Raw genomic sequence first — 113,007 nt, 5'->3', positions numbered from 1 at the left:
GCGGCGGGCGTTGCGGATCCGCGAGCGCAGCCGCTGCTCGGCGTCGGCACCGTCGGCCGCCACGAGCGGCATCATGCTCACACCGGTCTCGAAACCCGACAGGCCCAGCACCAGCAGCGGGAAGGCCAGCAGCGCCGGACCGGCAAGGTCGCCGAAGCCGCCTCCGCCGTCGACGAGCGCGTCGGTCCAGGCCGTCAGCGCGCCGTCCGTCGTGAAGACGTGGACCAGGCCGACTCCGATGACGACCGCGTTGAGCGCCAGGAAGACGGCGACCAGCGGGATGGCGACACTGACCGCCTCACTGAACCCGAGCAGGAAAACGCCTCCCAGGACCAGCAGCAGCCCCACGGTCAGGGCGACCTCGTGGCCGTGGAGTGCGGAGGGGAAGAAGGGGTTCTCCACCACATGTACGGAGGCGTCCGCCGTGGACAACGTGATGGTGATGATCCACGAGGTGGCCACGAACCCGAGCAGGACCAGAACGAACAGCTTGCCCCACCAGAACGGCAGCAGATCCTCCAGCATGGCGACCGACCCCGCGCCGTGCGGGCTCTCCTTGGCCACCTTCCGGTACATCGGCAGCATCCCCAGCAGCGTCAACGCCACGATCAGCAGCGTCGCCAGAGGAGAGACGGCCCCGGCGGCCAGAGCGGCGATCGCCGGCACATAGGCCAGACTGGAGAAGTAGTCGACGCCGGTCAGGCACATCACCTTCCACCAGGCATGCTGCTCGGCATGACTCTCTCCGGCCGCCGGCCCCACCGGCTGCACCCGGTGACGCAGCAGCCACCGCGCCGCCTTGCCTGTCGGCGGTGTCCGCAGAGCTGGACTGTCCACCGACTCCGGCATTATCGGCCGGTTGGCACCACTCATGTCCCCTATGCCCTTCCCTGTCTGACCACCGAGTCGGCCGCAGCAGCCATCGCCCTGACGGAACTGCAACGATCACCGAGTATGCGGCCTCCCGGCCGCCACCCAGCGCCGAGGCACGTATGAGCCAGCCAGTGATGGAACTTACGTGCTGACTGTGGCGCTGACCGAGCGTCCATCGGACGGGAAGGCACCCAGTGTGGACCAGATACCCCCGGGCGCGGTGTGCCGCTCCATGTGCCGACTGCCGGCCCCTCAGGCGGGAACCGACCTTCACGGCCACAGACCGGACCCCAGCAGCCAGACGGCACGGACAGCGGCCGATGCACAGAACGACGTCATCGAACGACTTGTTCATAAGACTCAGTCGGTATGATGCGGCTATGGCTCACGTTCCCGCGGCCGAGCGCCGCCCTCAGCTGATCAAAGCGGCCATCGACTACATGGCGAGGGAAGGGGTCGCGGCCGGAAGCACTCGTGCCATCGCCGCCGAGCTGGGAGTGGCCCAGGCCACGGTGCACTACACCTTCGGCACGAAGGAGGAGCTGTACCGAGCCGTCATGGAGCAGCTCACCCAGGATCTGATCGCGCAGGTCGAGCGAGCCGCCCCGGTCGGCGCGGGGTTCGAGGAGACAGTCAGCACGCTGGCTGCCGCCCTGTGGCAGACGGTCCGCGAGCAGCCCGCCAGCCATCAGCTCCTTTCCGAACTGACTCTGTTCGCGCTCCGCTCCCCCGCCCTGAGCGAAGCCCTCGAGAGTCACAACCGGAGCGTGACCGAGGTGACGGCGAGACTGGTGGCCGAGGCGGCCGAGCGTACCGGCCGGCCTCTCGCCCAGCCTGCGGAGACGATCGCGCGATTCTTCCTCGCCGGCTTCGACGGGCTCACGATGCAACGTCTCGCGCACCCCGACGAGGAGGCCGAGCACGCCTGCCTCCAAGCGTTCGTGTCCGCCGTGATGGCGATGGCGGGCGGTCGCCTGGATCTGGTGCCCGTACCTGCGAACTGACACCGTTTCCGTATCCCGTAGCGCCCGCAGGACGGGCGAACCACACACAGATGGCATTGGCATCGACCTGGTCGATGCCAATGCCATCTGTGCATTCGCTCCATCTCTCATCGAGTGTGCGGGCATGGGCAGTGGCTCTTCCCCACTGGCAAGCCGGACGACGGCTTCCCGGATGAGGCGGCGGGGATCCTGACCGCGGCGGCGACACGCTACCGGCGACCCATCTCGCAACAGCCCCGCGGCACAAGACTCGATCCTTCGACTTTGTCGAGTGATAAAGTCCGTCGAACGGAAGCTGCTGCATCGCTGTCGCTCCGTGCGCCCACCCCTGCTCACGGGGCGTTGCGCGGATCCCCTTCACGGAAGGACCGACTCACCATGCGTGTGTTCATGAAAGAACCGGTCGAGAGGATGGACCGGCCCTACGCCCGGCGCTGGTGGGCTCTGCTGGTGCTCTGTCTGAGCCTGCTGATGATCGTGATGGCCAACACCGCCCTCACGGTCGCGGCTCCCTCCATGACTCAGGACCTCGGCCTGTCCAGCACCGACCTGCAGTGGGTCATAGACGGCTACACCATCCCGTACGCCGCCCTGATGCTGCTGTTCGCCGCGATCGGCGACAAGTACAGCCGGCGCGGCGCGCTCGTTCTCGGGCTCGTCCTGTTCGGCGGCGGAGCGATATGGGGTTCACTCGTCGACAGCGCGGTGGGGGTCGTCGCGGCACGTGCCGTGATGGGTGTCGGCGCGGCGCTCATCATGCCCGCCACGCTCTCTCTGCTCGCCGCGACCTTCCCGCGCGCCGAGCGGACCAAGGCGATCACCTTGTGGGCGGGCACCGCCGGTTTCGCCATCGCCGCCGGACCGCTGATCGCGGGCATGCTGCTGGAGAGCTCCAGCTGGCAGTCCACCTTCCTGATCAACGTTCCCGTGATCGCCCTCGCCATCGTCGGCGCCTTCGTCCTGGTACCGCCGTCCAAGGCCACGCACGCGCCGCGGATCGACTACGCCGGTGGACTGCTGTCGGTGGTGTGGATCGCCGCGCTGGTCTTCACGCTCATCGAGGCCCCGCACGGCTGGGACGCCAAGGCGGTCACGGGCGCGGTCATCGGGGTCGTCGGGCTCGTGGCGTTCGTCCTCTGGGAGCTGCACCACCCTCACCCCCTCCTCGACCCGCGCCGCTTCGCGAACCGCGCGTTCACGGGTGCCAACATCGCCGTCGTACTGTTCCTCCTCGCGGTCTTCGGCGCCTTCTATTACCTCACCCAGCACCTCCAGTTCGTCCTGCGATACGACGCGTTGGAGACAGGCATACGCATGCTGCCGCTCGCCGGCGCGGTCTTCGCCGGCTCCGTGCTGACCGGCTACCTCACCCCGCGCATCGGCATGAAGGCGACGATCATCGCGGGGATGGCCGGCGGCACGACGGCTCTCGCGCTGCTCACCCAGGTCGACAAGTCGTCGTCGTACGGTGATTTCGTGGCACCCCTCCTCGCGCTCGGGCTCGGCATCGGCCTGGCGCTCTCGCCCTGCACGGACGCGATCATGTGCGCGTTCCCAGAGGAAGAGCTGGGCGTGGGCAGCGCGGTCAACGACACCTCGCAGGAACTGGGCGGGGCGATCGGCATCGCCATACTCGGTTCGCTGCTGTCGACCTCGTACTCGTCAGGTCTGTCGGATGCGACAGCGGACAGCAAACTCCCGGCCGACGCGCTGAGCCAGGCGCAGGACTCGGTCGCCGCCGGGTACGGGGTCGCCCAGGGGATCGGTGACCAGGCACGGCAGCTCGCCGAGCAGGCGGCGCGGACGACCGACCCGCAGCAGGCCGCGCAGCTCAAGGAGCAGGCCGGTCAACTCGCCAACGACGCCCGGCAGATGGCGGACGCGGTCGGCTCCTCCTTCGCGGACGCAGTGGCTCACACCAGCCTGGTGGGCGCGGCGATCCTGGGGATGGGGACGGTCTCCGTGGCCTTCTTGCTCCCCGGCAATGGCCGCACTGCGGAGACCGGGGCGGAGAGCGGGTCCAAGCCCGTGGAAGGGGCCAGGACCTCGGTCGCCTCGGAGAAGGCAGCGGAGTTCACGGGTCGGTGATCACGTGGAGCTGTGAGCCGGACTTCCCCGGTCTACAGCGCACGGACGCGGGGCCGCCAACACCCGAGCGCCTCGCTATCGTTGGTCTGGTTGTCGTAGCTGGGGCACGGGGGGCTTCATGGGCGTGTTGCTGTATTACCCGAAGGTGAATCCGCCCACCGAGGTCGTCCACCAGGCCCTGCTCTACTGGGACGGTCTCGCCTCGGTCGTGCCCCGCGACCCGCGGGTGTATGAGGCGCTCGTCGGTGCCGAACTGCGACGGCTGGAAGAGCGTGAGCTGTACCGGCCGCTCACATTCACCCGTGAGACGCTCGAGGTCCTGACCGTCCACGGGCCCGCGTACAGCAGAGCCCAGAGCTGGTCAGTCCTTACCCGAGAGCTCCGGCGTATAGCGGCTCGCCCGGATCCGCCCAGACCCACCTCGCCGCCCGAAGCGGTCCTCCACACGTCAAAGATCACTTTCGAGTTGGAGCGGCTCCTGCTTCACCTCGGACTGGCCACCGACGTCGGGCCCCTGGGCCGGGGAGAAGCGCTGTCCGTCTCCAAGGAGGTGCAGGCCCTGGTCGTCGGCGTGCTGGCCCGCGAGCTCGCCGCCGCCACGGACCTCGCCCTCTTTCCGTACACGGACAGCGAGGACGCGTACCGCAACACCCTGCGTCCGGTGTCCCCGACCCGCTGTCTGGCCTGGGAGATGGAGCTGGGCCGGCTCCTGCCCGTGCCGGCGCCGGGCACGCCGACCGAGGAGGTCCTCACTTTCCGTGAGAAGCACGCCGAGGAACGACGCCGCCTGATGCGCGCCCTGCACCGCATGCTGGGCGATCTGCGCCGCGACTACGAGCACCCGGCGGACGTCCTCACCCAGCTGCGTGCGGAACTCTCCGAGGCGGTCGAGGACTATCGAGCGGCCCGCCGCGGCAGCCGGATGGCCTGGGTTCACCGTTCGGTCACGGTGTCGGTCGCACTGGCCGCCGCGGCGGGCGGTGCCCTGTTGCTGCCGGACCTCGGCTGGTTCCTCGGCACGATCGGGGGCTATGCCCTGAACGTGGCCACCCGGGAGATCCGCCCGCTGGCGAGCGCCCGGGACGACCACGACTTCAGCTATCTGCACCGGGTGCAGAGCGGACTTTCCTGAGGGGAACATCACCGTGGTGCTGGCGACGAAACTCCCGGGCAGGGCACGGCTGGAGGCAGGGCGTGCGTGGAGCCTCCAGATCACCTACGCACAGGGGTGGCGGGTAGTGCGCCTCTCGTCCGGCGACGACGCGCCGACGTGGGACGAGATCGACCGATGCCTCGCCGAGAAAGGCTACGACCGCACGTCACCGGCGCCCTGTCGCGCCCCCGAGGCGGGCGACGAGTTCGACGTGATGGGCTGGAGCTCGCCTTCCTACCCACGATCGCGCCGGCGGGAGAAGGACCACGAGCGGCCCGGGCCGCCGCAAAACCTCACCATTGCCCTGCCCTTGGCGGAGGTGGGCGAGATACGGCGGGCCCTGGACGCGATGCAGGCCCGCCTTCCGTGGCCGGAGAAGGCCACACCGGTCACCGCACTGATCGAGGCGCTGGATGCCGAGGATCCGGTGCGGGTGACGCTCCCCGCCGCCACCGTGAGCGCCCTCCACCACACCGTGTCGATGATCGGCCCGTGGACTGACTGGCTCGACGGCGACACGGTGCGTCTGGCAGGGGTCCTCTCCCGGCACCTGAGCAGTGCACAGCCCAGCGTCGGCCCCTGGCCTCACGTCCGAGACACCCTTCAGGACGCTCTGCGCGAAGCCCTGTCCCGCCCCGGCGCCGAGGGGTTGGCCGCCCGCGACGAACTGCTCGCCTTCCTCCTCACCTTCGCCGACGTCCACCGGACGGCGACGACGGCGGACGATATGGAACAACGACGCCTTCAGATGGAGCAGACGGCAGCGGAGCGGACGGAACCACAGCCTCAGGAGTCGGACGCGAGCTCGTCCGACGTTTAAGAGGTCATGTCGTCCGGCTGGGGTAGGCGGCTGCTCGTGCCGGGGATGGCTGAGCGGCTGGTGCCGGACGAGCTGTGGGAGCTGTGCCGGCGTGTGCTGCTCAGAGGGCCCGTCACGCAGTGATCGGGGGGACGACCGGCCATGCCGTTCAGAGTGTCCGAAGCGGTGCTGCGCCGGACCGAGCACTGGTTCGTCCGGCGGGGTACGCCCACCATGATCGAGGGGTACGGCTTCGTCGATCACGTACTACCGCGGATGCTGCCGTCCCTTGTCTTCGCGGCGCTGGCCGGCCTTGCCTGGCTCGTCCCGCTCAGATCCGCTTCGCCCGATCATCGACGAGATCGAGCGCATACTCACCGTGCACGCGGTCTACGTGGTCGTGCGCGAGACCGCCCCGGCCCCGCCCGCTGGAGAGGACAGCCGCTGACGTCGGGGTCAACTCGGAGCTGACCCGGCGAAGTCCACGGCGAACTCCGCCTTCCCGGCAGCTGGTCACCGCCCTGCGAAGCGCCGCACGGGAGCGCGACCGACCGCTACGGCAGAACGCGAACGGTGGCGTCGACGTGGGGCGTGACCGGCTCCCGCTGGATGTCGAGGTTCTGGGTGACGGCCTTGACGATCTCCAAGCCGTGCCGGCCGACGCGATCAGCAGGTGGCGTTGTCGTCCATGCCAACAGCGGACACAGACGGTCCACGACTCGGCTCACCGGCCCGGGCCCCGAGCGGGCCTCGCCCCGGCGCCCACGCCCGGAAGGGCGGGGCGCCGCCGGTAGAAGGTGGATCAGCCGGGCCGGGTTCCGGTCAGGCTACGGGTGCCGACGGCTCCCGCCCGGTCGACGGCCGGCTTTGGCCGAACAGCCCGTCGGCGGGCACGCCGCTGAGCCACGCCGAACGCCAGGCCGACTGGCTTGCAGGCGACTTTGGATGCCTTCACTGCTACCTCCTGCCTCGGCGCAGCAGCCACGCGGCCACGGCCACGCTGCCGATGGCTATCAGTACGGTGCCGTTGGCGCGGGCGGCCCGGGCACCTTGCTGCGCCTTGGCGCGGACCGGTTCGGGTGCCTTGTCCTGCCACACCTGACCGGCCTGTCCGGCCTTGGCTTTCACCTGCTCGGCGGCTGCCGTGGCCTTGTCCTTGACCGGGTCGGGCAGCTTGTCCTGCACCAGGTGCGTAGCCTCGGCGGCCTTCACCTTGACCTGCCCGGTCAACTCCGCGGCCTTGGCGCCCGCCTGCTCCGTCAGCACGCCCACCTGCTTCTTCACAGCGGTCGCCTTCTCCTGTGTACGGGCCTTGACATCCGTTTTGACAGCCAGTTCCTCGACGGTCTCCCCGAGTTCCTGGCGGGTCTGCTCGACCTGCTCCTGCAACTGCTCGGGGCTCGAGGCGGTGGGCTCGTCGTGAGGCGGCTGGGTCATCGCTGTGCACTCTCCTTGATCTCGGCCAAGTCGGCCTTGACGCTGTCGATGGTCTCGATGGTCTGCTCGGGTGCCGGTGAAGCGGCCTGGTGACCTCCTTCGTGCCCGTCAACGCCGGCACGGCGGTGATCACGCCGAGGGTTTCTGACGATCAGGGCCGCGGCCCACACCGGGAGGGGGACAGCCAGGGCTGCGATGGCGGTGGCGGCCAGGGCCTGCAGCGTCAGGAAGCCGACCAGACCGACCGCCGAAAAGGCCCCGCCCTTGCCGTAGCGCTTCCCCTTCTCCTTCATGTCCGCCTGGGCCAGCCCGTCTCCCGGGTACCCGGACGCGAGTACGCCATCCAGCGGATCTCCGGCAATCGGGTGGCTCGTGCCCGTCAGCGCAGCAGTCGGCGTGCCAGGCGGGGGACACGACGGACCAAGGCCGCCGCGGCCAGACCGGTCGTGGCACCGACCGCGACGTCGGAGGGGTAATGGGCACCCGTGTGCACGCGTTCGGCGGCCACCATGACGGCCGGCACCGCACAAACCGCGCCCACCCACGGCCACACCGCTGCCACGGCGGCACTGAACGCCACCCCCGCGGCGGTGTGCCCGGAGGGGAAGGACGAAGAGTCGGGTCGCTCATGGACATCCTCGTGCGAGATCCACTCCTTCGGCGGCCGACGCCGATGCCACACGCGCTTGAGTACGCAGTTCGAGGCCAGTTCCGCCATGGCCATGCTCGCCAGGCCGACGGTCGCGGCCCTGCGCCCCCGCCACCCGGTGGCGGACAGGGCGACGGCGGCGCCCCACCACAGCTTGGTGTGCTCGGCCGTCTCCTCCACCGCCGGCAGGACCCGCCGAACGCAGCCCGACCGCCACGACGCCACCCACCGCGTCACCCGGTGATCTCGCTCACGAAGATCCGTCAGCACTCCCATGACCTGCGACTTCCCTCTCCGAGCAGCGCCTAACTCGCCCTCGGCGGAAACCTGACCTCATTCGAGACGGCGCCGGTCTTCCTCGCTCCACGCACGGGTGTCGCGGGGCGGGACATAGGGCTCTTCATCCTCGGGCAGACCGCCGGCGACGGCACGCTGGCGGGCCATCTCCGCGTCGAACTCCAGGCCGAGCAGGACCGCGATGTTGCTGATCCACAGCCACACCAGGAAGACGATCACCCCGGCGAGGGTGCCGTAGGTCTTGTTGTAGGAAGCGAAGTTGGCCACGTAGAACGCGAATCCGGCCGACGCGATCGCCCAGATCACCAGGGCCAGGAAACTGCCCGGCGTGACCCACCTGAAGCCGCGGCCCTTCACGTTCGGTGTTGCCCAGAACATGATCGCAATCATGATCGTGACCAGCACGACCAGGACCGGCCACTTCGCGATGGACCACACGGTCAGCGCCGTGTCCCCGACCCCCAGAACCGCACCTGCCTGCTGTGCCAGGCCACCGGTGAACACCACGATCAGAGCGCTGACCACCGCCAGCACCAGCAGCGCCACCGTCACTCCCAGCCGCACGGGCAGCACCTTCCACACCGGCCGTCCCTCCGGCGTGTCGTACACGGCGTTGGCCGTACGGATGAAGGCCGCGACGTAGCCGGATGCCGACCACACCGCCACCACTAGACCCACGATCGCCACCACCGAGCCGATACCAGCGTTGCCCTGCAGCTGCGTCACGGCATCGCGGATGACGTCGCGGGCCGATCCAGGGGTGAGTTTCTGCAGGTTGTCCAGCACTTGCTGCGTCGCCGACTGGCCGGCGATCCCGAGCAGCGACACGAGCACCAGCAGCGCCGGGAAGAGGGAGAGAACCCCGTAGTAGGTCAGCGCCGCGGCCCGGTCGGCCAGTTCATCGTCCTTGAACTCCTTGACGGTGCCTTTCAGCACCGCCCGCCAGGAGCGCCCGGGCAACTGCGTCGGCTCGTCCGGGGCCCGCCGCTCCACCTGCTCGTCCGGCCCCGCACCCCCCTCGCGCCCGGGCTCGGTGTCCTGGCCGGTCGCGTCGTACCGGCCCAGCTTCCGCGTCGTGACGTTCCGTGCCATGACGGGCGGGTATCCGGGCGCGCACTCGGCATACCCACCCACGCCCTGCATCCGTCCGGATCGGTCAAGTCAGCGAGTTGCCGAGGTATTTGCGCGTCGCTCAGGACGCAGAGCGGCGGCGATCGTCCTCGGCCGGGTGCCCGCCCCCGAGAGCACGCTGACGGTTCATCTCCCTGCCCGGCGTGATCCAGCAGAAGCCACGGACCTTCACGTTCGGTGCCGCGCCGGGAGCGAGCTTCTGGATGTTGTCCACCACCTGCTGCGTCGCCGACCGGCCGACGATCCCCAGCAGCGAGATCCAAGCAAGCAGGACCCGCCCCGATGCGGATGGTGGGCGGGCCCTGCTCGTGCGGACCATTGTCGGGACCGGGTGCCGGTGGGGCCACGAGTGTGATCCGCCGGTGTGCGCGCGGCGCTCACACCCCGTGCGCGCCGCGCGCCTCCGCGCACCCGGTACTGCCCCCTGGCGCCACCGTGCGCCGCAGGGCGCTGCCCCGTGTGTGACCCCGGGTTATGCCCGTCGGCCTGCGGCGACGATACTGACAGGCGCATCTGCCCCCGTTCACAGTTGGACCCATGCCGACCTCCTCCTCCGTCCGCCCCATGACTCCCACCACGGTGTGGCTGGCTCGCGGCCGCCATGCCGAAGGCGCCGCGGTAGACGTGCTCCGGCGCTCACTGGAGGAGCGCAAGCGAAGTCGGGCCATCGACGACTTTCTGGAGTTGCCCGAGGTCGAGAGCGAGGCCGGGGCCGAGGCCGCCCCGGCGGAGCGGGTCTTCGAAGCCCGCTGGCGGGTCGACGAGACGGTGCCCGTGCGGGCCCGGATCGGCGTGACGCCCGGGCCGGACGGCGGGCAGGAGTGGATGCTGGTCGCGGAGGCCGAGCAGCCGTGGAACGACGACTGGCCGTCGCCCGCCGCGCTGTTCTGGCCGGAGGAGCCGGACATCGCCTGGGACCGGGACGGCGCCGCGGAGCTGTCCCTGCGGAAGATCAACCCGCTCCCCCACGACGACAAGGAGACGCGGCGCCTGTTCAGGAACGCGGGGCGCGGCGGGTGGCACATCCATGTGGTCGTCCACGAGGCGATGACCACGGACGAGCGAGGCCGGTTGCCGGTGGCGCGGTGGCTCCCGCCGGGCCTGCGGCACCATGTGGTGGAGCACCGCGCCGCGCCCCAGCAGCACCGGGGCCTCAACTGGGCCCTGCGCGACCTGGGGGTCCAGGTGCCGCGCGGCGGTGCCGCGGTGCTGCCCGGCCGCCCCGCGCCGGACGGTTACGAGGCCGAGGACTTCTCCGTCCGCGCGGTCTTCCTCGACGGCTCGGAACCCACCGACCTCGTCGACGCGGTGAGGCGGTACGCCGCGCTGCCGAGACCGCTGCCCGACGGCGCCGAGGACGCCCTCACCGCGCTGCGGGAGGACTGGCACCTGCTGACCGTCGAGGAGGAGCTGGAGCGACAGCGCGGGTTGGTGGCCATGTACGCCGAGGCGCTCGAGGCCATGACGAAGTCACGTGACCTGTACCGGGAGGCGGCCGAACGCGCCCACGAGGCTCTGGTCGCCTACCAGGAGTCCGCCGAGGCCGCTCCCGAGCGGCAGCGGCCCTCCGACACTCCCGTAGCGTCTCCACTGCAACAGCTCACACGCACGTTCGAACGCTTCAAAGGCAGGACCCAGCGTCCCGTGGCCCCGTCCCAGGACGAGCCCTAGAGCTCGTCCTGGCGGGGCGCACGTGTCAGTCGTGGTCTGGTGGATACGCGGTCCGTACGGCAGTACGGCCCGCCCGGGAAGGTCCTCCACCACATGGACAACGACCAGCACCACTCGGAGACGACGCTCCGCGTCAACGGCAAACCCCACACCCTCACCGTCGACCACCGGCGGGTCCTGCTGGACCTCCTGCGGGAGGATCTGGACCTCACGGGCGCCAAGAAGGGCTGCGACCACGGCCAGTGTGGCGCGTGCACGGTCCTGGTCGACGGGCGGCGCGTCAACAGCTGTCTGCTGTTCGCGGTCGCCCTGGACGGCTGTGAGGTCACGACCGTCGAGGGGCTCTCGGACGACGGCGAGGAACCGCACCCGCTGCAACGGGCCTTCCTGGAGCGCGACGCCTTCCAGTGCGGCTACTGCACCCCGGGCCAGATCTGCTCCGCGGCCGGCATGCTCGCCGAGGCGGCGGCCGGTCACCCCTCGCACGTCACCGACCCGGCGACGCCCTCGGCCGAGCCGGTGCCACTGGACCGGGCGGAGATCCGGGAGCGGCTGAGCGGCAACCTGTGCCGGTGCGGCGCGTATCCGCGGATCGCCGAGGCCGTGGAGGACGTGATCCCGTGAAGGAGTTCGCCTACGTCCGCGCCGGGAGCGTCGAGGAGGCGACCGCCGCGTACGCCTCCCACGCCGGTGCCCGTTACCTCGGCGGCGGCACCAACCTGGTCGATCTGATGAAGCTCGGCGTCGAGCGGCCCGCCGCCCTCGTCGACGTCACCCGGCTGCCGCTGGACGCGGTGGAGGAACTGCCGGACGGGGCGCTGCGGATCGGGGCGATGGTCCGCAACAGCGACCTCGCCGCCCACCCGCTGGTGCGCGACCGGTACCCGGCGCTGTCGCAGGCGGTGCTCGCGGGCGCCTCGGGGCAGTTGCGCAACGCGGCGACGACCGGCGGCAACCTGCTCCAGCGCACCCGGTGCCCGTACTTCCAGGACCTGTCGAAGCCGTGCAACAAGCGCGAGCCGGGCAGCGGCTGCGGCGCGCGGGACGGCGTCCACCGTGATCACGCGGTGCTCGGGCACTCCGCGTACTGCATCGCCACCCATCCGTCGGACATGGCGGTGGCGCTTGCCGCTCTCGACGGGCGTGTGGAGCTGTACGGCCCCGAGGGCGCCCGGAGTGTCGCGGCGGCCGACTTCCACCGGCTGCCCGGGGACCGGCCGGAGCGGGACACCGAGATCCGCCCGGGCGAACTCGTCACCGGCGTGGTGCTGCCGGCCGCCACGGCCGGGCTGCCGTCGGCGTACCGCAAAGCCCGCGACCGCGCCTCGTACGCCTTCGCGCTCGCGTCCGTCGCGGCCGTGCTGCGCGTGTCGGACGGCGTGGTCGGCGACGTGGGACTCGCTTTCGGGGCGCTGGCGCACCGGCCGTGGCGGGCCCGGCGGGCGGAGGAGGCGCTGCTGGGCGCGGCTCCGACCGCCGCCGCGTTCGAGCACGCGGTCGACCTGGAACTGTCCGCGGCGCAGCCGCTGCGCGACAACGCCTACAAGGTGCCGCTGGCCCGGGGGATCGCCGTGGACGTCCTGTCCCGGCTCGCGGACGCGGCGCCGGCGAGGAGGACTTCATGACCGGCAGCGTGGGAGCCCCCGCCGAGCGCCGGGAGGGACGGGAGAAGGTCAGCGGCGCCGCCCGCTACGCCGCCGAGTACCACTACGCCGGCCGGGCCCAGGCCTGGCCGGTGCCGGCGGCTGTCGCCCGGGGCCGGGTGACCGGCGTCGACACGGCGGCCGCCCTGGCCGTCCCCGGTGTGCTCACCGTCCTCACCCACGACAACGCGCCGCGGCTCGCCGAGCCGGACGATCCCACGCTCGCCGTGCTCCAGAACCCCCGGGTCCCGCACCGCGGCTGGTTCGTGGCCCTGGTGGTGGCCGAGACCCTGGAGGCGGCGCGGGCCGGTGCCGCCGCGGTCCGTGTCGACTACGCCGCCGAGGAACACGATGTGACCCTCACGGCATCCCACCCGGGTGTGTACGTCCCCGACGACGCCAACGCCGAATATCCGGCCGTCCGCGAACGGGGCGACCCCGACGGGGCCTTCGGTTCCTCGGCCGCCCGGGTCGATGTCGCCTACCGCGTGCCGCCGTTGCACAACCATCCCATGGAGCCGCACGCCAGCACCGCCCGCTGGGACGACGGCCGGCTCACCGTGCACACCTCCAGCCAGGGCGCCGGTGCCGTGCGGAGCGTGCTCGCCGGGCTGTTCGGCATTCCCGAGGAGCGGATCGTCGTCACCGCCGAGCACGTGGGCGGCGGCTTCGGTTCCAAGGGCACGCCGCGGCCGGACGTGGTGCTCGCCGCGATGGCGGCGCGGCAGACCGGTCGGGCGGTCACGGTGGCACTGCCCCGCCGGTATTTGCCCGCCGTCGTCGGGCATCGCGCGCCCACCCTGCACCGGCTGCGGCTCGGTGCCGACGCCGACGGACGCCTCACCTCCCTCGTGCACGAGGTCACGACGCACACTTCCCGGATCAAGGAGTTCGTGGAGCAGGCGGCGGTCCCGGCGCGGGTGATGTACGCGTCGCCCCACAGCCGTACGGAGCACCGGGTCGCGGCGCTGGACGTGCCCTCGCCGTCGTGGATGCGGGCGCCGGGCGAGGCGCCGGGCATGTACGCGCTGGAGTCCGCCATGGACGAACTCGCCGACGAACTGGGCATGGACCCGGTCGAACTGCGCGTCCGCAACGAACCGGACGTCGAACCCGACAGCGGCAAGCCGTTCAGCAGCAGGCACCTGGTGGAGTGTCTGCGCGAGGGCGCCCGCCGCTTCGGCTGGGCCGGGCGCGATCCCCGGCCGGGCTCCCACAGGGAAGGGCCCCTGCTGCTGGGCACGGGCGTGGCCGCGGCGACGTATCCCGTCATGGTGTCGCCCGCCACGGCGTCGGCCCGCGCACTGCCCGACGGCACGTTCCTGGTGCGGATCAACGCCACGGACATCGGTACGGGGGCCCGGACAGTGCTCGCGCAGGTCGGCGCCGACGCCCTCGGCGTGCCGCTGGAGCGGGTGCGGATCGAGGTCGGCAGCACCGAACTCCCGCCGGCGCCGCTGGCCGGCGGCTCGTCCGGCACCGCCTCCTGGGGCTGGGCGGTCCATGAGGCCGGTGCCCGCCTGGCGCGGCGGCTGGCCGAGCACCGGGGGCCGCTGCCCGAAGAGGGTCTCGACGCCCGCGCGGATACGACGGGCTCGGCGGACGCCGAGAGCGACTGGGCGCGGCACGCCTTCGGGGCGCACTTCGCCGAGGTCGCCGTGGACACGGTCACCGGCGAGGTCCGGGTCGGGCGGCTGCTCGGGGTGTACGCCGCCGGGCGCATCCTCAACGCCCGTACCGCACGCTCCCAGTTCGTCGGCGGCATGACGATGGGCCTGGGCATGGCGCTGACCGAGGGCAGCACGATGGACGCCGCGTTCGGTGACTTCACGGAGTCGGACCTGGCGTCGTACCACGTGCCGGTGCACGCCGACGTCGGCGGGATCGAGGCGCACTGGCTGGACGAGGACGATCCCCGTCTCAACCCCATGGGCAGCAAGGGGATCGGTGAGATCGGCATCGTCGGGACGGCCGCGGCGATCGGCAACGCGGTCCACCACGCCACCGGCGTCCGCTTCCGTGAACTCCCACTGACGCCGGACCGGGTGCTGGCCGGGCTGCTCGACCACCGTGCGGCGCACGACGCCCGGACCGGTCCCGCTACGGGCGGATCCGGTCCGGTGCGGGGCGTGTAGGCGTCACTCCGCCATCCGGCGTGCCTCGGGCGCCGGCGCGGACGCCCACTGTCTGCGCGCGAGAGGCGCCACCATACGGAAGACCAGGGCGACGAGCGCCAGCAGTGCCGCGCACACGGCGGCCGCGGCGGCGAGCCACGGCGGGGCGAGCGCGAGGTCCACCGCCCGGGGCAGGGACGCCGACGAGGAGGAGTTCCCGTATGCCTGGGCCGCGGCCAGCACCGTGGGCACCACCACCGCCCCGCCCAGCACCACCGCGACGGGGCGCAGCGCCAGCAGCAGGGCCAGAACCGTGCACAGCACCGACAGGCCGAGGCCCAACGCGTGCAGGTGCAGGGACGCTCCGCCGCGTTGCAGCGGGAAGTGGGCCACCGCGCACAGGACCAGCGCCAGGGCCGCGAGCCAGCCCGACCACGACACCGACCTGGCGAGCCGGTCCGTCGTGGCGAGCCGGTCCGTCGCACGGGCGCGGCCGGCGGGCGGGTCGTCGAGCGTCCGGTGGGCCTCACGGGCGGCAGCCGGGCGTGCCGCACGGCGCCTACCCGGCCGGCCGGACTTCTCGGCTCCCCCGGTCTCGTCATCAGGACGCGAAATGCCCTCCGGCAGGCGGCCGTTGCGGTCCAGACGCTCAAGGCCCAAACGGTCGATCAGTTCGACGAGCTCCCCGACGGACCGGCCGGTGGCGGCTGCCCGTAGGGCCTCCTCACGGACGTGGGGCATCTGCGGCTCCTTGTGCAGGAGGGTCACCAGCCGGGTCACCTCCTCCACCGGGCGGTGCGCGGCGGCGGCCCGGATGGCCTCGTCCGCGCAGTCGGCGTCGCGCGGCGGCTTCGTCAGCATGGCGATCAGCCGGGAGACGTCCTCCACGGGCCGGCACACCCCGGCGGTGCGCAGCGCGTCGACCTTGGCCCGCGTGTGGTCGGGCGACTCCTCCAGCGAGGTGATGAGGTCGACGACCTCCTCAAGCGGCCGGTCGGCCACCGCGGCGTGTACGAGGTCGCTCACCGCGTCGCCGTACGGCGGGCCGGCGATCGGCCCGGTGCCGGGCCGGAGCTCCACCGGGTTGTCGTCGAGGGACCGGATGACGAACGGCCGCGCTGCCGGCGGCTGGTCCGTCTCGTCCTGGCCGGGCTCGGCGGGCCGAGCGGGGTCGCCAGGGTCGGGCGCGGTGGGCCGGGCGAGGGCGCCAGGATCGGGCGCGGTGGGCTGGGCGAGGGCGCCAGGATCGGGCCCGGCAGACTGCGCGACCTCGTCCGGGCCGGACGCGGCGGGCCGCACGGCCTCGGCCGGCGCCTGATCCGCAGGGTCCGTGGCGGGGGCGCCAGGCCGTGCTTCAGCCGGATCCAGCCATTCCTGTGCGGGCGGGGCGGGGCGCGCCTCCGCCGGGTGCATCCAGTCCTGGCCGGGCGCGGCGGACCGGGCAGCCGGGTCCGAGCCGGGAGCGGCGGACCGCTCGGCAGCCGGGTCCGAGCCGGGAGCGGCGGACCGCTCGGCAGCCGGGTCCGAGCCGGAGGGAGCGGAGTGCGTTGCCGCGTCGCCCGGCGCGGGGGTGGAAGGCGGCTCGGACACCGCGCGCGAGTCGGGGGCGGCGGGCCCTGCGGACGCCTGGTCCGCCTGGTCCAGGCCAGGTGCGGCCGCCCGGGCACGCGCCTCGCCCGGCTGGCCGAAGCCGGGGGCGGCGGCTCGCACACGCGCCTCACCCGCCTGGCCGAAGCCAGAAGGGGCCGCCCGCGCACGCTCCTCGTACGACTGGCCCGAGCCAGGAATAGCGGCCCACGCATCCGCCTGGTCCAAGTGGTCCGAGCCGGTCGCGGCGGACCGGGCGGAACTCATGCCCGCCTCGTCCGGGAGCGGGGCGGCGGGCCGTGCGGCGGCCTGGCTCGTCCGGTCCGGGCCCGGGGCGGCGGGCCGGGCGCCCGCACCCGCATCCGCATCCGCACCCGCACCCGCACCCGCACCCGCACCCGGATGAGAGCCGAGGGCGCCGGGCTCCATGCCCGGCCGGTCGGAAGAACCGTACGTATCGTGCGAACCGGCGGCGGGCTGCGCGCTCGTCTGCTCCACCTGGTACGTGCCGGTGGCAACGGTTGTCTCGGCGGACGGCTGGGCGGACCCGTTCGGCTCGTCGGGTATGGCAGGTCCGTTCGAGCGGGGTGATGAAGAGCAGGTGGTCATACTCGCCTCCATGCGGAAGAGTGCGGCCGCTCCTGCGCCCCCCGTCGTGTGACGAGCGACGTTACGCTGACCATTACTAGGCGCCCCCGTCACGCCGTGCCACTCGGGTGAGCCACCGGGATGACCACCCGCACCCACGGCAGCACGGAAAATCCGCCGACACGGCGACATGTCGGGCCCGGGCCGCAATACAGCCGCCGGAAACGGGAATCCAGGAAGGGACACCCCGTGTCGCGGCACGCCAGGAGGAGGGCAGCCCGTGGATACGACCACAACGGTGATCATCCTGGCCGCGGTTCTCGCGGCCGTCGTCCTCGTTTTCGCCGTGGGCGTCCTCGTGCGGCTGGTCAGAACCCGGCGCGAACTGCGGCGCGCGGGACTGCCCACGGGCCCACGCTGGGTGTTCTGGGGCGCGGTTCTCTATTTCGTGCTGCCTGCCGACGTGCTGCCCGATCCGGTGTACCTGGACGACATCGGCGTCCTGCTGCTCGCTCTGCGCACCGTCCGCGGCTCCCTCGGCGAGCGGGAGCGCAGTACGACACGCCGACCGGACCGCCAACCGGCCCGATGACTACGGAAAGTAAGGAAACCAACCACCCGTTCGATTCGTATAAGTCTCTGGGAGCCGAAAAGAGTCGGCGGACCGGGTGGCCGTGCCCCTGGATCCGGCTTGATCGGCGCAACACCGACGAGGGAGAGACGATGCAACCGTTCGCGCTCAACTACGCGCGCCCGGCAGTGGAGTTGGAAGCTGTCGTTCCGTACGTGTACGACGCCGGACAGCAGCTGAACGTGCTCCACGACGGCCGGGTGGCCGCCTCCGACTTCGCCCTGTTGAGAGAGGTCGGCACCACGACGTCCACCGCCGGCTCCAAGACGCACTTCGACGACTGACCGCGGGCCGCCGACGATGACGGTACTGATCCTCACCTGCGAGGAGGATGTGACCGCGGACATGGTGGTCGTGCACCTGAACGCGGCGGGGGTTCCGGTGGTCCGCGTCGACCCCGCGGATCTGACCGGCGGTGTCGCGCTGTCCGGGGAGTACGTCCACGGCCGTTTCCGCGGTCATCTGTCCGCCGGGGGGCGGCTGGTGAGCATCGGGGGACTGCGGTCGGTGTGGGTACGCAGGCCGGGCACCCCGGCCGGCCGGGCGGCCCAGCCGTCCGCATGGCTGACCGAGGAGGCCGCCCAGGCGCTCTACGGCATGCTGCGGGGCTCGGACGCGCGCTGGATGAACCACCCCGACGCGGCCCGCCGGGCCCGGCACAAGCCCTGGCAGCTACGGCTCGCCCAGCGGTGCGGCCTGCCCGTGCCGGCGACGCTGATCACGACCTTCCCGCTCGCCGCCCGCGAGTTCTCGGAGCGCTACCCGGACCTGGTGGTCAAGCCGGTGTCGGGCGCGCATCCGCAGGACCCGCCCCGGGCCGTGCCGACCAGCCGGGTCCCACCGGACACGGACTTCTCCGCGGTCGCGTTCGGGCCGACGCTGCTTCAGCGCCGGATCTCCAAGCGGGCCGACATCCGTCTCACCGTGGTGGGGGATCGAATGCTGGCGGCCCGCAAGGCGACCGCCGCGGACGCGGATCCCGACGAGGTCGACGTGCGGTTCGCCGCGCCCGGCGCGCCCTGGCGACCCACCGACGTGCCGTCGTGCATCGCGCCGGGCGTCCGGGCCTATCTCCGGGAGGCCGAACTGGCGTACGGGGCCTTCGACTTCGTGGAGGACGCCGACGGGACCTGGTGGTTCCTGGAGTGCAATCAGTCGGGGCAGTTCGGGTTCGTCGAGGTGGAGACGGGCCAGCCGATCGCCCGCACCATCGCCGAGTGGCTGGCGCGCCCCGTTCCCGAGGCGCCGTCGCCTGTCAACGGCGCGAACTCGAGGGCCTGTTGAGTACCGGGACCGGCCGTCCACCGGTCCCGGTTCACTGCTGCCGCGGTCCGGGCAGCATGGCCGTACGCTGCCACCCCGTGCCCGGGGAGTGCGGGCGGTCGTAGCCGGGGGACTGCGCGGGCCGCATGACCAGCTCCAGTTCCCTGCTCACGCGTTCGGCCTCGCGGCGAACCTGTGCGGGCACATCGCCGCACTCCGCGATGAGTCGGTCGTAGATGGGGGAATCCTGGAACACCCGTCAACGCGCCTTTCTGCTCGTCGGCCCCGTAGCGGGGGCGAGAGAGCCGAGTGTAGGCGGAGCGGTGTCCCGGAGTGTGAATTACCCGGGTGGACTTGACGCAGACCGGACATCCGTGACATGCGGGCAGCCTGGGCTCAGGCTCCTGTCGTGGAGCCCGGCCGGACGATCATCAGGACCGTGACCGTGGCCCACAGGAGGTTGAAGATGCCGGTGAACATGGCGAGTTGAGCGGCGTTGCGGTGCTCGATGGCCTGCTCGCCCCTCAGTTGGCCGAGAAGTTCCTCTTGGCGGGGCAGGACGAAGGCGACCAGGATGCCGGCGGCAGCGGCGGTCAGTGCGATGGACGTGACGAGCCATCCACTGCCCAGGACGCCCATCGCGGCGCCGGTGGCGAACCCGAAGAGCGGGACGGTCAGTCCGATACCGGCGTAGACGCGGCAGATGCGGTGCAGCAGCGCGACCGTGCTCACCGCCGACGGGTCGGGGACGGCGCCGCCCGCGGGGACGGCGCGACGCGCCGCGGGCGGGAACATGCTGGCCGCGACGGTCACGGGACCGATGGCGACGATGGCGGCCAGCACGTGCAGGGACAGCAGGATCTTGGTCACCGGGGCTCTTTCCGTGATGCGGTCGACGGTGCCGGGCCCACGTTAGGGAGCCCGGGCGTGATCGCCCATGGGCTGAAACGCCAGCTTCCAACGGGTTCCCGCCAACTCCTGTGACCTGCCCTCTTGCCTCGCGGGCCGGTGTATCGGCGGTTCGTGCGCCTGGCGGGAATGCCCCTAGGGTGGCGGTCATGCACTCCGTGGCGATCCTGGTTCTCGATCGAGTGGTGCCGTTCGACATGGCGGCGCCCCAGCAGACGTTCGCCTGGACCCGGATGCCGGACGGGCGGCCGGCCTACCGGGTCCGGTTGTGCGCCGAGACGCCGGAGGTGCGCGCGGACGGCGGTTTCACGCTGCGCGTCGACCGGGGTCTTGAGGCGCTGGCGGAGGCCGACACGATCATCGTGCCGGGCTGCTCCCCCGAGGCCGCGCCGCCGTCCGAGCCGGTGCTGGCGGCCCTGCGGCAGGCGGCCGCGGCCGGCACGCGGATCGCGTCCGTGTGCGTGGGCGCCTTCGTGCTGGCGGAGGCGGGCCTGCTGGACGGGCTGCGCGCCACCACGCACTGGGTGGCCGCGGGCGACCTGGCCCGCCGTTTCCCGCAGGTCGAGGTGGAGCCGGACGTGCTGTACGTCGACAACGGGCAGATCCTCACCTCGGCCGGTGCGGCCGCCGCGCTGGATCTGTGCCTGCACATGATCCGGCGGGATCTGGGGTCGGCCGTCGCGGCGAACATCGCCCGGATGTCGGTCATGCCGCTGGAACGGGAGGGCGGACAGGCCCAGTTCATCGTGCACGAGCACCCGCCGGTGCCCCGCGGGTCGGCGCTGGAGCCGCTGCTGGAGTGGATCGAGGACAACCTCGCGCACGAGGTGACACTGGGCACGCTGGCGGAGCGTGCGGGGATGAGCGAACGGACCTTCAGCCGCCGCTTCCGCGAGCAGACCGGCACCACGCCGTTGCAGTGGCTGCTGCGGGCGCGGGTGCGGCGCGCCCAGTACCTGCTGGAGAACACCGACCACTCCGTGGAACGGATCGCGCGGCAGGCGGGGTTCGGCTCGCCGACGGCGTTCCGGGAGCGGTTCCGGAAGGTGGTGGGCACGACGCCGTACGCGTATCGCACGGCGTTCCACGGGAACGCGAACGCCCCGGCGGCCCGTTCACAGGCCGCCGGGGCGATACCCGGTTCATGACCGGGCCCTACGAGATGTCAGCCGACCAGCCTCAGACCGTTCTCCCCGTCCGCGTCCGCTTCCTCGGACCGCTCCTTGGTGAGCAGCAGGGTGTCGGCCTTGGCGATGGCGTCGGTGATGTCGGACGTCCCCATCATCACGCACAGTGTGTAGCTGACGTCCTCAAGCTCGCGTGCCGCCGTCGGCACGTGCCTCTCCGCCTGAGTGATCCTCAGCGACGCATACCGCGTCAGCAACTCCCTGACGACCTTCCGGTCCGGTACGAGCACGTAGCGCCCCTCTCTCTGTTTTCGCTGCGCATGCCCGAACCACGCGGAAACATTCACACGTTTTTCTCACCAGGGGCGGATCTGACGAAAACTGATCGTCTCTGACTTCCTGTCAGAGGGCGTCCAACTCCGCCAGTTCCTCCGGCGTCAGGGTGAGGTCGGTGGCGGCGAGCGAGTCGCGGATGGTCTCCGGGCGGCTGGCGCCCGGGATCGGGACGACCACGGGCGACTTGGCGAGCATCCACGCCAGGCACACGCGCTGCGGGCTCACCCCGTGTGCCTCGGCGATGCGGGCGAAGGGGGCGTGGCCCGAGCCGAGTTCGCCGGCCTTCGAGATCCCGCCGAGGGGGCTCCAGGGCAGGAACGCGATGCCGAGTTCGTCGCACAGGTCCAGCTCCGGCTCGCTGGAGCGGAAGGCCGGGGAGAACTGGTTCTGCACGGAGGCCAAGCGGCCGCCGAGGATCTCGTCGGCCTGCCGGATCTGCTCGGGGTTCGCGTTCGAGATGCCGGCCATGCGGATCTTGCCCTCGTCCAGCAGGTCCCGGATCGCGCCGACGGACTCGGCGTAGGGGACGCGCGGGTCGGGGCGGTGGAACTGGTAGAGCCCGATGGCCTCGACGCCGAGCCGGCGCAGGGACGCCTCGCAGGCCTCCTTGAGGTGGCGGGGGCTGCCGTCCAGCGTCCAGCTGCCGTCGCCGGGGCGCAGATGGCCGCCCTTGGTGGCGACCAGGACGTCGCCGCCGCGTTCGTGGGAGGCGAGGGCCTTGGCTATCAGGGTCTCGTTGTGACCGACCTCGTCGGCGCCCCGGTGGTAGGCGTCCGCGGTGTCGATCAGGGTGACCCCGGCGTCGAGCGCGGCGTGGATGGTGGCGAGGGAGCGTTCCTCGTCGGGTCGTCCCTCGATGGACATGGGCATCGCGCCCAGGCCGATCGCGCTGACGTCGACATCACCGATGCGGCGGGTGTGCATGTGCTCGTGACCTCTTCCGGCTGTCGCTGAGGCTGTCGGGCGATGGTGCACTCCAGCCTGGACGCCGGGCGGCCCGGAGGTCCAATAGAAGAAGGAGAACGCATTCAGCGCTCGGGCAGCTGAATCGCGCCCGCCCCTTGCCGACCGGGTCGGCGGTCCCTTGTCACCCGGGGATGAAACCCCGCACCGGAGGACTCAATTCCCCCACACAGAGCTGCGATCAGCACGGCACTCCCCCGCCCCGCTGCCATATTCGAGAACCACTTCGGAGGTGGTTGTGAGCACAGAGGTGACAGCATCCGGTCCGGGGGAAACGGCAGCGTACATACCCGGGAGCACCGCGGAACGCGTCGCCGGCCTGGAGCGCCGCCGGGACCAGGCGGTGGCCCCGGGCGGGCCGCGCAGACGCGGGGAGTTCTCGGCCCGGGAACGGATCGAACGGCTCGTGGACAAGGACTCCTTCACGGAGACCGGCCTGTTCGTCCGGGCTCGGCCCGCCGGGGAGGACGCCCGCCGCCCCTACGGCGACGGCGTGGTCACCGGGTACGGCACGGTCGACGGCCGCCCGGTGTGCGTGTTCGCCCAGGACTCCACGGTGTTCGGCGGCAGCATGGGCGAGGCCTTCGGCGAGAAGACCGTCGCGCTGATGGACCTGGCCCTGAAGACCGGCTGCCCGGTGATCGGCCTCAACGACTCGGGCGGGGCCCGTATCCAGGAGGGGGTCGCCTCGCTCGCCCTCTACGCCGAGCTGGTGCGCCGCAACGTCAAGGCGTCCGGGGTGATCCCGCAGATCTCGGTCGTCCTGGGGCCGTGCGCGGGCGGCGCCGCGTACTCGCCGGCGATCACCGACTTCACGGTGATGGTGGACGGCGCCTCGCACATGTTCGTCACCGGCCCCGACGTCATCGAGACGGTCACCGGCGAACGCACCACGGCCGAGGAGCTGGGCGGCGCCCGCACCAGCAACACCGTCAACGGCAACGCCCACTTCCTGGCCGCCGACGAGGAGGACGCCCTCGACACCGTGCGCGACCTGCTGTCGTACCTCCCGGCCAACAACCTGGAACGGCCCCCGGAGTACGCCCCCGGGCCTCCGCCGCCCGGCGCCGACCTCGACGAGGTGGTCCCGGACCGGCTGGGCGAGGCGTACGACATGCGGGCGATCCTGCACGCGGTCGTCGACGACGGTGAACTGCTCCAGGTGCAGGAGCTGTTCGCGCCGAACATCATCTGCGCCCTGGCCCGGATCGAGGGGCGCTCGGTGGGAGTCGTCGCCAACCAGCCGCTGCACGCCGCCGGGGTGCTCGACATCGACGCCTCGGAGAAGGCGGCGCGATTCGTGCGGTTCTGCGACGCGTTCGGCATCCCGCTGCTGACCTTCGCCGACGTGCCCGGTTACCTGTCCGGGGTACGGCAGGAGCAGGCCGGCATCATCCGGCGCGGAGCGAAACTGCTGTACGCCTACGCCGAGGCGACCGTCCCCAAGGTCACGGTCGTGGTACGCAAGGCCTACGGCGGCGGATACGCGGTGATGGGCTCCAAGCACCTGGGCGCCGATGTGAACCTCGCCTGGCCCACCGCCCGTATCGCCGTCATGGGCGCCGAGGGGGCCGTGGGCGTTCTGCACCGGCGGGAACTCGCCGCGGCCGACGACCCCGAGGCGCTGCGGGCCCGCCTGCTCAGCGCCTACGAGCGCACCCACGGCACGCCCTATCTCGCCGCCGAGCGCGGCTATGTCGACGCCGTCATCGCGCCGGGCGAGACCCGTGAACAGGTCTGCCGCGCGCTGCGCGCCCTGCGCGGCAAACGCGCGCCGATGCCGGAACGCCGGCACGGCAACATTCCCCTCTAACCGCCCCCCTCTCCCCCTTTACGACCCCCAGGCCGATCCGCGCCGTGAGGAGCCCCGCCTGATGGACAGCCGCCGCCCCCCGCTCGCGCCCGTGTGCCCCACGCTGCCGGAGTACGTCCGGCACTGGGCCGAAAGCACCCCGGACCGCAGGGCGTTCACCTTCGTCGAGCACCCGGCACCGCACTCGCGCGGCGTCCACCGCACCCTGACCTGGCGCCGCCTGGACGTACGGGTGCGGGCACTGGCCGCGCGCCTCACCGACGAGGCCGGTCCGGGGGACCGGGTCGCGCTGCTGTGCCCGCAGGGCACGGAGTACGTGACCGCCTTCCTCGCCGCCCTGGCCGCCGGGCTGGTCGCCGTGCCGCTGTATCCGCCGGGCCTGCCCGGGCACGCGGACCGGCTCGCGGGTGTGCTGGCCGACGCGCGTTGCTCGGTCGTCGTGACCACGAGCCGCTGCCGGGACGAGGTGCGTGACTTCCTCGGCCCCGACGGACCGCGGATCGTGGTCGCGGACCAGGTGCCCGACGACGCCGCCCGCGACTGGCGGCCCGTCCCGCCGGACGCCGAGGCGACCGCCTACCTCCAGTACACCTCCGGTTCGACCCGTGCCCCGGCGGGTGTGGAGATCAGCCACGGCAACGTCGTGGCCAACGCCCGCCAGGCGCTCACCGCGTACGGAGCCGACACCCGCCCGGTGACGTGCGTGGGCTGGCTGCCGCTCTACCACGACATGGGGCTGGTGCTCAGCGTCGCGGCCCCGGTGGCCCGAGGGGTCCTGTCGGTGCTGATGGACCCGGCCGCGTTCCTGCACGAGCCGGTGCGCTGGCTGCGGCTGCTCGCCGCGCATCCGAACGCCGTGAGCGCCGCGCCCAACTTCGCCTACGACTACTGCGCCGCGAGCGTCTCCGAGGACCAGAAGGCGGACCTGCGGCTGGACCGGGTGACCGCGCTGATCAACGGCAGCGAGCCGGTCCGCCCGGGCACGGCCGACCGCTTCCACGCCGCGTTCGCCGGTCAGGGCCTGACACCGGAGACCCACTGCCCGTCGTACGGGCTGGCCGAGGCCACCGTGTTCGTCTGCGCGGCCCGGCCGGGTGAGCCGATCGGCCGGTTCGCGCTCGACCGTGACGCCCTGGCCGCCGGGAAGGCCCTGCCGGCGCGGCCGGACGATCCCCGTGCGGTGCTGCTGGCGGGCTGTGGCACCCCGGCGGGCCAGCAGGTCCGGATCGCCGACCCGGTGACGCGGGCCCTGCTGTCGGAGGGCGAGGTCGGCGAGATCTGGGTGCGGGGACCGAATGTCGGCCGGGGCTACTGGAACCGGGGAGCGGCGGACGTCTTCGGCGCCGAGTTCGCGGACGCCGCGGCCGGGCCCGGCGGCTGGCTGCGGACGGGCGATCTGGGGACGGTGCTGGAGGGGCAGCTGGTCGTCACGGGGCGGTTGAAGGACCTGATCATCGTCGACGGCCGCAACCACTATCCGCAGGACGTCGAGGCGACGGCCCAGGACGCGGACCCGGTGGTGCGCCGGGACCGGCTCGCGGCGTTCGCCGTGCCGGGCGGCGGGGGTGAGCGGGTGGTGATCGTGGCGGAGCACGCGCGGACCGCGCGCCTCGCCGAACTCGACGTTCCGGCCGTGGCACGGGCCGTGCGCGGCGCCGTCTCCGCCCGGCACGGGCTGCGGCTCGCCGACGTCGTCCTGGTGCCGCCGGGCACGGTGCCGCGTACCTCCAGCGGGAAGGTGTCGCGGGCCCTGACCCGCGCCCGGTATCTGGAGGGCGCGTACGGCGGCCAGGCCGGTGCGGCGACGGCGGGTGCCGCGGGATGAGCCCCGTCGACGAGGGCGCGCTGCGCCGGTTGATCGCCGAAAAGGTGGCCGTCTGGTACGGCACCTCTCCCGAGAACGTCCCGATGGACCGGCCGCTCGCCGACCTCGGCATGTCCTCACGGGACGCGGTCGCCCTGGCCGGTGAGCTGTCCCGGGCCACGGGCCGCGAGCTGCCGACGACGCTGCTGTGGGAGACGCCCACCGGTCAGGCGCTGGTGGCGCGGTTGTGCGACACGGAGGCCTCGGGAAGCCCGGGGCCGGCCGAGGCGGCGCCGGTGCCGCGAGCCGGACTGCCGGGCGGGACGGCCGAGCCGGTCGCCGTCGTCGGGGTCGGCTGCCGGCTGCCCGGCGGGGTGCACGGCCCGGACGGCTACTGGCGGCTGCTGAGCGAGGGCGTCGACGCGATCCGGCACGTCCCGGAGGACCGCTGGCGCGACTTCACCGCCTTCCCGCCCGCCGACGCGCATCCGTACGGCGGCTATCTCGACGACATCGCCGGGTTCGACGCGGACTTCTTCCGCATCACCCCGCGCGAGGCCGCGGTGATGGACCCCCAGCAGCGGATCCTGCTGGAGGTCGTCCACGAGGCGCTCGACCATGCCGCCGTGCCGGCCGGGTCCCTGGCGGGCACCGCCACCGGGGTGTTCGTCGGGGTGTCGGCCCCCGAGTACGGGCAGCTCACGGGAGCCGATCCGGCCGCCGTGGATCCCTGGGCGCCGGCCGGGGGCGCCCTGAGCGTGACCGCCGGACGGCTCGCCTACGTCCTGGACACCCGGGGGCCGAGCCTGGCCGTCGACACGGCCTGCTCTTCCTCGCTGGTCGCCGTGCACCACGCCTGCGTCAGCCTGCGCTCGGGCGAGAGCGACACGGCGATCGCCGCCGGCGTCAACCTGCTGCTGTCGCCGGCCGTCACCGTCGCCTTCCGCAGGGCGGGCGCGCTCGCACCGGACGGGCGGTGCAAGCCCTTCTCGGCGGCGGCCGACGGCATCGGGCGCGGCGAGGGGTGCGCGGCCGTGATCCTGAAGCGGCTCTCCGACGCCGAGCGGGACGGCGACCGCGTGCTGGCCGTCATCCGGGCCACCGCCGTCAACTCCGACGGCCGCTCGAACGGCCTGATGGCCCCCAACCCGGCCGCCCAGCAGGCGCTGCTGGAGAGCGCGTACACGCGGGCGGGGCTCGCCGCGGCGCAGGTCGACTACGTGGAGGCGCACGGCACCGGCACCCCGCTGGGCGACCCGATCGAGGCGGGAGCGCTGGGCGCGGTGCTCGGCGCGGGCCGGGACCCGGACCAGCCGCTCCTGCTGGGTTCCGTCAAGGGCAACCTGGGCCATCTGGAGTCCGCCGCGGGCATCGCGGGCCTGGTGAAGACCGTCCTGGCCCTGCACCACGACAGCATCCCGCCGTCCCTGCACTGCGCGCAGGGCACCTCCCTCGCCGAGGAGCGGCTGAGGGTGGTGACCGAGCCGGAGCCCTGGCCCCGCTACGGCGGCACCGCGCTCGCGGGCGTCTCCGGGTTCGGCTTCGGCGGCACCAACGCGCACGTGGTGCTGGAGGAGGGGCCGCCCGGCCTGGTCCCCGTACGGCCGGCCGAGGAGCCCGCCGCCCGTCTGTACGTGCTGTCCGACCTGGACGCCGGGCGCGTCCGCGACACGGCGGGCAGGCTCGCCGACTGGCTGCGCGAAAGCACCGCGCACCCCGCCGACGTGGCCCGGACCCTGGCAGGACGCACCGGCCGCGGCCCCGTACGCGCCGCCGTGGTCGCCCGGGATCGCACCGAACTCTCCGAGGCGTTGGGCGCGTTGGCGGCGGGCCGCCCGGACGCGCGGGTGATGACCGGGGAGCGCGACCGGGTGGGGCGCGGCCCGGTGTGGGTCTTCTCCGGCTACGGCAGCCAGTGGCCGGGCATGGGCCGCAGGCTGCTGGCCGAGGAACCCGCGTTCGCCGCCGCCGTGGAGAAACTCGACCCGCAACTCGCCCCGGAGTGCGGCCTGTCCCTGTACGAACACCTGTCCTCGGGGGCCGGCCTCGACCGCCTGGACGTCGCCCAGCCCGTGCTGTTCGGCCTTCAGCTGGCCCTCGCCGAGCTGTGGCGTTCGTACGGGGTCGAGCCCGCCGCCGTGATCGGCCACTCCATGGGCGAGGTCGCGGCGGCGGTGTGCGCGGGCTCGCTGGACGTGGCGGACGGGGCGCGTGTCATCGCCGTACGGGCCCGGCTGCTGAGTGGACTGAGCGGCGGCGCGATGGCCGTGGTGGACCTGGACGACGCCGAGCTGGAGTCCCTGGAGCGGGACTTCCCCGGTGTGCACGTCGCCGTGCACTCCTCCCCCCGGCAGAAGGTCGTCACGGGCGAGGAGGCCGCGGTGGCCCGGCTCGTGCGCCGGCTGGAGGGACAGTGCCGGGCGGCACGGGCCATGCGGGTCGTCGGCGCCGGGCACTCGCCCCAGGTGGATCCGCTGCTGCCGGAGCTCGCCGGCGCGCTGTCGGGCATCCGGGGCCGGCGGCCGCGTGTCCCGGTGTACTCCACCGTCCTCGACGACCCGCGCGGCGACTGCGTGTTCGACGCGGCCCACTGGGCGGCCAACCTCAGGCGGCCCGTCCGCCTGGACCGGGCGCTCGCAGCGGCCGCGGCCGACGGTCACACGGCGTTCGTCGAGATCTCACCCCACCCGGTGCTGGCCGGGGCCGTCGCCGACGCCGTGCCCGACGCCCTCGCCCTGGCCACCCTGCGCCGGGACGCCGACGGGGCGGAGGCGTTCGCCGGGCAGCTGGGCGCCCTGTACGTGGGGGGCCAGCGGCTGCCCGTGCCGCCGGGCCGGGTCGTCGACCTGCCGGTGCCCCGGTGGCGGCACGTGCGGCACTGGTGGACGGACGGCCGGGCCCGCACCGAGCCGGTTTCGCCGGAGCCGGCGGCACCTCCCGCCGACGTGGTGGAACCCTCGTCGGTCCTGGCCCGGCTGACCCACCACATCGCCGCTGTCACCGGCCACCCGCCCACCCGTGTCACACCGGGCACCGCCCTGGCGGAACTGGGTCTGGACTCGCTGATGGCCGTCCGCGTCCGCACGGCCGTGGAGCGCGAGTTCGGCGTCGAACTGCCCCTGCGCGACCTGTTCTCCGCCGCGACGGTCGAGGACGCCGCCACCCGGATCCGGCATGCCCTCCCCCACGAGGACACCCCGCTGCGCCCGCTGCGCGCCACCGGTTCCCGGCCCCCGCTGTTCCTCGTCCACGCGGCCGGCGGCCCGGTCGCCGTCTACCGGACGCTCACCGAACGGCTCGGCGAGGACCGGCCGGTGTACGGGCTGGAGCGGATCGAGGAGGCCCGGACCGTGCCGGAGAAGGCGCGCCGCTACGCCGAGGCCATCGCCGCCGCCCACCCCGACGGGCCCTGCCTGCTGGGCGGTTGGTCCTTCGGCGGGTTCGTCGCCCAGGAGACCGCGCGGCAGCTGACCGCCGCCGGACGGGACGTGCCGCTGGTCGTGCTCCTCGACTCCGTACGCCCCCTCCCCCGGCCCGGTCTGACCCGCGCCGACCGGATCCGGGCGCATTTCGAGGGCTTCGCCGGCCACGTCGCCGACGCCTACGGAGTGCGGCTGGAGTTGCCGTACGACGAGCTCGTGGCCATGGACGACGACCGGGAGCGCATCGACTCCGTGCTGCGGGCGCTGCGCGAGGCCGCCGAGGTGCCGCCCGCGGCGCTGGAGCACCAGCGTGCCTCCTACCTGGACATGGGTATCGGGGAGTCGCACCGGCCCGGCGGCTACGACGGGCCGGTCGTCCTCTACCGCGCCACCGAGCCCGCGCCCCACACCGTGCGCGACCCCGCGTACGAACGCGACGACGAGGCGCTGGGCTGGGACGAGGTGTGCCCGCGCCTGGAGGTCGTGCCGGTGCCCGGTCACCATCTGTCCCTGCTCGATCCGCCGCACGTCGACGAGATCGCCGCCCACCTGAGCCGGGTGCTCGCCGAACGGGCCCCCTGAAACGCCAACCGAGGAGCCGCCATGCCCGATCTGCCGCCGAAGCCCGCTGCCGGAGTGTCCCGGCGCACCGTCGCCAGAGCGTCGGCCGCCGCCGGCCTCGCCGCCTTGTTCGGGACCGCGGGCGGAACGGCCCGTGCCGCGGGCAGAACGGCCCGTGCCGCGGCCGCCACCCGGCTCGGGCCGCGCACGCTGGACGTGTCCGTGCCCTCCGCCGCGCTCGGCCGCAGCGCGCCGGTCCGGCTGATCCTGCCGTCGGACTTCGGTGCGCGGCCGGAGCGGACGTATCCCGTGCTGTACCTGCTGCACGGCGCTCATGACGACTACACCTCCTGGACCCGCGAGACAGACATCGAGGCCTTCACCGAGGGCCGCGACCTGATCGTGGCGATGCCGGACGCGGGGCCCACCGGCATCCCCAGCGTCTGGCGCGGCGGCCCCGATTACGAGACGTTCCAGGTGAAGGAGGTGCCGGCGCTGCTCGCCCGGGACTACCGGGCCTCCGGCGTACGGGCGGTCGCCGGGGTCTCCACGGGTGGCTACGGCGCGATGGCCCACGCGGCCCGCCACCCCGGAGCGTTCAAGGCCGCGGCCTCCTACAGCGGCATCCTCGACACCACCGCGCCCGGCGTTCCCGCCATCATGGACGCCATCGTGGCCCGCGAGAACCTGCCGGCCGCGTCCCTGTGGGGGCATCCGCTGCTGAACCTGCTGACCTGGCGGGACTTCAACCCGCGGGCCCGCGCCACAGGGCTGCGCGGCACCGCCCTGTACGTCTCCCAGGGCAGCGGGGTGGGCGGCGGCAACGGCGGCGACCCGCTGCCCGGGGTGCTGGAGAGCGCCCTGTGGCCCTCGGCCCAGGGCTTCGCCGGCACGCTCGCCCGGCTGGGCATCCGGGCCACCACGCACCTCTACTCGGGAGGAGGACACGACTGGCCTTACTGGAAGCGGGAGTTCACCGCCTCGTGGCCGATGCTCGCCCATGCCCTGGGCGTGCCGGAGTGACGGGGGTGCCGTCGGGGCACGGAACGGAGCGCAGGGGTCGTCCGTCCAACACAGGACTTCCCGCTCGTCTCAGCGGTTACAGTCCGCGGACGAGCCGCTTCCGCTCGAAAGGAGTGTCCGTGATGGCTGTGCCTGCCCAGCACGGCGTGCCGGACCGCCCCGGCATGCCACCGATGCCACCCGAGCTGGCGGAGCTGCTGCGCGCCCAGCTGGCGGCCGTCGCCGACCAGGTGGAGGACGAGGTCCGCCGTCAGGTTCCCGAGTACGCGCGGCCCGCCGACGGGGCGTACGGCAGGAACCTGCGGGCCGGGGTGGTGCAGGCGCTGACCCTGTTCGTCGACCACATCGCCGACCCGCGCGACGACGGGGGCGCGATCGCGGCGACGTACTACGAACTGGGGCGCGGCGAGGCCCTGGAGGGCCGCAGCCTGGACGCGTTGCAGTCCGCGCTGCGGGTCGGGGGGCTGCACGCCTGGCGGCTGATGGGCAGGACGGCGGAGGAACTCGGCCTGGACTCCACGGTCGTCGCGGCGCTCGGCGAGCTGGCGTTCCGGACCGTGCACGAGGTCGCCCAGGCGGCCGCGGCCGGTTATGCGGAGGCCCAGCTGCGCAGCTCGGACGAGCTGGAGCGGCGCCGCAGACGGCTGCTCGACCTGCTGCTGGAGGACGGGCCGGTGGCGCTGGAGGCGGTGCAGGACCTGGCGCACGGGGCGCGCTGGCCGGTGCCGCGGACGGTCGCCGTCGTGGCGCTCGCGGCGGCGCCGGACCGGCAGGAGGAGGACCGGCCGCTGGCCGCGGCGGGCGCGCTGGTGGACATGGAGTCCCGGCCGCCGCGCATGCTGGTGCCCGATCCGGAAGGCTCCGGCCGCTTCGGCCGGGCGTTCACGCTCGCGCTGCGCGGCCGGCCCGCCGCGATCGGCCCGACGGTCGCGGTCACCGACGCCGCGCAGTCGCTGCGGCTCGCCACCCGGGCGCTCGGGCTGATGGGACGCGGGCTCCTCCCCCGCCAGGGCGTGGTGCGGTGCGCCGACCATCTGTCGACCCTGCTGCTGTACGGCGACGAACCGCTGCTCGAACGGCTCCGGGAGCGGGTCCTCGCGCCGCTCGACACGGTCTCGGCCGGGCAGCGCGACCGGCTCGCCGAGACACTGCTGGCGTGGCTGCTCAGCGGCAGCAACGTGCCGGACGTCGCCGTGCGGCTACACATCCACCCGCAGACGGTCCGCTACCGCCTGCGCCAGCTGGAGAAGCTGTTCGGCGACGCCCTGCACGATCCGGAGACCCGCCTCGACCTGATTCTCGCGTTGCGCGCGGAGTCATTGCGTACGCCGCGGAACTGATTCCCCCGTACGCAGCGCAATCGGCGAGTTACTCAACCGGCGACATACTCAATCGGCGACAAAAAACCGCGGCGATTCCATAATCCAGTCCATAACACCCCGGGAGACACAGCGAATACGTTCGGGCCGTCCTTTTTCGCAGGCGCTCGACGCGCCTCACCCGCGGAGGATTCCCCCATGCGTATCCGTTTGTGTCTCGCCGCGCTCTCGCTGGCCGGCGGGGCCGGTCTCGCCACCCTCTCGGCTCCCTCGGCCACGGCCACGGCCACGACTGCGGCCACCACTGCGGCCGCGGCCTGCACGGACGTCGAGGTGGTCTCGGCGCGCGGCACCTTCGAGCCGGGCACGCTCGGCTTCATCGTCGGCGACCCGGTGTATTCCGCCCTTAAGAAGAAGGTGGCGGGCAAGAGCCTGTCCAGCTACGCGGTGGACTATCCCGCGAACCTTTTGCCGACGTCTGCCGCGCGGGGCAACACGGACCTGGTGAACCATGTGAGGAGCCAGGCCGCCGCCTGCCCGAATCAGCGTTTCGTTCTCGTCGGCTATTCGCAGGGCGCGAACGTCGTCGACAACTCGATCGGCATCAGCAGCGCGGGCGCGGTGGTCGGCAGCCCCATCGTGGCCACGCTGCCCGCGGCGGTCGAGCCCAAGGTCGCCGCGGTGCTGCTGTTCGGCAACCCGATCCGAGCCCTCGGCAAGAGCGTCACCGGCACGTACCAGAGCCGCACCCTGGACATCTGCGCCAAGGGCGACCCGGTCTGCGAGAGGGGCGGCGGCGACACCGGGGCCCACCTGAGCTACCGCGACAACGCGGACGAAGCGGCGACGTTCGCGGCGGGCAGGCTCTGACCCCCGACTGACCGAAGCGACGAGTCCCCGCGCCGGGGCACGGTTTGGCCCCGGCGCGGGGCTTTGGCGCGGGCGCGGGTCTTGGCCCGGGCCAAGGCTTGGCACCGGCACAGGTCTGCGTCGGACGGCAGGTTCGACCGCAGCGGGCGTCCCGTGACGCCCGAGTCATGGCGGTGTGCGAAGGGGCCCGGGAGGAATCCTCCCGGGCCCCGGGCGTGCGTGCGGGCGAGTGGGCTAGCGCGGGGAGCGTGCGAAAGCGGCGAGGCTCGTGGAGACGGGCTCGGGGCGGCCGTTGTTCTGGGTGGGTGCGGCGGTCAGTACGTCGAGGTGCTGGTAGCCGTCGGCGATGACGGGGTGGAGCTCGGGCGGGACCCGACCGGCCAGCAGCCCCTCGCCCGCGAGGAGGGTGAGCACCGGGTTGGCCTTGAGCCCGCCGGGATGCACGACGAGCTTCTTGACCTGCGGCGAGGTGGACAGCTGGATGTCCGTCACCAGTTTGGTCGGGAAGTACTGTTCGGTGAAGTCCAGCGGCTGCTCGGCCAGGCTGCGGGCCAGTTGCCGCACGTCGGTGACCTCTTCGCCGGGGCCGGTGAACGGCGTGCCGTCGGCCGACCGGTGGCCGGGGTCGTCGGGGTCGCCGACGCGGTCGTAGTTGCGCCAGGTGTAGAGCGGTCCCTGCGGCCGGTCCGGGATGGCCTTGTACGCGGTGCCGTACAGCCCGGGCTGCTGCGTCCCGCCGTTGGCCACGGGGAAGCTCTTGTCGGCGATCGGACCGCCGTCGAAGAAGCCGATGCTGGTCTGGAGGAAGGCGAGCGGTACGGAGTTGTCGTCCAGCAAGGCACCGAGCACCGCCCCGTTGGTGAGCCGGAAGTCCTTCACCGCGGGCTTGCCGGTGAGGAAGGCGGCGGTGTTCTTGGAGAACAGGACGCGGTGGGTTGCCTCGATGTTGAGGTTGGAGGGCAGGTAACGCGGCAGGCTCGCTTCGGCGTCCGGGTCCTTGAGGGCACCCATCCCCGCGATGCCGAGCAGCGTCATGGTCTCGGGATTGAGCAGCACCGGCGCGGACAGCGAGCGCGGCAGCACCCCGCTGTCGAGCCCCGCCTGCACCACGCCGTAACCGAGGCCGACGTCGGGCAGGTTGGTGTCGTCCGGCAGGCTGCCGCTGAGGTCGGCCAGCGAGGTGGAGACGGTCGTGTCGAGGGCGAAGTAGCCGGCGCACTGGTTGTATCCGGCGTCCGCCGTGGTGGCCCGGTCGCCGTCGAAGTCGGCGGCGGCGAAGTACCCGGTGATCACACCGCCCAGCGAGTGCCCGCCGCACAGCACCTTCCGCTTGCGCTGCGTCTGGTCGGGCAACTCGGCGGTGAGCAGGTCGTACTGGTCGCGCACGGTCTGCTCGATGCCGAGCTTCGCCATCCAGCCCAGCTTCTCGTTGCCGGTGAAGCCGGCGAAGGTCCGGCCGTCGACCTGCTTGCCCCGGTAGTAGTAGTCGACGGCGGTGTGCTGGTCGCCGGAGGCGATGCCGGTGCGGTCCTCCAGGCAGTTTGAGCGCCGGTCCAGCGCCCAGAACTCGATGTGCACGCCCTGCTCGGCGGCTCGCGCCACGGTGTTGCGGGCCACGCTGTCGAACGCCCCGGCCCCCTCCAGGATGCCGGGCTGGGCGACGAGGATCCGGTCCGCGTCGGCCGAGGCGGCGGGCCCGTCGGCGGAGCGGTAGCGCAGGTACGACAGCCAGTCGCAGGCGGCCGGACGCGGCCCGGCCGACTCCGGCAGCGGCGCCCTCACCCGCACCACCGACTCCGTCACCCCGGTCACCGGCGACGACGACGCGACCGGCGTCTCGGTCCGCGCGCCGTCGGCCCGGGCACCCGGAGCCGCGGCGGTGAGCGTCCCGGCGGTCAGCAGCACCGCCAGCGCGGCCCCCCGCCACTTCCCTCTTGTCCTACGGTTCATGTCCATGCCACGGACGCTAGGGCTCCGGCAGGAGGTCGCTCAGGGGGTGCTGATGAGAACTCAGTTTCCGGATCGTGCCTTGTCACCGGCGCACAGAGCCTCCGTGGCCGGGACCGGCGATCGGTGGGCCTGACGGGGTCAGGACCAGCGGACCCGACCGGGTCAGGACCAGCGGACCCGACCGGCTCTCACGCTTCAGAACCCCCTTATCGGCCCGGCCGAGCTGCGAACCGGCGGTTTCGGGAGCATGGTGGGGCTATGGACGGTCAACCCCCTGTGGTCGTGCAGCCGCCCGCGTCGGACGGCGGACGGCTGGTGACCATCCGCGGCGAGCGCATGGGCGTCGCCTACAGCCTCTTCGACGTGCTGGACCTGCTGCACCGTGAGGGTCTGCCCACCGCCGACACGGCCGTCGACGACACCGAGCTGATCGAGTGGCGCGGCGGCGGCCCGTACGACTGGAACAACGGGTCGTCCGACGAGGCCTGAGCCTTCGTGGAGCCCCGTTGCCTGGGCCCCGTACGCGTGAGGCCCTGTCTCAGTCCTCCCCGGCTGCGACCCCCGCTCCCCCGGCCAGCCGGTCGAGGCGGTCGCGATGGGCGGGCGTCAGCTCCAGCTCCGCCGCGGCGAGGTTCTCCTCCAGGTGCTCGATGCGTGCCGTACCGGGAATCGGCAGGACGACCGGCGAGCGGTGGAGGAGCCAGGCGAGCGCGACCTGCGTGGGCGTGGCACCGAGGTCGGCCGCCACCGCCGCGATCTCCGCCTCGGCCCCCGTCTTCCCCCAGGCGACGGGCCGCCATGGCAGGAAGGCGATTCCGGCCGCCGCACAGGCGTCGAGCACCGGCTCGTATTCACGGTCGAGCAGGTTGTAGCGGTTCTGCACGCTCACGATGTCGACGATCTCCCGGGCCTGCGCCAGCTCGGCGACGGTGACCTCCGACAGCCCGATCCGGCCGACCAGGCCCTCGGCCTGGAGGTCCCGCAGCGTGCCGAGCTGGTCGGCGAGCGGTGTCCCGGGGTCGATGCGGTGCAGCTGGAGCAGCTCGATCCGCTCGACGCGCAGCCGGCGCAGGGCCTGCTCGACCTGGTGGCGCAGGGTGCCGGGCCGCCCGTCGAGCCGCCACTCGCCCTCGATGCGTGCGACACCGACCTTGGTGGTGATCAGCAGCTCGGCCGGATAGGGGTGCAGGGCCTCGGCGAGGAGCTCCTCGTTGGCTCCCCCGCCGTAGAGGTGGGCCGTGTCGATCAGTGTGACGCCCAGGTCCACGGCCCGCCGGGCGACCTTGAGGGCGTTCTCCCGGGCGGGTCCGGCCTCGGTCGGCAGGTGCATGGCTCCGAAACCGAGCCGGCGTACGTCCAGATCCCCGCCGATGCGGAAGGTGGTCGTTGTCATGAGCGCGGTCCTCCCCCTCTGCTCAAGGCGCCACGCCAACAGGGCGGTTGACGACGAGGCCGGTCACCGGAAGGGACGCGCCACCCCCGGCACGGCACCGCTCGACGAGCCGTCGTCAGTGCCCGGCGTTACGCTGCGCGCACATGGCCCTCGGCCCCTTCACGGAGGTTCTCATGGTCTCGCGTCTCAACCCGTACCTGTCCTTCGACGGCGACGCCCGGCAGGCGATGGAGTTCTACAAGGAGGTCTTCGGAGGCACCCTGGCCCTGAACACCTACGGCGACTTCGGCCAGGCGGAGGCCCCCAACGCCGACAAGATCATGCACGGCATGCTGGAGACCCCAAGCGGCTTCACCCTGATGGGCGCCGACAACCCGCCGGGCATGGAGTCCGCGCCGGGCCAGCCCTTCGCCGTGAGCCTGAGCGGCGACGACGACGCCGAGCTGACCGGCTACTGGGAGAAGCTGTCCGAGGGCGGCTCGGTGTCGGTACCGCTGGAGAAGCAGATGTGGGGCGACGTGTTCGGCATGTGCACGGACCGCTTCGGCGTCCCATGGATGGTCAACATCAGCAGACCGGAGAGCTGAGCTGCACAGAACGCTGGACGGTCGGGGACCGTCCGCCCGCGGGGCCGCCCGCACACGCCGTGCACTGCCGGTGTGTGCGGGCGGCCCCGTTTGTCGGAACGTCCTGTTTGTTGGAACGTCCTGACAAAGCTGTTGACATCACCCCAGGGCGCCCGCATAGTACCTGCCACTAGAGCGCGCTAGTGCGGCGCTCCAGTTACCTCCCCGGACCGGGCACGGCCCCCCTTTCCCAGCACACCGAGGTGCACCCGACATGCGCAGACACCACAGATCCGCCGCCCTGACCACCGCCGTCCTCGCGGGCGCGCTGCTCGCCGCCGGCTGTTCCAGCGGCTCCGGCGGGAAGCAGTCCGAGACCGGCGGCACCGACGCCGCCGCGGGCAAGGCCACCACGCCTCGGATGACCGTCGCCCTGGTCACCCACGCGGCGCCCGGCGACACCTTCTGGGACCTGATCCGCAAGGGCGCCCAGGCCGCCGCCGCGAAGGACAACATCAAGCTCGTCTACTCCAGCGACCCCGTCGCCGGGAACCAGGCCAACCTCGTGCAGAACGCCATCGACCAGAAGGTCGACGGCATCGCGCTCACCGCCGCCAAGCCCGACGCCATGAAGGCGGTCGTGGCCAAGGCCAAGGCGGCCGGCATCCCCGTCGTCGGCTTCAACTCCGGCCTGGACAACTGGCAGGAACTCGGCATGCTCGAGTACTTCGGCCAGGACGAGAACATCGCCGGCCAGGCCTTCGGCGAGCGCCTCAACCAGCAGGGCGCCAAGCACGCCGTCTGCGTGATCCAGGAGCAGGGCCAGGTCGCGCTGGAGGCGCGCTGCGCCGGCCTGAAGAAGGGCTTCAAGGGCACGACGGAGAACCTGTACGTCAACGGCACCGACATGCCCTCCGTGAAGTCGACGCTGACCGCCAAGCTCCAGAAGGAGTCCACCATCGACCAGGTGGTCACGCTGGGCGCCCCGATCGCCATGACCGCCGTGCAGTCGGTCAAGGACGCGGGCAGCAAGGCCGAGGTCGCCACCTTCGACCTCAACAAGGATCTCGTCGGCGCCATCCAGAGCGGGGACATCCAGTTCGCCGTCGACCAGCAGCCCTACCTCCAGGGCTACCTCGCCGTCGACGCGCTGTGGCTCTACCGGACGAACGGCAACTTCAGCGGCGGCGGCACCGCGCCGGTGCTCACCGGGCCGGCCTTCGTCACGAAGGACAACGTCGACAGCGTCGCCGAGTTCGCGAAGAAGGGGACGCGCTGAGACAGGGACTCGCTCAGGAAGGGACTCGCCGGCCCTCCGCCGGAACGGGCCCGCTCGTTCCCCGCACCACGAGTTTGGGGTCCAGCACCGCCTCCCTCGGCGGCAGTTCCCCGTTCTCCAGCCGTTCGACGGCGAAGCGGACCGCGTGCTCGGCCATGAGGAACGCGTCCTGGCGGACGGTGGTCAGGCCGAGCGGCATCAAGTGGGAGAGGTGGCTGTCGTCGTAGCCGACGACGGACAGGTCGCGCGGGACCTCGACGCCCGCCCGGGTCAGGGACATCAGCAGCCCCATCGCGCAGCGGTCGTTGCCGGCGAGGACCGCCGTCGGCAGCGGCCGTCCGCTGTCGCGTTCGGCCAGCAGCAGCCGGCCGGTCTCGACGCCGGACTCCTCGGTGTGCTCACCGGGGATCACCCGTGCCTGCGCCTGAAGCCCGTGGCGGCGCATCGCGGCGCGGTAGGCACGCCGCCGCTCCGCCGAACCGGGGCCGCGTCCGCCGTCGATGTGCACGATCCGGCGGTGCCCCAGCTCCACCAGGTGGTCCATGGCCTGCCGGACGCCCTTGCCCTCGGCGGAGTGCACGAAGTCGACATGGGCCTGGGGCACCCGGCGGCTGATCGAGACGGCGACCGTGCGCTGCCCGAGCTCGGCGAGATAGTCGGGTTCGGCGTCCGGGCCGAGCAGGATCACGGCCTCGCAGCGGTGGCTGAGCAGCGCCTCGACCGCCTTGGCCTCGCTGCGGCCGTGGGTGGCGCCGGAGAGCAGGACGTCGTAGCCGAGCCGTTCGGCTTCGGGGTAGATGCCGGTGATGAGGTCCGTGTGGAAGGTCTGCTGCACGGTGAACATCACGCCGAGCGTGCGACTGCGGCCACGGGCCAGCAGCCGGGCCGCGCTGTCGGGCCGGTAACCGATCTCGTCGGCCACGCGCAGGACCCGTTCCCGCGTCTCCCGGCTGGCCCCCGCCTGGTTGCGGAAGATGATCGAGACGAGCGCGCGGGACACGCCCGCCTTCTCGGCGACGTCCGCCATCGTGGGCCGCTGCCTGCCCGATGCATCCACGTGTGAACCCACCCTCCGACTCCGACCACCTTACGGGGCGTCCCGCACGGGATCCGTACGAGGACCCCGCAATCTCCCGGCAACAACCTATTGACATGACATTTGGACAGGGGTCATCGTACTCGAACTAGAGCGCGCTAGTAGAGCGCATCAGTTTCACGCCCGCCCCCTTCCTCTCCCCGAAGGACCCTCACCATGGCAACGGCGCCAGCCCCGCTGCGTACGACCGTCGGCAACCTGTGCCTCGGCTCCGCCCCCGACTCCTGGGGCGTCTGGTTCCCCCAGGACGAGCACCAGGTGTCGTACACCCGTTTCCTCGACGAGCTCGTCCAGGCCGGATACGAGTGGCTGGAGCTCGGCCCGTACGGCTACCTCCCCACCGACCCGCAGCGGCTGAAGGCCGAACTGGACGCCCGTGGGCTCAAGGTCTCCGGCGGTACCGCGTTCGGCGCGCTGCACCGGCCCGAGGCGTGGGACGAGATGCTCGCCCACGTCCGGCAGGTCGCCGCGCTGACCGCCGCCGCGGGGGCGCACCATCTCGTCTTCATCCCTCCGATGTACCGGGACGAGAAGACGGGTGCGTTCACCGAGTCGCCCGAGCTGACCGCCGGGCAGTGGGCCGGGTTCGGCCGGGCCGCCGACCGGCTGGGCAGGCTGCTGCTGGAGGAGTACGACGTACGGCTGGTCGTCCATCCGCACGCCGACAGTCACATCCAGACCCAGCCGGAGATCGAGCGGCTGCTGAACGAGTCCGACAGCCGGTACACGAACCTCTGCCTGGACACGGGGCATGTCGCGTACGGCGGTGGGGACAACCTCGATCTGATCCGCCGCTTCGGTGAGCGGGTCGGCTACGTGCACATCAAGCAGATGGACCCGGAGATCCTGGCGCAGGTCGCGGCCGAGGACCTGTCCTTCGGCGAGGCCGTGAAGCGCGGGGTGTGCGTGTCACCGCCGGCCGGGGTGCCGAAGCCGGCCGGTGTGGTTGCCGAACTCGCCCGGCTGGACGCGGAGTTGTTCGTGGTCGTCGAGCAGGACCTGTACCCGTGTGCTCCCGAGGTGCCGCTGCCGATCGCGGTCGGCACCCGTGAACACCTGGCCGGCTGCGGACTGTCGGGTACCCGGCGCCCGAACATCGACGAGTAAGGAGCGGCCATGGACGTCACGGACGACACGACACCGGCCCCCGTCCCACCCCCCGCCACCGCCGTCGCGGACGACGCCCCTCCGGCGGTCAGGCGGCGGCTGCGGCTGATCACGATCATCGCCACGTTCGGTGGTCTGCTCTTCGGCTACGACACCGGAGTCATCAACGGCGCCCTGCCCTACATGACCGAGGACCTCGGCCTGACCCCGGTCACCGAGGGCATGGTCACCAGCTCGCTGCTGCTGGGTGCCGCGCTGGGCGCGGTGACCGGCGGCCGGTTGTCGGACGCGCGTGGCAGGCGGCGCAACATCCTGCTGCTGGCCGTGCTGTTCTTCGTCGGCGCGCTCGGCTGCACGCTGGCCCCCACGACCGAGGTGATGATCGTGGCGCGGTTCGTGCTCGGTCTCGCGGTCGGCGGCGCGTCGGTGACCGTGCCGGTGTACCTCGCGGAGGTGTCCCCCGCGGAGCGGCGCGGCGCTCTCGTCACCCGCAACGAGCTGATGATCGTCAGCGGTCAGCTGCTGGCCTTCACGTCGAACGCGATCATCGCCCGGGTCGGCGGCGAGTCCGGGGGCGTGTGGCGCTGGATGCTGGTCATCGCCACGCTGCCGGCGGTGGTGCTCTGGTTCGGCATGCTGGTGATGCCGGAGAGTCCGCGCTGGCTGGCCTCCCAGAGCCGCTTCGGGGAGGCCCTCGAAGTGCTCAGGCAGGTGCGGTCGCAGGCCCGGGCCGAGGCCGAGCTGAAGGAGGTGTCCGCGCTCGCCGTCAAGGACGAGCAGGCCAAGCTCGGCGGCTGGCAGGACATGAAGAGCACGCCGTGGGTGCGCAAGCTGATGTTCGTCGGGTTCGGCATCGCGATCGTCCAGCAGATCACCGGCGTCAACACGATCATGTACTACGGCACGCAGATCCTCACCGATGCCGGTTTCGCCGCCGACAGCGCGCTGACGGCGAACATCGCCAACGGCGTGATCTCGGTGCTGGCCACCTTCGTCGGCATCTGGCTGCTGGGCCGGGTACCGCGCCGCCCGATGCTGATGACCGGTCAGGCCGGTACGACCGTCGCCCTGTTGCTGATCGGTGTCTTCTCCCTGGTGCTGCCCTCGGGTGACGCACGGGCGTTCGCGGTGCTCGCCATGACGGTCACGTTCCTCGCCTTCCAGCAGGGTGCGATCTCGCCGGTGACCTGGCTGATGCTGTCGGAGATCTTCCCGATGCGGATGCGCGGTTTCGGCATGGGGATCGCGGCCGTGGTGCTGTGGCTGACCAACTTCGTGATCGGGCTGGTCTTCCCGTCCCTGGTCTCCGGGATCGGGATCTCCAACACCTTCTTCCTCTTCGTGGTGGCGGGCGTGCTGTCCCTCGCCTTCGTCAAGCGCTACGTCCCCGAGACCAAGGGCCGCACCCTCGAAACCCTCGAAGCCGAGCTCCGTAGCCGCTTTTCCTGACCCTCCCTTCGAAGGAAACGACCATGACCGTACGTGTAGGCGTCATCGGCGCCGGAATGATCGGCCAGGACCACGTCCGGCGGCTGACCGAGGTCGTCACCGGGGCGTCCGTGACGGCCGTGACCGACATCGACGCCGACCGCGCCGCCGAGGTGGCGGCCCGGGCCGGCGCCACCGCGCTGCCCACCGCCGCGGAGCTGATCGCCTCTGTGGACGTGGACGCCGTCCTCGTCACCTCCTGGGGACCCACCCACGCCGAGCACGTCCTGGGCGCGATCGCGGCCGGCAAGCCGGTGTTCTGCGAGAAGCCCCTGGCCACGACCGCCGAGGACTGTCTGCGGATCGTCGAGGCCGAGCGGGCGCACGGCCGCCGCCTGGTGCAGGTCGGCTTCATGCGCCGCTTCGACGCCGGCTACCGCCAGATGAAGGAGGTCCTGTCCACCGGCTCGCTCGGGGCCCCGCTGATCGTGCACTGCGCCCACCGCAACCCGACCGTGCCGGAGTCGTACCACTCCGCCATGGCCGCCCAGGACACCGCCGTGCACGAGATCGACGTGCTGCGCTGGCTGCTCGACGACGAGATCGTCTCCGCGCAGGTGGTCACCCCGCGCGCCACGAGCAAGCGCTTCGCGCATCTCAAGGACCCGCAGATCATGATCTTCGAGACGTCCGAGGGCGTCCGGATCGACCTGGAGGTCTTCGTCAACTGCCAGTACGGCTACGACATCCAGTGCGAGGTCGTCGGCGAGGACGGCCTGGTCCGGCTGCCCGACCCGGCGGCCGTCGGGGTCCGCACCGCCGCCCGGCACGGCACGGGTGTCCTCCAGGACTGGAAGGACCGGTTCGCGGAGGCCTTCGACACCGAGTTCCGCGAGTGGGTCGCGGGCGTCGCCGCCGGCGCCGAGCCCACCGGCCCGTCCTCCTGGGACGGTTACGCCGCCACCGTCATCACCGACGCCGCCGTCCGGTCCCTGGAGACCGGCGGCGGGACCGTCACCGTCGACATGAAGCCCCGCCCCGCGTTCTACGGAGGGACCGCGTGAAAATCGCCCTCGACCCCTATATGTTCCGCGCCCTGCCGATCGACGAGATGGTGCGCACGGTCGCCGAACTCGGCTACGAGTACATCGAGTTGTCGCCGCGCGCGGAGTTCATGCCGTTCTTCCTGCACCCGCGTGCGGACGACGCGCGGGTGGCGGAACTGAAGCAGTCACTGCGCCGGCACGGTGTGCGGCTGTCCTCGGTGCTGCCGCTGTACAAGTGGTCCTCGCCGGACGAGACCGAGCGGCAGGCCGCCGTCCGCTACTGGAAGCGGATGATCGAGATCACCGTCGAGCTCGAATGCCCGCTGATGAACTCGGAGTTCAACGGCCGGCCCGAGCGCGCCGCCGAGAGCGAGGCCGCCTTCTGGCGCTCGCTGGAGGAACTGCTGCCGGTGTTCGAGCGCGAAGGCATCGCTCTGAACCTGGAGGCGCACCCGGACGACTTCTGCGAGGAGAACACCCCCGCCGTCGATCTCGTCCGCGCGATCAACAAGCCGTGGGTGAACTACCTGTACTGCGCCCCGCACTCCTTCCACCTCTCCGGCGCCTCGGAGGCCGGCGCCGACATCGCGGCGATGATGCGCTACGCCGGTGACAAGCTCCAGCACGTGCACATCGCGGACTCCTTCAACCACAAGGGTTCGTCCGGCCTGCGCTACATCCTCAACCCGCCGGGCACGCCGGCCCGGATCCACCAGCACCTCGACGTCGGCCAGGGCGAGGTCGACTGGGACGCCTTCTTCGGCACCCTGCGTGAGCTGGGCTTCGACGGTGTCGCCACGTCCTGTGTCTTCGCCTGGGAGGAGCGGGCCCGGGAGTCGTCGGCGTTCATGCTGGACCGCATCCGCAAGGAGCTCGCCGCGTAGGGGGGCGTCCCAGAACCTCCGGCCGGGGCCCCCACTGCGGGAGGGCCCCGGCCGGAGCCCGTGTCAGGAACTCGTGAGGACGACGAGCTGCCGGGTCGCCCGGGTCATCGCGACATAGTGGTCGACCGCTCCCTCGATGCCCGTGCCGAAGTCCTGCGGGTCGACGAGGACGACCAGGTCGAACTCCAGCCCCTTCGACAGCTCCGGGGGCAGCGAACGGACCCGCGGCGAAGCCGGCCGGAACCCGGGATCGCCGATCACACAGGCGATCCCGTCCGCGTGGTCGGCGAGCCAGCTCTCGAGGACGGAGTGCAGCTCCGCGGTGGATCCGTGCACGACGGGAACGCCGCCGCTGCGGATCGAGGTCGGCACGTTGGCGTCCGGCAGCGCGGCCCGGATGACCGGCTCCGCCTCCGCCATGATCTCCTCCGGTGTCCGGTAGTTGATGCTCAGCGAGGCCAGGTCGACCCGGCCGAACCCGACCCGCTCCAGCCGCTCCCGCCACGACTCCGTGAACCCGTGCCGGGCCTGGGCACGGTCCCCGACGATGGTGAAGCTCCGGGACGGGCAGCGCAGCAGCAGCATCTGCCACTCCGCGTCCGTCAGTTCCTGGGCCTCGTCCACGACGATGTGCGCGAACGGGCCGGCCAGGCGGTCCGGGTCGTCGGTGGGCAGGGCGGACTCGTCGACCAGGGAGTTGCGCATGTCCTGTCCGTGGAGCATGACCAGCACCCCTTCGCCGTCGTCGTGGGTGTGGGCCTCCAGCAGGTTGTCGATGACCCTGTCCATGCGTTCGCGTTCGGCGGCGACGGCGGCGGCGTGCCGGCGCTTGCGCCGTGACGCCTCCGGGTCGCCGAGCCGCTGGCGTGCCGCGTCCAGCAGCGGCAGGTCGGACACCGTCCAGGCGTGCGGATCCTCGCGCTGGAGCTTTCGCACGTCGTCGCGGCCGAGCCAGGGGGCGCACATCCGCAGATAGGCCGGTACCGACCACAGGTCTCCGACGAGATCGCTCGCCTCCAGCAGCGGCCAGGCGCGGTTGAAGGCCGTGAGCAGGTCCCTGTTCCGCGACAGCGACCTGCGCAGCAGGGCGGCCGGCGCGTCGCCCTCGTGCTTGTCCTCCAGGATCGTGAGCAGTTCCTCCCAGACCTGGCCGCGCGCGTCGTTGTGCGGGGTGCCGGGTTCGGCCGCCGCGAACGCCACGAGCCAGTCCTCGGCGCTGAGCCGGATGTCGGACCAGTGGGTCGTGACCGTCATGCCCTCGGTGGGCGGCTCCTCGTAGAACGCGACGGCCTTCTCGATCGCCTTCACCATGTCCGCCGACGACTTCAGGCGCGCCACGTCCGGATCGGTCTCGACGGCCGCTTCGGCCCCCTCGGTGACGAGGTCCCGCAGGATGCAGGTCTGCACGCCCTCCTCGCCGAGGCTGGGCAGGATGTCGGAGACGTAGGAGAGGTAGGGCCGGTGCGGGCCGACGAACAGCACGCCGCCCCGGCGGTGGCCGAGCCGGGGGTCGGAGTAGAGGAGGTAGGCGGAGCGGTGCAGGGCGACGACGGTCTTGCCCGTGCCCGGGCCGCCGTCGACGACGAGGGCGCCGCGCGAACCGGCGCGGATGATGGCGTCCTGGTCGGCCTGGATGGTGCCGAGCACGTCCCGCATCCGGGGCGAGCGGTTGGTGCCCAGGCTGGCGATGAAGGCGGACTGGTCGTCGAGCGCCGCGTGCCCGACGGCTCCGTCCGCGGTGAACACCTCGTCCCAGTAGTCGCTGATCCGGCCGTCCGTCCAGCGGTAGCGGCGGCGGCTGGCCAGGCCCATCGGGTTGGCGTGGGTGGCGCCGAAGAACGGCTCGGCCGCGGGGGAACGCCAGTCGACCAGCAGCCGGCGCCCCTCGCTGTCGGTGAGGCCGAGCCGTCCCACGTACACGGGCTCGGGGTCGTCCACGCCGGCCATGTGCCCGAGGCACAGGTCCAGGCCGAAGCGCCGCAGTGCCCGCAGACGGGCGGTCAGCCGGTGGATCTCGGCGTCCCGGTCCATCGCCTGCCGGCCCTTCCCGCCGGGCGCCTTGCGCTCGGCGGCCAGGCGGTCGGACAGCTCGGCGATCGACTGCTCGAGACAGGCGGCGATGGCGGCGAAGTGCCGCTCGTCCCGGGCGATCAGCGCCGGGTCGGCCTTGTGCGCGAGGCGGTCGGGAAGGTCGAACGCGCTGGTGGTCAGGGGGGTCACGTCATGCTCCCGTATCCGCAGGTCCTTGTAGGCCGGACAGTCTGCGGCACACAGGGGGCCTTGCCGCAAGGCCCCCTGTCTGCTATAGGTTGAGAGTGGCAAGGAGAGGACTCCTTGCCTTTCTTGTTTCTGAGCGGGCTCCGCCCGCCCCGATGTCACACCGGTCCGGGTGCCGTCATCCAGCGCCACTGGGTGAACTCCTCCAGGCTGGCTGTGCCGCCGATGCGGGAGCCGTTGCCGGAGATCCCCACGCCTCCGAAGGGGGCGTTCGCGGCGTCCTTGGCCGAGACGTCGTTGATGTGGACCATGCCGGTGCGCAGTTGCTCTGCGACAGCGGTCGCCCTCGGTACGGAGCCGGAGTGCACGGCGGCCGTCAGGCCGTACGCGGTGTCGTTGGCGATCTCGACGGCCTCCGCCTCGCTGTGAAAGGGAATGACAGGGGCGACGGGACCGAAGATCTCCTCGGTGAACGCGGGCATGGCCCGGTCGACGTGGTCCAGGACGGTGGGTGGGTAGAAGAGCCCGTCGCGTCGGCCGCCCGTGAGCACCCGCGCCCCGCCGGCCACGCTCTCGTCGACGATGCGCTCGATCCTGGTGGCCAGCCGCTCGCTGATGATCGGGCCGACGCTGACGCCCTCCACGCGCGGGTCGCCTACGCGCAGGGTCCGCGCGTGCCCGACCAGCGCGTCGGTGTACGCCTCGACCAGGTCGGCATGGACCAGGTGGCGGCCGGCGGCGACGCACGCCTGTCCCTGGTATCCGAAGGTGCTCACGGCTCCGGCCAAGGCGGCCGCGTCCACATCGGCGTCCTCGAGCACGACGAGCGAGTTCTTGCCGCCGAGTTCCAGGGCGACCCGCTTCAGTCCCTCACCCGCCGCACGGGCCACGTCGCGTCCGACCTCGGCGGAGCCCGTGAACGCGACCATGGCGACATGAGGGTCTGCCGCGACCGCCTGCCCGGTCTCCGTGCCGCCCGGCAGGACGTGCAGCACCCCGTCGGGGAGGCCGGCGTCCTCGAAGAGCCGCGCGACGAGGACACCCCCGGACACCGGAGTGAGGGGGTCCGGCTTGAGCAGCACGGTGTTGCCCAGCGCCAGTGCGGGTGCCAGCGCCCGCATCGCGAACAGGAGCGGCGCGTTCCAGGGGTTGATGACGCCGACGACGCCGAGCGGCACCCGCCACGCCAGACTCGTTCCACCGGAGGTCTGCGGGGCCAGGACCTCGCCCCTGGGCAGGGACGCGAGTCCCACGGCGTGCGTCAGTTGGGCGAGGGCGGCGTTGATCTCGTAGTCGCCCTTGGCGGGGACGCCGGCTGACTCGCGGACGATCCAGTCGCGGACCGTGGCGCTGTGCTCACGCAGCGCGGATGATGCGCGCAGCAGGACCTCGATACGGTCGGAAGGAGCTGCCGTGGCCCAGTCATCGGCGGCCCGGGCGGCCCGTGCGCCGGCCAGAGCGACGTCTGCGGGGGAGGCGACGCCGATGTCGGCCAGCGCGTGTCCCGTGGCCGGTTCGATCACCTGGCGTGTGCCGCCCTCGGATGCGCGCCAGCCCGCGCTGTAGATCCTCCCGGCCCACTCGGCCTGGTCCGGCCACCTCTTGCCGTTGCCAGTCATGGGCGCCCTCCGTCCGGGGTCGGTGCCGCCATCCTGACATGAGGACCCATTCGCGCCGGTCTGTCACTCTTGTTGTCTAGTGTCGTAAGAGTGATGGTGCGACGCACCTCGGATTCAGGGCGCTCCCGGGCAGCAGGCCCCAGGGCGGGATTGAGGGCAGATGACGTCATGATCGGATCCGCGTCCGCATGGGACGACGGCCCGAGCGCTCGGCCGCAGGAACGTGTCGACGGTGCGGCGACGGCCAGGGTCGTCGTCGATGACCTCGGGGTCGTGACCGCGTGGAACGAAGGAGCGCGGCGGCTGCTCGGTTACCGGGCCCCCGAGGTGGTCGGCCGGAAGGCGGCCGTGCTTCTCGCGGACGCCGCTCCGACCGACGCGCTGAACGCGCTGACCGGCCTGCGGAGGTGGAACGGGACGGCCACACTGCTGCACCAAGACGGTCACCGCCTCACCGTCGGGCTGCTGGCCCATCACCGGGAGCTCGACGGGGACGACTGGCTGCTGGTGTCACCGGTGCCCCGGCCGGCACCCACGCCTGAGGACGACACGTTCCTGCGGCGCAGTTTCGCCCAGGCTCCCTACTCGATGGCTCTGTACGACACCGGACTGCGGTTGCGGTGGGCGAACGCGGACATGGAACGTGTGATGGGCCTGTCCGAGCAGGAGATGCGCGGCCTGCGGGTGACGGAGATCGTCCTCGACCCGGAGAGCGAACGCGCCGAGGAGGGCATGCGAACCGCCCTGGAAACCGGTTCTCTTCAGGAGCTCGGAGCCGCGCTGCACCTCGCCGGCCATGAACGGGAGAGCGTGTGGTCGGTGTCCCTCGTCCCTGTGCGGGGCTCCGACGGGCGACTGGAAGGTGTCCTGCTGTCGGCACACGACGTGACGGAGCAGCACCTCGCACGGCAGCGACTCGTCCTGGTCAACGACGCCAGCCTGCGGATCGGCAGCACCCTGGACCTGCCCCGTACGGCTCAGGAACTCGCCGACGTGGCCGTCCCACGGTTCGCGGACTTCGTCACGGTCGATCTCCTGCCGGCGATCGAGGGGGGTGAGGATCCGCCGCAGGGTTCTCCGCACGGTCCGGTGATGCTGCGCCGGGTCGCCTGCCAGTCGGTGCTGGAGGGCTGTCCCGAAGCCGTGGTGCAGATCGGGACGGTGGCGGCCTATCCGGAGGGTTCCACCGCGGCGGTGTGTCTGGCCGCGGGGCGGCCACTCATCGAGCACATCACGCCCGCCGCCCTGGAGAATCTGGACCGGACGGCCCCGGAGCGGGCCGAACGCATGCGGCGGTTCGGGTTCCACTCGGTGCTGGCGGTGCCGATGCGTGCGCGTGGCCTCACCTTGGGAGTGGCCACGTTCTCCCGCCATCGCCAGCCCAAGCGCTTCGAGCAGGACGACCTGCTGCTGGCCCAGGAGATCACCGCTCGCGCCGCCGTGTGCATCGACAACGCCCGGCGGTACACGCGCGAGCGCGACACCTCCCTCACGTTGCAGAGCAGCCTGCTGCCGCAACGTCTCCCCGAGCAGGCGGCTCTCGATGTCGCCTCCCGTTACCGGCCCGCCAGCGCCCGGGCCGGTGTCGGCGGCGACTGGTTCGACGTCATTCCGCTCTCCGGTGCCCGGGTCGCTCTGGTCGTCGGCGACGTCGTGGGCCACGGCGTCCAGGCCTCGGCGACCATGGGGCGGCTGCGCACCGCCGTGCGCACGCTGGCGGATGTCGACCTTCCCCCGGACGAGTTGCTGACCCACCTCGACGACCTGGTCGACCATGTCGCCGGCGGCGGCGACACCACGGCCCCGCTCGACGGTGACATCGGCGCCACCTGTCTGTACGCCGTCTACGACCCGGTCTCGCGCCACTGCACGATCGCCCGCGCGGGCCACCCCGTGCCGGCCCTCGTGACACCTGACGGCACTGTCGAGTTCCTCGAGGTTCCGGCAGGCCCTCCCCTCGGCCTGGGCGGCCTGCCCTTCGAATCGACCGAGCTGGAGCTGGCCGAGGGCAGCCTGCTCGTCCTCTTCACGGACGGGCTCGTCGAGGTCCGCGGCCGTGACATCGACGAAGGGATCGCCGCCCTGCACGAGGTGCTGCGGCGACCGGCTCAGGATCTGGAGGCCATGTGCGATGCCCTGTTGCGCACCCTGCTCGCGGATCGTCCCTCCGATGACGTGGCCCTCCTCGTGGCCCGCACCCGAGCCCTCGACACCTCCCACGTGGCGACCTGGCGGGTGTCGCCGGACCCCGCCGCAGTCGCCGATGTGCGCAGGGCCGCGTGCCGGCAACTGTCCGAGTGGGGCTTGGACGATGCCGTGTACGTCACCGAGTTGGTCGTCAGCGAACTGGTCACCAACGCCATCCGGTACGGTCGGCCTCCCATCGAGCTGAGACTGATCTACGACCGCGCCCTCGTCTGCGAAGTCTCCGACGGCAGCAGTACCGCGCCCCACCTGCGCCGGGCCCGTACCTTCGACGAAGGTGGACGCGGGCTGCTTCTCGTCGCTCAGCTCACCCAGGCTTGGGGGACCCGTCAGACCCCCGACGGCAAGATCATTTGGGCTGAACAGTCGCTTCCCGGTGACTGAGGTCCGCCGCCTGGACTCCCCCACGGCCGGTTCCGTATGACACGCTCTTCGGCGAGCGGGCGGCCGGGGAACGGCCGTCGGCTGTTCAGGGCACCGTGGAGAGGCGGCGGCATGCGCATAGGACTGCTCGGCACCGGCCCGTGGGCGCAGATGGCCCACGCACCCGCACTCAGCGGGCATGACGAGCTCTATTTCGCCGGTGTGTGGGGGCGTCGCCCGGAGGCCGCCAAGGAGCTGGCCGAGCGGCACGGTGTCCGGGCCTACGACGACGTGGACGAGCTGTTCGCCGACGTGGACGCGGTCGCCGTGGCGCTGCCTCCTGACGTGCAGGCCGGACTCGCCGCGCGGGCGGCGCGCGCCGGGTGTCATCTGCTGCTCGACAAGCCCCTCGCGCCGACGGTGGAGCAGGGACGGGCCGTGGTCGAGGCCGCCGGGGAGGCCGGGGTCGCCTCGGTCGTGTTCTTCACGACCCGCTTCCAGCCCGAGCCGGCGGCGTGGATCGCCAAGCAGGCGGCGGTGCCGGGCTGGTTCACGGGGCGGGCGCAGTGGCTCGGGGCGGTGTTCACCAGCGAGAGCCCCTTCGCCACGCCGTGGCGGCGGGAGAAGGGCGCCCTGTGGGACGTCGGCCCGCACGCCCTGTCCGTGCTGCTGCCGGTGCTGGGCGACGTGCGGCGGGTGTCGGCGGCGGCGTACGGCCCCGGGGACACGGCACACGTCGTCCTCGACCACATCAGCGGCGCGTCGAGCACCCTCACCCTGAGCCTGACGGCACCGCCCGCCGCGTCCGGTGCCGCCGTGGAGCTCCTCGGGGAGGCCGGGGCCGCGGTCCTGCCGGAGAGCTCCGACGGAGCGGTTCCCGCACTGAGGCGGGCCGCGGACGCCCTGCTCGCCGCCGCCCGGACCGGCCGCCCGCACGCGTGCGACGCGGCGTTCGGCCTGCGGGTCACGGAGATCCTGACGGCTGCCGACGACTTGCTGAACGGCGGCGGGCGTTAGCCCTGGAGTACGGCCGGGTTCCTACGCCGGGTCGAAGTTGAGGCGTTCCTTCACCACCGGGTAACCGGCCTTGGCGAAGTTCGCGGCCATGGGGAAGTTGCCCTGGTCCGTGGCAGCCGCGACGAACTCGGCGCCCTGTTCGACCAGGAAGTGGGTGCACTCGGCCAGCAGGTCGTAGGCGTAGCCGTGGCCCCGCTGGTCGGGCAGGACGCCGATGAAGCCGATGCACGGGCCCGTGGGGTTGTGGGCCGGGATGTGGATGCCGGCCATCTCGCCCTTCGGGGTGTACGCGACCTGCCACCACTCGCGCGGTGAGGGGCACCAGTGGAAGAAGTCGAGTTCCTCTTGGGCCGCCTGGTCGAGTCCGCCCTGCTCGATGGCTTTCAGCGCGTGGGCGTCCAGTGTGACGGAGTGGATGCGGCGCAGCGCGTCGAAGAACACGGCGTCGTCCGGTTCGGCGCGGAAGGTGAGGCGCCCGGGCCGCTCGGGCAGGCCGCGGTCGGGGGTCCACCGGTACAGCAGGCGTTCCACCAGGAGGTCGTAGCCGGCCTTCCGTGCGGCGGTGAAGCGGGTCTCGGCCGCGGCGCGCAGGGCCGGGACGTCGCGCCAGCCCGCGGGAAGGTTCAGTTCCAGTTCCACCTGCCAGGGGGCGGAGCGCAGGAGTGTGGCGCCCGCTTCCTCCTCGCCTTCGGCCACGTCGAACCAGTTGAGGTTGAGGGGCTCGGTGTCGTCGGGGCCGCCCCACCAGGCGCCGCGGGCCACGACCCTGCCGTCGCGCAGGGCCACCCGCTTCCAGTCGGGGCGATGCCGGGTCAGCCGGTGGCCCTCACGGGCGCCCAGCGGATCGGGCAGGGTGTCGAAGAGATCGGCGTCGCTCGCGTCGAGCGCGCGGATGACCACATCGGTCACGGAATTCCTCCGGGATGCATGGTGCGGAGAGCGCTCCCGGTGAGGTCAGTCGAGGCACGCCGGGACGAGGAGCAGGGAGCGCTGGAACGGTGTGAACTGCACGGCTCTGCCCTCCTTCCACCGGTCTCGGGGCGTGACGCCGACACGCTACGGGATCACCGACGGACCGTCCATCGCTTTTCCGACGCGGCTCAAGTGGCCCTTAGGAGTCGGTCAAGCGACCGTCAGGGCGCCCAAGTAGCCGCCTCGGCAAGGGGTTTCGGCATGACGGACGGGTTGGCGGGAGTACTGCCCGTCCGTAGCATCCGTGACGCGGATCCATCTGAGAGCGCTCTCAGGACCACTGATCCACATCCGTACCCCCACACCAGGAGACCCCCCACATGACTCCTCGTCACCGACGCCCGCTCACCCGCCGTACGCTCCTCCCGCTCTCGGCGGCGCGGTGGTCGCCGCCCCTGCCGTCGCCGCGCTGGCCCCCCACGCCATGGCGGACACGACCGGGAGCAAGGCCGCTCCGAGGGCAGCGGCCGGCCTCCCCCTGACGCTCGTCAACGACAGCGGATCCTTCGGCAACGCGAGCGTCCACGTCTACGTCGTGGGCAACGCGGACGGCCGGCAGGTACGCCTCACGCCCGACGGCACACTGGCCCCGGTGGCCCTGTCGGACAACGGGCCCGACGGCTTCGCCGACTACGCGATCGCCCTGGCCGGGCCGGCCGGCCCTCCAGTACCCCGCCGGCTGGGTGACATCCGATCCCGACTACGGGGTGCTGCACGACTGTGCGGAGTTCACGTACAACGCGTCGGGGATGTTCTGCAACACCACCATGGTCGACATGTTCAGCGTGCCGCTGAGCATCCGGCTGACCGGCGCGAAGGACCAGACGACGGGCACGTTGCGCGAAGGGGGCCGGGCGGCCGCGTTCGCCGCCGTGCGGGAGGTCCCGGAGTTCGGGCGGCTCGTGGTGGACGACACCCGGATCATCGCCCGGCCAGGGCCTGGACGCCGGGCTGTTCGCCGAGGACTACTTCGCGCCCTGCATCGACCCAACGACGGGACGACGGGGCCGGTCGCCGCGATCCTGGGTGCCGGTTTCAACCGCTCGACGCTGGTGGGATCCGCCGCCCAGCCGATGACCGACCCCGCGTCCTTCTACCGGACCGGCCTCACCAACCACTACGCCAAGGCCATGCACGCGGCCGCACGGGACGGCAAGGCGTACGGCTTCGCCTTCGACGACGTGGCCGACTTCGCCTCGTACGTCCAGGACACGGCGCCGACGGGGCTGCGGCTGACGCTCACGCCGTTCTAGCAGGCACGCACGCCCCTCCTCACTCCACTGACCACCGCCCCTGGTGACGCGGGCCCGGAGTGCGGCGCCCGGTGGGGCGTAGCAGCGTGGTGGTGTGAGCAGAGCGCGCGCCCGGCTGCCGCGCCGGGACAGGGATCGGGACCGGGACCTGGACCGGCGGGGCTGGCTGCGCGGCGCACCGCCGCCGGTCTGGGCGCGGCTGCTGCCCTCCGTACTGCTGGCAGGCGTGTGCACGGCGGAGCTGATCAGTCCGGTGCCTCTGGACGTCGGCTTCCTGCTGGGCGCGATCCCGCCGCTGGCTGTGCTGGCCCACGGGCCGGTCGTGACGGCGGTGCTCGGCGCGCTGGCGGTGGTGGTGCTGACGGTTCCCGTCTTCCGTCTGGACAACCCCGGCAGCACCGATCTGCTGACCGTGTGCTTCGTGGCCGCACTGAGCGTGCTGCTGTCCTTCGTGCGCAGCAGGCGTGACGCACAGCTCGTGACGGAACGGGCCGTCGCCGAGGTCGCGCAGCGGGCGGTCGTGCCGCCGCTCCCGGAAGAGGTCGGGCAGGTACGGTGCGCGGGCCTGTACCGGGCCGCGCAGAGCGGGACGCTGGTCGGGGGCGACTTCTTCGACGTACGCGCGGGCCCCTACGGCGTACGGGCGGTCATGGGCGATGTGCAGGGGCACGGGCTGTCGGCGGTCGCCACGGTCGCGTCGCTGCTGGGGGCGTTCCGGGAGGCGGTGCTGGACCAGCCGGATCCGGAGGCGGTGGCGGCCCGGCTCGACCGGAGGCTGGCGGTGGACTCCGCGGGCGAGCCGCACGCCGAGTTGTTCGCGACGGCCGTGCTGCTGGACTTCTCCGCCGACGCGCGTGTGGTGCGGATCGTGGCGTGCGGGCAGGCCGGGCCGTTGCTGCTGCGGGACGGGCGGACCGTGGAGCTGGACGTCGAGCCGTGCACGCCGCTGGGGCTGGGCCTCGCCGAGGTCACTCCCCCGAGGGTCGTCTCGGTGCCGCTGCGGGCCGGTGACCGGCTGTTCCTCGCGTCCGACGGTGTCACCGAGGCCAGGGACGCCGGCGGGGTCTTCTATCCCCTCGCCGAACGGCTGCCGGGCCTCGCCGACCAGGATCCGGCCGCGCTGGCCGAGCGGGTGTGGACCGACCTCGTCCGGTACTGCCCGGACGTACGGGACGACGTCACGATGCTCGTCCTCGCGCCCCGCCCGCGGGGCGGGCCCTGACGGCGGCCGGCGGCGGGGCGCGGGACCTCCCGGCGGGATTCCGGTCGGCTTTCGCCCGGGTTCCGGCGAGGCTCTCGGCAGGGCTTTCGGGAGGGTGCCGGTGCCGGTTCACGGGCGGTGGCCGGGGCTCTCCGGATGCACGTTGGGCTCGCGCGTTGAATGGTGATAGCGGACCCGTTTTTCAGCACCGGGGCCGCCCCAGCGATCCGGACCCTAGGAGCAGAGAATGTCGACCTCACAGCCCCACGCGTTCCGGCCGCCCGAGGACAGCACCACCCCGGACCGCCTGCTCCACGCCCGCACCGGCACCGATGTGTCACCGGAGGACCTCGTCCTCGCGTCTGGCAAGGACCTCACCCCGCGCAACCTGGAATGGGCCAAGCGCAAGCTCGCGGCGGAGGGCCCGGCCGCGCTGGAGAAGCTGCTGCCCTAGAGGGTGCCTTCCCCGCGGGACGTCACGCGTCACGGACTCCGTGACGCGTGACGCCGCGCGGGTCACACCCTGTCGTCGTCCTCCGGCAGGTCGCCGTCGTCCTCCGGCAGGTCGCCGTCGTCCTCCACCACGTGTACCGCCGCCTCCTCCGCACCGGCCGCGCCACCGTCGATGCCGATGTCCGTCGCGACGGTCTCCTTCGTCGTGTCGGGGTGGGCGCCCTCGTCCGGGGCGACCAGGCGGCCCGCACGGACCGTGCCCGCCTCCGGGTCGACCGGTTCGCCGTCGCCGTCGGGGCTGTCGCCCACGCCGTCCCCGGCGGGCTCGGGGGACACGTCGGGGACCTCCTGGGAGAGGCGCTCGTCGAGGGTCTCCCCCTCGTGCTGCTCGGCGGCGGTGGTGCCGCGCTTGGTGACGCCGAGCGGCTTCTCCGGCGGGGAGTAGCCCTCGTCGAGGGTGTCGTCGTAGGTCCGTTCGTCGACGGCGTCCTGGAGGTCCAGCGGCGCGGCGTCCTCCTGCTCCTCGTTGCTCCCGGTGGGCTGGTACGCGTCGTCCGCCATCGGTTCGGGGCGCATCGGTTCCGTGCCCATCACTTCTGCCTCCCTGTCGCGCTGCGTCGACTCGTTCGTCTCATGTGCCCGTTCCGCGTTTCCCGTTACGCGGGCTCTAACCCCGGGCCAGGTCACCCGTCCACTTCTCCTCGATGCGCGCGAGCCTCCACCCCAGCAGCGCCACCACCCAGGTCGCGACGAACAGCGCGACGACGACGTAGCCGAGGACGTTGAGGTCGAGGCCGGAGATCCAGTCCCAGAAGGGGCCGTGCAGGCCGAGCCCGTCCACGAGCAGACCGAGGAGTTCGACGGTCCCGATGAGCAGGGCCACGGCGACGGACAGGCCGGTGATCGTGAGGTTGTAGTAGACCTTGCGGACCGGCTTGGAGAAGGCCCATCCGTAGGCGAAGTTCATGAAACCGCGGTTGTTCAGCTGCTCCTCCAGGGCGGCCTCGTCGTAGCGGCCCGAGCGCATGCCGCGGAACACCTTCCAGATGCCGGCGAGGATGACGAGGTTGACGGCCGCGATGAGGTAGAGGAACGCCCCGGAGACGGTCGTACCGATCAGGCCCGTGACGTCGTGCAGCGCGGAGCCGTCGTCGCGGACCGGCCCCGCCAGGGTCTTCACACCGAGGGTGAGCAGGAAGGCGAGGACGAAGACGACGCTGGAGTGGCCGAGGGAGAACCAGAAGCCGACCGACAGCGGCCGCTGTCCCCCGCACATCAGCTTGCGGGTGGTGTTGTCGATGGCGGCGATGTGGTCGGCGTCGAAGGTGTGCCGCATGCCGAGCGTGTACGCGGTGACGCCGATGCCAACGCCGAAGGTCTGGGTGCCGATGGCGCGGTGCTCGGGGGCGACGACCGCGACGAGGGTGACCCAGCCGATCACGTGCAGGGCCACGATGACCGCGGCCATCCCACCGGCCCTGGTCCACTCCTGCCGCGTCATGGAGGTACGGACGCGGTGCCGGGCCGTGCGCTGGGCGGCAGCCGGGGCGGGGAGGGGCGGAGTGGACTCAGGGGCGGCCGTCATCGGGGGGAAGGTCCTTCTGTCGGACGGACGGCTGCGGGCAACAGCCTCGTGCCATCCTCTGGTACCTGCAACCCGTATGCAGTAAAGCCCGCGGCAGGTCTTGTCCATGGAACCGAAAACTCCGCGGGACCGAGGACTCCTCGGAGCCGGGCACCCCGCGGCCGCGGCGGGTCACACCGCGGCGTTCGGTCCGTCCGGCCGGCTGCGGCGCTGCTCGATCAACTCGCGGCTGAGTCCCTCCGTCTCCGATTGGGGAAGCCGCTCGAAGCCGTCCTCGGTGATGACCGACACGACGGGGTAGATGCGGCGGCTGATGTCCGGGCCGCCGGTCGCGGAGTCGTCGTCGGCCGCGTCGTAGAGCGCCTGGAGCGCGGCCAGGGCGGCCTCGCGCCGGGACATGCCGGGGCGGAACAGCTTCTTCAACGCGCCCCGGGCGTACGGCGATCCGGAGCCCTCGGCGTGAAAGCCGAACTTCTCGTAGCGGCCGCCGGCGACGTCGAAGCCGAAGATCCGGCCCTGCCGGCCCTCGGGAGCCGCGGGGTCGTAGCCGGCGAGCAGCGGGACGACGGCGAGGCCCTGCATGGCCTGGCCCAGGTTGCCCCGGATCATCGTGGCCAGCCGGGTCGCCTTCGCGGCGAGGGTCATGGGGACACCCTCGACCTTCTCGAAGTGCGTCAGCTCGACCTGATAGAGCTTCACCAGGTCCAGCGCGAGCCCGACGGACCCGGCGAAGGCCACGGCGGTGTGGTCGTCGGCGGGGTGCACCTTCTCCAGGTCGCGCTGGGCGATCAGGTTGCCCATCGTCGCCCGCCGGTCGCCCGCGATCAGCACGCCGTCGCCGTAGGTGAGGGCCAGCACGGTCGTGCCGTGCGGGGCGCCCTCGGCGCGGACGCCGTCCGGGAGGATCCGGCGGGTGCTCAGCAGTTCGGGGCGGTGGGCCGCCAGGAACTCGGTGAAGGACGAGGAGCCCGGTGTGAAGAACTCCTCCCCCAGCCGGCCCTCGTGGTCGCTCCCCGCCATGGCGTTCCCCCTTCGTCCGTGACCGTCAACCGACTCCTACCTGAACGGGCCTGGCGGGAAACGCGAGTTGGGGCAGGAGTGCCGTGCGGCGTCAGGGGCCGGACCGCCGCGCGGGCGGTGCGACGCGGACATCCAGGTCCGAGATCCGGTGGACGGGCCAGGTGCGGGCGTAGCGGGGAGGGGTGCCGCCGGCCGGTGCGATGTGGGCGACCGGGAGACGGTCCGCGGTGCGCAGGATGTCCGCCGCCGTGGTGTTCTCGTTGTGGCCGGCGGTCGCGCCCGAGGAGCAGCCGGTGTAGTAGCCGATCGGGATGGCCTCGTGGCCGGTGAGCAGGCAGGGCGGGCGGACGCCGAGGCGGTGCAGTTCTCCGGCGGTGCGGTCCCAGTCGCGGCGGCTCTCGGTGTTGCGGGAGACGGCGCCTTCCAGGACGGCGATCTGCACCGCCAGGTGCCCGGCCAGGCCGAGCGCGACCAGCGCCGCGGCCACCGGCCGCCACTTTCCGCCCGGGGTCCTGACCAGGTGCCACAGGGCGTCGGCGACCGGGATCGCGAGCAGCGCGTAGGCCGGCTGGAGGAAGCGGGGTGCCGCGTAGCCGATCATGAACAGGTACGGCAGTGCGGCCGTGGCGGCGCAGGCCAGGGGGATCAGGGTCCGTCCCAGGCGCCGGGCCCGGGCCGCGACGACCAGGCCGAGTCCGGCCAGGACGGGCAGGGCGAACCACCAGACGGTGACCAGGGGGTTGGGCATCGGCACGGTGCACGGCCGGCACAGGGCCCGTCCGCCCAGGCTGCGCAGCTGGTCGTCGACGGCGATCTGCCAGCCCAGTCCGCCCTGGATGCGGGAGGCGTCCGACAGCCGCTGTCCGAGGCCGCCGTGGCCGAGGTAGGCCTCGATCACCCACTCGACGGCGCCGGCCGCGAGGCCTGCGGCGAGCGCGAGGAGGAGTCGCCAGTGGCGGCGGACCAGGGTGAGGACGAGCAGCGGCACGGTCACCCAGACCGCGTCGGTGGGCCGCATCCACGCCATGAGGGCGGCGCCCGCCGCGATGCCCCACAGCGCCGCCCGGGCGGATCGGTCCGCCCGGGCCCGCAGGAAGCAGCCCACGCTGATCAGGGCGCCGATCGCGACCCAGTAGTTGGGCATGGCCTGCGGACCGTAGAAGAGGGTCACCCACAGGGAGGCGAAGAGGGCGCCACCGAGGACCAGGACCCGGGTCGGGAACAGACCCCGCCAGGCGCGCAGGGCCAGGAAGAGGGCGAGGCCGGACAGCAGGGCGAGGTAGACGCGCAGCAGCGGGACGGACGACGACCAGGATGCGACGGGCGCCACGAGCAGGGACACGCCCCGGGAGCGCGGTGCGCTGAAGAAGGCCGCCGGGGTGTGGGAGGTGACCTGGCTGACGTAGACGATCTCGTCCCAGCCGAGGCCGAGGACGGGCCGGACGAGGACGAGTTGCGCGAGGACGAAGACGGCGGCGAGCGCGGCGAGCGGTCTGTCGACGCCTCTCCTGCGGGGGGTCCTCGATGCGGCCGCCTGTTCGCGTCTTCGCATACGAACGAGGATGGCGTTCGCACCGTCGGACATCGTCCACCCCTTACCCCTACGCGCGTAGGGCCGCTGCGACCTCCACGGCCCGCAGGCCGATGATGGAAGTCCGATAATCGGAAAACACGGCCAAACTAACCCGCGGGGTGGGGACATGCAGAGCGGAATACGGCCAAGTGCCTGACGCGATCCGGGGGGTCAGCGGGTGTTCGGGGCGCGGTGCGGGGGCTGGCTCGGGGCCGGACGCCGGGTCGGCGGGGGAACGGGACGGGTGACGGGGACGTCCTCACTCACCGTCACCTCGCTGCCGTGGTGGCGGATCGTCAGGGGCGGACCCGAGCGCAGGGTGTACGTGGCCTGCCCGGCGGTCAGCTCCACCCGCAGGCACCGGCCGAGGAACCCCACCGAGAAGGCCAGCCGGCTGTACCTCTCGGGCAGGCGCGGCGCGAACCGCAGGCCGCCGTCGGCACACCGCATGCCGCCGAACCCGGCGACCAGCGCCATCCATGTGCCGGCCAGCGAGGCGATGTGCAGTCCGTCGCGGGTGTTGTGCTCCAGGTCCCCCAGGTCCATCAGGGCGGCCTCGGCCGTGTAGGCGCAGGCCAGGTCCAGATGGCCGGTCCGGGCGGCCATGACGGCCTGGACACAGGCCGACAGGGAGGAGTCCCGTACGGTCAGCGGCTCGTAGTAGGCGAAGTTGCGGGCGATCTGCTCCTCGTCGAAGTACTCCTCGAAGAAGCTGCCGCAGGTGTACATCGCCAGGACGAGGTCCGCCTGCTTGATGACCTGCTTGCGGTACAGGTCGAAGTACGGGAAGTGGAGCATCAGCGGGTATTGGTCCGGGCCGGTGCGGTCGAAGTCCCAGCGCTGGTAGCGGGTGAAGCCGGCGTGCTGTTCGTGCACGCCCAGCTCCTCGTTGTACGGGACGTGCACGGCCTCGGCGGCGTCCCGCCAGGCGGCCCGCTCCTCCTCGTCGGCGCCGAGCCGGGCCGCCTCGTCGGGGTGGCGTTTGCAGGCGTCGGCGGCGGCCAGCAGGTTCGCCCGGGCCATGAGGTTGGTGTACGTGTTGTCGTCGGCGATCGCGCTGTACTCGTCCGGCCCGGTGACGCCGTCGATGTGGAAGACGCCGCGGTCGTCGTGGTGGCCGAGGGAGCGCCACAGGCGGGCGGTCTCCACCAGCAGCTCCACTCCGGCCTCGCGCTCGAACTCCTCGTCGCCGGTGGCCGCCACGTACCGCACCACGGCGTCCGCGATGTCGGCGCCGACGTGGAAGGCGGCCGTGCCGGCCGGCCAGTACGCGGAGCCTTCCGAGCCCTCGATGGTGCGCCAGGGGAACGCGGCGCCGCGCAGGCCGAGCTGGGCCGCGCGCTCCCGGGCGGCGGGCAGGGTGTCGCGGCGCCAGCGCAGGGCCTCGGCGGCCGCGGCCGGCGCGGTGTAGGTCAGCACCGGCAGCACGAACGCCTCGGTGTCCCAGAAGGCGTGGCCGTCGTAGCCGGAGCCGGTGAGGCCCTTGGCGGGGATGGCGCGCTGTTCGGCGCGCGCGCCGGCTTGGAGGACGTGGAAGAGGGCGAAGCGGACGGCCTGCTGGATCTCCTCGTCGCCGTCGATCTCGACGTCGGCGCGTGCCCAGAAGTCGTCGAGGTAGGCCCGCTGGTCCTTCAGGAGCCCCCACCAGCCGCTGTGCGCGGCCGCCGCCAGCGCCGCCTCGACCTGGTCGCTCATCGCGGGCCGGGAGCGCGCGCCGGACCAGCCGTGCGCGACGAGCTTCTCCACCCGCAGCCGCTCCCCCGGCTCCAGGACGGAGGTGATGGTCAGCCGGGCCACGTCCACGTTGCTCTCGCTGCTGGTCGTGGTCCGTTCCGGGCCGGTGACGAGGTGGTCGGCGGCCACGGCGACCCTGAGGCCGCTGCGCCGGGTGCGGTGGACCAGGCGCAGCCGGCTGCCCGAGGCGAGGTCCTCCTCCGGTTCCAGCGGCGACTTCAGCGCCCGAGCGGCGCGCGGGTCGCCGTCCGGGGCGGGCAGGCTCTCGTTGGCGACCAGTTCCGACTGGACGACCACGCGGGTACGGCTGTCGACGGGCTCCACCTCGTACGCCACGGCGGCGATCGCCCGCTGGGTGAGGGACACCAACCGGGTGGAGCGCACCCGGACTGTCGAGCCCGCCGGGGAGGTCCACTCGCAGACCCGTTCCAGCACGCCGCGCCGCAGGTCCAGGGTCCGCTCATGGGCGACGAGCCGCCCGTAGCGCAGGTCGAACGGCTCGTCGTCGACCAGCAGGCGCAGCACCTTGCCGTTGGTGACGTTGATGGACGTCTGGCCCGACTCGGGATAGCCGTAGCCGGCCTCGGCGTACGGCAGCGGGTGCAGTTCGTGGACGCCGTTGAGGTAGGAGCCGGGCAGGCCGTGCGGTTCGCCCTCGTCGAGGTTGCCGCGCCAGCCGACGTGGCCGTTGGACAGGGCGAACACCGACTCGCTCTGGGCCAGCAGGTCGAGATTGAGCTCCGTCTCGCGCACCGTCCAGGGTTCGACGTTGTACGCCCGCTGTGTGATCACTCCGCGTCCCCCAGTTCGGCGAGGTCCTTCACCACGACGTCGGCGCCGTGCGCGTACAGCGCGTCGGTCTGTCCCACGCGGTCGACACCGACGACGTATCCGAAACGGCCCGCGCGGCCCGCGTCCATGCCGGCCAGGGCGTCCTCGAAGACGGCCGCTTCGGCCGGCTGGACGCCGAGGTCCTCGGCGGCGGCCAGGAACGTGTCGGGGTGCGGTTTGCCGGGCAGCTCGCGCTCGGCGGCGACCACGCCGTCGATCCGTACGTCGAAGAAGTGCTCGGCGCCGATCGAGCGCAGCACGTCACGGCAGTTGGCGCTGGAGGAGACGATCGCGGTGCTCAGGCCATGCGCGCGGACCGCCTCCAGATAACGCAGGGTGCCGTCGTAGGCCTCGACGCCTTCGGTGCGGATCTTCTCGAGGACCAGCTCGTTCTTGCGGTTGCCAAGCCCGTGCACGGTCTGCGCGCCGGGTGGGTCGTCGGGGTCGCCGTCGGGCAGGTCGATGCCGCGGGACGCGAGGAACGTGCGCACGCCGTCGGCGCGTGGCCGGCCGTCGACGTACTCGTCGTAGTCGGACGCGTCGAACGGCCGGAAGTCCGCGCCGTCGCGTTCGCGCAGGAAGGCGTCGAACATCTCCTTCCAGGCGGCCGCGTGCACGACGGCCGTCCTCGTGACGACGCCGTCGAGGTCGAAGAGGCAGGCGTGGATGTCTTCGGGGAGTCCGAGCTGCGTCATACAGGACCGGTTTCCCTCCCGGTGGTGTTCCAGTGAGTGGCGCACGCCACACGCAGGGGGCGCGAGGGGCACGGGGCTCTCGGTGCCCGAGCCCGGACGCGGGTGACAGACTCTCTTCCGTGCCGCTCACCTTCGACGACCTCGTCCGCCGTGCCCGCGCCCTGCCCCGGGGCGGCCGGCGCGCGATCCTCGGCATCACCGGCAGCCCCGGCGCGGGCAAGTCGACGCTCGCGGAGCACCTGGTCCGGGACCTGAACGGATCGGGCGCCCCCTGGGTCGCGCATGTCCCCATGGACGGCTTCCACCTGGCCGACGCCGAACTGGAGCGCCTCGGCCTGCGCGACCGCAAGGGCGCGCCCGACACCTTCGACGCGGCCGGTTACGCGGCCCTGCTGGCGCGCCTGCGCGAGGAGACGCACGCCGGCGACATCGTCTACGCCCCCGCCTTCGAACGGGTTCTGGAACAGCCGCTCGCCGGCGCGATCCCGGTCCCGCCTGCGGCCCGCCTGGTCATCACCGAGGGCAACTACCTCCTCCTGAACACCGGGGCCTGGTCCCGTGTCCGCCCTCTCCTCGACGAGGTGTGGTTCTGCGAACTTCCCGAGCCGGAGCGGATCCGCCGACTGGTCGTCCGGCACGAGCAGTTCGGCAAGACGCACGAGGAGGCTCGGGCCTGGGTGTCCCGCTCGGACCAGCCCAACGCCGAACTGGTCGCGACGACCCGGGGGCGGGCCGACCTGGTGGTGCCGGGGTCGGCGCTGCCGCGCGTGCGGGCGTGAACCATGCGCATGACCCGGCATCGATCACGCGCCTAGGGTGCCCGCATGGGCTTGGACATCACGGTGCTGGCAGTCGACTGGGAGCGGCTCGAAAGGACGCCGTTCGAGGAGCGGTACGCGTTGCTCGAAGACGCCGCGCTGCCCGAGGACGAATGCGACTGGGACGCGGAGCCCGAGCGGGGCTGGGTGTGGCCCGCCGCGTCGGGCGTGCCGTGGTGCGGCCGGTACGAGTTCCATGGCACCACCGGCTCCTACAAGCCGCACTTCTGGGCGGGGCAGGCCTGGGAGGACGTGCGGGAGCATGCCGGGCCTGAACAGCGCGCGCACCTGGACGCGTTCCTGCAAGGCCTGATCCGGGACGACGGCACCGGCACCGAGGACGACACCGTCTCCGGCCTGTTCCCCGCGGACCCCGATCCCTGGCGCCGTCGGCTGCTGCTCGCCTGCCCGCCCGCGACCGTGTCCGCGCTGGCCGGCCGCTGGGCACGAGCCGAGCCCCTGCTGGAGAGCCTGCGCGAGCAGTACGGCGTGCATGCCGCGTGCCCCGGGCGGTGGATCGAGGACTTCGACGAGTTCTCGGGGCTGCTGCGGGAGTGGGGCGTGGTGGTGACGGAGGCCGGCCGGCGCGGGTGGGGGCTGGTCGGTCTGCCGTTGTGACGCGGACTCACGCGGTTCACCTGTGCCCGCAATCCGTTTCCCGGCCGCACCCGCGATGAGGCATGATCGGTCGCATGATCAGGTCCGCCGCCCTGAACGACATCCCCGAGATCCGGGCGATGATCCGCGAACTCGCCGCGTACGAACGAGCCGTTGAGCAGGCCCGGGCCACCGAGGAGCAGCTGCGAGAGGCGCTGTTCGGTGAGCATCCGGCCGCTTACGCGCTGATCGCCGAGGACGACGGGACGGGCGAGGCCGTGGGCTACGCCCTGTGGTTCCCGCGCTTCTCGACCTGGACGGGCACGCGCGGCATGCACCTGGAAGACCTCTACGTACGGCCGCGGGCGCGCGGCGCTGGACACGGAAAGGCCCTCCTCGCCGCCCTCGCCGCGACCTGCCGGAGCAACGGCTATGACCGCTTCGAGTGGTGGGTCCTGGCCTGGAACACACCGACGATCGACTTCTACAAGTCGCTCGGGGTGGAACTCCTGGAGGAGTGGAAGGTGTGCCGGCTCAGTGGTGAGCCCCTCAGGGAACTCGCCGCTCAGGCACCGGACGTCGTGAACCCCGCCTCCGACGTGTAGGAGAGACATCCGTGCGAGCTCCTGTGACCGAGGTGATCGAGGCCCACCGTGTGCTGGCACGCCTCGTCGGCCCGCTCGACGACGAGCAGGTCCGTGCGGCGTCCGCCCTTCCCGGCTGGTCGCGCGGGCATGTCCTGGCCCATCTCGCCGACAACGCCCGGATGTTCGCCCGTCTCGCGGAACACGCCCTGCGGGGAGAGCTCGTGCCCGCTTACGACGGGGGCGTGGACGAGCGCAACGCGATCATTGAGGCCGGCGCGGGCCGCAGTGCCGCCGGTCATCGTGCCGAACTCGCTTCCCGGAACGCCGAGTTGGAGGCGGTCTGGGCGCGTTTCGGCGACGCCGACTGGGGCCGTCCGGTGACGTTCCGCAACGCGGACGTCGCCGCGACGGTCTACGCCCGCTGGCGTGAGGCCTGGATTCACATGGTCGATCTGGACCTCGGCGTCCGGCCGGAGGACTGGCCCGCGGAACTGGCCTGTCACGCCATCGACTTCCTGCTGTGCCGGCTGCCGGCGGGCACGGGCGTACGCGCCGAGGACGTGCTGCGGGAATGGTCCGTCGGTGACCGGACCGGCACGATGGTCACCGGGCGGGTGCGCGACCTGGCCGCCTGGCTGGCCGGCCGGACACCCGCCACGTCGCCGGTGGCGGCGGAGGGGCTGCCCGTGCTCGGGCCCTGGCCGCCGCATCCGCCGCAGGGCCGTAGGTGAACTGCTCTCAGGCGTCCGTTCCGCAGGACAGCGTCAGCTCCGGTTCGGCGTTCGCGTCGCCCGCCGCCTCGCCGATCACCGCCGTGAACGCCTCGGTGCGGACCGTGAGGGCCGTGCCCTCGCTCTCGAACGCCGGTGTGAACTCCTCGTCGCCCGGGCCGTAGCGGACCGCGAAGACGTGCAGGTCCTCGGGTGCGCCGGGGGCCGGTTCCGCCTCCAGGGCGGAGGAGGCGACCAGGTGGCGCCAGCCCTCGTCGGGGTTGCCATAGCCGCGCGGGTCGAGGGCCAGGGCGAACGCCGCCTGTTCCGAGGTGTCGCCGATGTCGTCGACGCAGTCGGGGTGTTCCAGGTTGCCCTCCGGCGTCATGCGGGCCAGGGCCTGCTCGGTGACGTCGGCGAGGACGGCGTCGTACGCCTCCGGGGTGTCGGGGAGGTCGTGCAACGGGCCGCGCTGGTGAGGGAGGTGCACGGGTGGATCAGCCCTTCATGCCTGAGGTGGCCATGATGTGGATCGTCGGGGTCAGGGATCACACGACAGGTGCGGCCCGGCGGGCGCGCAGTGCGACGGTCAGCGTGTGCGGGCCATGTCCACCGACGTAGACGCGGTTCCCGGTCGTGGCATCGGTGCCGCCCACCACGGTGTAGTCCTGCCCCGGGTCGTACCGCAGGACGTCGCTCCGGTCGGGCCCTGCCAGCGGTTCGCCTGACTCCACGTCGGCCTCGATCCGGATCTCGTCGTCACCGACCCGGTAGGTCATCGGCCCGGCCGTCAGGCACCAGCGCCCGTCGCCGATCGGTGCGGCGCCCTCCGGCACGCCACCCGGCCGGAAGGTCAGTTCGAGGGCCCAGGGCGCCCGTGGTCCGCTGATGTCGATCCGCAGGTCAGCACCGTTCTCCCTCAGGTCCACCTCGACGCGGGTCGTGTGGGAGACCTCGTCCCCAGGCCGGTCCGGGAAGGCCATCGCGGCCGAGAAGCGTCCCTCGTCCGCCATCCGGTAGGCGCCGTCCTCCCGTCGCCGGTCCGGCGGGAGCGGCTGGTAGTAGGCGGCCGAGAGGGTTTCGGTGAGCCGGTAGCGGCTGTCGGCGAGCCCTTGCATGTCGGCGGCGCGGAACGGGCCCAGGTCGAAGAAGCCCCGTGAGAGGCGGACCGCGTCGAGGACCGCGTCGCCGGCGAACAGGCGCAGGAAGGTGGGATTGCAGGCGAGGCCCGAGCGGATGCGCCGGTGCTCGGGCACGTCGGAGCCGCCGTAAACCACCGTGTGCGCGGTGGCCGAGGCGCGTACGGCGAGGCCCGCGGTGGTGAGGTACCGGTCGCGCGGCAGCGCCTGTGCGGCCGGTGCCGGCAGGACGCGGCACAGCTCCGGGGTGAGGAGGGTCTCGGCGAGCAGGCCGGGGTCGTCGATGCCGTCGGCGGCCGCCTGCCGCGCCGCCCGGCTGAAGTCGCCCCGGCCGGTGCGGATCGCGAGCAGCCGGTAGTGCGGCAGATAGGGCGCGAGCGGGAACGGGTCGTGCTGGTCCTGCCGTCGCGAGTGGACGGTCTCCACCGTGCCGTCCGGCCTGATGAGGTCCAGGGTCATGGCGAGATTGCGTTCGACCGCGTCCAGCAGGTCGCCGCGGCCGAGCACGTCGGCCAGCAGCAGCAGCGAAGGGTTGGTCACGTGGGCCGCGTAGTTGGCGCTCCGTTCCGAGTACAGGCCCTCCGCGTCGATGTCGACGCCCTCGGCCAGCCACTCCTCGACACGGCGGAGCAGCCGGTCGTCGGGGAACGACCGATGCAGGCGGGTCAGGGCCGCGCACAGCTCCCAGCGGTGGTTGGGAGTGTGCACCCCACCGGTCAGGAGACTTTCGCAGGCGGCGCCGGCGATCTCGGCGAGCGCGGCCGTGACGCCGCGCAGTTCCGGCCCCGCGCCCGCGGCGAGGACGTGCGCGTCGCACACGTCGTTGACGGTGAACGCGGAGTCCGGCGGTGACTGCACGTTGTCGCCGCCGGCGAAGAGGCCGGTGGTGGTCTGCGCGGCCCGGAGGGCGCCGAGGTGGGTCATCGTGGCGGCGACGGCCTGCCCGCTGCCGTGCAGCGCCGAGTCCGGGGAACGGTACGCCGCGACCAGGGTCTTCACCCGGCGCGCCAGGGCGCGGTGGGTCACACCGGCGGGTGCTTCGCCGGGGCGGGCCGCCAGCGGGGCGGCCGACCGGTCGGCGGCGCCGGCCACCGCGCGGACGAACTCGTGGTCGAGCGGGGTGGGCAAGGTCAGTCCTTCAGTCCGGCATTGATGTTGGCGTTCATGACGTAACGCTGGAACACCAGGAAGACGAGGATCAAAGGGATCATGGAGATGACCGATCCACCGAGCACCACCGACCAGTTGATGTTCTGCGCCCCGACGAGGCTCTGGATGCCGATCTGCACGGTGAACTTCTCGGGGTCGTTGAGCATCAGCAGCGGCCAGATGTAGTCGTTCCACCGCCACTGGAACGACAGGATGGCGAGCGTCAGCATGATGGGCCGGGAGATCGGCACCATGATCCGCAGGAAGATCGACAGCTCACGCGCCCCGTCGATGCGGGCGGCCTCGATGAGCTCGTCGGGGACCGTCAGGAAGAACTGACGGAACATGAAGCATCCGGTGGCGGTGAGCACGGCCGGGAGGATGATGCCGGCGAGCGAGTTGTACAGGCCGAGGTCGCGGACCACCAGGAACTGCGGGGCGAGCATGACCTCGCCCGGCAGCATCGTGGTGGCCAGGATGCCGACGAAGAAGACCTTGAGCCACTTGTTGTCGTACTTGGCCAGCGCGTACCCCGTGCAACAGCTGACTCCCACCGTGAGGATCGTCGCGATCACGCACACGATGGCCGTGTTGATGAAGTACTGGGAGAAGTTGGCACTGTCCCACGCCGCCTTGTAACCCGACACGGTGGGGTCTTCCGGAAACAGCGTCAGTGGAAGGGAGAACAGGTCTCCCGCCGGCTTGAAGGAGCTGAGGACGAACCACAGCACCGGCAGCCCGTAGAGGGCCGCCAGGACCCACAGCAGTGTCGTCGCGGGCACCGCGCGCCGAAGCCCGCCGCCGACCGCGCCGCGGGGCCGCTTCCTGGAGACGGCCCGTGCGGAATCGGCGTCGGCCTTGCGCGGCATGTCTGTGGTTGTCATCGGTTCTCCACCCGCCGGTTGACCATCAGCTGGATGATCGCGACGGCCATCAGGATGAGCATGAGCACGAACGACGCGGCACTCGCGTAGCCGATCTGGCCCGCTTTGAAGCCGGTCTGGTAGATGTACTGAACAAGCAGGTTGTTCGACGTGCCGGGGCCGCCGTTGTTGAGGGAGGCGAACAGCGGGTATTCCTTCATCCCGTGGATCGTGTTGAGCAGGATGACGATGAAGGACGTCGGCGCGATGCTCGGCAGGGTGATGCTGAAGAACTGGCGCCACGGACCGGCGCCGTCGAGCGCGGCCGCCTCGTAGTACGACGTCGGTACGTTCTTGATCGCCGCGATGAACAGCAGCATCGAGAAGCCCGTCCAGGCCCAGGATGCCGCCACCACGACCACGATCAGTGACAGGTCCGCGTTCGACTGCCACGGCACGGCGCTTCCGCCGACCTTCTCGATGAGGTAGTTGACCAGTCCGAAGTTCTCACCGAACAGCCACCGCCACAGGACACCCACGACGATGGGTGACAGCAGCCACGGGATGAAGAAGAAGACGCGGGCGACGGACACGCCCTTGGCGTGCTTGCTCACCAGCACGTTGGCGATGAGCAGCGAGAACACGAAGTTCAGCGGAACGAAGAGCACCGTGTACAGCAGCGTCCGGGTCAGCGCGTCGAAGAAGGTGGAGTCCCCGAACAGGTGCTGGTAGTTGTCCAGTCCGACGAACTGGAACGCCCCTACGCCCGTGTAGTTCGTGAAGGAGTAGACGAGCCCGATCACCGCCGGCCAGACGAAGAACAGCGCGAAGAGCACGACGTTGGCCGCGATGAGGACGAGCGGCGCAAGGGTGTACTTACTGCGGCTCCTGGGCGGGCTCGCGGACACGTCCGGGGCGCGTTTGGTCATCTTCCTGACTCCGTGCTGGTGGAATGGGTTCCTGTGGGGCTCAGGCCATGAGCCCGGCATCGCGTGGGTCCCGAGGCCGGGCGGCGGTGTCTCGACCCCGCCGCCCGGGCCTTCCGGCCTGCGCTCAGCCGCCGACCTGCTGGTTGTAGCCGGCCACGATGTTGTCCAGCGCCTTGTCGGCCGACTGCTGGCCGTTGATCGCCTTGCCGAGTTCCGTCTTGGTCGGGTCCTCGGTGAGGCTCTTGCCCTTCAGCACCCAGTTCGTCTGCGCGGTGTTGAAGTAGCCGGAGATCGGGGCGTACAGCGGGATCGACTCGTTGTACAGCTTGAACGCCGCCTGCGCCGCCTCGGACTTGAAGGGGTACTTCGGGTTCAGGCCGGTCTCGACGGGCAGGAACCCGGACGCCTCGCACAGCGCCTGGTAGTGGGCCGGCTCGTACAGCCAGGACAGGAACTTCGTCGCGGCGGCGGCCGCGTCGCCGTTGTTGTTGAAGCCCACCGTCATGCCGCCGCTGTTGACGTCGCTGGCCTGCACCGGCTCGGCGGGAGTCGGGACGCTCGCCCAGTCGAACTTCTTGATGCTCTCCGCGAAGGCGGGCACCTGCCACACGCCGGACCAGTAGGCGACCACGTCACCGCTCTGGAACATGGCCGACGGGTCGGCGCCGCTGGTCCACACCGACTTCGGCATGGTCTTGTCGTCGTTCATCTCGACGAAGCGCTTCACGGCCTTCCTGGTCGCGGCGTCCACCGAGAACTTGCCGGAGGAGTCCGCGTGGACGTACTTTCCGCCGAGCTCGTACACCATGGCGCGGAGCCGGGAGGGCGACTGGTCGAACGTGAGGGAGTACTTGGCGTCGGTCTTCTCCCGGACCTTGTCCGCCGCCTTGATGAATTCGGTCCAGGTCCAGGTCTTCTGGGGCGAGGTGGGGACGGAGACGCCGGCCTTCTTGAACAGCGTCTCGTTGATGAACAGGCCGGAGGCGGTGATGTCCGAGGGGATGGACAGCACCTTCCCGGACGAGTCCTTGGCGATGAAGTTCTTGTTGATCTTGTTGCTCTTGTTGTTGGCGATGGAGCCGAGGTCGATCAGCTTGTTCGCCCAGATCGGGTCCAGCTTCGGCACCGCCGCCACGTCGGGCAGGGAGTTCGCCTGCGCGGCGTTGCGCAGCTTCGCGTCGTAGCCGTCGTAGGGAATGTTGACGAGGTTGACCTTGACGCCGGTTTCCTTCTTGTACTGCGCCACCATCTTCTTCCAGCCCGCGTCCTGTCCCGGAACCGTGGAGATCCAGAACGTCAGCGACTTGGAGGTCCCGCCCGAGCCGGATTCCGACCCGCCGCAGGCGGAGAGCAGAAGGGCACCTGCCGTGGCCACGGCAGCGAGGGGAACAACGCGGCGTATGCCGCCGCGGCCGAGCCGGCGAGAGCGCCGCACACCCAGACTGGTCATCTTCAATCCCTTTTCGTCGTAGCGGAAGAAGCACGGCGCCAGCCGAGGCGGCACGGGTGCATTTTGCGGGAAAGTTTCGCTTTCCGGGGGCACGGCCTCGCCCGGCCGCGTCGCCTTGACGGGTGGGGTCCCCGGCCATGACGGCCGATGTCGCACAAGCACGCCCTCGTGCGGCTGCCGTACTTCGCGTACGGGCGGGAGGCTCACCCGGAGTCGGCGTCCCGGCCGACTCAGAAAGCGCTTGTCCGGACATTGGCAGACCGATGGCGCGGCCGTCAATGCTTCGCCCGCACAGCTCCGGTCACGGTTTGAATTCCATGGGCGACCGCGAGCCTGCTGGCGCCCGCCACCGTGCCGGTGTCGCCCACGACACTGCTGACCACCTCGGTGGGCCAGCTCAGCCGGGCCAGCTCGGCCCGTACCCCGGGCAGGAGCTGCGGATCCGCGCCGGTGCCGCCGCCCAGCACGATCAGCCCGGGGTCCAGTACGGCGGCGACGGCGGCGGCGAGCCGGCCCACGTCGGCGGCGTGCGAGGCGACCACGGCACCGGCTGTGGCATGCCCCTGCCCGGCCAGGGCGAGGAGCCGCTCGGCGGTGCGCGGGCGGGGCCCGTCGCCGTCCTGCCAGGCCTCGGCCGCACGGCGCAGCAGGGTGCGCGAGCCCATGCGCTGCTCCAGGGCCTCGTGGCGCGGGGCGCGGTCGTCGTCCCAGGGGTAGGGCAGCCGGGCCACCTCACCGGCGGCGCCGTTCGCACCGCGCAGCACCCGGCCGCCGATGACGACGGCGAGGCCGATGCCGACGCCGATGCGCAGGTAGCCGAAGGTGTCGCGGCCGACGGCGGCGCCCTCGTGGAGCTCGGCGAGGGCGGCGCAGTTGACGTTGTTCTCCAGGTGGACGGGGACGCCCTCGGGCAGGGCGACGGCCATGGCGTCGAAGACGGGTCCGGCCTTGGCGGTCGCGGGGCGCTCCCCGGCGCGGTCCCGTATGGGGACGTCACCGACGGCGACCACGACGGCCCGCAGCGGGGCCCCGGCGGGCAGGGCGTCGAGGACCTTGCGGACCGTGTCGGCGGCCTTTGGCCTGGACCCGGCGCCCTCGGCGAGCAGCGTGCCGTCCAGGGCGCAGCCGCGCACCCGGGTCACGGCGGGCCCCAGATCGACCGCGAGCACCGCGCCGGCGGCCGGGCCCAGACGGTAGATCGCGGCACTGCGGCCGGTGCCCCCGGAGGCCCTGCCGGAGTGGGCGGCGAGCTCGACCGCCTCCAGTTCGGCCACGGCGGAGGAGACGGTCGGCTTGGACAGGCCGGCGCCGGCCGCCAGCTGGGGGCGGGTGGCCGTGCCCGTCCCGGCCAGTACGTCGAACACCACACGGGCACTCTCACTCAGGTGCATGGTCTCCCCAGGTCGTGCTGCGGCCGTGCAGAGCGGCGGCAAAGGTCGCGCGGCATCGGGATTCCGTGCCTCTTGACGCGCACCCTACTTCGTTAGTTAACTTCCTAACGAACTTCACGGTACTCGCCTGCCGTGGCCCGCAGAAGCCCGTCCCGGGGCTTCCCTACCTCTTCAACTGGCGTGGTCCGACGCACGGTTCGCCTGCCGTCGCCGTGACCGCGCAACGACGAAAGAGGACCCGTGCAGGACTCCACGCCTTACGTGGTCGGCATCGACGTGGGCGGCACCAAGACGCATCTGCGTGCCCTCGCGGGCGGCGAGAACGTCGTCGACCGTGTCAGCGGCAGTGCGGGCTGGCGGCCGCACGACCCCGGGGCCGCGGCCGGCCGGCTGGCCGCACTGATCCGTGACGCCCTGCCGGCGGACGCACGCCCGTCCGCCGTCGCCGTGGGCGGTCACGCCTGCGAGACACCGCGCCAGTGCGAAGCCATCCGGGCCGAACTTCAGGAGCGGCTCGGGGTGCCCGCGCTGGTCGTGGGCGACGCCGAACTGCTCGTTCCCGCCGCCGGGCTGGACAAGGGCGTCGGTCTGGTCGCCGGTACCGGTTCGGTCGCGGTGGGGCGGCTGCCCGACGGCGGTCCGGTCCAGGTCGGCGGCTGGGGTGCGGTGCTGGGCGACGAGGGCGGCGCGGCCGGACTCGTCCGCGAGGCCGCGCGGGCCGTCTGGGCGGCGCACGACCGCGGCGAGGTTCCGGACGCACTCGCGACCGGTCTGGTCGAGGCCTTCGGCGTTGCCGAGGTGCCCGCGCTGGGCGCCGCGCTGGAGGCCGCCACGGACGTCTCCGGCGAATGGGGCCGGCACTCCCCCGTGGTGTTCGCCGCCGCCGAGGCGGGCTCACCGCTCGCCCGGGCCGTGATCGCCGACGGCGGCCGGGCGCTGGCCTCGCTGGTCGTACGGCTCGCCGGGCGCGGGGTCGCGGTGGACGACGTGGTGGTGGCGGGCGGCACGGTGCTCGCCCAGCCCGCGCTGTACGAGGCGTTCACCTCCGCGCTCGCCGAGTCCCTGCCCGCGGCCCGCCCCCAGCGGCTGCGCGTGCCGCCGGTCGAGGGCGCGGTGGCGCTGGCCCGTTCGCTGCTGTGAGCCGGGCGGACCCCGTTCAAGTTCCGGACACCGGCTCGTGGCCGATCCCTCTCCGAAGGGTCACGGCACGGCCGTAGATCTTCGCTCGTCCCCCCGGCCGAACGGCCGAAAACCGCGCCTCGGAACTCCGGCGCAGACTCCCGTCGCAGAACTCGAGAGAGGCACACGCATGCCGTCACCAGCCGGGCCCATCGCCACCGCGTCCGTCAACCGGCGGGGCTTCCTCAGGACGTCCCTGGGCGCCTCGGCCGGTCTGCTGGCCGCGCCCGCCTTCGCCACGTGGCTCGCCGCCGCCGACGCGAAGGCCGCCACGGGCCCCGCGGCGTTCGTCGACGACTACAAGTCGAATGTCCTGACGAACCAGACCCCCGAGACCAACGCGGTCCTCCGGATCCTGGGCGGCATGTCCCAGGTGTGGAAGACCGGCGACGCCTGGGACACCGGCCGGGTCCTGGACCGCGAGGTGCTGCGCGCCAACATGCGCTACTGCGCTTGGGTCACGACATCGCGCACCGAGGCGCAGGCGAAGGAGGCCTTCCTTTACGACCGTCAGCACCAGAGCTACGCCATGATCGGCGGACTGGGTCCGCTCGCCGGGCTGTACAAGTCCGGCGCCAAGGCGGTCACGTCGATCACCGGCGCCCCGGACGGCACGCCCCCGGGGAAGATCAGCGACACCCTGCCTGCCGACGCCCCGGCCGGATCCGCGCTCGGCGCGGGCTCCTACGAGTCGGAGCTCGGCAAGGTCGCCAAACTGGTGGACACCGTGCGCGGGCCGTTCGCCTCGGGCAACCCTGCCAAGTTCGCCTTCCAGTACCCGCGTCCGTGGCGGATGAACGAGGACAGCGAAGTCGTGGACACCGGGAAGAAGGACGCCCTCGGTTACCCGGTGTACGACTCGGACGTGATCGTGGCCCCGCAGCTGCTGCGGCAGCGCTCCGAAACCCCGGAGGAGGACGGCGGTTTCCCCAGTGGCCACACCAACGCCTTCCATCTGGCCGGTCTGGCCTTCGCGTACGCGGTGCCCGAGCGTTTCCAGGAGCTGGTGACGCGGGCGTTCGAGCTCAGCCACACCCGGATCATGTCGGGCATGCACTCCACCGTCGACGTCATCGGCGGCCGCATCATGGCGACCGCCCTGACCGCGGCGACACTGGCCGACCCGGCGAACACCGAACTCAAGGCGGCCGCGCGCGCCCAGGCCCTCGCCTACTTCACGCAGAAGACCGGCACGACGGCGGACACGCTGTACGCCTACGCCCACTCGGACTCCGATGACACCTACGCCGACCGCGAGGCCAACGCCCGGTCGGTCGAGCGCAGGTCGACGTACGTCCTGCCCCGCCGCGGCCGCAAGGACCCGCTCACCGTGCCGAAGGGCGCGGAGGTCCTGTTGGAGACGCGGCTGCCGTACCTGAGCGCGGCCCAGCGCCGCGAGGTGCTGCGCACGACCGCGCTGCCCTCCGGGTACGTCCTGCTGGACGGCTTGGAGCAGTGGGGCCGGCTGAACCTGTTCGCGGCGGCGGACGGATACGGCGCCTTCGACAGCGACGTCACGGTGACGCTGGACGCGGCGGCCGGGGGCTTCCACGCGGCCGACGTCTGGCGCAACGACATCGAGGGCGACGGCGGACTGACCAAGCGCGGCACGGGCACGCTCACGCTGACCGGCCACAACCGGTACCACGGCGGGACCGTGATGGAGGACGGCACACTGGTCGCCGCCTCGCCGAACGCCCTGGGACAGGGCGACGTCCGGGTCACCGGCGGCACGCTGCGCGCGGAGAAGGTCCTGCGGGTGCGCGGCTCGTACGTCCAGGAGGGCGAGTCGACGCTGGAGCTGACGCTGCGCGGGAACCACGGCCCGGCACTCACGGTGAGCCGGCGCGTGCTGCTGGGCCCGGGCAGCGTGCTGTCGCTGCGGCTCGACGCCGAGCGGCCGCCGGTCGCGGGGACGACCGTCCCGGTCCTGTCGGCTCCGGCGCTGCGCGGCCGGTTCGACCGTGTCGAGCTGGACTCGACGACGCTGCGGGCCGTGCCCGTTCACACGGCTGACGGTCTGTCGATGCGACTCGTGAAGCGGTGACGCCCCGGGCGGCGGGGGCTGATGCAGAGTGGGTCCATGAGGGACCTCCGGATCGCTCCCGCCGTCCCACGGCCGCGAAAGCGACCGGGCGGCTGGCCGAGTTGATCGGCGGCAGCCGCCCGGTCGACGATGTCGGGCACTCGATCACGATCTATCGCCGTTGAGCGCTCGATGGCCCTTCAGTGGGCCGCGTGGAAGAAGCCGTCCGTGCTCACGTGCTGCATGACGCGACTGGCCACGCGATAGCGCCCGTTGGGCACGTCGGGACACCTCGCGACGTGCACCGCGAGCGGGCCCGCGAACTCGTAGCCCTTGCGTTCCGCGTGGCGGATCAGGCTGTCGGTCAGGGCCTGTCCCACGTTGGTGCCGTGGCGCGTCAGCTGGTCGTGCACCTCGTCGGAGAGTTCTACGTCGTAGGCGTTGGGGACCATGATCCGGTCCGCCCGGCACACCACGGCGTTGTCGTCGCACGCGTGTCGCAGGGCGTCGAGGACCTCGACCGGCTCCTTGTCGAGGACCCGCGCCCACAGGGCCTCCCATCGGTTCTCCAGTGTCTCTTCCAGCGCACTCAGTGCGCCCATGCGGTCTCACCTGCCGGAAGCGTCGTCGGTTCGGTTAGGGGTGGCCGGGGGTGTGCTAATGCTCGTCGTAGTCGTCGGGCCGTACCTCGGCCTCCTCCAGGGCCTCGCGCATCGTGCGACCGCTCGCGCCCGGCGGCCGGGTCTGGTGCTCGTCCTGGTGTTCCAGGACCTCGTCCGTGGTCTGCGTCTTCGGCCGGTTCTCCTCGGGGACGGTCATGACGATGGCTCCTCCTGCCTCGTGTCGGGATCTTCTGCCGCGGCGGGTTCCCGCCCGGCGCCCGGGTATCCATCTGCCGGGCACCTCATGTGCCGGGTGAAGAAGCCCTGGTCACCAGGGGGCGTGAGCTATGTTGAACGTCCGCGGGAGACGAAGGAGGCGCACCGGTGCCATCGTCGCAGCAGGCACGCGCACAGGCATCCGCGATCACCTCGGGGAAGGCCGCACCCGAAGCGGAGGTCTCCCCCTCCGCCCAGCTCAGGGCGCTCTTCGACCGGCCCCGGCTGTCCCCGGGCCAGCGGCGTATCGCCCAGTACCTGATCGAGAACATCACCGAGGCGGCGTTCCTTTCCATCACGGATCTCGCGGACCGGGTCGGCGTGAGCCAGCCCTCGGTGACGCGGTTCGCCTCGGCGGTCGGCTTCAGCGGCTACCCGGCGCTGCGGGAGAAGCTCCAGGCCATCGCGCTCGGCACCCTCGCGGGCGGCGGCCCGGCCGAGGAGAACCGGGGCAACGAGCTACAGGCGGCGGTCGACGCCGAGATCGAGAACCTGGAGAACCTGCGGCGGGACCTCGCCGACCCGAACCTGGTGATCGACATCGGCCGCAAGCTGGCGTCCTCGACCCCGCTGACGGTCCTCGGCCTGCGCATCTCCGTCTCGCTGGCCGAGTACTTCGCCTACGCCGCCCGCCGGATCCACCCGGACGTGCGGCTCGTGACGCGGGGCGGGAGCGTCGCCTACGACGCGCTGCTCCAGTCGCGCGAGGCGGGCGGCACCTGGGTGCTGGCGTTCTCCATGCCGCGGCACGCCCAGGAGACACTGACGGCGGTCCGGGTCGCGCGGGGCGCCGGGCTCAAGGTCGCCCTGATCACCGACCTGGCTCTCGGGCCGCTCGCGGACGAGGCCGACGTCACCTTCGCCCTCGGGACCGGATCGCGCCTGGTCTTCGACTCCTACGCCGCCCCGGGCGTGATGTGCTCGGCGCTGCTCCAGGCCATGACGGACGCGGATCCGGAACGGACGCAGGCCCGGCTCGAGGAGTACGAACAGGTCGCCGACCAGCATCACTTCTTCCTCCGGGACTGAGCGGCACGCACCGGGCCATGCCTCAGCTCCTCACATGGGGACCCTCCACAACAAAGCGCGCATGAATGTTTTCATGCGTCTTGAAAACCGGATGGCATATATAAATACTGCTCACGGATCGCGACCCGGCCGTTCCGGATCCGTTCCGCACCCGAGGGGCCGGCTCCTACCCGCTTCGGCGTCCCGGGTGTCCGTGGCGGCCCCGGTCATCCCCTAGGCCGGGGCCACCCCGACCCGTCGTCCACCCTCACGACGCCGCACACCCGGAAGCGATGATCATGCCCCTGACGTCCACGCGCATCAGCCCGGACTGGCCCTGCCAGGTCAAGACCCCCGGGAGCTACGACTGGGAGCGCTCGGCGGCCAAGTGGCTGCGTGAGCTGGTGCCCGCGCGCTACGCCGGCTACCCCGTGTTCATCCGCCACCCCGTCCTGCTCGCCCGGCACGCCCAGATCCAGGTGCAGCAGGAGATCAGGGTCGCCCGCACCGCCCTCCAGACCGCCCGCGCCGACCTGCCCGGACTCGGTCTGCACGAGGGCGTCATCGAGCACACGATCAAGCTGTACGCGGCCGAGGTCATGCAGTTGCAGCACATCGCGCGCAGCGTCCGGGCGGTCACCCAGGCTCTGGTGGAGGCCAACCGCCAGCCGTGACTCGTGGGGCATGACCCGCGGTGTGCGTGGCACACGTGACGGAATGAGCACCACCGAAGTCCGGCGTGAGCCGGTGACCACGGTTCTTACCTGGCAGGTGCGTCCCGGCCGGGAGCAGCAGTTCGAGGAGTGGACGCACGGCATCACCCGCTGCGCCAGACAGTTCCCGGGCAACGAGGGCGTCTCCTGGCTCACGCCGGAGGACGGTCACCGCTACCACGCGGTGCTGCGCTGGTCCGACCAGCACCGGCTCGCCGCCTGGCTGGAGTCCGAGGAGCGCGCGCACTGGCACCGACGGATCGATGACATCGCCACCGAGGTCAGCAGTGAACGCCAGTCGACGACCGGTATGGAGACGTGGTTCAGCCTGCCCGGCACCACCGTGCAGGCCCCGCCCCGGTGGAAGATGGTCCTCACGACGTTCCTCGGCGCCTATCCGTTCACCCTGCTCATCCAGTGGCTGGTGACGCCGCACACCACCGGCTGGCCGCTGCCGCTGCGGGCCGCCGTGTTCCCGCTGGTGCTGCTGCCGGTGCTGACGTATCTCGTCATGCCGAGGCTCAGCCGGCTGCTGCGGCTGTGGCTGTATCAGCGCGACGGCCACTGACGGCTTGAGGCTGGTGTGACCGGTGTGGCCGTCGGGATACGGGAGCAGTCCGTTCCACAAGGCCGTCTTCGAACCGGCGCGGGTGTGCGATGCTCAACGCGTGACGAGCGAGCCCGTGACGCCGGCGGAGCCCGGTGCCGCACCGGACCTGGTCGAACTGGCCAGGATCGTCGCCCGGCAGCGCGCCGAGCTGGACCGGCTGCGCGACCAGGCGGCGATGTCGGCTGTCGTGGAACGGGCCAAGGGCGCGGTGATGGCGCTGACCGGGTGTTCCGCGGACGCGGCGGACGAGCGGTTGCTCCAGCGGGCCAAGGCGGCGCGCCACACCCTCCTGGAGGAGTGCTGGATCACGCTGGGATCCCTGGCGCCCACGGCACCCGGCCCGGGCGAGGCGGCCGAGCCCGTCGGCATCGACACCCCCGGCTTCGGCTCCGACGTCCTGCCGGAGACGGCCGCGCCGGACGATGTCGCCCTCGCCCTCGCCCGCCTCGGGCAGGCCCTCGTTCGGGTGATGACACCGCACGACCTCGCCCGGTGTCTGCTGGAGCATCTCGCGCACGACATGGCGGCCGACGCCATCATGATCTACGCCCGCAGGCCCGACGGCGGACTCGAACTGATCGGGCACGCCGGCATCGACGACCAGCTCGCCGCCCAGTGGAGCCAGGTGCCGCCGCTGAGCGGCATCGCGGCGCTGGACGCGCTGCGGACGGGCGAACCGTGCTGGCTGGAGGACGTCGCCACGCATGAGCGGCGGGAACTGCTGATCGGTGACCCGCCCGAGCGGTGGCGGTCGCGCGTCTGGCTGCCCGTGCCCGCCGCGGGCCCGGCCCACGTCTGCATCGGCGTGCTGCGCGGCCGAGCCGGGTCGTTCACGGCCCGCGACCAGGCCCATCTGCGGGGCGTCACCGAGCTGTGCGCCGGCCGGCTGCGCGCCTTCGACGCACCGCCCGAGCGAGTCGGCGACGCCGCCACGGACGCGGTGCAGGCCCTGTTCGACGCGCTGCCGATCGCGGCGATGCTGCTCACCCCGCTGAGGGGCGCGTCGGGCGAGCCCGAGGACTTCCGGGTGGAGGCCGCGACCGCCCGGGCGGGTGACCTGCTGGGCCGCGCCGGTGAAGAGCTGGCGGGGCGGCGGCTGCTGGAATTCCGGCCGGCCCTGACGGAGGAGCCGCTGTGGCAGGGCTGTCTGCGCACACTGACCACCGGGGAGCCGTACGAGAGTGAGCCGTTCGCGCACGAGGAGGTCGCGGCGGGTATCGCTGCGCTGTCCACGTACTCGGCGCGGGTGGCTCGGCTGGACGACGCGCTGGTCGTCAGCTGGATCCGGCACGGTTCCTCCGACCGGCAGGAGCAGCGGCTGGCGGACCTCCAGCGGCTGGGCAACCTCGGCTGGGCGAACTGGAACCTGGCGACCCGGGAGGCCTCCTGGTCGACCCAGGTGTTCGCCATCTTCAGCCGGGACCCCGCGCACGGCCCGGTGGGCCTCACCGCGGTGCCGGAGCTCGCGCTGCCCGAGGACGCGCCCGCGCTGACCCGCGCCGTGCGGGCGCTCGTCCAGGAGGGGCAGGCGTTCGACCTGCCGTTCCGGGTCAGAACGAGCGGCGGTATCCGGCATCTGCGTCTCGTGGCCGAGGCCGTGGCCGACATGCACGGCACGCCTGTCGAGGTGCACGGTGTCGTCCAGGACATGACCGCCCGGCGGCGGGCGGAGCTGGCCCTGGTCGAGAGCGAGCAGGCGATCCTCACGCAGCACGACGTGCTCCAGGCCGAGCGGACCCTGGCGTCCCGGCTCCAGCAGGCGCTGCTGCCGCTGGCCAACCGGCCGGTGCACCTGGCGGGACTGCGCGTCGAGGTCGCCTATCTGCCCGCCCAGTCGGGGGTGCACGTCGGCGGTGACTGGTTCAGCGCCGTGGAACTGCCCGACGGGGACGCGCTGCTGGTGGTCGGCGATGTCGCCGGGCACGGTGTCGACGCCGTCGCCACGATGGCACAGCTCCGCTTCACCGCGAAGGGCATGGTCATCACGGGTTCGTCGCTGACCGGCGCGCTGGCCCGGCTGAACACGCTGCTGCTGCACTCCCGGGACTCCCACGCGACGGCCACGATGGTGCTGGCCCGGTACGAACACCGGCAGCGCCGGCTGGTCTGGGCCCAGGCGGGGCATCCCCCGCCGCTGCTGCTCAGGGACGGCGAGGTGCGGTACCTGGACCGCCCCAAGGGCATGCTGCTGGGCGCGACCTCGACGCCGGTCTTCGAGGAGGCGGAGTGCCGTCTCGCCCCGGGCGACCGGCTCGTCCTGTTCACCGACGGCCTGGTCGAGCACCCCCCGGAGAGCATCGACCGGGGTCTGGAACGCCTCGCCGACGCGGTGGCCGCCCCGCGCGCCGAGGGGCCGGGATCACTGGGGCAGCTGCTGGCGCGGATGCTGCCGGACGAGCGGCGGGACGACGTGTGCGTCGTCGACGTCCGGGTTCCGAGGATGCGAGAGGTGTAGGGGACGGCCCGTTCGCCGTTCACGAGTCGCCGCGGTGCCGCCAGTACCACCACAGGCCCACGACCAGGGCCAGCAGGAACAGGCTGGGCAGCACCAGGCCCGGGATGCGGGAGCCGTTCATGGGCGTGGCCTTCTGTCGGCGGGCGGGGCGCCTCGTGCCTCGTCGCCCCGGCTCAGGATGACGCCCGGCGGGCCCGGCGTCCCGCTTCTTTTCCCGGACGTTGCCCGGTGTTCGACCCACCGGGGGCCGGCTCAGTCGACCGGGTGACCTGGGTCGATGGTGAGGGCGCCGGAGAGGCGCAGCAGCGGCCCGTCGTACGCCTCGTGTCCGCCCCACTCGACAGGGTCGAGGACGAAGCCGATGTGGTCGCCGCCGCCCGCGCGCGTCACGATCCGGCCGACGAACCAGGCCGGCACGTCCTCCAGCACGACGGCCCCGCCGTACGCCTCTCGCAGCCGGAGCCCCTCGAACTTGTCCGTCCGGTCTCCGGTCCGCCCGCCGAACAGCTCGGCGAGGCCGTGCTGTTCACGCGCGAGCAGGTGCACGGCGAGCACCTCGGCGTCCCGAGCCACCCGGAAGGTGTGGTTCACCTCGGACAGCCACACCACGAACCGCACGGGCCGCATCGAGCACTGCGAGGCGAATCCGACCAGGCACCCCGCCCGTTCACCGCCCGCGACGGCCGTGACCACGCACATCTCGGGGTCCAGCCGCCCGATGAACGCGTCCATGCCCGCCATGCTCACACCACTCCCTCGCCCTCGCGTCCTCTGCCGTCTCGGCATCACCTCACCATGTCGGGTGGGTGGGTGCCATCCCGGGGTGCGATGCCCCGGGGCCGACGCCGGCTGCGGGACGACGCCGCCGGTCCGACGGGTGCGTACGAGGGGCCGATGCCGCCGGGCGATCGCTGCCGCCCGGTTTCGGACCGGCCCCCGACTGGGGGTCCGGCGCCCGGGCCGGCGGCCGTCAGGGCTGGGCGGCATCAGGGCTGGGCGGCATCAGGGCTGGGCGGCATCCGGGCTGGGCGGCATCCGGGCTGGGCGGCATCAGGGCTGGGCGGCATCCGGGCTGGGCGAGCGGCGCCGTGAGGCCGACGGGTGCCGGCCGGCGAGTCGGCACAGCCCAGCATCAGGCCACCCCACGACCAGCCCCCCGGCCACCCACGCCGCACGACGCCCGGACCAGCCGGACAACGCCGCCGAGCCGACGGGTGTGTCTACCGGCGGGACGGTGCCGTTCGGCGGACGGTACGGCCCGGGCGCCTGGCCGGCCCACGCCCCGGCGGCCCGGCGCCCGGCCGCGCGAGGCCCGGGCCGCGCGACGACCAGGCCGGCGCCGGTGCCGGCCACGTGCGTGCCGTCCGGCGTCCGGGGTGTCCGGCGCTCGTGCCGGCCTGGGGATTGCCCCGCTGCCGACGATGCCGCCCGGCGGGCAAGGCAGGTCAGCCAGCCACCGGTGCCGGCCGACGCCCGGGGTCTCCGGCGCCCGTGCAGACCGCGGGAATGCCCCGCTGCCTGCGATGCCGCCCCGCGGGCAGGGGCGAGTCAGTCGGCCACCGGTGCCGTGCGGGACTCCAGGGCGAGGCGGGTGTCGTTGCCGTAGACGCCGGTTTCGTCGCCGCGGATGCCGTACCAGAGTTGGAAGCGGGCGACCGCCGCGGTCAGTGTGGGGTCGTAACGGCCGCTGGTGGAGCCGTCCCGGTAGACGTCCGGGATGCGCAGGAGGCGTTCCTGTAGTTCGGTCACCTCGGGGCCGGTTGCTCCCTCTCGGAGGGTGCCCGGGCCGTCGGGGTCGGCGGCGGGCGGGGTGGGTGTGGGTGTGGGGGCAGCGGCGGAGGCGGACGCGGTGGGGCGGGGAGCGGGCGCCGTCGCCTTGTCGCCGGTGTTCTTGCCGGGCAGCAGGAGGGCGGCGCCGCCGAAGCCGATCACCGCGGCCGCGACGACGGCCACCGCGACGGCCGCGCGGCGCAGCCCTGGTCCGGGCCCGGCACGGCCGTAGCCGCTCTCGCGGCTGAGGGGCGGGATTTCCTGCGTCAGGTCCTCGGAGCCGGCCGGCGGCCGGGGCAACGCGACGGACTCGTAGCCGCGAGTCCCGTAGCTGCGGGGCTCGTAGCCGCGGGACTCGTTGCCGCCCGGGGCCGAGCCGATCTCCTCGCGGTACTCCCGCATCAGTTCCGCGAGTGCGTCGGTGCGGCGAGGCCGCAGCACGCGGATGGGTTCGAGGGCCGGTCCGTCGTGCGGCTGCCGGGGCTCGGACGGTGTCGACACGCTGCTCTCCTTCCGTCCGGGCTCGGGGGCGCCCGTCTTCGGGGATCGTCCTGCCGCTAGATACGCGGCTGCCGGGCCAGGAGTTCAGAGGGAACTCGGTTCCTCCCGGAGAGTGCACTGAGTGCCATGCGTACCCTTCCGGGTGCTACGTTCCCGCTCATGAGCTCCGAGAAAGCCGACCCCGGGACCGGAAAGCCGCCCATGCGGGACGCCCTGGTGGCGGCGGCCTTCCAGCTGTTCCTCGAGCGGGGTTACGAGCAGACCACCATCGACGACATCGTGACGCTGGCCGGGGTCGGACGGCGCTCGTTCTTCCGCTACTTCCCGTCCAAGGAGGACGTGGTCTTCCCGGACCACGAACGGTGCCTGGCCGACATGACGGCCTTCCTCGCGGCGGGCGGCGGCGACGAGGAACCCGTGCGGCGGGTCTGCGACGCGGCCCGGCTGGTACTGCGGATGTACGCCGAGAACCCGACGTTCTCCGTGCAGCGCTACCGCCTCACCAAGCAGGTCCCGGGCCTGCGCGCCTACGAACTGTCGGTCGTGTGGCGCTACGAGCGCGCCCTGGCCGAGTATCTGCGCCGGCGTTTCGCGGCCCGCCGGGACGGCACCCTCCAGGCCGATGTGATCGCGGCGGCGGTGGTCGCGGCGCACAACAACGCGCTGCGCTCCTGGCTGCGTTCGGACGGGCAGGACGACGCGAGCGCCACGGTGGACCACGCGCTGGCGTACGTGCAGTCCGCGTTCGGCGGCACGCCGGTGCCTCCTGCCGGGGAGCAGCCGGAGGACGTGGTGGTCGTCGTGTCCCGGCGTGACGCGCCCTTGTGGCGGGTCGTGCAGGAGATCGAGTCGACGCTGGGGCGGGGCTGAGGGTCCGCACATTGAGGGAACGGAGTGCCTTTACGAGTGGCACTGAGTGCCATACTCTGTGCTGCGTGCGCGGTGGCACGGCGAACCGGGCACACCTGTGCGCGGGCGACCGTGCACACGGGATTCCGGCCGAGTGCAGGGAGTTGACAGCGTGTACCACCACTCAGGAAGCGTCGCTCAGCAGGCAGCCGGCTCCCCGACGGGTCTGCTCGACCCGAGGGGCCCGGCCACGGAGGCCATCCTCTTCCAGCGCTGCACCTGGTGCGGCACCGCCATGTACCACCGGGTGCTCTGTCCCGTCTGCCGCGGCAGCGACCTGCGGACGGAGCGCAGCGAGGGCGTGGGCACCGTCCGCCACTCCACGGTGGTGCACCGCAACACCCCGGCGGCCCGCAACGTGTCCCTGATCGAGATGGCCGAGGGCTTCGTCGTACGCGGCCGGGTCATGGGCCCGCCCATCGGCATCCACAGCGGGGACCGGGTGCGGCTGTCGACCGCCAAGGACCCGGTACGGGGTGAGCCGGTCTTCCAGTTGATCGACGAGCCGTACCGGGCCTGGACCTGACGGGCGGTCCGGTCACCGGATCCCGGGGAGCAGTTCGCCGGTGCGCACGGGCCGTCCCGTCTCGAAGCTCCGGTTGGCCGCGAGACCGACCGCCAGGGCGAGTGCCCCGTCGCGTTCGGTGGCCGTCGGATGGGCCGCCGCCGCGGTGTCCGGGGCGCGGGTGGGGCCGACGGGTCCGAACAGCGCGTCGAGCATGCGCGGGTCGCCGCCGCCGTGCGCCTCGTGGGCGACCGCGAGCGGCACGTCCACCGGGGGCCGCCACAACGGGCGCAGGGTGAGGCGGGCGCCGCCCGCGTGCTCCGCCGCCGTGTCCCCGTGCACGGCACCCGCGGCCGAGGTGACCCGGGTCAGGGGCGGCTGCCAGCGGCTCTCCTCGACCTCCAGTTCCAGCCGGCCCGCGCTGCCGTTGAACATCACCCGGTAGCCCTCCCACGGGGAGTAGGCGGTCAGGTGGTACGTCATCGTCGCGCCCCGCGCGTAGCGCACGAGGACGGACATGTCGTCCTCGATGGTGATCGGCCCGTCGAAGACGTTCCGGTCGCGCAGGTAGCCGTCGTCGCGCTCGGCGTCCAGGTAGAGGGCGCGCAGGGTGTCGTTGGCCGCGAGGTCCAGGGCGAAGGGGTCGTCCGCGGCCCGGTCGGCGCCGTGGGCGCGGTCGTAGTCCCGGCGCAGTCCGTGCCGCTCCCCCGCCTCGCGGCCGTAGAAGCCGAGCCGCCCGTAGCCGAAGGCCTCCCGGGGCTCGTCGGCGAGCCACCAGTTCACCAGGTCGAAGTGGTGCGAGGACTTGTGCACCATCAGGCCGCCGCTGTGGCGTTTCTCGCGGTGCCAGCGGCGGAAGTAGTCGGCGCCGTGCCGTACGTCGAGCAGCCACTCGAAGTGGACCGACAGCACCTCGCCGATCGCGCCCTCGGCGAGCAGGGCGCGGACCTTCTCGTGCACGGGGTTGAAGCGGTAGTTGAAGGCGACGGTCAGACGGTTGCCGGTCTCGCGGACGGTGTCGAGGATGCGGGCGCAGCGCTCGGCGTCGACGGTCATCGGTTTCTCGGTGACGACCCGGCAGCCCGCTTTCAGGGCCGGGACGATGTAGCGGTCGTGCTCGGCGTCGACGGTGGTGACGACGACCTCGTCGATGTCCTCCTCGGCGAGCAGGTCGGTGAAGCGGTCGGGCTCCCACGGGGTGGCGGCCGGCGCGCCGGTCTCGGTCAGCAGCCGGTTGTGGAAGGCCATCCGGGTCGGGCTGGGGTCGCACAGCGCGGCCACGAGGTGGCCGGGGCGTTCGGCGAGGCCCCGGGTGAAGAGCTGGGCCCGGTGGCCGGTGCCGACGACGGCTGCGCGCAGGACGGGAGTTCGACTCATGACAGGTGGTCTGTCCCGGGGACGGGCCGTCCACTCCCCGGCGCCGAAAGCGCTTGCTGAAACTGTGGTCAGCGCGTGAGGGTGACGCGGATGCCCACGGTGCCGTCCAGGCCCCGGCGCAGCCGGCTGCCGAGCAGGGTGAGCCGGCCGGTGAGGCCGTACTTGCGGGCGATGAGCTGCCGGTAGCGGGCGGTGGTGGCCGGGTCGCAGATCTCCGCCGTCGCGGGCACCTGCTCGCCGGTGGGATTGCCGCGCAGGTCGCAGGGGCCGACCAGGACGTCGGCGCGGTTGCGGATCCGCTTCACCTTCCAGGAGTCGGCCGGCGTCCAGGCGCCGAGCGCGATCCCGTCGCGCACCACCCAGACCGGGGTGGCGACCGGCGTACCGTTTCTGCGGTAGCTGGTGATCAGCAGGTACTTGCCCGCGCCCAGTTCGTCCAGCGCACTGTCGTCCATGGCGGGCAGTGTACGAGCGCGTCCCGCGCGGCGTGCCCCCGGGTTTCAGTGCGGCGCGGCGGCCATACGCCGCACCGCCTCCCCGATCACCTCCGGCGAGGTCGCCAGGTTGAGGCGGACGTGCCCGGCGCCGCCCGTGCCGAAGGGAAGGCCGGAGTTGAGGGCCACGCGGCCGCGGTGCAGGAAGGCGGCCGCCGGGTCGTCGCCGAGGCCGAGCGCGCGGCAGTCGAGCCAGGCGAGGTAGGTGGCGTCGCCCGGGCGGTAGCGGATCTCGGGCAGGTGCTCGGCCAGCAGATCGGCGAGCAGCCGCCGGTTGGCGTCCAGGCCGGACAGCAGGGCGTCCAGCCAGGCGACGCCGTCGCGCAGGGCGGCGGTGTGGGCGATGACGCCGACGTGGCTCGGGCCGTGCCCGACCTCCTCGGGCATCCGGGCCAGGTCGGCACCGGCCCCGGGCCCGGCGATCGCGAGGGCGGCCTTGAGCCCGGCCAGGTTCCACGCCTTCGAGGCCGACATCAGCGACAGCCCGCGTTCGGCGCCCGGCACGCTGAGGTACGGCACGAAGTCCGTGCCCCCGACCACCAGCGGCGCGTGGATCTCGTCGGCGACGACGCGGACGCCGTACCGCTCGGCGAGCGCGGCGACCGCGGACAGTTCCTCGGCGGTGTGCACGGTGCCGGTCGGGTTGTGGGGGCTGCACAGCAGAAAGGCGGCCTGTCCTCCGCCCGCCACCGCCTGCCGGAAGGTCTCCTCCAGGACGTCGAGGTCGATGCGCCCGTCCGCCCCGAGCGGAGCCTCCAGCACGCGCCGGTCCATGTGCTCGACGAACTGGTAGAACGGCGGGTACACCGGCGGGTTCACGACCACCGCGTCCCCGTGTCCGGTGACCAGCTTGAGCATCTCGACGACGCCCAGCATGACGTCGGGCACGATCGCGGTGCGCTCCACGGCGAGCCCGTCCCAGTTCCACCGCTTCCCGGCGAAGGCGGCCAGCGCCTGAGCGTAGGCCGTACCGGCGGGGTAGCCGGTGTCGCCGAGGTCGAGCGCCTCGGTCACGGCGCGCACGACGGGCTCGGCGAGCGGCACGTCCATCTCGGCCACCCACAGGGGCAGCACGTCCTCGGGGTAGGTGCGCCACTTCATGCTCGTACGGCGGCGGAGACGGTCGAGAGTGAGGGCTTGCAGGGGATTCGGTTCACCGGACGTCTCGTGCGGGATCCTGGTCATGGGCACACGATAGGGGGCTGTGCAGTGAGCGGGAATCGTGAGGACGGGGAGCGGGGAGGGGCCGAGGGCCCCTTCCTGGAGATCGCCTGCGACGAGTCCGGGTCGGACGGCGAGAACCTCACCGGCGGGAACACGGACGTGTTCGCGCACGCCAGTATGTCGCTGTCCGAGGCGACGGCAGCGGCGGCCGTACGGGAGATCCGGGACCGGATCCGCTCACCGGCCGAGGAGTACAAGGCGAACCACCTGCTGCGGGAGAAGCACCGCGCGGTGCTGGAGTGGCTGCTCGCGCCGGACGGGCCGATCCACGGGCGGGCGCGGGTGCATCTCATGGAGAAGTCCTTCTTCGTGGTGGACCGGGCCGTCGGTCTGCTGCTGGGTGACCCGGGCCAGGCCGTCGCCCTGTTCCGCGAGGGCCGCCGGGCTTTCGGCGAGGACGGCTGGCGGACCTTCCTGGAGGCGGCCAACCAGCTGCTGCGGGTCCGCAACAACGGGGAACCGGGCGCCCCCGTGGAGGTCTTCTACGACACGGTCGACGCCCTGCGGCGCGCCCGCCCGGGCACCGACGCGACGGCGACCCTGGAGCGGCTGGCCGCGACCCGGCCCCGCGCGGTGTCCTACCGGGCGGCGTTCCTGGACGGACCGCCCCTGATCCCGGTGCTCAACCCGCTCCTCCCGGCGATCGTCCGGACGGCCGCGCTGTGGAGCGGCGACGGGCGGCCGGTCCGTCTGGTGCACGACCGGCAGAACATGCTGACGCCGGACCGCATCGCCTGGATCGAGGAGGCGGCCCGGCAGGCGGGGGTCGGCCTGGCCGGGCTGCGGCTGGTCGTCGCGCGCGAGGACGCCCGGGTGCAGGTGGCGGACTTCCTCGCCGGGATCGCCCGCAAGATCGCCTCCGACGAGCTGAACGGACGCGGGGACCCCGTGCTCACCGCGCTGCTGCGGCCCTACGTCGATCCGGCCTCGGTGTGGGGCGACGCGCGCAGCCGGGCCCTGCTCGCCGCCCCGGCGGACTCTGGGCCGACCGCCCCTGCCGCCGGCCGGCGGTGAAGAGATCACGCGTGCGCTGAACACGGCACGGCTGCGCCCCGTATGGGAAGAGGGCACTCAACTCAAGGAATGCCCCGCGGTGTTCACACCGTGTTGTTCGGGTTCGGGAGCCATGCATGAGGCACGCACGACGACGGGTCGTCCGGCGAGTGACACGGCTGGCGGCCGTCGGCGGACTCCTCCTCGGAGGAGCGATGGTCACACGCGCCGTGGCGAGCGAGCCCCCGGACCCAACGATCGGGGTCCCGTACTCGGCACAGCCGGCCACGAGCATGGGCACCGACCTCGTGTCCCGCCTCGGCACCTCCCGCACGGCGGGCAGCTGGGTCGACTCCGCCGGCCGGCCGGTCGTCGCGGTCACGGACGAGAAGGCGGCCGACGAGGTCGAGCGCGCCGGCGCCCGGGCGAAGATGGTGCGCCACAGCATGAGCGACCTCAAGTCCGCTACGGCGACGCTGCGTTCGGCGCCTCGGGTGCCCGGCACCGCCTGGGCCCTGGACTACAAGAGCAACGAGGTGGTGGTACGGGGCGACCGCACCGTCTCCGCCTCCGACTGGTCCCGGCTGACCGACGTCGCGGAGGGCATCGGCGGCTTCGTGCGCATGGAGCGCACCGAAGGCACGTTCACCACGCGGATCAACGGCGCGGAGCCGATCCTGTCGACCGCCGGGCGCTGTTCGGCGGGCTTCAACGTGACCGACGGGAAGACCGACTTCATCCTCACGGCCGGGCACTGCGGGCCCGACGGTTCCGTCTGGTTCGCCGACGACCGGGGCCGGGAACAGGTCGGCACATCGCTCAGGGGGAGCTTCCCCGGCGACGACTACTCCCTGGTGAAGTACGACAGCGGTCGCGCGGGCGAGGGCGCGGACGTCGTGGCGGTCGGTGGCGGCAAGGGCGTGCGGATCACGGGCGTGGCCGATCCGGAGGTCGGGCAGAAGATCTTCCGCAGCGGCAGCACGAGCGGGCTGCGCGAGGGGGAGGTGACCGCGCTGAACGCGACGGTCAACTACCCCGAGGGCACGGTCACCGGCCTCATCGAGACGAACGTGTGCGCCGAACCCGGTGACAGCGGCGGCCCGATGTTCGCCGACGGCGTCGCGCTCGGTCTCACGTCGGGCGGCAGCGGGGACTGCGCGGCGGGCGGTACGACGTTCTTCCAGCCGGTGACCAAGGCGCTGACCGAGCTGGGGGTCAAGCTGATCGTGGCCAAGCAGGCCGGTGGAGGCACCGGCGCCTCCCCCGCGCCGTCCGCCTCGCAGGGCGCCGCCTCGCCCGGCTCGGCGGCGCCGGTCACGGGCGAGGACGTGTCGGGCCTGCTGACCCGCCTCACCGACCCGCGCAACGTGGGCCCCGGCCTGCTGGTCATCGCGGGCAGCCTCGTCGCCCTGGTGGCGACCCGCTGGATCCGCGCGGAGCAGGACCGCAAGGCGTATCGGCAGCACTACTCGGCCACTTGGGGATGATGCCGTCACGTCGGGTGAGGAGGCCTCATGACCGTACTGCTCGGCGCCACCGAGCTTCAGCGGGTGGTCACACCGCAGGCCATGGTCCGAGCCCTGCGCCAGGGCTTCGTCGCGGCCCTCGCCACGCGGACCGCCCCGCAGCGCGTGCGCCAGAGTCTGCCGGCGTCCTCCGGGAGTATCGCCGTACTGCTGCCGGGACTGCTGCCCGGCATCCCCGCCTACACGGTCAAGGTGAACGCCAAGTTCCCCCGTGCCGACCCGGCGATCTCCGGCATCGTCTGTCTCCACGACCTGGAGACCGGGGAGTTGCTCGCGCTGCTGGACTCCGCCTTCGTGACCGCGTGGCGGACCGGGCTGTCGGCGGCGTTGGCCACCGACCTGCTCAGCCCGGCGGGAGCACGCGCTGTGGGGATCATCGGCGCCGGAGCCCAGGCGGACATGACGCTGCGCGGGCTGACCCGGTTGCGCACGATCGAACGAGTCGTCATCCACGACGCCGATGACGGCCGGGCTCACCGGATGGCCGAGGTCTGGCAACGGGCCGGACTCGCATGCCAGGTCGTCGGCAGTGCGCGAGAAGTCGCCCAGAGCTGTGACAGCGTCGTCACCGCGACCTGGTCCCGCCGCCCGCTGCTGCACCTCCCGGACGTCCGGCCGGGCTCGCACATCACCTCGCTGGGAGCGGACGAACCGGGCAAGGCGGAACTGGATACCGGGCTGCTGCGGCATGCCCGGGTCGTCGTGGACGACCTCGACCTGGCGATGACGTCCGGCGCGCTCGGCAGCGCGGGCCTGCGCCGGGAGGATGCCGCGGCCGTGCTGGGCCGGATCATCGACGGGACCGTCCCGGCACGGACCGATACCGAGCAGGTGACCGTCTACACCCCGGTCGGTCTGCCCTGGCAGGATCTCGCGCTCTCCTGGGCCGCCTATCAGGCGGCGCTGCGGGACGGGGTCGGCGTCGGCTTCCGGTTCCACGCCCGGCCCAAGGACGAGGGCGACGCGTGAGCACGCCTGCGCAGGGGCGGCTCTGTCTCACCCCAGTGTGAGCAGCACCGTCGCCGCCCCCGCCCCCAGCAGCCCCAGGGCCTGGCGTCGGCTGATCCGCTCGTGCAGGAGGGCGAGGCCGAGGATGACGGGCAGGGCCGGGTAGAGGGACGCGAGGACGACGGCGACGGCCAGCAACTGGCGCTGTGCGGCGAGCAGATACAGCACGAGGCCCAGGGCAGCACCGGCCCCGATGAGGAGGGCCTGGACGCAGCGGCCCGGCGGCAGCTTCAGCCGGCGGGCGTGGCGGACGGCGTCAGGCAGGAGGACGAGGACCGCGGCGACACGGCCCGCGGCGACGGGCCACAGCCCGCTGCCGGCGCCGGCCTGGCCCAGAGCGAGGTACTGCACGGCCACGCCCGCGCTGGCGAGCAGTCCGTCCGCCGTCCCCTTGCCCGAGCCGCCCCCGCCTCCGGAGACGAACCACAGCGCGGGGACCGTCACGGCGATGCCGAGCCAGGCCAGGGCCCCCGGGCGGTCGCCGAGGACGAGCACGCCGCACAGCACCGACAGCGCGACGCCCGTGACGGCGCTCACCGGCACGACGACGCTCATCGCGCCCCGGCTCAGCCCGCGGTTGAGGAACCGCATGGCCATGCCGCTGCCCACGCCGGACAGCGCGCCCCACAGCAGGTCGGCGGTGTGGACGGCGTCGGCGGGCATGAGGAGTGCGGCGGCGCAGGCGAGCAGCAGCCCGCCGAGCTGGCCGAGGAAGGTGACGGCGGCGTGGTGGATGTGCCGGGACAGCAGGCCGCCGGCGAAGTCGACGATGCCGTAGACGACGGCCGAGGAAAGTGCGAGAAGGGCACCCATTGGACCAGGGGTGCCCCAGGACGAGGGTCCGATGCGTCAGCGGACCTGGCTCACGCTCAGGCCGCGGGCGCGGACTGCGGGGCCGCGGCGGCCCACTCCAGGACGAGCCGCTGGTACTCCTCGCGCTGCTCGCCGCTCAGTGTCCCGCCCGACCGGCGCCACAGGGCCCGGATCTCCTCGTTGACCTCGTCAGCCGTTCGCTGGGAAGAGGATTCAACAGTGGTGGACATGCTGTGAAGCATACGTCGCCGCACGTGAAGACGATGTGAGTAATCGTGAGTTAAACGGTCATTCCGGACAGTGTTGCTGATCACGTCCATCTCCCAGTAAACGTGAGCCTGTTCACGCTTCGGCCGATCCCAGCACCAGCACCTTGATGGCCAGAACGGCCGCGCCGCGCGCCCAGTCGTGAAAGTCGGACACCTTCGTCTCCAGTTCGACCGGGGCGGCCAGGGGGTGCCGGTTGTCGCGGACGGTCTCCTCGACCGTCTTGCCGGCCACGTCCATGAGCCCGACCCCCTCCCCCGCGAGAAGGATCTTCTGCGGCATCACGAAGTTGGAGATCTGCGCGACGAGCGTGCCCAGGGCGCGTGCGGCCTCAGTGACGACCCGAGCGGGCATGGGGTCGCCGGCGGCGGCCGCCGCGAGGATCTCCTCGTACGTCCGGTCACGGCCGGTGGCGGCCTGGACCTGGTAGCGGATGTTGGGGATGGTCAGCAGCGAGACGGCGCTGCCGCGCCGGCCGTCCGGAGTGAGCGGGCCGTTGGGGTCGACGATCCAGTGGCGGCCGAAGCCGCGGTCCTCCTCGGCGTACGGCACCCGCTTGCCGCCCAGGACGAGTCCGTAGCCGATGCCGGCGCCGATGGTGAGGACGACGAAGCGGTCCAGGCCGCGTCCGGCGCCGAACCAGGTCTCGGCCTCGACCAGGGCGGCGACGTCGTTCTCGACGACCACGGGCAACCCGGTGCGCTCCTCGACGAGGTCGGCCAGGGGGACGTCCCGCCACAGCAGGAAGGGGGACTCGCCGACGACGGCGCGGTCCTGGACGAAACCGCCGACTCCGATGCCGATCCCGGCGAGCCGGGGATGGTCGCGGGTCAGCTCGGCTGTCATCTCCCCGAGCACATCGGCGACTTCGGCGGGGTCGTGGGTGGTGAGCGGGCGGTCGTGGCGGGCGACGATGTCACTCCTGAGCGTGGTGACGACGCCGTAGACCATGTCCTCGGTGATCTTGAAGCCGAGGAAGGACCAGGAGTCGGCGACGACGTCCAGCGGTGTCGAGGGGCGGCCCTGGCGCGCCTCCGCCGGCACTCCCGCCTCGGCCACCTCGACCAGCAGGCCCGACTCGATCAGCGGCTTGGTCAGCCGGGTGAGACTGCCGGCCGACAGCCCCAGCCTGCGCGCGAGCTCGGTGCGCGACAGCGGGCCGTGCACGAGCACCTCGATCGCCACCGCGCGCTCCCCCGGGCTCAGCGGCGGCCAGCCGGCCATGCCTGCGGTCATTCGGTCCGCTCCCCTCACCCTTTTCTTTCGCACTGAAACCAACATGACCACTCTAAGTCGATGACGGTTCCTGCGAAAAGATGTTTGCACCCCTCTTGACGCAGCAATTGTTTCGCACCAAAAGTAAGTCCCGCCAGAGGACGAGCCGCCGCAGCGAGGGAGTCTCCCGATGACCATCGCCTCCAGCAGCCCTCCGTCGCGCCTGCCCGCGGGCGGCGCGACGGAGACCCGCAGCAAGCCCAGGACACGACGCGACGACGTGAGCGAGAACCGGGGTGACGGACGGCTGGCCGCGGTCTTCATCGCCCCGGCGCTGCTCGGCTTCCTCGTCTTCCTGCTCTGGCCGACGCTCCGGGGCATCTATCTGAGCTTCACCCGCTTCAACCTGCTGACGCCGGCGGAGTGGGTGGGCCTGGACAACTACGTCCGCATGGTCAACGACCCCATCTTCTGGGACTCGTTGGCGGTCACCGTCGAGTACGTCGTCATCAACATCGGCGTCCAGACGGTCGCGGCGCTCGCCATCGCCGTCCTCCTCCAGCGGCTGACCCGGTCGGCGATGCTGCGCGGCATCGTGCTCACGCCGTACCTGATGTCGAACGTCGTCGCGGGTCTGGTCTGGCTCTGGATCCTCGACACCCAGCTCGGCATCGGCAACGAGATCATCAGCGCCCTCGGCGCCGACCGCATCCCGTTCCTCGCCGACGAGACGTGGGCGATCCCGACGATCGCGCTCATCAACGTGTGGCGGCACGTCGGCTACACCGCGCTGCTGCTGTTCGCCGGTCTCCAGGCGATCCCGAACGACATGTACGAGGCGGCCAGGGTGGACGGCGCGAGCGAGTGGCGGATGTTCTGGCGGATCACCATGCCGCTGCTGCGGCCGGTGCTCGCCGTCGTGCTGATCATGACGGTGATCGGGTCGTTCCAGGTGTTCGACACCGTGGCCGTGACCACCGCGGGCGGTCCGGCGAACGCGACCAACGTGCTCCAGTACTACATCTACGGCTCCGCCTTCGGACGCTTCCAGTTCGGCTACGCCTCGGCCATGTCCGTCGCCCTGCTCGTCGTGCTGAGCGCGATCACCATCCTCCAGTACCGGCTCACCCGGGCCGGCCGGACCGACCTCGGCTGACGGAAGGGAGACACCGGCATGGCTGCCGTGACGACAACGACGTCCACGACTCTGCGACCGGTCCGGCGCAGGTTCCCCTTCGGGCGGGCCGCCGCCTGGACCGTGATGGGACTGATCGTCCTCATCACCCTGCTGCCGTTCTACTGGATCCTGCGCACCGCGCTCTCCACCAACGCGGGTCTCAACGCCGATCCGACCAACCCCCTGCCCGTCGACCTCACCACCAGCGGCTTCGAACGCGCCCTGGGCATGCAGTCGGCCGAGGAGGCCGTCGCGCAGGGCGGCGCGGGCGGCGGGCTCGACTTCTGGCGTTATCTGCTCAACTCGGTGCTGGTCTCGACCCTGGTCACCGGCTGTCAGCTCTTCTTCTCCGCGATGGCCGCGTACGCCTTCTCACGGCTGCGCTGGCGCGGCCGGGACGCGGTCTTCGGGCTGTTCCTGGCCGGGATGATGGTGCCGACCATCTTCACGCTGCTGCCGAACTTCGTTCTCATCAAGCAACTGCACCTGGTGGACACGCTCCTCGGCATCGCGCTGCCGACCATGTTCATGGCGCCGTTCGCGGTGTTCTTCCTGCGGCAGTTCTTCATGAACATCCCCCAGGAGGTGGAGGAGGCCGCGCTGCTGGACGGCGCCGGGAAGATCAAGATCTTCTTCCGGGTGGTGCTGCCGATGGCGTCCACGCCGATCCTCACGCTGGGCGTGCTGACGTACATCACGTCCTGGAACGACTACTTCTGGCCGCTGATGGTCTCCTACAGCGACAGCTCGCGGGTGCTGACCGTGGCGCTGGCGATCTTCCGGGCGCAGACCCCGGCGACCGGCGTCGACTGGTCCGGGCTCATGGCGGCGACGCTGATCGCCGCGCTGCCGATGCTGGTGCTGTTCGCCTGCTTCGCGCGCCGCATCGTCAGCTCCATCGGCTTCACCGGCATCAAGTAAGGGGACTGTCATGCGAATTCGTCTGCGTACGCTCGTCGCGGCGACCGGAGCGCTGGCGCTGTCCCTGGTCAGCGGATGCGCGCAGCAAGGCGCCGCCGGATCCTCCGCGAACACGGTCACGTACTGGCTGTGGGACGCGAACCAGCTGCCCGCCTACCAGGCCTGCGCGAAGGGGTTCGAGAAGGAGAATCCCGGACTGAACGTCAAGATCACCCAGTTGGGGTGGAGCGACTACTGGACCAAGCTCACCGCCGGGTTCATCGCCGGTACCCAGCCGGACGTGTTCACCGACCACATCCAGAACTTCGGCCAGTACGCCGACCTGAAGGTCCTGGAACCGCTCGACGACCTCGGCATCGAGGACTCCGACTACCAGCCGGGCCTCGCCGCCAACTGGATCGGGAAGGACGGCCACCGCTACGGCGCTCCCAAGGACTGGGACACCGTCGCGCTGTTCTACAACTCGAAGATGACGAAGGACGCCGGCCTCACCGCCGAGCAGCTGAACAGCCTCGCCTGGAACCCGGAGGACGGCGGCACCTTCGAGAAAACCATCGCCCACCTCACGATCGACAGGAACGGCAAGCGGGGCGACGAGCCGGGCTTCGACAAGAACAACGTCAAGGTCTACGGCATGGCCAGCAACGGCGGCGGCTTCGGCGACGGCCAGACCCAGTGGAGCAACTTCGCCGCCTCCGCCGGGTGGAGCTATCTGGACAAGCCGCGCTGGGGCACGAAGTACCAATACGACAGCAAGACCTTCCAGTCGGTCGTCAAGTGGTACTTCGGTCTGGCGAAGAAGGGCTACATGCCACCGCTGTCCGACTACAACGTCCAGTCCAACCAGGCGAACACGCAGGTCGCGGCGGGCAAGGCCGCCACCGCGTTCGACGGGGCCTGGATGATCTCCTCGTACGCCGGGTTCAAGGGCCGGGACATCAAGACCGCCCTGACGCCGGTCGGCCCGACCGGCAAGCGCGCCACCATGATGAACGGCCTCGCCGACTCCGTCACCAAGGCCTCCGAGAACAAGGCGGGCGCCAAGAAGTGGGTGGCGTACCTGGCCTCGGACCAGTGCCAGAAGGTCGTCGGCGGTTACGGCGTCGTGTTCCCCGCCACCCCGGCCGGGACCGAGGCCGCCGTCGCCGCGTACCGGAAGAAGGGCATCGACGTCTCGTCGTTCACCGAACCCGTGGCCGACAAGAAGAACTTCCGGACCTTCTCGTACCCGATCGCCAGCTACTCGGCGGACATGACGGCGCTCATGTCCCCGGCGATGGAGGACATCTACGGCAACGGCAAGCCGGTCAGCAGCCTCGATCAGACCAACGAACAGATCAACCTGATCCTCTCGCAGTGATCACCACCGACCAGTGAAGGGCACGCCTCACATGACGTTCTCCATCGGCATCGTCGGCGCCGGACAGTTCTCGGGCCAGTTCGCCACGCTGTTCCAGGCCCACCCCGGCGTCGGCGCCGTCTACGTCACCGACCTGCTGCCCGAGCGGGCCGAGCAACTCGCCTCCGCCCAGGGGCTGACGGGCACCTTCCCGTCGTACCAGGCCATGCTGGAATCGGAGGACGTCGACGCCGTCGCGATCTTCACCCAGCGCTGGACGCACGGGCCGCTGGTGCTCCAGGGCCTCAACGCCGGAAAGCATGTGTACTCGGCGGTCCCCATGGCGATCAGCACGGAGGAGATCGCCGCGATCATCGACACCGTCAAGGCCACCGGGCTGACGTACATGATGGGCGAGACCAGCGAGTACAACCCGGCCACGGTCCACGCCCGCAACCAGATCGCCCAGGGCGCCTTCGGGCGGCTCTTCTACGCCGAGGGCGACTACGTCCACGACATGGACCTGGGGTTCTACGAGGCCTACCAGTACAGCGGCGGTGAGAACTGGAAGGCCACCGCCAGCTATCCCCCGCTGCTGTACCCGACGCACGCGGTCGGCGGGGTGCTGGGCGCCTGGCGGACGCACGCGGTCAGCGTGTCGGCGATCGGTGTCGTCGACGACCGGGGCGACGGCGTCTTCGACAAGGAGGTCAGCCAGTTCGGCAACGACTTCTCCAACGCCACCGCGCTGTTCGAGGTGGCGGGCGGCGGCTCGTTCCGTACCAACGAGTTCCGGCGGGTCGGCTACCCGTCGCACATACGGGAGTCGCGTTTCCGCTTCTTCGGCACCGAGGCGAGCATGGAGCAGCTCGCCACGGTCGCCCTGTGGCAGGACAAGCAGGGCGTGAAGGACATCAGCGAACTGCTGGAGCCCAAGCCCACCATGGCGCCCGACGACCCGTCGCTCCAGCACATCGCGCCCGAGCTGCGGGCCGCGTTCACCTCCGGGTCGGCTCCCGTGCACGACCGTGCGCGGCTGCCGAGGGAGTTCGACAACCTCCACAACGGCCACGAGGGCAGCCACCACTTCCTGGTGGACGACTTCGTGACCGCCGTCAACACGCGCACCCTGCCGTCGGTGAACGCGTGGGTGGCCGCCCGCTACACCCTGCCGGGCATCATCGCGCACGAGTCCGCGCGGCAAGGTGGTGTGCGGCTGGAGATCCCGGACTTCGGGGACGCGCCGCAGTAAGGGGCGGGTCCGAGCCGGGTGCCTGGGATCAGGTGCCCGGCTTGCGGCCGTACACGAAGACGTCGTCGTTCTTCTTCAGCAGCGACCAGTACTTCTTGGCGTCGGTCTTGGTCATGTTGACGCAGCCGTGCGAGCCCGGCGGGTTCCACATGCTGACGCCGACCGAGTGGAAGGCCTGGCCGCCGTCGAAGAACTGGGCGTAGGGCATCGGCACGTCGTAGATGGACGAGACGTGGTCGATGTTGCGCCAGTAGATCTTCTTCAGGCCGGTGCGGGTCTCGTAGCCGTTGCGGCCGGTGCGGACCGGGACGGGGCCGTAGACGAGCTTCTTGCCGTCCTGGATCCAGCTCAGCTGGAGGCTCAGGTTCACGCAGGCGATCCGGCCCTTGTTCACCGGGCACTTGCCGTCCTTGTTCGGGTTCTTCCCGACGGCCTTCTGCTTCTGCATCAGGTCCATCACCCCCCAGGTGACGGGCCCGGCGTAGCCGGCGTTCGGGGAGATGCCGTGCTTGGTCTGGAAGGCCTGGATCGCCTTGCAGTCGGCGGCGGACTGCTTGCCGTCGACCGGGCGGCCGAGGAACTTCTCCACCTGCTTCTGGTACGGGCCGGTCTGCGTGGTGCAGCTCGCGGCCGCGGCCGGCGTGGCGCCGAGCGCGAGCGTGAGCGGTGCCACCAGCCCGGTGATCCCGAGTGCGACGGCGCCCCGTCTGCGTACGTCCCCCATGGTTGGTCCTGCCCTTTCGCGGAAGTGGTCGCATGGTCTGCTGATCCCTGCCTGCTAGACGGGCGCACGGGGGCTTCGGTTGTGCGGGCTGACAGCCTGCGACGAAACGGTGACATACTTCACCACTCGGTCGGCAGGAGCGGGTCAGTTCCGCAGCGCGTCGCGGAAGCCCGTGTTCACGGCGGTGAGACCGCCGTCGACGACCAGCGTGGTGCCGGTGTCGACGGGCGTGGGCGACGGCCGCCTCGACCGCGCCCCGGTCGGCCACGTCGCACCCAGGCCACTCGACGGTCAGGCCCTCGTCCCGCAGCGCCGCCGCGGTCCCCGCGGCTGGGCCGGGTCCCGGTCGGCGACCAGGACCCGCGCTCCTTCCCGGGCGAACCGGCGGGCGGTGGCGACGCCGATGCCGCGCGCCCCGCCGGTGATGAGAACCCCGTACCGTTCCTGAAGACTGAGCAGGAGTGAACCTGATCAGTCGCACGCCCCGAACGGTCTTGGGCGCACTGGTCCCCGGCGTACTCAGCCCCGGGGCGGCGACACGCCTCCTGTGCGTGGTCCGAGCCCGGGAGGCCAGTTCCCTGCGCGAGCTGGGCCAGGTGGGTACGGCCAGTAGCGACGGGGAGGCCCCGAACCATCCTCTGGTGGAGCGGGGGCCCCGCACGCCGGCGCCGTACCCGGCGTCCCAGATCGCACGATCACGTTAGCCCGATCAGCCCAGGGCCCCGCAAGCTCGCGAGCCGACCACCACTCGATCGAGCTAACTCGACCTCCTGCGCACTCTCATGGCAGCAGCTGCCAACCCCGCGAACGCCTGGTGTCCGTCATGCGCCGACCGTACTGCCCCGGCGGTCCCTCAGCGGTAGCCGGTCGTGTCGGCCGGCTTGCCCGCGTCCTGGACCTCGACGAGGTAGCGCCAGGCGTCCGGGCGGCTGCCGTCGAGGTCGGTGAAGCCGTACTCCCGGGCCAGGCCGCCGCTGGAGAGGGAGCGGCCGTTCCAGCGCGCCACGTCCGGGTCGGCGGCGAGCGCGACCACGGCCCGGCCGACGTAGCGCGGGGTCTCCGAGATGGCGAAGTGGGGGACGCGCTCCAGGGCGTCGCGCCAGTTGTCCTCCCGTACCCCATAGATGTCGAGCATCATCTCCGAGCGCAGCCAGCCGGGGGTGAGGGCGACGGCGGTGGCGCCGCGCGGGCCGAGTTCGTGGCCGAGGGCGAAGGCCATGCGCAGGACGGATGCCTTGGCGAGGTCGTAGAAGAAGTTCACGCGGTAGTTGCCGGCGTTGTAGTCGGCGGTTCCGTCGGTGACCTCGACGACCAGGCCGCCGGGCCGGCGCAGCATCAGAGGCAAGGCGTGGTGGCTGGTGATCGCGTGCGTCTCGACCGCGAGTCTGAGCAGGCGCAGGCCGTTGTCGAGGTCGTGCTCCCAGAGCGAGCTCTCCCACTCGAAGAGCTTCTCGCCGCCCCAGATGTCGTTGACCAGGACGTCGAGGCGGCCCTGTTCCTCGGCGATGCGGTCCACGAGCGCGCGGACCTGCGCCGGGTCGAGGTGGTCGGTGGGTACGGCGACGCCCTGCCCGCCGGCCTCGGTGACCAGGTCGGCGGTGTCCTCGATGGTCTCGGGCCGGTCGTACTCCGAGCGGCGGGTGCGCGTGCTGCGTCCGGTGACGTAGACGGTGGCGCCCGCCGCGCCGAGTTCCACCGCCATGCCCCGTCCGGCGCCCCGGGTCGCACCGGCGACCAGTGCGACCTTGCCCTTCAGTGGAGCTGACATGTCCGACCTCCCGAGACCGTGGTTGCTTGTCGCCTCCAGGGTGACGGGTAAGCCGGACATCTTCTGTCGCCTTTTGCGGGCGACGCGCGATCAGTGGCCGCGGGCGATCCACTCCTGGAGGTGCGGGGCCTCCGCACCGATGGTCGTGGAGTCTCCGTGGCCGGTGAGGACCTTCGTCCCGGGCGGCAGCGTGAGGAGGCGGTCGCGGATCGAGTCGATGATCGTCGGGAAGTGCGAGAAGGACCGGCCGGTGGCGCCGGGACCGCCCTGGAAGAGGGTGTCCCCGGTGAAGACGGTGGCGAGCCCGGGGTCGTATAGGCACACCGCGCCGGGCGCGTGCCCCGGGGTGTGCAGGACGCGCAGGTCGGCGCCGCCGGCCTCGATCACCTGGCCGTCGACCAGCCAGGCGTCGGGCTCGCGGTCCGGGTGGGTCTGCTTCCACAGCGGCAGGTCGTCGTGGTGCAGCCAGATGGTGGCGCCGGTGCGCTCGGCGAGGGCGGGGGCGGCGTCGATGTGGTCGTTGTGGGCGTGGGTGCACACGATGGCCGTGAGCCGGCGGTCTCCCACGGCCTCGGCGATGGCGTCGGCGTCGTGCGCGGCGTCTATGACGATCGCCTCGTGGTCGTCGCCGACGATCCAGACGTTGTTGTCGACGTCCCAGGTGCCGCCGTCGAGGCTGAACTGCCCGGAGGTGACGAGGTGTTCGATGCGCGGGGCCATCACAGCACCACCACCGAGCGCAGCACGTCGCCGTGGTGCATCCGCTCGAACGCCTTCTCCACCTCGTCGAGCTGGATGGTCTCGGTGACGAACGCGCCGAGGTCCAGGCGCCCTTGCAGGTGCAGGTCGATCAGCATGGGGAAGTCACGGGAGGGCAGGCAGTCGCCGTACCAGGAGGACTTCAGCGCCCCGCCGCGCCCGAACACGTCCAGCAGGGGCAGTTCGAGTTTCATCTCGGGGGTGGGAACGCCGACCAGCACGACCGTGCCGGCGAGGTCGCGGGCGTAGAAGGCCTGCTTGTACGTCTCCGGGCGGCCGACGGCCTCGATGACGACGTCGGCGCCGAAGCCGCCGGTGAGTTCGCGGATCGCCTCGACCGGGTCGGTCTCGCGGGAGTTGACGGTGTGGGTGGCGCCCATGGTCCGGGCGGTCTCCAGCTTGCGGTCGTCGATGTCGACGGCGATGATCTTCGCCGCTCCGGCGAGGTGCGAGCCGGCGATGGCGGCGTCGCCGACGCCTCCGCAGCCGATGACGGCGACCGTGTCGCCCCGGCCGACGTTCCCGGTGTTGATCGCGGCGCCGATGCCGGCCATGACGCCGCAGCCGAGCAGCCCGGCCACCTGCGGCGCGACCGCCGGGTCGACCTTGGTGCACTGCCCGGCCGCGACCAGCGTCTTCTCGGCGAAGGCGCCGATGCCGAGGGCCGGGGAGAGTTCCTGGCCGGTCGAGGCGAGGGTCATCTTCTGCCCGGCGTTGTGGGTGTCGAAGCAGTACCAGGGCCGCCCGCGCAGACAGGCGCGGCATTTCCCGCACACCGCACGCCAGTTGAGGATCACGAAGTCACCGGGCTCGACGTCGGTGACGCCGTCGCCGACCGCCTCGACCACGCCCGCGGCCTCGTGGCCCAGCAGGAAGGGGAAGTCGTCGCTGATGCCGCCCTGCTTGTAGTGCAGATCGGTGTGGCACACCCCGCAGGCCTGGACGCGCACGACCGCCTCCCCCGGGCCGGGATCGGGCACGACGATGGTCTCGATCCGTACCGGCTCGTCCTTGCCCGGTGCGATCACACCGCGTACTTCCTGCGCCATGCTGACTCCTTCGTCGGCTCGTAGGCCGGATGCCTTCCCTTCCGACCCTACGCGCGACTGATCGCCAAGGGGCGCGGATCGGCCACCCGCGGCGCCGTATCACCAGCTCACGCGCTGTCCGAAAACGCCGGGCAGCGCACCGGCGGCCCCGTAGCCTGAACGCTCCGCCCGACGCCGAAGGAGCGACGTGAGCATCGCAGAGACCCAGACCGGTACACCCGCCTGGCGGCTGCTCCTCGGATACGTACGGCCGCACCGCCGGTCCCTGCTCGCCGGTGCCGTGCTCTCGCTGGTCACCGGGGCGACCGGGCTGATGCTGCCGCTGGTGGCGCGGGGCCTGATCGACGATCTGGCGCACGACCGGGCGATCACCGGCGCGCTGCTGGCGATGTCGGCCCTGGTCGTGACCAACGCGGCGGTCGGAGCGCTGGGTTCGTACGTGCTCCGGCGCACCGCCGAGTCGGTCGTGCTCGGCGCGCGGCGCTCGCTGTCGTCGTATCTGCTGCGGCTGCGCATCACGGCCGTGGACCGCACCGAGCCCGGCGACCTGATGGCCCGGATCACCTCCGACACCACCCTGCTGCGCACGGTCACCACCGAGTCACTGGTCGGTCTGGGCACCGGTGGCCTCACCCTGGTGGCGACGATCGTGATGATGGGGCTGGTGGATCCGGTGCTGCTCGGGGTCACGGTGGCCGTGATCGCGGGCGCGGGGGCAGTGATCGGGACGATCGCGCCGCGCATCAACAAGGCGAGCAAGCAGGCCCAGCAGGCCGTGGGCGTCATGGGCGCCGCGCTGGAGCGGGTGCTGGGGGCGCTGCGCACGGTGAAGGCCTCGGGCGCCGAGCACCGCGAGGAACGCGCGCTGCACGAGGCGGCCGAGGAGTCCTGGCGGCAGAGCGTGCGCGCCGCCAAGTGGTCGGCCGTGGCGGGCAACACGGCGGGGCTGGCCATTCAGATCGCGTTCCTCACGGTGCTCGCGGTGGGCGGGGCGCGGGTGGCGACGGGCGCCGTGGACGTGGCCACGCTGGTGGCGTTCCTGCTGTACGTCTTCTTCCTGATCTCCCCGCTCCAGGAAGTCATCGGCGCCGTCGCGCAGTACCAGACGGGGTCCGCGGCCCTGGCCCGGATCCAGGAGGCGCTGAGCCTGCCCGCCGAGCCGCCGGTGCGCTCCGCGCCACTGCCGTCCGCTGGTGAGCCGCCGGCGTCCGTCGCCTTCCGCGACGTCCGTTTCCGCTACGCCGACGATCTGCCGCACGTGCACCACGGGGTGACGTTCGAGGTGCCGGCCCGGGGGATGACGGCGTTCGTCGGCCCGTCCGGCGCGGGCAAGACGACCGTGTTCTCCCTCATCGAGCGGTTCTACGACCCCGAGTCCGGTGAGATCGCGCTGGACGGGCGGAACGTGGCGGAGTGGGAACTGCCGCGCCTGCGCGCCGCGATCGGCTACGTGGAGCAGGACGCTCCGGTCCTGTCGGGCTCCCTGCGGGACAATCTCACGCTGGGCAATCCGGACGCGGACGACGACGCCCTCGCGCGGGTGCTCAAGACGACCCGTCTCGACGGTCTGGTCGCCCGGCTGCCCGCCGGCCTCGACACGCTCGTCGGGCATCGCGGCACCAAGCTGTCGGGCGGTGAGCGGCAGCGGGTCGCCATCGCCCGGGCTCTGCTGCGCCGCCCCCGGCTGCTGCTGCTCGACGAGGCGACCTCGCAGCTGGACGCGGTGAACGAGGCGGCGCTGCGCGACACCGTCGCGGACGTGGCCCGTACGACGACGGTCCTGGTGGTGGCGCACCGGCTGTCGACGGTGACGATGGCCGACCGGATCGTGGTGATGGATGCCGGGCGGGTCCGGGCGGTCGGCACGCACCGCGAGCTCGTGACCGCCGACCCGCTCTACGCGGAGCTGGCGGCGACCCAGTTCCTGGCCGCGGCGGACTGAGCCACCGGGCAGGCGCGAGGGCGGCGCGGCGAGGCCGGTGACACCCGCGGCGAGACCAACGGCGGCGACGAAACGTCGTGTTGGGATCATGCCTGTCGCGACGCGCGCGGTCCGGCGCCGTTGCCTGCGCTTGCCGAGCTCGCCGGACGGGAGGAGGCTCGACAGGAGGAGAGGCTCCTCGCGGCCCGCTTCCGACCGGGTCGCGGCCCTTCGAAGGAGGTCATCATGGGAACCGCGGCAGACCCCGCCTTCGACAGAGAGACACTGCGCCGGGGCGTGGAGGGACAGAGCCCGGACCTGCTGCTCTCGCTCTACGCGGACGACGCGGAGTTCCGCATCGTCGACCGCACGACCCAGCCCAGCCACCCCAAGGTCCTGCACGGCCGGGACGAGATCAGCCGGATGCTGGAGGACGTCTACAGCCGCGACATGTCGCACACACTGGAGCGGTGCGTCATCCAGGGCGACGAGGCCGCGTACAGCGAGAGCTGCGAGTACGCGGACGGTGTGCGCGTCCTGTCCGAGTCCATGATCTCGCTGAAGGACGGCAAGATCGCCGAGCAGACCCTGGTCCAGGCCTGGGACGAGGAGTAGGGGGAACCAGGCCGACGAGCCCCGCAGGGGGCTCGGTTAAGGTGGGGCCGGGCCGTGACTGGCGCTGAGGTGGAGCACCACCGGGGAGCGGCTCCGCAGGAGTCGATGCCGTGCGCCTGGGCGAAGCAGCACACCAGCCCAGGAGTGGATCATGTCGCAGGCACGGCTCATGGACGGAACCTCGCTCGCTCGGCGGATACTGGAGGAGACCGGCAAGCGCGCGGCCGGTCTCACCGAACGGACAGGCACGGCACCGTGCCTCGCGACGGTTCTGGTCGGCGAGGACCCGGCGTCCGTCACGTACGTCCGGATGAAGCAGAACCGCTGCCGCAAGGCAGGCATCACCTCCCGGCACGTGGCGCTGCCCGCCACCACGACCACCGAGGAGCTCGTCGGCACGCTCGAGGCGCTCTCCGCCGACCCCGGCGTGCACGGGATCCTCCTCCAGCACCCGATGGGCGAGCACATCGACGAGCGGGCCGCGTTCGAGGCGATCGCGCCCGGCAAGGACGTCGACGGCGTCACCTTCGCCTCCTTCGCGACGATGAGCTTCGGCCTGCCGGGCTTCGTGTCCTGCACGCCCGGCGGGATCATGCGGCTGCTCGACGAGTACGGCGTCGACCCGGCCGGCAAGCGGGCCGTGGTCGTGGGACGCAGCGCCATCCTCGGCAAGCCGGCCGGCATGCTGCTGCTCGCCCGGGACGCGACGGTCACCTACTGCCACTCGCGCACCCGGGACCTGTCGGCGGCCGTGCGGGAGGCGGACATCGTGGTGGCCGCGGTGGGACGGCCCCGGCTGATCCACGGCCAGGACGTCAAGCCCGGCGCCGTCGTGATCGACGCCGGGTACAACCCCGGCAACATCGGCGACGTCGACTTCGACTCCGCCGCGGAGCGGGCCTCGCTGATCACGCCGGTGCCGGGCGGCGTCGGCCCGATGACCATCGCCACGCTGCTGGAGCAGACCGTGGACGCCGCCGCCCGGCAGCTCGGCGCGGCCGGGGTCTGATCAGCGCATCCACGCGCTGTACGACATCACGTCGCCCTTCTTGACGCCGTACTCGGGCTCGGCGGTGCTGAAGGTGCTCTCCAGGCCGAGGACGGCTCCGGTGACCGGGTCCATGATCAGCATGCGGCGGGCGCCGGGGCCGTCGTACACGTACGCCTGACCGCGTCGCCCGAGGCGGTCGGTCACCTGGCCGACGGGCCGCAGCCCCTCGGTGCCGGCCAGGAGGCGGGCGAGTGTCGCGGTCTCCCGGGCGCCGAGGGTCCAGTGGTCGAGCAGCACCTCGACCGCGTCCAGCAGTTGGGGCGTGGTCAGGGGAGTGTCCGAGTACTGGGCCTCCGTCAGATAGGCGCGCAGCCGGTCGGGGGCGTGCGGCGGCGGGGACTGGGGCGGGGCGTCACTCCAGCTCGGCGGATACGTCTGGTCGCTGAGGACGTGCCCGTCGTCGACGAGGTGCGGCTCGCCGCCCTCGCCGGAGAGGACCGGGCGACCCGGATGCCTGGGGTCGGTCGCCACGACCAGTTCCGTGTGGCTTCCGTCGGCCCGCCAGCGCACGATGCGCTCCTCGGGGACGGTGATCGGGGGCTTGTCGTCCGACATGCCCATGCTCCAGGTCTGCACGTGCGTGCCCTTGCGCAGGCGGGGCGAGCCGTCGGCTGCGGCCTGTTCGGCGCGCTCCGCCAGCCGGTCCAGGGGCAGCGGTGTGGAGCCGGTCTGCACGACCAGCGGACGCGGCGCGGCGACCGCCGGTGTGGTGTTCGGGCCGCTCAGTACGAGGGTCAGCGCGAGGGCGGCGACCACCGCCGTCGCGACGAGCCCCCAGGCCAGCCGGGGCCGTCCGGCGCCCGGCAGCAGCCGGTCCCGCAGACCGCCGGAGGGCCGCTCCCGCAGCAGCCGCTCCAGCCGGCGCTCAGCGCCGTGGTCCAGGGGGCCGTCGCCGAAGTGGGGGCCGTCGGACGGCACCGGGTTGGCACCACGCAGCAGTTCGAGTTCGTCAGCCATGGCCGTGTTCCTTAGGGGCGGTCACGTGGGTGGCGGTCAGGGGGCGCGGGGCGCGGGCGTGGCCGCCGGTCGGGGGCGTAGGCAGGGAGCGTGCGTCGCGGCCGAGCCCGGTGCTGGTGACGGGACCGGAGGGAACGCCGGTGACGGGCGGCCCGGAGAGCACGTCAGTCATCGCCGGTCCCCCTCGCGCAGTGAGTGCCCGGTGTCCGCCGTCACCGCGGGACGCATGCGGTCGATCTCGGCTCTGAGGCGGCGGCGGGCCCGGTGCAGCCGCATCGTGGCGGCTCGCCTGCCGCAGCCGAGGGCGACCGCGACCTCCTCTATGCCGAGTTCCTCCCAGGCCGTCAGGCGCAGCACCTCCTGGTCGGACGCGGAGAGCCGGGCGAGTGCCTCGTGCACCCAGGCGCCGGGGGTCTCGGTCTCGGGGCCTTCCGCGATGTGCCGTCCGTGGGCGGTGTCGTCGTTGCCGAGCCGGTCGACGAGCCGGCGGCGGCGTCCGTGGCCGCGCACCGTGTTGGCCAGGCAGTTGCGTGCCACGCCGTACAGCCAGGGCAGCGGGGAGGAGGGCAGGTCGGCCCGGCGCCGCCAGGCGACCGTGAACACCTCCGCCACCACTTCCTCCACCTCGCCGGCCCGCCCGTCCAGTCGCCGCGCGACATAGCGGCTGACCGCCCAGTAGTGCTCGCGATAGGCAGCGGCGAAGATCTCGTCGTTGCTCATGTCCCGTTCGTGTCCGGCACCTTCCCGATCGTCACACCCGATTCTCGTGATGCTCGTCGCGTCCATGAAGTGTGACGTCCGGGCGGGGCTCGGACACAGGCGGAGCATGAGGCACCTGAAGTGGCTGACGACCACGGATCACAAGACGATCGGCACGCTGTACCTGGTGACGTCGTTCGCGTTCTTCGTCATCGGTGGCGTGATGGCGCTGTTCATGCGCGCCGAGCTCGCCCGGCCTGGTCTGCAGATCATGTCGAACGAGCAGTTCAACCAGGCGTTCACGATGCACGGCACGATCATGCTGCTGATGTTCGCGACGCCGCTGTTCGCCGGCTTCGCGAACTGGATCATGCCGCTGCAGATCGGCGCGCCGGACGTGGCGTTCCCCCGGCTGAACATGTTCGCCTACTGGCTGTACCTGTTCGGCTCGCTCATCGCGGTGGGCGGCTTCCTCACCCCGCAGGGCGCGGCCGACTTCGGCTGGTTCGCCTACAGCCCGCTCTCGGACGCGGTCCGCTCGCCGGGCATCGGCGCCGACATGTGGATCATGGGTCTGGCCTTCTCCGGCTTCGGCACCATCCTCGGCTCGGTCAACTTCATCACCACGATCATCTGCATGCGCGCCCCGGGCATGACGATGTTCCGCATGCCGATCTTCACCTGGAACGTGCTGCTGACCGGTGTGCTGGTCCTGCTGGCCTTCCCGGTACTGGCCGCGGCCCTGTTCGCCCTGGAGGCGGACCGCAAGTTCGGTGCCCACATCTTCGACTCCGCCAACGGCGGGGCGCTGCTGTGGCAACACCTCTTCTGGTTCTTCGGCCATCCAGAGGTGTACATCATCGCGCTGCCGTTCTTCGGGATCATCTCCGAGGTCATCCCGGTCTTCTCCCGTAAGCCGATGTTCGGTTACCAGGGTCTGATCGGCGCCACCATCGCGATCGCGGGTCTGTCCGTGACGGTGTGGGCGCACCACATGTACGTCACCGGCGGTGTGCTGCTGCCGTTCTTCTCCTTCATGACCTTCCTGATCGCGGTCCCGACCGGTGTGAAGTTCTTCAACTGGATCGGCACCATGTGGAAGGGCTCGCTGTCCTTCGAAACACCGATGCTCTGGGCGACCGGCTTCCTCATCACGTTCGTGTTCGGCGGGCTCACGGGCGTGCTGCTGGCCTCGCCGCCGATCGACTTCCACGTCTCCGACTCGTACTTCGTGGTGGCGCACTTCCACTACGTCATCTTCGGGACGGTCGTGTTCGCGATGTTCTCCGGCTTCCACTTCTGGTGGCCGAAGTTCACCGGCAAGATGCTGGACGAGCGCCTCGGCAAGATCACCTTCTGGACGCTGTTCACCGGCTTCCACGGCACGTTCCTGGTCCAGCACTGGCTGGGCGCGGAGGGCATGCAGCGGCGGATCCCCGACTACCTGGCGGTGGAGGGCCTGACGACGCTCAACACGGTGTCGACGATCAGCTCGTTCCTGCTCGGCATGTCGATGCTGCCGTTCTTCTACAACGTCTGGAAGACGGCGAAGTACGGCGAGCGGGTCACGGCCGACGACCCGTGGGGCTACGGCCGTTCCCTGGAGTGGGCCACCTCCTGCCCGCCGCCCCGCCACAACTTCGTCGCGCTCCCCCGGATCCGCAGCGAGTCCCCGGCGTTCGACCTGCACCACGCGGACGTCGCGGCGGCGGACAGGGAGCTGACGCTCCGATGACCGCCATGGAAGGTCTGCCCGTGGATCTGCGGGCGTTCCACAACGAGGTCGAGGGCCATCTGCTCGCCGCCGCCGCACACGAGGAGGCTCGCGCGGCCGCCGCGCGCTTCGCCGCCCGGCTCGAACGGCTGCCGGAGGCCGGACGGGAGGAGGTTGAGCGGCTGTTCGCGGCGGAGCACCTCGCCCTCGCCCAGGCTTCGTGGCACCGCACGGCGCGGCGCGGGCAGGAGCTGCGGGGCGAGTACGAGGAGGTGTACCGCAGGCTCCGCGCACGGCTGCTGGCCGGTCTGCTGCTGGGATGCGCGCTGCTGGTGGCGGTGAATCTCGTGGTGCTGGTGTCGGTCTAGCGGTGTCAGGCCTCGCTGTCGGCTGGTGTCCTCAAAACCTCGATCAGGCTGGCGTAACTGTCCTGTCCGTGACCGGCGGCGGCGGCCTTCTCCATGGCGGTCTTGAGGAGCTCGGGCAGCGCGTTGTCGATGCCACGGGCCGCCGCCGCGTGGATGAGGTGGTCGATGGCCGCGATCTGCACGTGGACGGTGGCGTCGTCCCCCGGGTAGCGGCCGGCGTCCACCTGGGGCGCGTACGTGGTGAGGAAGCGCGTCACCGTGCTCAGCCAGCGGATCGCGACCGGGGTGAAGGCGGTGGCCGGTGTCCGCTCGGCGCCGACCAGCGCGGTGCCGTGCAGCCAGCCGGTCATGGTGGACCACATCAGGCCGAGCAGGGCGGCGTCGTAGAGGGAGGCGAGGCCGGGGTCGGTGCCCAGGTGGAGGGGGTCGCCGAGAGTCGCCAGGGTGGAGCGGTGGGCGTCGAAGACCTCCTGGTAGCCGCTGTAGAGGAACATCATGGCGGGGTCGCCGACGCCGGGCGGGGTGGTCATGATGGCGCCGTCGAGGTAGCCGGCCCCGTGGGAGTCGGCCCACTTGACCGCCTCCTGGGCCTGTTCGGGGGACCCGGAGGTGAGGTTGACCAGGGTTCTGCCCGCCAGTTCGCCGGTGGCCGGGTCGAGGGCGGTGTACAGCGCCTCGTAGTCCAGGACGCAGGCGATGGTCAGCGGTGAGGCGGCGATCGCCTCCTGGGGTGTGCGGGCCAGGCGGGCACCCCGGTCGACCAGGGGGCGGGCCTTGTCCGGGGACCGGTTCCACACAGTGGTCGGGTGGCCCCGGTCCAGCAGGGCGGCGGCCAGTGCCGAGCCCATCGAGCCCAGTCCGACGACGGTGACCGGCCGGTGTTCTGCGTTCATTCCCAACTCCTCGGTATCTGCTGCCAGATGACGCGTGATCACGTACGGACACGCTCGCAGGGCACGAAGATCGGGAACAGTGACAGCGGTGACGGCCTCCACCAAATTCCTGCCATTAGGCTGCGGAGCATGAGTGCCGGTTCTGTCGCCGTGGTCGTGACCGAGGAGATCGGGGTCCCCTCGTGGGATCTGTACGAACTGAGCATCCCGTGCACCGTGTTCGGCAAGCCGCAGCCCGATCTGGCCGACCCCTGGTACGACCTGCGGCTGTGCGGGACCGGGGCCGGGGCGGAGGAGGGGGACGGTGCGGCGGGCGGCCACGGGCTGAGCCTGCGCACCCGCTACGGACTGGACGACCTGGTCGGTGCCGACACGGTGATCGTGCCCTCCGTGCCCGACCCGTGCGTCGAGGAGGGCAGGCCGCTGCCGCGGGAGCTGATCGAGGCGCTGCGCCGGGCTCATGAAGCGGGCACCCGCATGGTCTCCCTGTGCACGGGCGCCTTCGCGCTGGCCGAGGCGGGGCTGCTCGACGGACGGCGTGCCACCGCCCACTGGATGCACACCGCACAACTGGCCGAGCGTTACCCGAAGGTGCAGGTGGACGCGTCGGTGCTGTACGTGGACGACGGCGACGTGCTCACCAGCGCGGGACTGACCGCCGGACTGGACCTGTGTCTGCACCTGGTGCGGCGCGATCTCGGGGCGCACGTCGCCAACCAGCTCGCGCGCCGCATGGTGGTGCCCGCCCACCGGCCGGGCGGGCAGGCGCAGTTCATCGAGCTGCCGGTGCCGGCCGGCGACGACGAGGGGCTGGCGCCCGTCCTCGAATGGGCGAGGGCCAACCTGGACCGGCCGCTGACCGTCGCCGACCTGGCGCGGCGGGCCGCGATGAGTCCGCGTACCTTCTACCGGCGGCTCCAGGCCGTCACCGGGACGACCCCGCTCCAGTGGCTGCTCGACCAGCGGCTCGGGCGCGCGCGGTCACTGCTGGAGTCGACGGACCTGCCGATCGAGAAGGTCGGGGAGCTGAGCGGCCTCGGCACGGCCAACAATCTCCGCCACCACTTCCTGAGGCACCTCGGGGTGTCGCCCGGCGACTACCGGCGGGCCTTTCCCGGGGCCCCGGCGACCGGGCGTGGACGTACGCGGGTCTGAGTCAGGTCTGCGGACTCCAGCCCGGGGGCCGCAGGATCCCCAGCAACTGCCGGACCAGTTCGTCGACGACCTCGTCCAGTGTCGCGTCGACCCAGCCGGCGCTCCAGTCGTGCAGCAGACCGTTGACGCTGCCGATGAAACCCGTCGCCGCGAGGCGGTAGTCGCGCGGTGCCGCCTCACCGCGCGCGGCGGCCGCCCGGGCCTCGGCGCAGATGAGGTCGACCCAGCCGGCCCGGCGGGCGAGCCGCTGCTCCTCCAGGCGCGGGCTGACGCCGATGATCTCGACGAAGGTGATGCGGATCCGGCGTGGATCGGCGGCGAGGTTCCCGGCGTAGGCGCGGAAGATCGCGGTCGCGCGCTCGACGAGCGGCAGGTCCGCCGCCTCGGCCGCCGCCTCCACCACGGCCGCCTCGGCCCAGTCGTTGACCTGGAGGTGCAGGGCCGCGAGGACGTCCTCCAGGGTCCGGAACTCCTCGTAGAACTGACGGGTGGACAGGCCGGCCGCCTCGCTGAGCGCCGCGACGGTGGTGGCGCGGAAGCCTGGGGTGTCGCCGAACAACCGGAGCGCGGCGTCCAGGAACCGCCGGCGCCGCTCGGCCTGCCGCTCCTCGGCGGTCTTGCCGCCGTAGCGGCCGGTCGGCGCTCTGAGTCTGCCCGGCACCGGCTCTCCCTTCATCCGCTCGGACACCCATCTTCGCTCGCACGCGATTTTGTCGTGGCCGCGGTCTTGTGAAGAAGGCCGCCCCTTCCTTACTTTGCAGTAAGTTGACTCTGAAAGTACGTGTGTTCAGATTCCTCACCCCCACCCGCAGAGGAGGGATCAGCCATGCCCGTCTTCCGACGACGGCACCTGTGCTCCCTGACCGCCACCCTCGCCCTGACCGCCACCGTTCCCGCGACCGCCGCCCACGCGGACGCCCCCGGAGCCTCCGCCGCGCTGCGCCAAGTGCTGTTCGTGGGCAACAACTGGGACGGCACC

General features: G+C 72.0%; 102 protein-coding genes, 4 pseudogenes and 1 riboswitch (2 of these 107 cut by a window edge). Of the genes and pseudogenes, 56 read left to right on the top strand and 50 right to left on the bottom strand.

The window, feature by feature from the left end; genetic code table 11:
• A protein-coding gene (locus CP976_RS39835) for an APC family permease (RefSeq protein ID WP_373304922.1) crosses the window boundary here: on the bottom strand, positions 1-849 show its start. It extends 1,110 nt beyond the left edge of the window; the window shows 849 of its 1,959 coding nt (coding positions 1-849); its start codon is at positions 847-849; its stop codon lies beyond the left edge, outside the window.
• Positions 850-1,253: 404 nt separating this feature from the next.
• Between CP976_RS39835 and CP976_RS39830 the strand changes: the two genes are divergently transcribed.
• From CP976_RS39830 to CP976_RS39815, 4 genes are all read left to right on the top strand, one after another.
• Positions 1,254-1,877, top strand: coding sequence for a TetR/AcrR family transcriptional regulator (locus CP976_RS39830; RefSeq protein WP_150484714.1), 624 nt, complete (start codon positions 1,254-1,256; stop codon positions 1,875-1,877).
• 378 nt (positions 1,878-2,255) lie between these two features.
• Positions 2,256-3,965, top strand: coding sequence for an MFS transporter (locus CP976_RS39825; RefSeq protein WP_150484713.1), 1,710 nt, complete (start codon positions 2,256-2,258; stop codon positions 3,963-3,965).
• A gap of 118 nt (positions 3,966-4,083) precedes the next feature.
• Positions 4,084-5,097 carry a DUF6236 family protein gene (locus CP976_RS39820; RefSeq protein ID WP_150484712.1) on the top strand — a complete coding sequence of 338 codons (1,014 nt, stop codon included), beginning with the start codon at positions 4,084-4,086 and terminating at the stop codon, positions 5,095-5,097.
• 13 nt (positions 5,098-5,110) lie between these two features.
• A complete protein-coding gene (locus tag CP976_RS39815; protein ID WP_150484711.1) occupies positions 5,111-5,938 on the top strand; it encodes a hypothetical protein in 828 nt (275 codons plus the stop codon).
• Between the two features lie 533 nt (positions 5,939-6,471).
• Here CP976_RS39815 and CP976_RS39810 read toward each other — a convergent pair.
• From CP976_RS39810 to CP976_RS44745, 6 genes and pseudogenes are all read right to left on the bottom strand, one after another.
• Positions 6,472-6,633: a hypothetical protein gene (locus CP976_RS39810; protein WP_229876362.1), complete on the bottom strand. Its 162-nt coding sequence runs from the start codon at positions 6,631-6,633 to the stop codon at positions 6,472-6,474.
• Positions 6,634-6,874: 241 nt separating this feature from the next.
• Positions 6,875-7,354 carry a DUF3618 domain-containing protein gene (locus tag CP976_RS39805; protein WP_150484710.1) on the bottom strand — a complete coding sequence of 160 codons (480 nt, stop codon included), beginning with the start codon at positions 7,352-7,354 and terminating at the stop codon, positions 6,875-6,877.
• Positions 7,351-7,662: pseudogene (locus CP976_RS39800) on the bottom strand (phage holin family protein); the annotation flags it as partial. The gene CP976_RS39805 and the pseudogene CP976_RS39800, both read right to left, overlap by 4 nt.
• 71 nt (positions 7,663-7,733) lie before the next feature.
• Positions 7,734-8,279, bottom strand: coding sequence for a phosphatase PAP2 family protein (locus CP976_RS39795; RefSeq protein ID WP_150484708.1), 546 nt, complete (start codon positions 8,277-8,279; stop codon positions 7,734-7,736).
• A 57-nt stretch (positions 8,280-8,336) separates the two neighbouring features.
• The gene (locus CP976_RS39790; protein ID WP_150484707.1) at positions 8,337-9,392 is read right to left on the bottom strand and encodes a YihY/virulence factor BrkB family protein; all 1,056 of its coding nucleotides are present in this window, start codon (positions 9,390-9,392) and stop codon (positions 8,337-8,339) included.
• A gap of 208 nt (positions 9,393-9,600) precedes the next feature.
• Positions 9,601-9,702 (bottom strand): annotated as a pseudogene (locus tag CP976_RS44745) (ribonuclease BN); the annotation flags it as partial.
• 266 nt (positions 9,703-9,968) lie between these two features.
• Between CP976_RS44745 and CP976_RS39780 the strand changes: the two are divergent.
• From CP976_RS39780 to CP976_RS39765, 4 genes are all read left to right on the top strand, one after another.
• Positions 9,969-11,102, top strand: coding sequence for a hypothetical protein (locus CP976_RS39780; protein ID WP_167537504.1), 1,134 nt, complete (start codon positions 9,969-9,971; stop codon positions 11,100-11,102).
• Between the two features lie 93 nt (positions 11,103-11,195).
• Positions 11,196-11,726 carry a (2Fe-2S)-binding protein gene (locus CP976_RS39775; protein ID WP_086855278.1) on the top strand — a complete coding sequence of 177 codons (531 nt, stop codon included), beginning with the start codon at positions 11,196-11,198 and terminating at the stop codon, positions 11,724-11,726.
• Positions 11,723-12,727 (top strand): FAD binding domain-containing protein, encoded by a 1,005-nt coding sequence (locus CP976_RS39770; protein WP_150484706.1) that lies wholly within the window; start codon positions 11,723-11,725, stop codon positions 12,725-12,727. The genes CP976_RS39775 and CP976_RS39770 overlap by 4 nt, the downstream gene beginning before the upstream one ends.
• The gene (locus tag CP976_RS39765) at positions 12,724-14,880 is read left to right on the top strand and encodes a xanthine dehydrogenase family protein molybdopterin-binding subunit (RefSeq protein ID WP_150484705.1); all 2,157 of its coding nucleotides are present in this window, start codon (positions 12,724-12,726) and stop codon (positions 14,878-14,880) included. The genes CP976_RS39770 and CP976_RS39765 overlap by 4 nt, the downstream gene beginning before the upstream one ends.
• A gap of 3 nt (positions 14,881-14,883) precedes the next feature.
• Here CP976_RS39765 and CP976_RS39760 read toward each other — a convergent pair whose 3' ends face one another.
• Positions 14,884-17,055, bottom strand: a complete 2,172-nt coding sequence (locus CP976_RS39760; protein ID WP_150484704.1) for a hypothetical protein — start codon at positions 17,053-17,055, stop codon at positions 14,884-14,886.
• A gap of 259 nt (positions 17,056-17,314) precedes the next feature.
• Here CP976_RS39760 and CP976_RS39755 point away from each other — a divergent pair, with 259 nt between their 5' ends.
• The 3 genes from CP976_RS39755 (at position 17,315) to tgmB (ending at position 18,949) form a co-directional block, all read left to right on the top strand.
• The gene (locus CP976_RS39755; RefSeq protein ID WP_150484703.1) at positions 17,315-17,626 is read left to right on the top strand and encodes a YkvA family protein; all 312 of its coding nucleotides are present in this window, start codon (positions 17,315-17,317) and stop codon (positions 17,624-17,626) included.
• 131 nt (positions 17,627-17,757) lie between these two features.
• Complete coding sequence (gene tgmA / locus CP976_RS39750) at positions 17,758-17,949, top strand: putative ATP-grasp-modified RiPP (RefSeq protein ID WP_150484702.1); 192 nt, start codon at positions 17,758-17,760, stop codon at positions 17,947-17,949.
• Positions 17,950-17,965: 16 nt separating this feature from the next.
• Complete coding sequence (tgmB, locus tag CP976_RS39745) at positions 17,966-18,949, top strand: ATP-grasp ribosomal peptide maturase (protein WP_150484701.1); 984 nt, start codon at positions 17,966-17,968, stop codon at positions 18,947-18,949.
• Positions 18,950-18,980: 31 nt separating this feature from the next.
• On the opposite strand, the gene CP976_RS39740 is transcribed toward tgmB, so the two are convergent.
• A complete protein-coding gene (locus tag CP976_RS39740; RefSeq protein ID WP_150484700.1) occupies positions 18,981-19,184 on the bottom strand; it encodes a hypothetical protein in 204 nt (67 codons plus the stop codon).
• A gap of 140 nt (positions 19,185-19,324) precedes the next feature.
• Positions 19,325-19,798 (bottom strand): hypothetical protein, encoded by a 474-nt coding sequence (locus tag CP976_RS39735; RefSeq protein ID WP_150484699.1) that lies wholly within the window; start codon positions 19,796-19,798, stop codon positions 19,325-19,327.
• Between the two features lie 188 nt (positions 19,799-19,986).
• Here CP976_RS39735 and CP976_RS39730 point away from each other — a divergent pair, with 188 nt between their 5' ends.
• Positions 19,987-20,985 (top strand): GlxA family transcriptional regulator, encoded by a 999-nt coding sequence (locus tag CP976_RS39730; protein ID WP_150484698.1) that lies wholly within the window; start codon positions 19,987-19,989, stop codon positions 20,983-20,985.
• 17 nt (positions 20,986-21,002) lie between these two features.
• On the opposite strand, the gene CP976_RS39725 is transcribed toward CP976_RS39730, so the two are convergent.
• Together CP976_RS39725 and CP976_RS39720 are read right to left on the bottom strand one after the other, a co-directional pair.
• Positions 21,003-21,254 carry a DUF5133 domain-containing protein gene (locus CP976_RS39725; protein WP_150484697.1) on the bottom strand — a complete coding sequence of 84 codons (252 nt, stop codon included), beginning with the start codon at positions 21,252-21,254 and terminating at the stop codon, positions 21,003-21,005.
• 112 nt (positions 21,255-21,366) lie between these two features.
• Positions 21,367-22,224, bottom strand: a complete 858-nt coding sequence (locus tag CP976_RS39720) for an aldo/keto reductase (RefSeq protein WP_150484696.1) — start codon at positions 22,222-22,224, stop codon at positions 21,367-21,369.
• A gap of 289 nt (positions 22,225-22,513) precedes the next feature.
• On the opposite strand from CP976_RS39720, the gene CP976_RS39715 reads away from it, so the two are divergent.
• The 6 genes from CP976_RS39715 to CP976_RS39690 all read left to right on the top strand — a co-directional run bounded on the left by CP976_RS39715 (position 22,514) and on the right by CP976_RS39690 (position 33,075).
• Positions 22,514-24,076, top strand: a complete 1,563-nt coding sequence (locus CP976_RS39715) for an acyl-CoA carboxylase subunit beta (RefSeq protein ID WP_229876364.1) — start codon at positions 22,514-22,516, stop codon at positions 24,074-24,076.
• 61 nt (positions 24,077-24,137) lie between these two features.
• Complete coding sequence (locus CP976_RS39710) at positions 24,138-25,901, top strand: fatty acyl-AMP ligase (RefSeq protein ID WP_150484695.1); 1,764 nt, start codon at positions 24,138-24,140, stop codon at positions 25,899-25,901.
• Positions 25,898-29,884, top strand: coding sequence for a type I polyketide synthase (locus CP976_RS39705; protein ID WP_150484694.1), 3,987 nt, complete (start codon positions 25,898-25,900; stop codon positions 29,882-29,884). Before CP976_RS39710 ends, CP976_RS39705 begins: the two co-directional genes overlap by 4 nt.
• Positions 29,885-29,905: 21 nt before the next feature.
• Positions 29,906-30,886 (top strand): alpha/beta hydrolase, encoded by a 981-nt coding sequence (locus CP976_RS39700; protein WP_150484693.1) that lies wholly within the window; start codon positions 29,906-29,908, stop codon positions 30,884-30,886.
• A gap of 122 nt (positions 30,887-31,008) precedes the next feature.
• Positions 31,009-32,226 carry a PucR family transcriptional regulator gene (locus CP976_RS39695; RefSeq protein ID WP_150484692.1) on the top strand — a complete coding sequence of 406 codons (1,218 nt, stop codon included), beginning with the start codon at positions 31,009-31,011 and terminating at the stop codon, positions 32,224-32,226.
• A gap of 177 nt (positions 32,227-32,403) precedes the next feature.
• Positions 32,404-33,075: a cutinase family protein gene (locus tag CP976_RS39690; RefSeq protein ID WP_150484691.1), complete on the top strand. Its 672-nt coding sequence runs from the start codon at positions 32,404-32,406 to the stop codon at positions 33,073-33,075.
• A gap of 234 nt (positions 33,076-33,309) precedes the next feature.
• Here the strand turns inward: CP976_RS39690 and CP976_RS39685 are convergent, their stop codons facing one another.
• Complete coding sequence (locus tag CP976_RS39685) at positions 33,310-35,031, bottom strand: hypothetical protein (RefSeq protein WP_150484690.1); 1,722 nt, start codon at positions 35,029-35,031, stop codon at positions 33,310-33,312.
• A 252-nt stretch (positions 35,032-35,283) separates the two neighbouring features.
• Here CP976_RS39685 and CP976_RS39680 point away from each other — a divergent pair, with 252 nt between their 5' ends.
• Positions 35,284-35,514 carry a hypothetical protein gene (locus tag CP976_RS39680; RefSeq protein ID WP_150484689.1) on the top strand — a complete coding sequence of 77 codons (231 nt, stop codon included), beginning with the start codon at positions 35,284-35,286 and terminating at the stop codon, positions 35,512-35,514.
• A 49-nt stretch (positions 35,515-35,563) separates the two neighbouring features.
• Here CP976_RS39680 and CP976_RS39675 read toward each other — a convergent pair whose 3' ends face one another.
• A complete protein-coding gene (locus tag CP976_RS39675) occupies positions 35,564-36,418 on the bottom strand; it encodes an aldo/keto reductase (RefSeq protein ID WP_150484688.1) in 855 nt (284 codons plus the stop codon).
• Positions 36,419-36,591: 173 nt separating this feature from the next.
• On the opposite strand from CP976_RS39675, the gene CP976_RS39670 reads away from it, so the two are divergent.
• Both CP976_RS39670 and CP976_RS39665 read left to right on the top strand, forming a co-directional pair.
• Positions 36,592-37,005, top strand: a complete 414-nt coding sequence (locus CP976_RS39670) for a VOC family protein (RefSeq protein WP_150485705.1) — start codon at positions 36,592-36,594, stop codon at positions 37,003-37,005.
• Positions 37,006-37,258: 253 nt separating this feature from the next.
• Positions 37,259-38,263 carry a substrate-binding domain-containing protein gene (locus CP976_RS39665; RefSeq protein WP_150484687.1) on the top strand — a complete coding sequence of 335 codons (1,005 nt, stop codon included), beginning with the start codon at positions 37,259-37,261 and terminating at the stop codon, positions 38,261-38,263.
• Positions 38,264-38,276: 13 nt separating this feature from the next.
• On the opposite strand, the gene CP976_RS39660 is transcribed toward CP976_RS39665, so the two are convergent.
• On the bottom strand, positions 38,277-39,290 hold the full coding sequence (locus CP976_RS39660; protein ID WP_150485704.1) for a LacI family DNA-binding transcriptional regulator: 1,014 nt from the start codon (positions 39,288-39,290) through the stop codon (positions 38,277-38,279).
• Between the two features lie 225 nt (positions 39,291-39,515).
• On the opposite strand from CP976_RS39660, the gene CP976_RS39655 reads away from it, so the two are divergent.
• The 4 genes from CP976_RS39655 to CP976_RS39640 are packed head-to-tail and all read left to right on the top strand — an operon-like array spanning position 39,516 to position 43,824.
• A complete protein-coding gene (locus CP976_RS39655) occupies positions 39,516-40,466 on the top strand; it encodes a TIM barrel protein (protein WP_150484686.1) in 951 nt (316 codons plus the stop codon).
• A gap of 9 nt (positions 40,467-40,475) precedes the next feature.
• A complete protein-coding gene (locus tag CP976_RS39650) occupies positions 40,476-41,915 on the top strand; it encodes a sugar porter family MFS transporter (RefSeq protein ID WP_150484685.1) in 1,440 nt (479 codons plus the stop codon).
• Positions 41,916-41,938: 23 nt separating this feature from the next.
• A complete protein-coding gene (locus CP976_RS39645; protein ID WP_150484684.1) occupies positions 41,939-42,958 on the top strand; it encodes a Gfo/Idh/MocA family oxidoreductase in 1,020 nt (339 codons plus the stop codon).
• The gene (locus tag CP976_RS39640) at positions 42,955-43,824 is read left to right on the top strand and encodes a sugar phosphate isomerase/epimerase family protein (RefSeq protein WP_150484683.1); all 870 of its coding nucleotides are present in this window, start codon (positions 42,955-42,957) and stop codon (positions 43,822-43,824) included. Before CP976_RS39645 ends, CP976_RS39640 begins: the two co-directional genes overlap by 4 nt.
• A gap of 63 nt (positions 43,825-43,887) precedes the next feature.
• On the opposite strand, the gene helR is transcribed toward CP976_RS39640, so the two are convergent.
• Both helR and CP976_RS39630 read right to left on the bottom strand, forming a co-directional pair.
• On the bottom strand, positions 43,888-46,044 hold the full coding sequence (helR, locus tag CP976_RS39635; protein WP_150484682.1) for an RNA polymerase recycling motor ATPase HelR: 2,157 nt from the start codon (positions 46,042-46,044) through the stop codon (positions 43,888-43,890).
• Positions 46,045-46,199: 155 nt separating this feature from the next.
• The gene (locus CP976_RS39630) at positions 46,200-47,660 is read right to left on the bottom strand and encodes an aldehyde dehydrogenase family protein (protein WP_150484681.1); all 1,461 of its coding nucleotides are present in this window, start codon (positions 47,658-47,660) and stop codon (positions 46,200-46,202) included.
• A gap of 168 nt (positions 47,661-47,828) precedes the next feature.
• Here CP976_RS39630 and CP976_RS39625 point away from each other — a divergent pair, with 168 nt between their 5' ends.
• Both CP976_RS39625 and CP976_RS39620 read left to right on the top strand, forming a co-directional pair.
• On the top strand, positions 47,829-50,249 hold the full coding sequence (locus CP976_RS39625) for a SpoIIE family protein phosphatase (RefSeq protein ID WP_150484680.1): 2,421 nt from the start codon (positions 47,829-47,831) through the stop codon (positions 50,247-50,249).
• Positions 50,250-50,360: 111 nt separating this feature from the next.
• Positions 50,361-51,245 carry a Gfo/Idh/MocA family protein gene (locus CP976_RS39620; RefSeq protein WP_150484679.1) on the top strand — a complete coding sequence of 295 codons (885 nt, stop codon included), beginning with the start codon at positions 50,361-50,363 and terminating at the stop codon, positions 51,243-51,245.
• Between the two features lie 21 nt (positions 51,246-51,266).
• Here CP976_RS39620 and CP976_RS39615 read toward each other — a convergent pair whose 3' ends face one another.
• Positions 51,267-52,154, bottom strand: coding sequence for a GNAT family N-acetyltransferase (locus CP976_RS39615; RefSeq protein WP_150484678.1), 888 nt, complete (start codon positions 52,152-52,154; stop codon positions 51,267-51,269).
• Positions 52,155-52,537: 383 nt separating this feature from the next.
• Here CP976_RS39615 and CP976_RS39610 point away from each other — a divergent pair.
• The 3 genes and pseudogenes from CP976_RS39610 to CP976_RS39600 all read left to right on the top strand — a co-directional run bounded on the left by CP976_RS39610 (position 52,538) and on the right by CP976_RS39600 (position 55,125).
• Positions 52,538-53,470: pseudogene (locus CP976_RS39610) on the top strand (beta-1,3-glucanase family protein).
• A 94-nt stretch (positions 53,471-53,564) separates the two neighbouring features.
• The gene (locus tag CP976_RS39605) at positions 53,565-54,692 is read left to right on the top strand and encodes a PP2C family protein-serine/threonine phosphatase (RefSeq protein ID WP_150484677.1); all 1,128 of its coding nucleotides are present in this window, start codon (positions 53,565-53,567) and stop codon (positions 54,690-54,692) included.
• A 226-nt stretch (positions 54,693-54,918) separates the two neighbouring features.
• Complete coding sequence (locus tag CP976_RS39600; protein ID WP_086850264.1) at positions 54,919-55,125, top strand: hypothetical protein; 207 nt, start codon at positions 54,919-54,921, stop codon at positions 55,123-55,125.
• A 62-nt stretch (positions 55,126-55,187) separates the two neighbouring features.
• Here the strand turns inward: CP976_RS39600 and CP976_RS39595 are convergent, their stop codons facing one another.
• From CP976_RS39595 to CP976_RS39570, 6 genes are all read right to left on the bottom strand, one after another.
• Positions 55,188-55,700, bottom strand: a complete 513-nt coding sequence (locus CP976_RS39595) for a DUF5709 domain-containing protein (protein ID WP_150485703.1) — start codon at positions 55,698-55,700, stop codon at positions 55,188-55,190.
• A 91-nt stretch (positions 55,701-55,791) separates the two neighbouring features.
• Positions 55,792-56,709 (bottom strand): HoxN/HupN/NixA family nickel/cobalt transporter, encoded by a 918-nt coding sequence (locus CP976_RS39590; RefSeq protein ID WP_150484676.1) that lies wholly within the window; start codon positions 56,707-56,709, stop codon positions 55,792-55,794.
• Between the two features lie 171 nt (positions 56,710-56,880).
• Positions 56,881-57,729 (bottom strand): proteasome subunit beta, encoded by an 849-nt coding sequence (gene prcB / locus CP976_RS39585; RefSeq protein WP_150484675.1) that lies wholly within the window; start codon positions 57,727-57,729, stop codon positions 56,881-56,883.
• 91 nt (positions 57,730-57,820) lie between these two features.
• Positions 57,821-59,314: a hypothetical protein gene (locus CP976_RS39580; RefSeq protein WP_150484674.1), complete on the bottom strand. Its 1,494-nt coding sequence runs from the start codon at positions 59,312-59,314 to the stop codon at positions 57,821-57,823.
• A 159-nt stretch (positions 59,315-59,473) separates the two neighbouring features.
• Positions 59,474-61,828, bottom strand: coding sequence for a glycoside hydrolase family 65 protein (locus tag CP976_RS39575; protein WP_150484673.1), 2,355 nt, complete (start codon positions 61,826-61,828; stop codon positions 59,474-59,476).
• Positions 61,825-62,562 carry an HAD family hydrolase gene (locus CP976_RS39570; RefSeq protein WP_150484672.1) on the bottom strand — a complete coding sequence of 246 codons (738 nt, stop codon included), beginning with the start codon at positions 62,560-62,562 and terminating at the stop codon, positions 61,825-61,827. The genes CP976_RS39575 and CP976_RS39570 overlap by 4 nt, the downstream gene beginning before the upstream one ends.
• Positions 62,563-62,681: 119 nt before the next feature.
• Between CP976_RS39570 and CP976_RS39565 the strand changes: the two genes are divergently transcribed.
• From CP976_RS39565 to CP976_RS39550, 4 genes are all read left to right on the top strand, one after another.
• Complete coding sequence (locus CP976_RS39565) at positions 62,682-63,341, top strand: nucleoside/nucleotide kinase family protein (RefSeq protein WP_150484671.1); 660 nt, start codon at positions 62,682-62,684, stop codon at positions 63,339-63,341.
• Between the two features lie 45 nt (positions 63,342-63,386).
• A complete protein-coding gene (locus CP976_RS39560; protein WP_150484670.1) occupies positions 63,387-63,998 on the top strand; it encodes a hypothetical protein in 612 nt (203 codons plus the stop codon).
• Between the two features lie 74 nt (positions 63,999-64,072).
• Positions 64,073-64,582: a GNAT family N-acetyltransferase gene (locus CP976_RS39555; protein WP_150484669.1), complete on the top strand. Its 510-nt coding sequence runs from the start codon at positions 64,073-64,075 to the stop codon at positions 64,580-64,582.
• 11 nt (positions 64,583-64,593) lie between these two features.
• Positions 64,594-65,295, top strand: coding sequence for a maleylpyruvate isomerase family mycothiol-dependent enzyme (locus tag CP976_RS39550; RefSeq protein ID WP_150484668.1), 702 nt, complete (start codon positions 64,594-64,596; stop codon positions 65,293-65,295).
• 7 nt (positions 65,296-65,302) lie between these two features.
• On the opposite strand, the gene CP976_RS39545 is transcribed toward CP976_RS39550, so the two are convergent.
• From CP976_RS39545 to CP976_RS39520, 6 genes are all read right to left on the bottom strand, one after another.
• Complete coding sequence (locus tag CP976_RS39545; protein ID WP_373304920.1) at positions 65,303-65,764, bottom strand: hypothetical protein; 462 nt, start codon at positions 65,762-65,764, stop codon at positions 65,303-65,305.
• A gap of 58 nt (positions 65,765-65,822) precedes the next feature.
• The gene (locus CP976_RS39540; RefSeq protein WP_150484667.1) at positions 65,823-67,541 is read right to left on the bottom strand and encodes a hypothetical protein; all 1,719 of its coding nucleotides are present in this window, start codon (positions 67,539-67,541) and stop codon (positions 65,823-65,825) included.
• A gap of 2 nt (positions 67,542-67,543) precedes the next feature.
• Positions 67,544-68,446 (bottom strand): carbohydrate ABC transporter permease, encoded by a 903-nt coding sequence (locus tag CP976_RS39535; RefSeq protein WP_150484666.1) that lies wholly within the window; start codon positions 68,444-68,446, stop codon positions 67,544-67,546.
• On the bottom strand, positions 68,443-69,354 hold the full coding sequence (locus tag CP976_RS39530; RefSeq protein ID WP_150484665.1) for a carbohydrate ABC transporter permease: 912 nt from the start codon (positions 69,352-69,354) through the stop codon (positions 68,443-68,445). The genes CP976_RS39535 and CP976_RS39530 overlap by 4 nt, the downstream gene beginning before the upstream one ends.
• A gap of 124 nt (positions 69,355-69,478) precedes the next feature.
• On the bottom strand, positions 69,479-70,804 hold the full coding sequence (locus CP976_RS39525) for an extracellular solute-binding protein (RefSeq protein WP_150484664.1): 1,326 nt from the start codon (positions 70,802-70,804) through the stop codon (positions 69,479-69,481).
• 275 nt (positions 70,805-71,079) lie between these two features.
• The gene (locus tag CP976_RS39520) at positions 71,080-72,195 is read right to left on the bottom strand and encodes an ROK family protein (protein WP_150484663.1); all 1,116 of its coding nucleotides are present in this window, start codon (positions 72,193-72,195) and stop codon (positions 71,080-71,082) included.
• 240 nt (positions 72,196-72,435) lie between these two features.
• On the opposite strand from CP976_RS39520, the gene CP976_RS39515 reads away from it, so the two are divergent.
• Positions 72,436-73,335: an N-acetylglucosamine kinase gene (locus CP976_RS39515; protein WP_150484662.1), complete on the top strand. Its 900-nt coding sequence runs from the start codon at positions 72,436-72,438 to the stop codon at positions 73,333-73,335.
• A 169-nt stretch (positions 73,336-73,504) separates the two neighbouring features.
• Positions 73,505-75,421, top strand: coding sequence for a phosphatase PAP2 family protein (locus tag CP976_RS39510; protein ID WP_150484661.1), 1,917 nt, complete (start codon positions 73,505-73,507; stop codon positions 75,419-75,421).
• 179 nt (positions 75,422-75,600) lie between these two features.
• Here CP976_RS39510 and CP976_RS39505 read toward each other — a convergent pair whose 3' ends face one another.
• Together CP976_RS39505 and CP976_RS43130 are read right to left on the bottom strand one after the other, a co-directional pair.
• Positions 75,601-76,002, bottom strand: a complete 402-nt coding sequence (locus CP976_RS39505) for a DUF3662 domain-containing protein (protein ID WP_150484660.1) — start codon at positions 76,000-76,002, stop codon at positions 75,601-75,603.
• A 55-nt stretch (positions 76,003-76,057) separates the two neighbouring features.
• Positions 76,058-76,219 (bottom strand): hypothetical protein, encoded by a 162-nt coding sequence (locus CP976_RS43130; protein ID WP_167537503.1) that lies wholly within the window; start codon positions 76,217-76,219, stop codon positions 76,058-76,060.
• 167 nt (positions 76,220-76,386) lie between these two features.
• Between CP976_RS43130 and CP976_RS39500 the strand changes: the two genes are divergently transcribed.
• The 4 genes from CP976_RS39500 (at position 76,387) to CP976_RS39485 (ending at position 81,064) form a co-directional block, all read left to right on the top strand.
• A complete protein-coding gene (locus CP976_RS39500) occupies positions 76,387-77,307 on the top strand; it encodes a MurR/RpiR family transcriptional regulator (RefSeq protein WP_150484659.1) in 921 nt (306 codons plus the stop codon).
• 272 nt (positions 77,308-77,579) lie between these two features.
• Complete coding sequence (locus CP976_RS39495; protein ID WP_190147024.1) at positions 77,580-77,960, top strand: hypothetical protein; 381 nt, start codon at positions 77,580-77,582, stop codon at positions 77,958-77,960.
• A 43-nt stretch (positions 77,961-78,003) separates the two neighbouring features.
• Positions 78,004-78,567 (top strand): antibiotic biosynthesis monooxygenase, encoded by a 564-nt coding sequence (locus tag CP976_RS39490; RefSeq protein ID WP_150484658.1) that lies wholly within the window; start codon positions 78,004-78,006, stop codon positions 78,565-78,567.
• 100 nt (positions 78,568-78,667) lie between these two features.
• The gene (locus CP976_RS39485; RefSeq protein WP_150484657.1) at positions 78,668-81,064 is read left to right on the top strand and encodes a SpoIIE family protein phosphatase; all 2,397 of its coding nucleotides are present in this window, start codon (positions 78,668-78,670) and stop codon (positions 81,062-81,064) included.
• Positions 81,065-81,316: 252 nt separating this feature from the next.
• Here the strand turns inward: CP976_RS39485 and CP976_RS39480 are convergent, their stop codons facing one another.
• Positions 81,317-81,805 (bottom strand): flavin reductase family protein, encoded by a 489-nt coding sequence (locus CP976_RS39480; protein ID WP_150484656.1) that lies wholly within the window; start codon positions 81,803-81,805, stop codon positions 81,317-81,319.
• Between the two features lie 807 nt (positions 81,806-82,612).
• Positions 82,613-83,335: a peptidoglycan-binding domain-containing protein gene (locus tag CP976_RS39475; RefSeq protein WP_150484655.1), complete on the bottom strand. Its 723-nt coding sequence runs from the start codon at positions 83,333-83,335 to the stop codon at positions 82,613-82,615.
• Positions 83,336-83,494: 159 nt separating this feature from the next.
• On the opposite strand from CP976_RS39475, the gene CP976_RS39470 reads away from it, so the two are divergent.
• Positions 83,495-84,205 carry a TetR family transcriptional regulator gene (locus tag CP976_RS39470; protein WP_150484654.1) on the top strand — a complete coding sequence of 237 codons (711 nt, stop codon included), beginning with the start codon at positions 83,495-83,497 and terminating at the stop codon, positions 84,203-84,205.
• Between the two features lie 151 nt (positions 84,206-84,356).
• Positions 84,357-84,770: a Zn-ribbon domain-containing OB-fold protein gene (locus tag CP976_RS39465; protein WP_086855529.1), complete on the top strand. Its 414-nt coding sequence runs from the start codon at positions 84,357-84,359 to the stop codon at positions 84,768-84,770.
• A 12-nt stretch (positions 84,771-84,782) separates the two neighbouring features.
• On the opposite strand, the gene CP976_RS39460 is transcribed toward CP976_RS39465, so the two are convergent.
• The 3 genes from CP976_RS39460 to CP976_RS39450 form a co-directional block, all read right to left on the bottom strand.
• On the bottom strand, positions 84,783-86,126 hold the full coding sequence (locus CP976_RS39460) for a Gfo/Idh/MocA family protein (RefSeq protein WP_150484653.1): 1,344 nt from the start codon (positions 86,124-86,126) through the stop codon (positions 84,783-84,785).
• A gap of 68 nt (positions 86,127-86,194) precedes the next feature.
• Positions 86,195-86,581 carry a PPOX class F420-dependent oxidoreductase gene (locus tag CP976_RS39455; protein ID WP_150484652.1) on the bottom strand — a complete coding sequence of 129 codons (387 nt, stop codon included), beginning with the start codon at positions 86,579-86,581 and terminating at the stop codon, positions 86,195-86,197.
• Positions 86,582-86,626: 45 nt separating this feature from the next.
• Complete coding sequence (locus tag CP976_RS39450; protein WP_150484651.1) at positions 86,627-87,805, bottom strand: MalY/PatB family protein; 1,179 nt, start codon at positions 87,803-87,805, stop codon at positions 86,627-86,629.
• A gap of 24 nt (positions 87,806-87,829) precedes the next feature.
• On the opposite strand from CP976_RS39450, the gene CP976_RS39445 reads away from it, so the two are divergent.
• The 3 genes from CP976_RS39445 to CP976_RS39435 all read left to right on the top strand — a co-directional run bounded on the left by CP976_RS39445 (position 87,830) and on the right by CP976_RS39435 (position 91,332).
• A complete protein-coding gene (locus CP976_RS39445; protein WP_150484650.1) occupies positions 87,830-88,858 on the top strand; it encodes a hypothetical protein in 1,029 nt (342 codons plus the stop codon).
• A gap of 116 nt (positions 88,859-88,974) precedes the next feature.
• Complete coding sequence (locus CP976_RS39440) at positions 88,975-90,324, top strand: S1 family peptidase (RefSeq protein ID WP_150484649.1); 1,350 nt, start codon at positions 88,975-88,977, stop codon at positions 90,322-90,324.
• Positions 90,325-90,351: 27 nt separating this feature from the next.
• Positions 90,352-91,332 (top strand): ornithine cyclodeaminase family protein, encoded by a 981-nt coding sequence (locus tag CP976_RS39435; protein WP_150484648.1) that lies wholly within the window; start codon positions 90,352-90,354, stop codon positions 91,330-91,332.
• A gap of 27 nt (positions 91,333-91,359) precedes the next feature.
• Here CP976_RS39435 and CP976_RS39430 read toward each other — a convergent pair whose 3' ends face one another.
• From CP976_RS39430 to CP976_RS39420, 3 genes are all read right to left on the bottom strand, one after another.
• Complete coding sequence (locus CP976_RS39430) at positions 91,360-92,184, bottom strand: EamA family transporter (RefSeq protein ID WP_150484647.1); 825 nt, start codon at positions 92,182-92,184, stop codon at positions 91,360-91,362.
• Between the two features lie 56 nt (positions 92,185-92,240).
• A complete protein-coding gene (locus CP976_RS39425; protein ID WP_150485702.1) occupies positions 92,241-92,426 on the bottom strand; it encodes a hypothetical protein in 186 nt (61 codons plus the stop codon).
• Between the two features lie 100 nt (positions 92,427-92,526).
• The gene (locus tag CP976_RS39420; protein WP_150484646.1) at positions 92,527-93,687 is read right to left on the bottom strand and encodes an ROK family transcriptional regulator; all 1,161 of its coding nucleotides are present in this window, start codon (positions 93,685-93,687) and stop codon (positions 92,527-92,529) included.
• A 169-nt stretch (positions 93,688-93,856) separates the two neighbouring features.
• Here CP976_RS39420 and CP976_RS39415 point away from each other — a divergent pair, with 169 nt between their 5' ends.
• The 4 genes from CP976_RS39415 to CP976_RS39400 are packed head-to-tail and all read left to right on the top strand — an operon-like array spanning position 93,857 to position 98,355.
• Positions 93,857-94,822: a carbohydrate ABC transporter permease gene (locus CP976_RS39415; RefSeq protein ID WP_150484645.1), complete on the top strand. Its 966-nt coding sequence runs from the start codon at positions 93,857-93,859 to the stop codon at positions 94,820-94,822.
• An 18-nt stretch (positions 94,823-94,840) separates the two neighbouring features.
• Positions 94,841-95,764, top strand: a complete 924-nt coding sequence (locus CP976_RS39410) for a carbohydrate ABC transporter permease (protein ID WP_150484644.1) — start codon at positions 94,841-94,843, stop codon at positions 95,762-95,764.
• 10 nt (positions 95,765-95,774) lie between these two features.
• Entirely contained in the window at positions 95,775-97,124 is a 1,350-nt protein-coding gene (locus tag CP976_RS39405) for an ABC transporter substrate-binding protein (protein WP_150484643.1), read from the top strand.
• A 31-nt stretch (positions 97,125-97,155) separates the two neighbouring features.
• On the top strand, positions 97,156-98,355 hold the full coding sequence (locus CP976_RS39400) for a Gfo/Idh/MocA family protein (RefSeq protein ID WP_150484642.1): 1,200 nt from the start codon (positions 97,156-97,158) through the stop codon (positions 98,353-98,355).
• A 28-nt stretch (positions 98,356-98,383) separates the two neighbouring features.
• Here CP976_RS39400 and CP976_RS39395 read toward each other — a convergent pair whose 3' ends face one another.
• The 5 genes and pseudogenes from CP976_RS39395 to CP976_RS39375 all read right to left on the bottom strand — a co-directional run bounded on the left by CP976_RS39395 (position 98,384) and on the right by CP976_RS39375 (position 102,655).
• On the bottom strand, positions 98,384-99,079 hold the full coding sequence (locus CP976_RS39395; RefSeq protein ID WP_150484641.1) for a L,D-transpeptidase family protein: 696 nt from the start codon (positions 99,077-99,079) through the stop codon (positions 98,384-98,386).
• A 226-nt stretch (positions 99,080-99,305) separates the two neighbouring features.
• Positions 99,306-99,538, bottom strand: a pseudogene (locus CP976_RS39390) (SDR family NAD(P)-dependent oxidoreductase); the annotation flags it as partial.
• A gap of 394 nt (positions 99,539-99,932) precedes the next feature.
• A complete protein-coding gene (locus CP976_RS39385; protein ID WP_150484640.1) occupies positions 99,933-100,847 on the bottom strand; it encodes an SDR family oxidoreductase in 915 nt (304 codons plus the stop codon).
• 90 nt (positions 100,848-100,937) lie between these two features.
• Positions 100,938-101,567, bottom strand: coding sequence for an MBL fold metallo-hydrolase (locus CP976_RS39380; RefSeq protein WP_150484639.1), 630 nt, complete (start codon positions 101,565-101,567; stop codon positions 100,938-100,940).
• Positions 101,567-102,655 (bottom strand): S-(hydroxymethyl)mycothiol dehydrogenase, encoded by a 1,089-nt coding sequence (locus CP976_RS39375; protein ID WP_150484638.1) that lies wholly within the window; start codon positions 102,653-102,655, stop codon positions 101,567-101,569. Before CP976_RS39375 ends, CP976_RS39380 begins: the two co-directional genes overlap by 1 nt.
• Positions 102,656-102,842: 187 nt before the next feature.
• On the opposite strand from CP976_RS39375, the gene CP976_RS39370 reads away from it, so the two are divergent.
• The 3 genes from CP976_RS39370 to CP976_RS39360 all read left to right on the top strand — a co-directional run bounded on the left by CP976_RS39370 (position 102,843) and on the right by CP976_RS39360 (position 106,200).
• Positions 102,843-104,597, top strand: a complete 1,755-nt coding sequence (locus CP976_RS39370) for an ABC transporter ATP-binding protein (RefSeq protein ID WP_150484637.1) — start codon at positions 102,843-102,845, stop codon at positions 104,595-104,597.
• Between the two features lie 225 nt (positions 104,598-104,822).
• On the top strand, positions 104,823-105,191 hold the full coding sequence (locus tag CP976_RS39365; protein WP_150484636.1) for a nuclear transport factor 2 family protein: 369 nt from the start codon (positions 104,823-104,825) through the stop codon (positions 105,189-105,191).
• 44 nt (positions 105,192-105,235) lie between these two features.
• Positions 105,236-105,320: riboswitch (ZMP/ZTP riboswitch) on the top strand.
• Positions 105,321-105,342: 22 nt separating this feature from the next.
• Positions 105,343-106,200, top strand: coding sequence for a bifunctional 5,10-methylenetetrahydrofolate dehydrogenase/5,10-methenyltetrahydrofolate cyclohydrolase (locus CP976_RS39360; protein ID WP_150484635.1), 858 nt, complete (start codon positions 105,343-105,345; stop codon positions 106,198-106,200).
• Here the strand turns inward: CP976_RS39360 and CP976_RS39355 are convergent, their stop codons facing one another.
• Genes CP976_RS39355 through CP976_RS39345 form a run of 3 tightly spaced genes read right to left on the bottom strand, consistent with a single transcriptional unit; the run spans position 106,201 to position 107,919 of the window.
• The gene (locus tag CP976_RS39355; protein WP_150484634.1) at positions 106,201-107,199 is read right to left on the bottom strand and encodes a CU044_5270 family protein; all 999 of its coding nucleotides are present in this window, start codon (positions 107,197-107,199) and stop codon (positions 106,201-106,203) included.
• Positions 107,192-107,371: a hypothetical protein gene (locus CP976_RS39350; protein WP_150484633.1), complete on the bottom strand. Its 180-nt coding sequence runs from the start codon at positions 107,369-107,371 to the stop codon at positions 107,192-107,194. The genes CP976_RS39355 and CP976_RS39350 overlap by 8 nt, the downstream gene beginning before the upstream one ends.
• On the bottom strand, positions 107,368-107,919 hold the full coding sequence (locus CP976_RS39345) for an RNA polymerase sigma factor (protein ID WP_150484632.1): 552 nt from the start codon (positions 107,917-107,919) through the stop codon (positions 107,368-107,370). The genes CP976_RS39350 and CP976_RS39345 overlap by 4 nt, the downstream gene beginning before the upstream one ends.
• Before the next feature lie 106 nt (positions 107,920-108,025).
• Here CP976_RS39345 and ctaD point away from each other — a divergent pair, with 106 nt between their 5' ends.
• Together ctaD and CP976_RS39335 are read left to right on the top strand one after the other, a co-directional pair.
• The gene (ctaD, locus tag CP976_RS39340) at positions 108,026-109,633 is read left to right on the top strand and encodes an aa3-type cytochrome oxidase subunit I (protein WP_150484631.1); all 1,608 of its coding nucleotides are present in this window, start codon (positions 108,026-108,028) and stop codon (positions 109,631-109,633) included.
• Positions 109,630-109,980 carry a hypothetical protein gene (locus CP976_RS39335; RefSeq protein ID WP_150484630.1) on the top strand — a complete coding sequence of 117 codons (351 nt, stop codon included), beginning with the start codon at positions 109,630-109,632 and terminating at the stop codon, positions 109,978-109,980. The genes ctaD and CP976_RS39335 overlap by 4 nt, the downstream gene beginning before the upstream one ends.
• 5 nt (positions 109,981-109,985) lie before the next feature.
• On the opposite strand, the gene CP976_RS39330 is transcribed toward CP976_RS39335, so the two are convergent.
• On the bottom strand, positions 109,986-110,873 hold the full coding sequence (locus CP976_RS39330; protein ID WP_150484629.1) for an NAD(P)-dependent oxidoreductase: 888 nt from the start codon (positions 110,871-110,873) through the stop codon (positions 109,986-109,988).
• Positions 110,874-111,023: 150 nt separating this feature from the next.
• Between CP976_RS39330 and CP976_RS39325 the strand changes: the two genes are divergently transcribed.
• A complete protein-coding gene (locus tag CP976_RS39325; protein ID WP_425282102.1) occupies positions 111,024-112,028 on the top strand; it encodes a GlxA family transcriptional regulator in 1,005 nt (334 codons plus the stop codon).
• 1 nt (position 112,029) lies between these two features.
• Here CP976_RS39325 and CP976_RS39320 read toward each other — a convergent pair whose 3' ends face one another.
• Entirely contained in the window at positions 112,030-112,689 is a 660-nt protein-coding gene (locus tag CP976_RS39320; protein ID WP_150484627.1) for a TetR/AcrR family transcriptional regulator, read from the bottom strand.
• 165 nt (positions 112,690-112,854) lie between these two features.
• Here CP976_RS39320 and CP976_RS39315 point away from each other — a divergent pair, with 165 nt between their 5' ends.
• A protein-coding gene (locus tag CP976_RS39315) for a YncE family protein (protein ID WP_150484626.1) crosses the window boundary here: on the top strand, positions 112,855-113,007 show its 5' end (the start). It continues 1,104 nt past the right edge of the window; 153 of the gene's 1,257 nt are visible here — the first part of the coding sequence; its start codon is at positions 112,855-112,857; the stop codon falls past the right edge of the window.

Origin of the sequence: Streptomyces coeruleorubidus, from assembly GCF_008705135.1 — a bacterium.
Taxonomy (GTDB): domain Bacteria; phylum Actinomycetota; class Actinomycetes; order Streptomycetales; family Streptomycetaceae; genus Streptomyces; species Streptomyces coeruleofuscus.
This window is presented reverse-complemented; position numbering and strand designations above follow the sequence as displayed.

Bases quoted from the DNA above. Each gene is read 5' to 3' on its own strand.
- CP976_RS39435 (WP_150484648.1), top strand. From the start codon at position 90,352: ATGACCGTACTGCTCGGCGCCACCGAGCTTCAGCGGGTGGTCACACCG.
- CP976_RS39335 (WP_150484630.1), top strand. From the start codon at position 109,630: ATGACCGCCATGGAAGGTCTGCCCGTGGATCTGCGGGCGTTCCACAAC.
- CP976_RS39460 (WP_150484653.1), bottom strand. From the start codon at position 86,126: ATGAGTCGAACTCCCGTCCTGCGCGCAGCCGTCGTCGGCACCGGCCAC.
- CP976_RS39535 (WP_150484666.1), bottom strand. From the start codon at position 68,446: ATGACAACCACAGACATGCCGCGCAAGGCCGACGCCGATTCCGCACGG.
- CP976_RS39790 (WP_150484707.1), bottom strand. From the start codon at position 9,392: ATGGCACGGAACGTCACGACGCGGAAGCTGGGCCGGTACGACGCGACC.
- CP976_RS39595 (WP_150485703.1), bottom strand. From the start codon at position 55,700: ATGCGCCCCGAACCGATGGCGGACGACGCGTACCAGCCCACCGGGAGC.
- CP976_RS39705 (WP_150484694.1), top strand. From the start codon at position 25,898: ATGAGCCCCGTCGACGAGGGCGCGCTGCGCCGGTTGATCGCCGAAAAG.
- CP976_RS39660 (WP_150485704.1), bottom strand. From the start codon at position 39,290: ATGGCGGACGTCGCCGAGAAGGCGGGCGTGTCCCGCGCGCTCGTCTCG.
- CP976_RS39825 (WP_150484713.1), top strand. From the start codon at position 2,256: ATGCGTGTGTTCATGAAAGAACCGGTCGAGAGGATGGACCGGCCCTAC.
- CP976_RS39650 (WP_150484685.1), top strand. From the start codon at position 40,476: ATGGACGTCACGGACGACACGACACCGGCCCCCGTCCCACCCCCCGCC.
- CP976_RS39720 (WP_150484696.1), bottom strand. From the start codon at position 22,224: ATGCACACCCGCCGCATCGGTGATGTCGACGTCAGCGCGATCGGCCTG.
- CP976_RS39690 (WP_150484691.1), top strand. From the start codon at position 32,404: ATGCGTATCCGTTTGTGTCTCGCCGCGCTCTCGCTGGCCGGCGGGGCC.
- CP976_RS39395 (WP_150484641.1), bottom strand. From the start codon at position 99,079: ATGGGGGACGTACGCAGACGGGGCGCCGTCGCACTCGGGATCACCGGG.
- CP976_RS39400 (WP_150484642.1), top strand. From the start codon at position 97,156: ATGACGTTCTCCATCGGCATCGTCGGCGCCGGACAGTTCTCGGGCCAG.
- CP976_RS39710 (WP_150484695.1), top strand. From the start codon at position 24,138: ATGGACAGCCGCCGCCCCCCGCTCGCGCCCGTGTGCCCCACGCTGCCG.
- CP976_RS43130 (WP_167537503.1), bottom strand. From the start codon at position 76,219: ATGACCGTCCCCGAGGAGAACCGGCCGAAGACGCAGACCACGGACGAG.
- CP976_RS39730 (WP_150484698.1), top strand. From the start codon at position 19,987: ATGCACTCCGTGGCGATCCTGGTTCTCGATCGAGTGGTGCCGTTCGAC.
- CP976_RS39685 (WP_150484690.1), bottom strand. From the start codon at position 35,031: ATGGACATGAACCGTAGGACAAGAGGGAAGTGGCGGGGGGCCGCGCTG.
- CP976_RS39490 (WP_150484658.1), top strand. From the start codon at position 78,004: ATGAGCACCACCGAAGTCCGGCGTGAGCCGGTGACCACGGTTCTTACC.
- CP976_RS39655 (WP_150484686.1), top strand. From the start codon at position 39,516: ATGGCAACGGCGCCAGCCCCGCTGCGTACGACCGTCGGCAACCTGTGC.
- CP976_RS39695 (WP_150484692.1), top strand. From the start codon at position 31,009: ATGGCTGTGCCTGCCCAGCACGGCGTGCCGGACCGCCCCGGCATGCCA.
- CP976_RS39360 (WP_150484635.1), top strand. From the start codon at position 105,343: ATGTCGCAGGCACGGCTCATGGACGGAACCTCGCTCGCTCGGCGGATA.
- CP976_RS39505 (WP_150484660.1), bottom strand. From the start codon at position 76,002: ATGGGCGCACTGAGTGCGCTGGAAGAGACACTGGAGAACCGATGGGAG.
- CP976_RS39405 (WP_150484643.1), top strand. From the start codon at position 95,775: ATGCGAATTCGTCTGCGTACGCTCGTCGCGGCGACCGGAGCGCTGGCG.
- CP976_RS39680 (WP_150484689.1), top strand. From the start codon at position 35,284: ATGGACGGTCAACCCCCTGTGGTCGTGCAGCCGCCCGCGTCGGACGGC.
- CP976_RS39350 (WP_150484633.1), bottom strand. From the start codon at position 107,371: ATGACTGACGTGCTCTCCGGGCCGCCCGTCACCGGCGTTCCCTCCGGT.
- CP976_RS39580 (WP_150484674.1), bottom strand. From the start codon at position 59,314: ATGTCCGACGGTGCGAACGCCATCCTCGTTCGTATGCGAAGACGCGAA.
- CP976_RS39530 (WP_150484665.1), bottom strand. From the start codon at position 69,354: ATGACCAAACGCGCCCCGGACGTGTCCGCGAGCCCGCCCAGGAGCCGC.
- CP976_RS39470 (WP_150484654.1), top strand. From the start codon at position 83,495: ATGAGCTCCGAGAAAGCCGACCCCGGGACCGGAAAGCCGCCCATGCGG.
- CP976_RS39415 (WP_150484645.1), top strand. From the start codon at position 93,857: ATGACCATCGCCTCCAGCAGCCCTCCGTCGCGCCTGCCCGCGGGCGGC.
- CP976_RS39355 (WP_150484634.1), bottom strand. From the start codon at position 107,199: ATGGCTGACGAACTCGAACTGCTGCGTGGTGCCAACCCGGTGCCGTCC.
- CP976_RS39380 (WP_150484639.1), bottom strand. From the start codon at position 101,567: ATGGCCCCGCGCATCGAACACCTCGTCACCTCCGGGCAGTTCAGCCTC.
- CP976_RS39590 (WP_150484676.1), bottom strand. From the start codon at position 56,709: ATGACGGCCGCCCCTGAGTCCACTCCGCCCCTCCCCGCCCCGGCTGCC.
- CP976_RS39645 (WP_150484684.1), top strand. From the start codon at position 41,939: ATGACCGTACGTGTAGGCGTCATCGGCGCCGGAATGATCGGCCAGGAC.
- CP976_RS39625 (WP_150484680.1), top strand. From the start codon at position 47,829: ATGATCGGATCCGCGTCCGCATGGGACGACGGCCCGAGCGCTCGGCCG.
- CP976_RS39805 (WP_150484710.1), bottom strand. From the start codon at position 7,354: ATGACCCAGCCGCCTCACGACGAGCCCACCGCCTCGAGCCCCGAGCAG.
- CP976_RS39665 (WP_150484687.1), top strand. From the start codon at position 37,259: ATGCGCAGACACCACAGATCCGCCGCCCTGACCACCGCCGTCCTCGCG.
- CP976_RS39765 (WP_150484705.1), top strand. From the start codon at position 12,724: ATGACCGGCAGCGTGGGAGCCCCCGCCGAGCGCCGGGAGGGACGGGAG.
- CP976_RS39345 (WP_150484632.1), bottom strand. From the start codon at position 107,919: ATGAGCAACGACGAGATCTTCGCCGCTGCCTATCGCGAGCACTACTGG.
- CP976_RS39830 (WP_150484714.1), top strand. From the start codon at position 1,254: ATGGCTCACGTTCCCGCGGCCGAGCGCCGCCCTCAGCTGATCAAAGCG.
- CP976_RS39520 (WP_150484663.1), bottom strand. From the start codon at position 72,195: ATGCACCTGAGTGAGAGTGCCCGTGTGGTGTTCGACGTACTGGCCGGG.
- tgmB (WP_150484701.1), top strand. From the start codon at position 17,966: ATGACGGTACTGATCCTCACCTGCGAGGAGGATGTGACCGCGGACATG.
- CP976_RS39385 (WP_150484640.1), bottom strand. From the start codon at position 100,847: ATGTCAGCTCCACTGAAGGGCAAGGTCGCACTGGTCGCCGGTGCGACC.
- CP976_RS39365 (WP_150484636.1), top strand. From the start codon at position 104,823: ATGGGAACCGCGGCAGACCCCGCCTTCGACAGAGAGACACTGCGCCGG.
- CP976_RS39560 (WP_150484670.1), top strand. From the start codon at position 63,387: ATGGGCTTGGACATCACGGTGCTGGCAGTCGACTGGGAGCGGCTCGAA.
- prcB (WP_150484675.1), bottom strand. From the start codon at position 57,729: ATGGCGGGGAGCGACCACGAGGGCCGGCTGGGGGAGGAGTTCTTCACA.
- CP976_RS39375 (WP_150484638.1), bottom strand. From the start codon at position 102,655: ATGGCGCAGGAAGTACGCGGTGTGATCGCACCGGGCAAGGACGAGCCG.
- CP976_RS39620 (WP_150484679.1), top strand. From the start codon at position 50,361: ATGCGCATAGGACTGCTCGGCACCGGCCCGTGGGCGCAGATGGCCCAC.
- CP976_RS39760 (WP_150484704.1), bottom strand. From the start codon at position 17,055: ATGACCACCTGCTCTTCATCACCCCGCTCGAACGGACCTGCCATACCC.
- CP976_RS39510 (WP_150484661.1), top strand. From the start codon at position 73,505: ATGCCGTCACCAGCCGGGCCCATCGCCACCGCGTCCGTCAACCGGCGG.
- CP976_RS39455 (WP_150484652.1), bottom strand. From the start codon at position 86,581: ATGGACGACAGTGCGCTGGACGAACTGGGCGCGGGCAAGTACCTGCTG.
- CP976_RS39700 (WP_150484693.1), top strand. From the start codon at position 29,906: ATGCCCGATCTGCCGCCGAAGCCCGCTGCCGGAGTGTCCCGGCGCACC.
- CP976_RS39570 (WP_150484672.1), bottom strand. From the start codon at position 62,562: ATGACGCAGCTCGGACTCCCCGAAGACATCCACGCCTGCCTCTTCGAC.
- CP976_RS39795 (WP_150484708.1), bottom strand. From the start codon at position 8,279: ATGGGAGTGCTGACGGATCTTCGTGAGCGAGATCACCGGGTGACGCGG.
- CP976_RS39425 (WP_150485702.1), bottom strand. From the start codon at position 92,426: ATGCTTCACAGCATGTCCACCACTGTTGAATCCTCTTCCCAGCGAACG.
- CP976_RS39330 (WP_150484629.1), bottom strand. From the start codon at position 110,873: ATGAACGCAGAACACCGGCCGGTCACCGTCGTCGGACTGGGCTCGATG.
- CP976_RS39480 (WP_150484656.1), bottom strand. From the start codon at position 81,805: ATGGCGGGCATGGACGCGTTCATCGGGCGGCTGGACCCCGAGATGTGC.
- ctaD (WP_150484631.1), top strand. From the start codon at position 108,026: ATGAGGCACCTGAAGTGGCTGACGACCACGGATCACAAGACGATCGGC.
- tgmA (WP_150484702.1), top strand. From the start codon at position 17,758: ATGCAACCGTTCGCGCTCAACTACGCGCGCCCGGCAGTGGAGTTGGAA.
- CP976_RS39440 (WP_150484649.1), top strand. From the start codon at position 88,975: ATGAGGCACGCACGACGACGGGTCGTCCGGCGAGTGACACGGCTGGCG.
- CP976_RS39525 (WP_150484664.1), bottom strand. From the start codon at position 70,804: ATGACCAGTCTGGGTGTGCGGCGCTCTCGCCGGCTCGGCCGCGGCGGC.
- CP976_RS39450 (WP_150484651.1), bottom strand. From the start codon at position 87,805: ATGACCAGGATCCCGCACGAGACGTCCGGTGAACCGAATCCCCTGCAA.
- CP976_RS39670 (WP_150485705.1), top strand. From the start codon at position 36,592: ATGGTCTCGCGTCTCAACCCGTACCTGTCCTTCGACGGCGACGCCCGG.
- CP976_RS39820 (WP_150484712.1), top strand. From the start codon at position 4,084: ATGGGCGTGTTGCTGTATTACCCGAAGGTGAATCCGCCCACCGAGGTC.
- CP976_RS39420 (WP_150484646.1), bottom strand. From the start codon at position 93,687: ATGACCGCAGGCATGGCCGGCTGGCCGCCGCTGAGCCCGGGGGAGCGC.
- CP976_RS39495 (WP_190147024.1), top strand. From the start codon at position 77,580: ATGATCATGCCCCTGACGTCCACGCGCATCAGCCCGGACTGGCCCTGC.
- CP976_RS39780 (WP_167537504.1), top strand. From the start codon at position 9,969: ATGCCGACCTCCTCCTCCGTCCGCCCCATGACTCCCACCACGGTGTGG.
- CP976_RS39775 (WP_086855278.1), top strand. From the start codon at position 11,196: ATGGACAACGACCAGCACCACTCGGAGACGACGCTCCGCGTCAACGGC.
- CP976_RS39410 (WP_150484644.1), top strand. From the start codon at position 94,841: ATGGCTGCCGTGACGACAACGACGTCCACGACTCTGCGACCGGTCCGG.
- CP976_RS39555 (WP_150484669.1), top strand. From the start codon at position 64,073: ATGATCAGGTCCGCCGCCCTGAACGACATCCCCGAGATCCGGGCGATG.
- CP976_RS39675 (WP_150484688.1), bottom strand. From the start codon at position 36,418: ATGACAACGACCACCTTCCGCATCGGCGGGGATCTGGACGTACGCCGG.
- CP976_RS39600 (WP_086850264.1), top strand. From the start codon at position 54,919: ATGTCGACCTCACAGCCCCACGCGTTCCGGCCGCCCGAGGACAGCACC.
- CP976_RS39630 (WP_150484681.1), bottom strand. From the start codon at position 47,660: ATGACTGGCAACGGCAAGAGGTGGCCGGACCAGGCCGAGTGGGCCGGG.
- CP976_RS39430 (WP_150484647.1), bottom strand. From the start codon at position 92,184: ATGGGTGCCCTTCTCGCACTTTCCTCGGCCGTCGTCTACGGCATCGTC.